The following is a 115343-nucleotide window of genomic DNA, read 5'->3' on the forward strand; positions in this document are numbered from 1 at the left end:
AAGAAACGAAAATAAAATTTCAACCGATGTTACGAGGAATTGGAGGGCAGGTTTAATGAATCATCAAGAAACAATGACCGATTATTTAACGGCCTTTATTGAAGGCTTAAAAAATAGTGGGATTGAACAAGCAGTCATTAGTCCAGGATCCCGTTCCACACCACTGGCTTTATTACTTCATCGGGAAACCGCAATCCAAACTTTTGTCGATGTCGATGAACGTTCCGCTGCTTTTTTTGCTTTAGGATTAAGTAAAGCGAGCCAAAAACCAGTGGTCTTACTTTGTACCTCTGGAACAGCAGCTGCAAACTATTATCCAGCAATTTGCGAAGCCAATATTAGCCATGTGCCTTTAGTCGTTTTAACAACGGATCGGCCACATGAGTTACGTCAAGTTGGTGCTCCTCAAGCCATGGACCAATTACAAATGTATCAAAATCACGTGAAATTATTTGTTGAAATGGCTTTGCCAGAAGCAACAGAAGAGATGTTGAATTACGCCTATTGGCAAGGCGCTAAAGGAGCAGCATTCGCGCAACAAACGCCTGCTGCACCTGTTCATTTGAATTTTCCTTTGCGGGAACCATTATTACCTGACTTAGAGAGAAAAACAAAGAGTTCTCAACAAACGGCTTTATTCGCTGGTCAATCAATCCTTTCTACAGAACAAGTGCAACAGTTAGCGGATCAATGGTACCAGAAAAGCGGCGTCTTGGTTGTCGGTGGCAGTCATACAGAGGAAGAAGCGACGTTATTTATTCAATTAGCCGAAGCTTTGCAATGGCCGTTACTAGCGGATCCTTTAGCAAACATTGTGACACATGGGCAAAATAGTGAAGTTGTTATTGCACACAGTGATCTGTTTCTAAATGTGGCGACCTTGCCACAAGAACCAGAAGTGGTAGTGCGTTTTGGTTCGCTGCCAATTTCTAAAAACATCATGTTATGGTTGAAACGCTTAGCAACGACAGAGACTGCTTTTTATTTTGTGGACGAAAATGGGCAATGGCAAGAGCAATTGAAAAAATCACAAACAGTTATTCAGGCAAAGGAAACCACGTTTGTAGAACAACTGCTAACGGTTGTCAAACCAACAGAAGCGACTTGGTTAGCACAATGGCTCTTGCTGGAAAAAACGGTCTCTGAAGTTCTTCTAGAAACGCTGAACGCGACAGAATTAAATGAAACAACAGCCAGCTTAGCTGTTCACCAAACAATGAAAGAGAACGGTCAGTTATTTGTATCTAATAGTATGGCTATCCGCTACTTAGATCGATTTATGGATAGTCGCCCTTATCGGATGTTTGGAAATCGCGGCATCAACGGGATTGATGGGATTGTTTCAACTGCTTTAGGGATGAGTGCCGTAGCACCGACACAGCAAAACGTTCTACTGATTGGTGATTTAGCGCTATATCATGATATGAATGGTTTATTTTTGGCTAAACGTTATCAGTTGCCGTTAACAATTGTTTTATTAAATAACAATGGTGGCGGGATTTTCTCTTTTCTATCTCAACGAACTTTACGTGAGGACGATTTCGAGCCTTTATTTGGAACACCGCTTGATTTAGATTTTTCGTTAGTTGCTGAACTTTACGGTGCTTCGTACCAAGAAGTCAAAACAATCGCGGAGCTCAAGCAAATTTTACAAGCAGCGGCTGAAGAACCACAATTTCAAGTGATCGAAGTCAAAGGAAATCGCCAAGAGAATGTTCATTTGTACGAATCAATTTTAGCTGAAATTGGTAGACGAGTAGAAAGACAGGGGATTTCATGGAACGGTTAATTCGGGGGATGCAGTACCATTATCAATGGTTAACACCTTTTGATGCAAAGCGAACGACACTAGTCTGTTTACATGGTTTCACAGGAACGTTAGCCACGTTTGCAGCCGTTTTTCCCAGTCAAACACCTTATAACGTTTTAGGCATTGATTTACCTGGGCATGGCGCGACTGCTAGTTTGGTAGCACCAGAGCGTTATACCATGAAACAGGTTTGCCATGATCTTGCTGAACTAACCGAATCGCTAAATTTGCCTTGCTTTTGTTTATTAGGCTATTCAATGGGCGCTCGAACAGCTTTAGGTTTTGCATTACATTATCCACAAAAGGTACAGCATCTTTTATTGGAAAGTGGATTACCAGGTTTGGCCACTGCCGCAGAACGTCAGGCTCGGATCTGTCAAGATCATCGTTTGGCGGAACGTCTTTTAGAGGAACCGCTGGTGGATTTTATTGATTTTTGGCAAGAATTACCGTTATTTCAAACGCAAAAAGCCTTGTCTGTGGCACAGCAAATGGCCATTCGTCAGGAACGTTTGAGCCAATCGGCCTTTGGATTGGCTAGTAGTTTGTGGTATATGGGCACAGGAGCGCAAGAGAGTTACTGGGAACGTCTAGCAGAATTGCAGCCGATTCCTACCGATTTATTGGTAGGCGGCGAAGATCAAAAATTTATTGGGATTGCGAAAAAAATGCAGGCACGTCAACCGTTGTTGAGGCTGACAATTTTTCCTGAAGCAGGACATTGTATCCATTTGGAACAACCAACGATTTTCTATGAAAAGGTGACAGTGTTATTGGAAGGAGCCATCTGAATGAACATTCAATCAATTGAAACCTATCAGGTTCGTTTGCCTTTAAAAACGCCGTTTGTCACGAGCTATGGTCGCCTGGAAGAAAAAGCGTTTGATTTATTTGTAATAACGGATGAGCAAGGAAATCAAGGGTTTGGCGAATTAGTGGCTTTTGAGCAACCTGATTATGTGCAAGAAACGTTGGTAACCGAACGCTTCATCATCCAACAGCATTTAATTCCGTTACTTTTAACAGAAGCGCTTGAACAGCCGCAAGAGGTTTCAACAATTTTTGAAGAAGTTAAAGGGCATTGGATGGGAAAAGCTGCGTTAGAAACTGCCATCTGGGATTTATATGCCAAACGGCAACAGAAGAGTTTAACTGAATTTTTTGGACCAACGCGGAGGAAAATTCCTGTAGGGATTAGTTTAGGGATTCAAGAAGAGTTACCTCAATTGCTTAAACAAGTTCAGTTAGCTGTAGAAAAAGGGTATCAACGAGTGAAGCTGAAAATTCGTCCCGGTTATGATGTGGAACCCGTTGCTTTGATTCGTCAGCATTTTCCTAACTTGCCTTTAATGGTCGATGCCAATTCAGCGTATACATTGGCTGATTTTCCTCAATTGCAACGTTTAGATCACTATCAATTAGCGATGATTGAACAGCCTTTTGCTGCAGATGATTTTTTAGATCACGCACAATTACAAAGAGAACTGAAAACAAGAATTTGTTTGGATGAAAATATTCGTAGTCTCAAAGACTGCCAAGTGGCGTTAGCATTGGGTAGTTGCCGTAGTATCAATTTGAAGATTCCTCGTGTAGGTGGGATTCACGAGGCGTTGAAGATTGCCACATTTTGCCAAGAAAATAATTTATTGGTTTGGTTAGGTGGCATGTTTGAGTCTGGTGTTGGACGCGCATTGAATTTGCAATTTGCGTCACAGCCTACCTTTTCCTTTCCAGGTGATATTTCAGCCACGGAACGCTATTTTTATGAAGATATCATCACGGAACCTTTTATTTTAGAGCAAGGGACAATGACCGTGCCTCAGGGACTTGGTATTGGTGTTACACTTTCCCAGACGAATTTGCTAAAATACAGTCAGTATCAAAAAATCATGTAATGATAACAAAATTGCGCCTATGACTATGCAGAGAAGCATAATCTAGGCGCAATTTTTTATTTTTCTAATTGACTTGCTGCGGCTTCATCCAAGAGAACCGTTAAATTTGGGTGGAGTTGAAGAATAGAAGCAGGATACGTTTCTGTGACAGGTCCTTGGAGCACTTGTTTGACCATCTGAGCTTTTTGTTCACCATTTACAATTAGGACAAGATGCTTAACTTTCATGATGCTGGTTGGCCCCATCGTAACAAAGGTCATGCCTGGCTGCATCATTTCAGGAACAAACCAAGGCTCTGAACCAGTGACGGTCACTTGGTAGGTTTCGTTTTTAAAATGAGTGGTAGTGGGCATGTTCCCACAAAAATGACCATCTGCTCCTAAGCCAATTAACATCAAATCTAAGCCGCCTGCGTCAGCAATCCGTTGTTCTTGTTGTTGAAAGTTTTCCACAGTTAATGGATGGATGTTTTGCTCGGATATTTCCGCAGGTGTCAAATACAGCGTCCGCAAATCTGTCAGAGTAATGCCTTCCTTTTGATGAGGAACGGGGATTTCATCAAAGTTATAATAATGAACATTATCAAAGTCAGATGAGTTTCTAACAATTGAGGCTAATTTTTGGTAAACAAGTGCTGGCGTTTTGCCAGCGGTAATTGATAAATTCACTCGTTTATCTTGGCTCATCGTGCTTAGAAGTAACATTTTTGCCCATTCGCTCATCGTGTCGAAATCTTGTTTAATTAAAATTTTCATACTTGCTCACTCCATTCTTTGAATAAGCTAAGTATAATTTGTGGGAACCATCCCATGTCAAGCTCTTCACAAAAAGGATTTAATTAACGGTAGACAAAAGAAAGAGGAGCAGCCGTCAAAACGACGACTGCCCCTCTTTTTAAAGCTTAAGATAACCTACAACGAGTTAACTTTTTAGCTTTCTGTTCCACTTGCTCCAACGCTGGTCTAAACGTTCTTTTGACCAACACTGTTTAACAAAGAATTTTATTTTATTGTTCTTTTAACCATTTTTCTAGTTGTAAACGTTGCACTTTCATAGTAGCTGTGTGAGGGATTTCGTCAAAAGCCATAATGATAGGTTCGTTTAAATGTGGTAAATCGGCTACTTGTGTCCACCAAGCGTCCCAATCCATTTCTTCCCCAGGGACAACCGCTAAAATTGGCTGAGGTTCATTTTCTTTGCCACGGACAATAATCACTTCTTCTAAGAAATCTAATGCATCCAATAAATGATCTTCAATAGCTAAATTACTGTCGATGTTTTCAATTAGATCTACTTGGCGATCTTTCAAGAATAAGTGGCCGCGTTCATCTAACATTCCGTAATCGCCGCTGTCCCACCATTCGCCGTAGACATTTTCTGCAAAGCGGGCATCTTCTTTGTAATATGTTAAGGCCCGTCCTTTTGATAAGAATTGGATATGGCCGTCCGTCATCGCAGGTAAAACTTGTCCTTTTTCATCAGTAATTCGAGCTTGTGTTAAATCCTCTAAACCAACGCCCATGTCACGAGCATCTGAATCTTTTAGAGATTCTAAAGTATGCGCTCGTAAGATCATTGGCCCGCATTCACTTTGTCCATAAACTTGTAGGAAAATTGGTTCATTGGCAGCAGATGCTTTTAAGAAAGCCACCATTGTAGCGTTGTTAATTGCATCAAAAGTAGAATGATAATAATGGACACTAGCGAAAGCTTCAGGTTTTTCTTTGGCCAAACGAACCCATTGAACGAAGTTATTGGGGTGTGTTTCTACAGCGATTGGTTGATAGGTGCTGAACATTTCAGCGACTTTTTCGCTCGAAGCATTTGCTAAAGGCATCATAGGGAAGCCCATGGCCATTAAAGAAGACACGCCAATGTTAAAACGAGAATGAACTGGCGAAATATGAAAGCCAACTAATTTCTTTTCAGCAATTTTTGTAAAAATGGTTTTTTGCCATTTTGTACGCCAACCCATAGAGTGATTGGAATGACAGATAAGTTTAGGAATACCTGTTGTTCCAGAGGTGTGGGTCATGTAGGCAATTTCGTCTTTAGTCAGTTCGTCTTGAGGAACTTCCGTGGCATCAGCTTCTAAAAGAGAAGCAACCGAAAGTTTTTTATTGGCAGAGCTATTACGAACAGCTTGAACTTTTTCAGCAGTCACATCATCAAATAAAATATAAGGATCTTCTAAACGATCAACGAATACTTCAATTGTTTCAAAAGGTAAATGGTATGAAACCATTACAGGAACGGCTGCTAGATATGAGGCCGCAACAGCTAGTAAATACGTGTCGAATTTAGGACTTTTATAAATAATAATTTTGTCGCCTTTTTTTACACCTAAAGCGGCTAATTGATATGCCCGTTTCAAAATTTCTTGATGGCTTTCACCATAAGTTGTTTCTAAGCCAAGTGCAGGAAAAGCAGGCAAAGATTCATCAAAAATAATTGGAACAGTTGGTGTTTTTTCTGCGGCTTCTTGATAGTTTGTGTAGAGGTTTAATGGTTGATAATCAAGTAAGTGTGTCAAGGGAAAGTCTCCTTTGTAAAATAGTTTGTGTACAAATGTACAAGTTCACTTTATCCTATCATAGAATGGGTTCTTTTTCTACGTCAAAAATACAACGTTAAATGTTATTTTTTATTATTCACAAGCACAACGTTTGCTGTATCTGACAAAGTTTCCTACAATAATTATGTAAGTAACAAGTTCTCAGAAGTGTAAAACTTTACAAAGGAGAGGAATTTACATGAAAAAAATCTATGAAACAACTATCATTAATACTGGTGGACGTGCAGGAGAAGTTCACTCACCGGATAAATCATTTTCTTATGCGGTTGCTTCGCCAGGTGTCAAGAAAGAAAATACAACAAATCCAGAACAATTATTCGCAGCGGCTTACAGTGCTTGCTTTAACGGTGCATTAGAATTAGTGATGGATCAAGAAAAAGTCGAAGGTAAAAGTACAGTAACTGCACGTGTATCCTTATTCCAAGGAGAAGATGGGTTTAGCGTTGGTGCTGAATTAGAAGTTCACATTGATGGAGTAGATCAAGCTAAAGCAGAAGAACTTGTTAAAAAAGCCCACGAAATTTGCCCATATTCTAAAGCAACAAGAAATAATATAGATGTTAAATTAACAGTGATTTAATTAAAAAAGAAGCGCTTTGTCATATAGACAAAGCGCTTCTTTTTTAGATAACAGTCCACAAATTATACATATTTAACAAAATAACTAAAAAAACAACTAAACTATAAATTTGGGCGACCCGTTGTTGAGATAATTTTTTACTGAAAAGACCGCCGACATAACCACCGAATAAAGCGGCAGGAATAATAGCCCAAAGCATTGTTAAATCAAAAACCGCAAACCCTGTGGTCAAGCCGATATTGCCAAGTTTGGCGAGTTGGGAGAAAAAAATAGTAATGATGGAATAGACAGTTGCTGATTTGATATCCATTCCAAAAAAGAGAATAAGGCAAGCTACATTAATGGGACCGCCACCGATGCCTAAAAAGGTTGATAGAATCCCTAAGCCTAATCCGACAATCAGAAAAATGCTCAATCCGTTGAGGTGTAAGTGCCAGTTGGAAAATTGATTGTAGAGAAGAACCAAAACCAAGGTCACCAACATGATGATATATTGGATTAGTTGTACTTTTTCTTCATTTGGCGCTAGTGCAATCGCCTGATTAAGAAGTAAATCACCTAACATACCGCCGACTAAGGAACCAAACGAAATACTCGCGGCTTTTTTCCATTCAATTTGGACACCATTTTGATACTGTTTATAAGTCGAAGAAATGGACATGACAAAAACAGCGACACTTGAATAGAACGCAATACTATTTAACGAATGGAACCCAAGAAAATCCAAAACAGGCTTAATAATGACGCCTCCACCCATCCCAGAGAGCGCCCCAACTGTATTGGATAGAAAAATAGTTATGAAATAAATCAGCAAAACCCGCACATAATCACTCCTAAACCGTTTTCTTTTAGTATAGCATAAAAATTATATAAGAAATGTAATTTCATTTGAAAATATTTTTAAAAAGAACTTGAAATGACATTTCTTTAATGGTATTCTACAAATACAAAAAAGAAAACGCATTCAAGGAGGATGAGAAAGCATGACAGTATCGATTGGTATTATTTTGATTTTATGTCTTTACACAGTTGTTGGTGTACTTGACCAAATTTCTATTCAGATTGGTCCATATACACCATTGTTTGCTGCAACGTTTACTGGCCTAGTCTTAGGAGATGTTCAAACAGGTTTGATGATTGGGGCAACGCTTCAATTGATGACATTAGGCGTAGCGACTTATGGAGGAGCAACAGTCCCAGACTTTCTTTCGGGGGCCATTATGGGAACGGCTTATGCAATCATTTCAGGGAAAGGGGCAGAGTATGGTATCGGAGTTGCGGTTCCGATTGGGTTATTATTAACACAACTAGATATTTTAGGCAGAATGGCTAATACGTTTTTCCAACACAAAGCAGATCGCTATGCGGAAGAAGGAAATTATAAAGGGGTCGAGCGCTGCAATGTTTTAGGAATTTTTCCTTGGACGATTTCTCGTGTCATCCCAGTTTTTATTGGCCTAGCTTTTGGTGAACAAGTTGTAAACGCTATCAATAATTGGATTCCTATTTGGGTGATGAATGGGTTAAAAGCAGCAGGTGCTATTTTACCAGCGATGGGGATTGCTATTTTAATGCGTTACTTACCAATTAAAACATACTGGCCTTATTTTATTATTGGGTTCGTGTTACTTGCTTATGGGGCCCAATTCTTCTCAGTTTTAGGTGTCGCACTGGTTGGCTTGGCTTTAGCAGCGATTTATGTGATGAATCATAACAAAGGCGGCGCAGCTACAACAAGTGGCACGGTTATTTACGAAGATGATGAGGAGGTTGAGATTGATGACTAACAAATTAACAAAAAAGGATATTAATAAAGTTTACGTCCGTAATCTTTTTGGCTATCAGTGGGGCTGGAACTATGAAAAAATGCAAGGACTTGGTTACGCTTGGGTGATGATGCCTGCATTAAAGCGACTATACAGTGAAGATCCAGTAGCTATGAAGAAAGCCTTGAAGACACATCTTGGCTTTATGAATACAACGCCAGCCATGTCGCACTTAATTGTCGGAGCTGATATGGCTTTGGAAGAAGAAATCGGCATTGAAGATGAAACGGCCATTACTGGCTTGAAAACAGGTCTAATGGGTCCGTTTGCTGGTGTTGGTGATACCATTTTTATCGCGATTTATCGTGCGATTGTTTTTTCGATTGCAGCTTACATGGCGCAAGGGGGCCAGGTTGTTGGGTTACTGATCCCGTTAATTGCCGGAGCAGTGGTCCTATGGGTTCGCTATAAATTCACTTGGATTGGTTACCATCAAGGGAAAAAAATTGCGACAGAATTTGCGGATAAAATGAAATTGTTTACGCAAGGTGCAGCTATTTTAGGGTTAACGGTGGTCGGCGGTTTGATTCCTTCGGTAATTACTTACAAATTAGATTTAACTTATAAAATGGGAGATGTAACATTATCTGTTCAAGAAATGTTGGATAAAATTTTACCCGCATTAATTCCTTTAGGGATTGTTCTTTTATCCTATTGGTTACTAGGGAAAAAGAAAATGAATTCAACACGGCTAATCTTTGTTTTAATTTTAATTGGCATGGTTTTAGGTAATTTACAACCAATGTTGGCTTGGGTTGGCGGTTTATTTTAAAAAAATAGTATATAATAGGAGAGATTTATTATGACAATTGTACATGCAAGAGTAGATGAGCGTTTAATTCACGGACAAGTTGCAACCGTTTGGACGAATACGGTTGGCGCACAAAGAATCATGGTAGTAAATGATGCCGCTGTCAAAGATCAATTACAAATTGGTGCCTTAAAAATGGCTAAGCCTGCAGGAGTTAAATTATCCATTTTATCGAAACGTAAAGCGATTGAAAAAATTTTAGCAGGCAATTATGATGAAGAGAAAGTCTTTTTAATTACGAAAGACATTGCAGACATGGCGGCTTTAATTGATGGCGGTGTTCCGTTACAGAGCTTCAATGTCGGCAATATTTCTCAAAAAGAAGGCAGTCGAGCAATTAAAAAATCTGTTGCATTAACCGATGAAGATATTCAAACCGTTCGTCGTTTAACAGATAATGGGGTGACTATTACCGCACAGATGATCCCTTCTGAACCAAACGAAGCAATTTTAACTTTCATAAAATAGAAATGGAGATGAGAAGATGGAGCCAATCCGTTCAATCAGACAAAAATATAAGGACTTTTCCAAAGTAAATAAGAGAATCGCAGACTATATACTGAAGGATCCGACCCGTCTTCTCTCATTAACAGCAAACGAAATTGCTAGCAATAGCGAAACTTCTCCAGCATCAGTTACCCGTTTTTCTAAACAATTAGGGTTTGACAGCTGGGAAGAGTTAAAACTATCCATTGCAGCGGTACAAGCTGCCAGTAACGGTAAAAAAGATATTGATCCAATTGTAGCGGCGGATGATTCGGTGGATACTATTTGTATGAAAGTAGAATCTTTATTAAATGCTACGATTGAGGATTTATTTTATACAGTGGATAAACAAGCCTTGGAACGAGCAATCGCGCATGTTAAAAAAGCGGAAAAAATTCATTTGGTTGGAATTGGTGCCTCTTCTTTAACGACTTATAATCTTTATCACAAGTTTAACCGCGCTGGTCGCCAAGCAATTTTTAATTATGATAGTCACATGATGTTGGAGTTTTTAAATTATGCAACGGCACAAGACATTTTGATCACGGTCTCCTATAGTGGTTTGACAAAAGAAGCCTTAATTGCCTGTGAAATTGCCAAAAATAGAGGTGCAACGGTTATTTTTATTACCAGTAACGATGGAGAAAACGTGCGATCATTGAGCGATGAAGTTCTTTTAGTACCAAATAATGAGCACCTCATTCGAGTTGGGGCTATTTCATCGATTGCTTCGTCAATGGCAATTGGCGATGTTCTGTATTTAGGTTCAATTCAAGATGATTTAGACACAGAAATTGAACGCAATATGATTGAAACGAGTCAACTTGTCAGCCGTCTAAAAGAGAAGTAGGGGTGTGCAAGCAAATGAACTTAGAAGGATTAACGACAGAAGCCAGAAATGAAGCGACTAAAAAGATTGACCAAGTGTCAACATTAGAGATGGTGACTTTAATAAATCAAGAAGACCAAAAGGTAGCACAAGCAATTGAAAAGGTGCTTCCGCAGATTGCTGCAGCAATTGATGCAGCGGCAGAACGATTTAAAAAAGGGGGCCGTTTAATCTATTGTGGTGCAGGAACGTCTGGACGTTTAGGTGCTTTGGATGCGATTGAATTAACGCCCACATATAGTGTGTCGCCAGAACGCGCATTTGGTATTTTAGCTGGTGGTGAAAAAGCAATGTATCAAGCAATTGAAGGCGCTGAAGACTCGAAAGAATTAGCTATCGAAGATTTAACGCAACATCAATTGACCGCCCGAGATGTTGTAATTGCGATTGCTGCTAGTGGTCGGACACCATATGCCGTTTCCGCAATTGAATACGGAAAAAAAGTGGGCGCTCTAACCATTTCAGTTACCTGTAATAATCAAAGTCCGATGAATCAATTGGCGGAAATTGGGATTGCGCCAATTGTAGGACCGGAAGTCATTACAGGGTCAACTAGAATGAAAGCGGGTTCAGCACAGAAAATGGTGTTAAATATGTTTTCAACAGGGATTATGGTTAAAGTAGGGAATATCTATCAAAATTTGATGGTCAACGTACAACCAACGAACGAAAAATTAATTCAACGTGCCACGAATATCATTAAAGAAGCAGCAGAAATCGAGGAATCGCAAGCCAAAGAATACTTGGAGGCAGCACAGCTAGAAGTGGCACCAGCCATTGTAATGGCGAAAGCCCACGTTGATTTTCAAAAAGCCAAACAACTATTAGCAGAACATGACGGACGGATTTCAGAAGTTTTAGCATAGAAGTGGTGAACAATGAATCAAATCGCAATTCAAGAAACAATTCAGAGACTGATTAATCAGCAAGTCGTTCCGGGTGTCGCTTGGGGAACGATTACAGAAGGTAGCTTATCAGAACAGTATACGGGCTTTTTAGGTAATACTGGTCCATTTGCAAGACAAAAGGTTTCATCAGCTAGCCTGTATGATTTAGCGTCCTTAACGAAAGTTATTGGGACAACAAATCGAATGTTACAATTAATCGATACAAATCAGCTTGCTTTTTCAACCACTGTGGGGGAAATCCTGCCTGATTATCAAGGACTATCTTGTTCGATTGGGGAGCTTCTACTGCATCAGAGCGGACTGCCAGCTGATGTTGTCGATAAGAAAAATGTCACAAAAAAAAGCTTGCAAGAAATCATTTTAACGCATTCGTTATCTGAACGAGGGAAAACCACTTATTCTGATTTAGGGTATTACTTATTGGGAGAAATTATTCAAGTATTGGATCGCTGCTCATTAGAAGAGAGCTTTCAAACATACGTATTTCAACCAATGAACCTACAGCATACAAGTTTTACGGTCAGCGATTTTGCCCAGGCAGTGCCCACAGAGATTACAAAACAACGCGGCGTTATTCAGGGAGTGGTCCACGATTCGAAAGCCTATCAACTAAAAGCGCCAATTGGCAGTGCAGGTTTATTTGCAACTTTACCAGATTTACTCACTTTTGTTCAGTGTTTTATGAACAATCGCTACCCGTCTGGCAAACCATTATTTTCTGAAAAAATGTTCACTGCTCTCTGGTCTATGAATCAAGGGGGACGTACATTTGGTTGGGAAGTGAAAAAGACGCAAGCAGGGGCAGACTATTTGTATCATACTGGCTTTACTGGAACGGCGATTGGTATGAAAAAAGAGACCAAAGAAGCCCTAATTTTGTTGACGAATCGGATTCATCCCACTCGTGAAGAACGTGGCTTTCTGAAAGCGCGAACAAAAATTTATCAGCAGTATTTTTAGGAGGATATGATGAAACCAAAATTAATTTTAATGAGCCATGGACGGATGGCAGAAGAAACCTTAGCTTCTACTCAAATGATTGTCGGGGAATTAGCAAATGCTGCGATTGTGTCAATGACCGCAGAAGATGGCTTGAGCGGCACGCAAGCAAAACTGGCAGCAATCTTAAAAGAAGCTGGCAATGTCCCGACGCTTGTATTAGCTGATTTAAAAGGAGGAACACCTTGTAATGTGGCTATGATGGCCATGGGCACTTATCCGCAATTGCGAGTAGTCGCTGGACTTAATTTAGCAATGGCAATTGAAGCAGCCGTCTCACCTGTGGAAAATGTGGATGAATTAGCTGCATATTTAACACAAATTGGCCAATCTGCGGTGACCACGATTGACTTACCTGAATTAACAGATGAAGAAGAATTTGAAGAATAGAAAGAGGTCGGGACGGAACCGTTTAGCTCCGAGAAATAAGAAGGAATTTCCGAAAATTGCTTTTTAATTTTTGGAGAATTTCGGCTTATTTCCGAAGGAGTTGGTTCTGTTCCCGCCGTTTATCAGGTTTTGAGCCTGGAACAAAAATCCAAAGTGATTTTTGTCCCAGGCTCTTTTTTTAAGAACCAGGGATATTCCGCGGTTCGTTTTTGGTTGTAACAAAGAAAAAGAACAGACTCAGTAAAATAACTAGGATGCCATCGTTAAACATCGGATTTACGAAGTTTAAAATAGCACTTAAGATGACCGGCACGGTAGCACAATACGTAATAATTTTTAAACAATCAATCAAACGTAAAGAATAAAAACGTAATTTTGAATAGAGAGATGCACCGATAGCGGCAATCAGTAAGTCTAAAACTAAACCGATTAGAACAGGGTAGATAGCCACTAAAAAGACAATGAGTTTTGTCCACCAAGGGATTGCTGCTTCACTTAGCGCAGTCTTGATACTCTGAGCGTTAACGCCATCTAAGGTTCCTTTGCTATAGGGGAAGATAAATTGGTCGGTGCCTAGAATTGATTCAGTTGCGCCTGAATTTGGTAAGGCGACTACAAATTCATCTTGTAAAAAAGCCAAACCAAACGCATTACCAATTAAATCTTTTTGGACATCAGCGGCTGTACGCTTTCCATCTGGATCAAACGTAAAAATAATCGAGTCGGTTTGATAAATAAAGCCAGATTCTTTAGCCTTTGTTTGCAACGTGCCATTTTCAATAGAAAAGTCAGGCAACTTTTCTGCAATTTTTTGGCCATCTTGTTGCACCTCTTGTAGCACAGAAAAGACTTGTTTGGTAATAGGTAGTGCTAAAATAGCACTTAAAAAAACAGCATAGAGAATTACTTTCCAAAACGCCATTTTTTTCGCATGCCGTAATTCTGAAACTGAAAAAAAGGCCTGCTTAAATAATTGCAATGTATTCATTTATTTACTCCTCACATCATTCTTCTACAGGTCATTCTAGCGAATTTATGAGGGAAACACAAGGTAATCTCCCTCTTTTGTAAAACTTTTCTTTTGGCAAGCAAACTATTTTGTAGAAAGCGGTTCACTCTGTTATCATAATAGTTGTATGAAAGACGTATGTTACATACTAAAAAATAGGGGGATTTAAAAAATGACTTACACATTACCAGAATTACCATATGCTTATGATGCATTAGAACCTTACATTGACGTGGAAACAATGCACTTACACCATGATAAACACCACAACACTTATGTGACTAACTTAAACGCAGCGATTGAAAAACATCCAGAATTAGGCGAAAAATCTGTAGAAGACCTAATTTCAGATATGAATGCTATTCCTGAAGATATCCGTACTGCCGTTCGTAACAATGGTGGCGGTCACGCAAACCATACATTCTTCTGGGAAATTATGGCACCAAATGCTGGTGGACAACCAACTGGCGCTATTAAAGAAGCAATCGATGAAACATTTGGTAGCTTTGATGAAATGAAAGCTGCTTTCAAAACAGCTGCAACTGGCCGCTTTGGTTCAGGTTGGGCTTGGTTAGTTGTGAATAACGGTAAATTAGAAATCACTTCAACACCAAACCAAGATTCACCATTAATGGATGGTCAAACACCTGTTTTAGGTCTTGACGTTTGGGAACATGCGTATTACTTAAAATATAAAAACGTTCGTCCAGATTACATTGAAGCATTCTGGAACGTTGTTAACTGGGATAAAGTAAACGAACTTTTTGCAGCAGCAAAATAAGTTTGCCAATTGTGAAGGAAAGAGTCAAATGACGGCTGTCATTTGACTCTTTCCTTTTACAAATCCAGGGTCGAAATAGTTGTTCGTTTATGGCATACTAAAGTAAGTAGGGAAAGATAACGGATACATAAAGAAGGAGCTAAAAAAATGAATGTTATGATGCAAAAAGTACACGGGTCAGAAAATGATTTCTTTTTATTGGATGAAACACAGTTTGAGCGTTCTTTAACCGCTGAGGAAATTGAGCAATTGCGCATCCAGTTATGTTCGCGGGAAACAGGATTATTGGCGGGAGCAGATGGGTTACTTTTGGTAGGAGAAGGGACTCACGGCACGTCCAATGCTAGAATGCGAGTGATTAACAGCGATGGTAGTGAAGCAAGCATGTGCGGGAACGGCTTGCGTACGGTTGCCCGTTATTTAGCTGAAAAAAACCAAGAAAAATCATTTACAGTTGAAACAATGTTTGCAGATTTGAAAGTACGTCAAGCCCCCAATTTAGCTGAAGAAGTAGCGACTTACCAAGTGGAAATTTCGCCAGTAAGTTTTGAAGCAGTCACTATCCCAATGCATTTAGGGGTCCAAACATTAATTGATGAAATCGTACCAGCCTTATCTAAAACCATTCGCTTTACAGCGGTAGCAGTGCCTAATCCGCACCTTGTAGCATTTGTGGATCACGAAACCTTAAATGGTCCAGAATTTGAACGAATCGCTACCTATGTAAATAATGAAAATCCATATTTTCCAGAAGGGATAAATGTGAGTTTTGTTGAAATTCTTGGCAAAAATCAACTATTTGTTCGAACGTATGAACGTGGTGTAGGTTTTACAAGTGCTTGTGGGACAGCTATGTGCGCAAGTAGTTTACTTTATACGTTATTGAAAGATGGTGTTTTTTATGAAGAAATAACCGTCAAAAATGCTGGAGGTATGGTGAAAACAGTCGTCCACGAAACGTCTGATGGCAGTTATTGGATGGAATTAATTGGGAATGCCACGATTACGCATTTGATTGAAGGATCACTGACTGATTTACTAAACGGTGCATTTGAGAAAATAACTATCACTGAAACGAATGAACAGAAATATTATCAAGAATTTCTGCAAACACTTTCTCAAAAATAACAATTGTTCCTTGATAAAGCGCTCTTTTATTTTACAATTGTGTTAAGTTCTTGTTCCAAAAAATAAAAAATATTGCTTGAATAAGCAAACTATGAGAAAATAAAGGGCATGAATTAAGAATTATTCTTAGATAAACGAGGAAGTGTCTTATGAAACTATGGAAAAAAGTAGTACTGGGCTTCTTGAGCGTCTTGCTAGTGGTAGTAGCTGGGGTATGTGCTTACGGGATTAAGATGTATTCAGATGCCAATTCAACAATTAATGGGATCTATCAATCAGTTAACCGTAAGTCCAATAAAGGAGCCACGGCCAATATTGATGCGCAAGAACCATTCTCTGTTCTTTTAATGGGGATTGACACAGGCGATTTAGGCCGAACAGAACAAGGTCGTTCAGATACTACAATGGTTGTAACCATCAACCCGAAAGAAAACAAGTCCACAATGATCAGTTTGGATAGAGATATTCTAACAGATATTGTTGGAAATGACACACAAGACAAATTGAACCATGCCTATGCATTTGGTGGCGCCGAAATGGCGATTAATACAGTCCAAGAATTACTGGATATTCCCATCCATCACTATGTATCCATCAATATGAAAGGGTTAAAAGACCTGATTGATGCGGTAGGCGGTATTGAAGTAGATAATACGATTGGTGAATTTACGTTGGACGGTATTACTGTTCCAGCAGGTAAAATCAAGTTAGATGGCACGACAGGTTTGGCTTATGCGCGGATGCGTCACGAAGATCCTGAAGGAGATGTGGGTCGTCAACGCCGCCAACGAGAAGTTGTTGAGAAAATCGTGCGCAAAGTCATGAGTTTTGATGGTGTTTCAAAATATCGAAAAATTCTTGATGCTGTTGAAGCCAATGTAAAAACAGACTTAACTTGGGATGACATGATGGACATCCAATCAAAATATTTGTCTGCCTTTAAAACAATTGACTCTGAGCAATTACAAGGATACAGTGCAACCATTGATGATATTTATTATCAAGTCCTAGATCCAAATAGCTTATACAAAACACAAACAACGCTTAGAAAACAACTTGGTTTAAAAGAACATGCTTCTGAACGTGAAAAAGATTTAGCCTTTTATAATCAGTTTAGCTATGCTGTTACAGATACTGCACTGATTGGTGAATCTGGTGATTCAAGTGTCAATAGCTCTACTAGTTCGAGTAGCACAGCGGACACCACAGCCGGTCAAACAGAATACAACGGCAATACGCAACAAGCAGCAGAAGGAGCCTACGATCCGAATACGTACGTTGACCCAAATGCGTACACAGATCCAAACGCTTATGCTGATCCAAATACGTATGTGGATCCCAACGCACCGCAATATTAATCTGTTAAACAAGCTCGAAAACTTCTATTTCTGATGGGAAATAGAAGTTTTTTTCTTTTATTCTAGAAATTTTTTTCAGAAGGTGTTATAATTGGACTATACCAAAATAAACCGTAAGGAGCGTGTCAAAATGCAAATTATCCGTGTAGCAAATGCAGAAGAAGGCGGCAAAAAAGCGTTTGAATTAATTAAAGAAGGTATGAACAATGGTGCGAAAGTTTTAGGCTTAGCAACAGGTAGTACACCAGAAACATTATATAAAGAAATGACTGCAAGTGATGTCGACTTTACAGAAATGACTTCTGTAAACTTAGATGAATATGTTGGTTTAGGTGGCGAAGATGAGCAAAGTTACCGTTATTTCATGAACAAACACTTATTTGACAAAAAACCATTTAAAGAAACATTTGTACCAAATGGTAAAGCAGAAGATTTAGATGCTGCTTCCGCAGAATATGAAAAAATTATCGATGCACATCCAGTAGATATCCAAATCTTAGGTATTGGTCAAAATGGACACATTGGTTTCAACGAACCAGGCACACCTCTAGATAGCTTAACACATGTCGTTGAGTTGACTGAATCAACAATCAACGCAAACAAACGTTATTTTGACAAAGTAGAAGATGTCCCAACACGTGCTGTTTCTATGGGGATTGGCTCAATCATGAAAGGTAAAAAAATGATTTTAATGGCTTATGGCGAAGCAAAAGCAGAGGCCATTAAAGGAATGATTGACGGACCAGTAACAACAGACATGCCAGCAAGTGCATTACAAAACCATCAAGATGTTGTTGTAATCATTGATGATGCAGCTGCAAGTAAATTATAATCGTTGATTAAAAAGAACTTGAAACATAAGGATTTCCTTATGTTTCAAGTTCTTTTTTTGTTATACTGGAAGTAATAGAAGAAGAGGTGAAAAGGATGTTACAGCTAACAATTCCAGAAATTATTTTACGGTTAGTCCTAGCGATGGTGATGGGTGGCGCAATTGGTTTTGAAAGACAATATAAGAATCGCCCAGCAGGGATGCGCACTCACATTTTAGTTTGTATGGGCGCGGCTATTATTGCGTTAATTCAGTCGCAAATTGCAATCAATGCATTGAAAGATGCGTTAGCTAATCCGGCTTTGACGGGGGTCATTCGTTCAGATCAAGCAAGATTGATCGCACAAGTTGTAAGTGGAATCGGCTTTTTAGGTGCTGGAACCATCATTGTAACGAAACAAAGTGTCACCGGATTGACGACAGCAGCGTCACTATGGACCGTTGCTGGTTTAGGGATCGCGGTGGGCATGGGCTACTATACGATTGCCTTAACAAGTTTTATCGGTGTATTATTTGCCTTAACCATTGTCAAACGAATTATTCACGTACCAACAATCAAAAAATTAGAAATTCGCTATCAACATAAACAAGAAACCAAAGAATTTATTAATCAGTATTTTGAAGAAAAACATATTGAAATTTATGATGTGAACTTCAATGTTTCTTGGGTGGATGATACAAAAATCTATACGAATATCTATACTATTGATTTGCCTAAAGGCCTAACGTATGCCGATGTTATCGAAGATCTATCTGTTTCAAATAATGTAACAAAATTACGATTGATTAATGTGTAGAAACATCTATTTATAATTAATGACAAGAGGTCGGGACAGAACCGTTTAGCTCCGAGAAATAAGAAGGAATTTCCGAAAATTGCTCTTTAATTTTTGGAGAATTTCGGCTTATTTCCGAAGGAGTTGGTTCTGTTCCCGCCGTTTATCAGTTTTGAGCGTGGAACAAAAATCCAAAGTGATTTTTGTCCCACGCTCTTTTCTTCTAGGACCTAGGACTGATTTTTTAAGTTTAATATTTCAAAAAGATTACAAAAGAGTTATGATTGTATTACGAGTTAGAAAGAAAGGTGATAAGTAAGATGAATAAAAAAAATAAATTTCTTAGTATTATTGTTGTTGTCGTTGTGATTATTGGTGCATTTGTGATGAAAGCTTATAATCAATTGATTACTTTAGATAATAAAGTCGAAGCAGAATGGTCACAAGTAGAGAATGTAATGCAAAGACGTGCTGATTTAATTCCTAATCTTGTCAGTAGTGTTCAAGGCAGTATGACTCAAGAAAAAGAAGTTTTAAAAGAAATAACGGAAGCACGTAAAGCATACGCAGGAGCAAAATCTTCTTCTGAAAAAGGGCAAGCAAATGAGCAAATTGAAAAAGGATTAGGTAATTTTGTTACAGTATTGAATGAAGATTACCCAAAGTTAGCTTCTTCTGAAAATGTCAAAACCTTAATGACTCAATTAGAAGGATCTGAAAATCGAATTTCTGTTGAACGCCGTAACTATATACAAGCCGTTGAAACATATAACCAACAGATTTCAAAATTCCCTGATAAAATAATTGCAAAACTTTTAGGATTTGAGAAGAAAACTAACTATGTTGCGACAGAGCAGGGAAAAGAAGTGCCGCAAGTAAAATTTAAATAAAAAAATTATAGAAAATTTGGGTTAAAAAGAAAGAAGTGAGGAAGGTTGGATAAAAAAGTCGAAAAAATTCAAGAAAAAGTTCGTTTGTTTTATAAAAAGCATCAGCGGAATACAACGATTGTTGTGGTAATTAGTTTAAGTATGATTTTAATATTAGGAATGGCTGCTTGGCATGAAGGAAAGGGAATCTCCTATGAAGCAAAACAAACTGCACTGAGAGAGAAGCAACAAGTCTTAAAAAAAAAGAGAGACGATATTTTAGCAGGGAAAATGACTGAAGCGTCAACCCAGACAACAATAAATAACTTTTCTAAACAAGAAATAACTGGTGAAAATGAATTAGTGACAATTACTGGAACGAATGGGCAGTTGAACATTAATGATGCTAATATCTATGTTTCAGATAATGCGGGTATTGTCTCAAATCAACTTAAACAGAAAATGTTTCAATTGAATCAACAATTGTTGGAAAATGCGAATGGCGCACAATTTATGCTTATTACCGTTCCTGCGTTACCTAGTGGGGAATCTGTTGAATCTTACAGCAATAAGATTGCTAATCAATTAGGTGTAGGGGATCGTGAAAAAAATAATGGTGTGGTTTTTCTAATGGCAATTGAGGATCGCGAGTCTCGCTTGGAAGTTGGATATGGCTTAGAGAGTATTTTAACGGATAGCTATGCGGATGATATTATTAATAATGAAGAAGTAAAAGAGGCTTTTAGAGACGAGGATTATAATACAGGTCTCAATAAAATTATTGATCAAGTATCGGCTGCAATCAATTCAAAAACCGCACAAGTGGATAATGAATTAACAAATATACAAGCAGAGTTAAACACTAACACAACGAAAAGAAATGTTCTTTTAATGGCAAGTATTGCTGGGATGCTCATTTGTGCTGTTTATATTTTACAAATTTTAAGAACAAGAAAACTTGTTAAAAAAATGTATCAAGATTATTTGAATTGTTTACCAACAAAGGCTGTCCTAAATAACTCAGAACAGACAAAGAAAGTATTAAATAAGATGAAAAAGACTTCTTTTTATTGTTTATATCTTAATGGAGCAACGTTATTTGCCACAAAAGGGAAAATAAGACGTGCCACTAAGCGTGGTTCTTTACTAAGTATATATCCAAATGCAAAAAAACAATCTTTTGGGCGTTTATTAGTAGGAGATACTTTATATAGTTATGATGGTAGTGTTTTGACGTATGCTTATTTAAACTCACAATACAATCCGTCTAATCATAGTAGTTCTGGTAGCAGCAGTGGTGGTTCATTCGGTGGCGGCTCATTCGGCGGTGGCGGTGCCTCTGGAAGTTGGTAAAATAAAAAGCTAGAAACGTTAATCGTTTCTAGCTTTTTGCTATTTATCTAAACCGTAAAGATAGTCATCATCTTTCATGGCTTCAACTGTTCCTAGTAAATAGCCATTTCCTACTTGAGAGAAGAAGTCATGGTTGCTAGTTCCTGTCGAAATACCATTCATTACAATCGGGTTCACATCATTGGCTGTATCCGCAAATAAGGGATCCATACCTAAGTTCATTAAAGCTTTGTTGGCGTTGTAACGTAAAAAGGTTTTTACTTCTTCGGTCCAACCTAAGTCATCATATAATTCTTCTGTATAACGTTCTTCGTTTTCGTACAATTCGTAAAGTAAATTATACATCCAGTCTTTTAGTTTATCTTGCTCATCTTCTGGTAATTCGTTAAATCCTAATTGGAATTTATAGCCAATATACGTGCCGTGCACTGATTCATCACGGATAATCAATTTAATAATTTCAGCGACGTTCGCTAGTTTATTGTTTCCTAAATAGTAAAGAGGAGTGTAAAACCCAGAATAGAATAAAAACGTTTCTAAAAATACACTAGCAATTTTTTTCTCTAACGGAGTGCCGTTTTTATAAATTTCGTTAATCCGTTCTGCTTTATATTGCAGATGTTTGTTGGTATTTGTCCACTCAAAAATATCATCAATCTCTTTTTTTGTATTTAATGTACTGAAGATAGAAGAATAACTTTTGGCATGGACAGATTCCATGAATTGGATGTTATTTAAGACGGCTTCTTCATGGGGCGTCCGCACATCATTTCTCAGTTGATCCATGCCGCTTTCTGATTGAACAGTATCTAATAAAGTTAAACCGCCGAAAACGTAGCCGACAGTAGTTTTTTCTAAATCGGAAAGAGTCCGCCAATCATCTAAGTCATTGGATAACGGAATCCGTGTATCTAACCAAAATTGTTCGGTTAATTTTTCCCAAGTGGATTTATCAATGACGTCTTCAATGGCGTTCCAGTTAATTGCTTCATAATACGTTGCCATGGTTATTCCTCCTGTATGCTGGGACAGCAGTCTTGTTTGACTAGTTGTCTCGTTTCTTCGCTTAAAACGTTCTACAGAGTCCAAATAGGAGCGTGCAGCCGTTCTTCTTTGTCCAGTATATCTGAAAATGTCCTGTTTAAAAAGAGAACATTCCTAAAAAATAAGACGCTCAAGCAGAACGCCTTATTTAAGTGCTTTTCATTAAATCACGCAAGACTCACATCGATTGCTGCCAATTTCTTCAGCATCATCTGTAAATGTACGAATATAGTAAATTGATTTAATCCCTTTGTTGAACGCATAATGACGTAAAATGTTCAAGTCACGGGTTGTTTGTTTTGGTGTTTCTTTCCATTCATACAAGCCTTCAGGGATTTCTGAACGCATAAACAAGGTTAAACTCATTCCTTGATCAACGTGTTGTTGCGCTGTTGCGTAGACATCAATCACTTTGCGCATATCCATGTCGTAAGCAGAAGTATAGTAAGGGATTGTATCATTCGCTAAATAAGGCGCTGGATAGTAAATCTTACCAATTTTCTTCTCTTGACGTTCTTCAATCATGCGAGTAATTGGATGAATGCTGGCACTAGTATCATTAATATATGAAATTGAACCATTTGGCGCTACGGCTAAACGATTTTGATGATAAAGACCATCTTTTTTCACAGCATCGCGTAACGCAGCCCAATCTTCAGCTGTTGGAATCTGAATGTCTTTGAAGATTTCTTTCACTTTATCAAATTTTGGTGTAAAGTTGCCTTCAATATATTTATCGAAGTAAGCACCAGAAGCATAATCTGATTTTTCAAAATTGTGGAAGACTTGGTTACGTTCTCTCGCAATTTGGTTACTTTCCATTAAAGTCCAGTAATTTAATAACATGAAATAAATGTCTGTAAAGTCTAGTGATTCTTCAGAGCCGTATTCCATATGATTTTTAGCGAAGAAGGTGTGTAAGCCCATTGCGCCTAGTCCGATTGTATGGCTTAAACGATTTCCATTTTGGATAGTTGGCACGACATCAATTTCAGAAGCATCTGTTACAAAAGTTAACGCACGCGTCATAGCGCGGACAGATTTTCCAAAGTCAGGACTTTCCATTAAATTAACAATGTTAGTTGAACCTAAGTTACAACTAATATCTGTTCCTAAAACTTCATATTCTTGTTTCCCATTAATAACAGAAGGCGTTTGAACTTGAAGAATTTCAGAACATAAGTTACTCATGATAATCTTGCCATCAATCGGATTGTTTTTGTTAGCTGTATCAATATTGATGATATAAGGATAGCCAGATTCTTGTTGTAATTTAGAAATTTCATTTTCTAAGTCACGGGCTTTAATTTTACGTTTACGTATGTTTGGATTGGCCACTAGGTTATCATATTCTTTGGTGATATCTACATAGGAATAAGGCACACCATATTCGCGTTCCACACTATAAGGACTAAATAAATACATATCTTCGTTGTTACGTGTTAATTCGTAAAATTTATCAGGAACAATAACACCCAGAGACAACGTTTTTACACGGATTTTTTCATCAGCGTTTTCTTTTTTAGCAGATAGGAACATTTCAATATCTGGATGGAAGACGTTTAGATAGACCACACCAGCACCTTGACGTTGACCTAGTTGGTTAGAGTAGCTAAAGCTATCTTCAAATAATTTCATAACAGGGACAACACCACTTGCTGCGCCATCGTAACCTTTGATTGGTGAGCCCGCTTCACGTAAGTTGGAAAGAGTAATCCCTACGCCACCGCCGATTCGTGATAATTGAAGGGCAGAATTAATTGAACGCCCAATGCTGTTCATATCATCTGTTACTTGAACTAAGAAACAAGAAACCAATTCACCTCGACGTTTACGCCCAGCGTTTAAGAAAGAAGGTGTGGCTGGTTGATACCGTTGATGGATCATTTCATCCGCCAATGTTAAAGCCAACTCTTCATCGCCATCCGCAAAATACAAGGCATTAAAGGCAACCCGATCTTCATATGTTTCTAAATACTCTGTTCCGGCGTTGTTCTTTAAAGCGTATTGAGAATAAAATTTATAAGCCGCCATGAAAGACTTGAATTGGAAATGTTGTTCATCTAAGAAAGCATACAATTTTTCAATAAAGTCCATTGAATATTTTTCGATGAATTCAGTTTCAATAAAATCTTCTTTCATTAAAAAGTTGATTTTTTCTTCAGCAGAGCTGAATTTACGTGTATTCGGTTCTACATTTTCTTTAAAGAAGGCTGCGAGTGCTTCTTTATCTTTATTTAAAGGGATTTGACCATCAACAGGACGGTTAATCTCGTTATTCAGTTTGAAATAGCTGACATCTCTAATTTCTTTTAGACTCAATTTCTTCCACTACTTTCTTAAAGGTCTCCACGTCTTCGTCTGTTCCGCTAAACTCAAAGGAGTATAGAAGCGGAACGTGGTAATCGCGGGCAATATCTTTGGCGGTATAGACAAATAATTCAGCAAAATTACGGTTGCCCCCACCAGCTACACCAACTAACAGTTCTTGGTTACTTTTATAATCAAGAAAGTCATTCACTACCTCTGTAATTTCTGCATCATAGGTAGGAATGACAAGAATAAAAGGCTCATTTATTTCAAAAAAAGGATTCGCTGGCTCAAGTTCATAAGCAGGCAAATCCAATTTTTTAATAAAGCGCCTTGTTTGACCGGTGACTGAAAAATAAACAAGTTTCATCTTAGCTAGCCAATTGTTTTAATTGGTCTGGACGGAAGCCAACAACGGTTGTTGCTTCAGATGTGATTACCGGTACGCTTTGGAACCCTTGTTCTTTTAACCAGTCGATAGCATCTGGTTGTGCGTCGATATTGATTTCTTCAAAAGCGATGTTATTTTCACTTAGGAAACGTTTCGCCATTTTACATTGGATACAGTTATTTTTTGAAAAGATTTTTACGTTCATTGAAAGTTCCTCCTCTTTTTTCTACATAGACTAGTATAAATCTATGTAGAAAAAAGTCAACACTTTAACACTATATATTGTGGTGCGTTTTTCTCATAATACTAGTTTTTGTGTTTTTGAAAGAAAAATGAAAACACGTGAATCCTCGTTTTTGGGAGAAAAAACACATTGGTCAGTGTTTGACAAACAAAAAAATTAAAATTTTGAAAGAGAACATTTAGTGAAAAAACACTAAATATTGTGTTGACATTTGAGTTAGGCACAAGAAGAAAAAATAAGCGGATTTGTTATTGAATGAGTGGAATTTTATAGTAGCTAGTAACATAAAAAACAAGAGCTGACTTTTTTCAAAAATGGTAACCTGAAAAAAGTGTCTCTATATAGAAGGAAAATAGAAGAAAACAGGAGATACATCCAGAAATTCATTGACTTTCCGTGTAAGCAAGCGTATTCTTTTAATTGAGAACGATTCTCATTTTCGTTTGAAACTTTTTCACATGGAGGAAAGTAAATGATTACGTTAGCGCAGGCAGAAGTTGGGAAAGTCTATACAGTCGAAAGCGTCCAAGCAGATGTTCAGACAAAGAAACATCTGAACAATTTAGGTGTCGTTGCAGGCCAAGCAGTTGTCCTTGTCAATTATCAGAATCAAAATGGTATTGTTTTATTACATAATAGTCGAATTGCGCTGACAGATACGATTTTACAAGCGATTCATGTGGAGGAGCGCTCGGCGAATGAGAAAGTTTGGGTCTCCTTAGATACCTTGAAAGTTGGAGAACGCGCTACAATAGTAGGGATCCACGGACAAGGAGCGGTGAAACGTCGGTTGATGGACATGGGCTTAACAAAAGGAACAGTAATTTTTATTCGCAAAGTAGCTCCTTTAGCTGATCCAATTGAAATCAATGTACGTGGCTACGAACTAACGTTACGAAAAAGTGAAGCGGAACTAATCTTGGTTGAAAAGGAGGAAAGCGAATGACTCAGCAAATTGCACTAGCCGGCAACCCTAATAGCGGTAAAACGACAACGTTCAATATGTTAACAGGAGCCAACCAATATGTTGGAAACTGGCCAGGGGTGACTGTGGAACGCAAAGAGGGGATGGCAAAGAAAGATAAGACACTCATTATTCAAGATTTGCCAGGGATTTACTCTCTTTCTCCTTATACGCCTGAAGAAATTGTGGCACGAGATTATCTTTTGGAGGACCAACCTTCAGTGATTTTGAATATTCTCGATGTGACCAATTTGGAACGGAATCTTTATTTAACAACACAATTAATTGAAACTGGATTACCGGTTGTTTGTGCGTTAAATATGATGGATTTGTTGGAAAAAAACGGCCAAACATTGAATAGTGAAAAGTTAAGTTATGGCTTAGGCGTGCCTGTCGTTGAGATTAGTGCTTTGAAGAATCGTGGGTTGGATCATGCTTTAAAACAAAGTAAGCAGCGAGCGAATGCCATAGAGACAGAGGTTATTTATCCTTCTTATGATAATCGCTTAGAAGCAGCACTTGCTGAAATTGTTGATATTTTAGGGAATACTGTTCCTGAAACGCAACAGCGTTGGTATAGTTTAAAACTTTTTGAACGAGATGTTCGAACCAAAGAGCAATTATTATTGAGTTCTTTTCAAGAAAAAGAAATTGAAGAAGTCATACAAATTACCGAAAAAATCTTTCAAGATGAAAGTGAAGCCATTATCATTAATGAACGCTATGCCTTTATTGCTCGATTAATTGCTTTGTGTGCGACGAAAAAAACAGAAATGACATTTACTCACAGTGATAAGATTGACCGAGTGGTAACCAATCGGTGGTTGGCGTTGCCAATCTTTGCGTTTGTGATGTGGTTGGTCTATTACTTATCTATTCAAACGGTTGGTACAATGGGGACAGACTGGTTAAATGATGTCTTTTTTGGGGAATGGGTTCCTCAATTTGTGGGAAATTGGTTGGCGCAATGGCAAGTAGCGCCATGGATGCAAAGTTTAATTTTAGATGGGATCATTGCAGGTGTTGGGGCGGTGTTAGGATTTTTACCACAACTGGCCGTCCTGTTTTTATGTTTAGGTTTTTTAGAAGATTGTGGCTATATGGCCCGGATTGCCTTTGTCATGGATCGCTTGTTTCGGAAATTCGGCCTATCTGGTAAGTCGTTTATTCCAATGTTAATTGCGACAGGTTGTGGGGTCCCAGGCGTGATGGCTAGTCGAACGATTGAAAACGAACGCGATCGGCGAATGACTATTATGGTCACGACTTTTATGCCATGTTCGGCGAAGTTGCCAATTATCGCTCTGATTGCAGGTGCATTTTTTCCTAACCAAAGTTGGGTCTCGCCCTCTGCTTATTTCTTAGGGGTTGCTTCCATTGTGTTATCAGGAATTGCTTTAAAAAAGACCAAGCATTTTTCGGGAGATCCAGCACCATTCATTATGGAACTTCCCGCCTATCATTTGCCACAGCTTAGAAGTGTGGTTCGGCATGCCTATGAACGATGTCGCTCATTTGTAAAAAAAGCAGGTACGATTATTTTTGTTTCCAGTATTCTCATTTGGTTCATGTCACATTATTCTGTGACGTTTCAACCCGTTCCAGAAAGTCAAAGTATTCTAGCATTTCTAGGTAAAGGGTTGGCGGTGCTATTTATCCCATTAGGTTGGGGTAATTGGCAAGGGGCAGTTGCCACAATTACAGGATTGATAGCGAAAGAAAATATTATTGGTACCTTAGGCATTTTATTTGGCAATGTGAAAGATGTTTCTGAAAACGGGGTAGAAGTCTGGGGCGCACTGCAACACACCTTTACGCCAGTCGCGGCCTATTCGTTCTTAACTTTTAACTTATTATGTGCACCTTGTTTTGCTGCAATTGGCGCAATTCGTCGTGAAATGGGAGACCTTAAATGGACATTAGGAGCCATTGGTTATCAATGCGGTTTGGCTTATATGGTTAGTTTTGTGATTTATCAATTAGGCCATGTGTTAGTCGAAAAAGGCACACTAACTCTGGGGACTTTTTTAGCGATGGGTGTTGTTTTAGCTGGATTTTATTTCCTTATAAGAAAACCAAAGCCAGGCAAAGAAAGTGTCCAAGCAATCACTTCTTTAGAAAGAGGGTAATAACGGATGGCAACAATTATTTTATCCATTTTAATTTTTGGAACAGCAGGAATCATCACCTATCGACGAATCAAAAAAGGGGAAAGTTGTGAAGATTGTCAAACAGCTTGTCCTGTAAAAAAAGAACAATCTTCACAAGAATAACAACTGAAAAAAATTCCCTCTTGTATAAATAATAGCGGAGTGCTACAATATTGAGGTAGCTGAAAAGCCATTTTATACAACGGGGGCATAGCTCAGTTGGTTAGAGCATCTGACTCTTAATCAGAGGGTCTAGGGTTCGAATCCCTATGCCCCCATTGGGTGCCAAACCCACGAGAACGGTATTCTGTCGGCGTCTTAGGACGTTTCGAAGACGGAGTACGCGTTCTCTTTTTTTACATAAAATGTCGTGTGTCGTGAGAGATACACTAGTTAAATCGGTTAAAGAATGTTACGCTTAGAAGAGCGAGAAAGTACGTTATATAAAAAAAGTTAAAAATTTTTCAGGCTAAAAAAGCGAATTTAACAAAAAGCGCACTTTTTGGTTCCTATGAAACGAAAAAGTACGTACTATACAGCATGTACGGCACGGTATATGATGATATCAGAAAACGTTAAAGGAGCGAATCAAATGATTACATCACTAGCAGATACAGTAACATTAAACAACGGCACTAAAATTCCAGGAATGGGTCTCGGGGTATTCCAAATACCAGATGAAGAGACAGCAAAAGTGGTCGAAGAAGGGATTATCAATGGTTATCGTTTAATCGATACAGCGCAAATCTATGGTAATGAATCTGGCACAGGAGCGGGAATTAAAGCAGGCTTAGCGGCAACTGGTTTGAACCGTGAGGACTTATTTGTTACCTCGAAAGTTTGGAACGCGCATATTTCCTATGATGAAACAATTCAAGCTTTCAATGATAGTTTGGAACGTTTAGGTTTAGATTATTTAGATTTGTATTTAATTCATTGGCCAGGAAATAATTCTTACAAAGAATCATGGCAAGCTTTAGAAACTTTATACGCCGAAGGAAAAGTGAAAGCAATTGGTGTCAGCAACTTCCAAGTTCATCATTTAGAAGATTTACTTTCTTATGCAAAAGTTGTTCCGGTAATTAACCAAGTGGAACTACATCCAAAATTGGATCAAAAAGAAGTGCGTGATTTCTGTGAAAAACATGATATCAAAGTCCAAGCTTGGTCACCGTTGATGCAAGGTCAATTATTATCGAATGAAACCATTTTGGCGATTGCTGAGAACCATAATAAATCAGCAGCCCAAGTGATTTTACGTTGGGATATTCAACAAGATATCTTATTAGCCGTGAAATCTGTCCACAAAGAACGGATGATTAACAATGCAGCGGTCTTTGATTTTGAACTAAGTGCAGAAGAAATGGCACAAATTAACCAATTGAATGAATCGTTACGTGTGGGACCAGATCCAGACACGTTTGATTTCTAAAAATTAACTAGGAGGAGATATAATGAGTGAAGCAGTTAAAGGTTTTTCAGTAGTCAACCACGTGGGGATTACAGTCAGTAATTTGGATGAATCAGTGAAGTTTTATGAAGCATTAACAGGAACAAAAATCGCAAATCGTGATGAAATTGGTGGAAAACGGATGGCCCAAACACAAGGGTTAGATGATACATTAATCAAGTATGCCAATGTGCATCTAGAAAACATCAATATTGATTTATTAGAATATGTTAAACCAAAATCAGAAAAAGCTTCTTATTCCAACGAACAAATTAGTGCAATGCATATGTGTTTCGAAGTGGAAGATATTGATGCAGCTGTTGCACGTTTAAGAGCGATTGGCGTAGAACCTGATGGAGAGCCGATTACATTCCAAGAAGAAGATGGCTTGAAGAGCGGTTTTGGTACAGGGGTCGCTTACTTTACCGATCCAGATGGTACAAATTTAGAATTGATTGCTCCTAAAGGTCCATTTACACGAAATTAAGTTAAAGGACTTTCAAACAAACATCAAAAAGAACCCCTCATTCTAGTTACTGGTACTAGAATGAGGGGTTCTTTTTATTTTTTTAGACAGAAGCAGCTAAAGAAAAGATATTCCAAATCCGTAATTGATGGTATACTAAAACGTAACAAATAAAGGAGGAAGACAATTGATTCTTAGCGTCTTAACAGTTATTTATTTTATTAATGCAATTATTGCGGGAATTACCATTTTGTTAAAACCTCGAGATGTAGCAGCAATTTGGGCATGGCTACTCGTACTGATTGCTCTACCCGTTTTTGGTTTTTTCTTATATTTATTCTTTGGGCGCGGTTTAACCGACAAAAAGAAATTTTATTTGCAACAAAGTGATTTGCGGGAATTAGAGAATTTTCAGAATTTCCAAGAAGAAAGTTTTGAACTTTATAGTCAAAAGATGCCGACGGAGGAGCAACAACAGTTTACAGACTTTTTTTCCTCGTTGAATAGGATGCCTCTGACTAAGAAAAATGATGTTCAAATTTTTACGGATGGTACGGAAAAATTCAATGCGTTGATGGCGGACATAAAAAAAGCTCAGCACTCCATTCATATTGAATATTATGCCTTTGTAACGGATCATATCGGCACCAAAATTTTGAACTTATTAGAAGAAAAGGCGGCTGAAGGGGTTGAAGTGCGGTTGCTTTACGATGCCTTTGGCTCAAAGGGCACCAAGGTTCATCATTTGAATGAATTGAAAAAAAACGGCGGTTTTGTCCAAACATTTATTACTTCTCAAAAAGCACTTTTGAAGTTTCGTTTGAATTATCATGATCACCGGAAAATTGTTGTTATTGACGGAAAAGTAGGCTACATTGGCGGCTTTAATGTTGCCGATCAATATGCTGGAACGACTAAAAAGTTTGGCTATTGGCGGGATACACATTTACGGATTCAAGGGCCAGCAGCCTCATTACTGCAAATGCGTTTTTTAATGGATTGGAACGTCTCTTCCCCCGAGAAAAATCGTGTGGCGTATCAATTGGATTATTTCTTTAAACTTGAAGCATTGGTGCCAGAGGCAAATACATCCATTCAGATGATTGCCAGTGGTCCTAACAGTGACCGTGAACAAATTAAATTGGCCTTTATTAAATTGATTACTTCTGCCAAGAAAAGAGTCTGGATTCAAACGCCGTATTTAGTTCCTGATGATAGTGTCTTGGCTGCTTTAAAAGTTGCTGCGGCTTCAGGAGTAGATGTTAAAATTATGATTCCAGATAAGCCCGACCATCCGTTTATTTATCGAGCAACACAGTATTACGGCCGCTTATTGATGAAAGAAAATATTGAAATTTTAATTTATAACGGTGGTTTCTTACATGCGAAAACAATGATTATGGATGATGAAGTCTGCACAGTTGGTTCAGCCAATCAAGATATCCGAAGTTACAAATTAAACTTTGAAGCAAATGCTGTGTTATATGATAAAAAAATCATTGATCAATTAGAAGCAATTTTCTTAGAAGATCGAAAAAAATGTACAACAATGACTCCAGAAGTTGTTCGCGACATGTCAAAATGGTTGATTTTTAAACAACAAATTTCACGATTATTTTCACCAATTCTTTAAAACTGTTTTTCACAAAATGACGAACTTCTGATCCGAAGTTCGTCATTTTTCTTCGGGAATTTTATAAAAGTATAGAAAATCACAAAAAAAGTCAAAAAAATTTTAAAGAATATTTTTTGAATTTTTTTGTTATTTTTTTATCTGTAGTTGCTGTTAAAATAAATAAATATTATTTTGAATTCGTTATTTTATTTTTGTGAAAAAGGGACATCTTTTGTAAAAGTAAAAAAAAATAAGCAAAGAGTGTTGACAAAAAAAACGAAAAGGAATATGCTACATGTACAAGTTAAATACAAAGCAATGACAGAAAAGCAGTAGAGAAATAACCACTGTTACAGAAAGCTAGTGGCGCTGGAAACTAGTACACGTTATTTATCGAATTACATTCTTGAGCTTCTGCCTACAGGGCACGGGTAACAGCGTTATTTGTTAAGAGGTATATAGTATTTTAAATAAACTAAACTATGTATAAATTTGGGTGGTACCACGAGAAATTCGTCCCTAAGTCGTTTCGACGACTTAGGGATTTTTTGTATTCTTTTTTTGAATACGTGGCAGACCAAAGAAAATTTCGTGAACCCGTGTATACATAGAAATAAACACGGGATATCGTGTAAAAACAAGTGTGTTAATCGTTTGTTTCGTTAAATGAACGATTTCCTATAAAGAGATAATTATAAATATGGAGGGTGATAACATGAATATCATTGACGAGCTAGCATGGCGTGATGCAATCAATCAACAAACAAACGAAGAAGGACTAAGAGAACTTACAGAAAATACGAGCATTTCGCTATATTGCGGTGTCGATCCAACTGGAGATAGCATGCATATTGGACATTTAATTCCTTTTATGATGATGAAACGATTCCAATTAGCAGGTCATCACCCATACATTTTAATTGGTGGCGGAACTGGAACAATTGGTGACCCAAGTGGACGAACAACTGAACGTGTTTTACAAACGATGGAAGCTGTGCAACATAATGTGGACAGTCTTTCAAACCAAATGAAAAAATTATTTGGTAAAGATGCTGAGGTAACAATGGTGAACAACTACGATTGGTTATCAGAACTATCTTTATTAGATTTTTTAAGAGATTACGGGAAAAACTTTAATGTCAACACGATGTTGGCAAAAGACATTGTCGCTAGTCGTTTAGAAAGTGGCATTTCCTTTACAGAATTCACATACCAAATTCTTCAATCAATTGACTTTTACACATTGCATAAAAAACATAATATTCAATTGCAGATTGGTGGCGCTGATCAATGGGGCAATATCACTGCAGGATTAGATTTGATTCGTAAAAAAGAAGGACCAGAAGCCAAAGTATTCGGGTTAACCATTCCTTTAATGCTAAAAGCAGATGGTACAAAATTTGGGAAAACAGCGGGTGGCGCTATCTGGTTAGATCCTAAGAAAACCTCACCATTTGAATTCTACCAATTCTGGTTAAACCAAGATGATCGTGATGTCATCAAATACTTGAAATTCTTTACTTTCTTAGATAAAGAAGAAATCGATGCGTTAGCTGAAAAAGTTGAAAAAGAACCAGGTAAACGTGAAGCACAAAGACGCTTAGCTGAAGAAGTGACACGATTTGTTCACGATGATGCAGCATTAGAAGAAGCGCAAAAAATTTCAGAAGCTCTTTTCTCAGGCAACATTAAAGACTTAACGATTGAGGAAATCGAGCAAGGGTTAGAACATGTGCCAACTGTTGAAATTACCAAAGATGCTAAAAACATCGTAGATTGGTTAGTTGACACAGAAATCGAACCATCAAAACGTCAAGCTCGCGAAGATGTGAGCGGAGGAGCTATAAGTATTAACGGTGACCGAGTTACCGATTTAGATTTTGCAGTCGATCCAACACAACATTTCGATGGAAAATTCGTTGTTGTACGGAAAGGGAAGAAAAATTACTTTTTAGCAAAAGTAATGGATTAGAAATTGATAATAATTTCACGAAGAGAAGACGTGTGATTATTTGATCAAAGTTAAAATTCTATTTCTCCTTACAGGTAGTGGTGAAACCGTTAATACACCTAATAAGAGTGGGATTGTACACACAATCCCACTCTTATTTTTTTATATAATGGTTCTGACAAGACACCTTGTGAAAAAATTATAAAATTAAAGAGCTATGATAACCATTGTTATTTTTCTTCTTTACACTTTAGCCGTTTGGGTGTAAGTTGTGAATGCAAAATCTAATTCATTAAAATTTGTAAGGAGGAATTTTCGTATGAAAAACGAAAAATTAGCAAAAGGCGAAATGAACCTTAATGCACTATTCATTGGGGACAAAGCCGAAAACGGACAATTATATAAAGACTTGTTGATCGACTTAGTAGATGAACATTTAGGATGGCGTCAAAACTACATGCCACAAGACATGCCAGTTATCTCTTCTCAAGAACGTACATCTGAAAGCTACGAAAAAACTGTCAACCATATGAAAGATGTATTGAATGAAATCTCTTCTCGCATGCGTACACATTCAGTTCCATGGCATACAGCAGGTAGATATTGGGGACATATGAACTCAGAAACATTAATGCCTTCTCTATTAGCTTACAACTTTGCAATGCTATGGAACGGGAACAACGTTGCCTATGAATCTTCTCCAGCAACTTCTCAAATGGAAGAAGAAGTAGGACATGAATTTGCTCACTTAATGAGCTACAAAAATGGTTGGGGACACATCGTTGCTGATGGTTCTTTAGCTAACTTAGAAGGCTTATGGTATGCCCGTAACATTAAATCATTACCATTTGCTATGAAAGAAGTAAAACCAGAATTAGTTGCTGGCAAATCAGATTGGGAACTATTGAACATGCCAACAAAAGAAATTATGGACTTATTAGAATCAGCTGAAGATGAAATTGATGAAATCAAAGCTCATTCAGCTCGTTCAGGTAAACATTTACAAGCAATCGGTAAATGGTTAGTCCCACAAACTAAACACTATTCTTGGTTAAAAGCTGCTGATATTATCGGTATCGGTTTAGATCAAGTTATCCCAGTACCAGTTGACCATAACTACCGTATGGATATCAACGAATTAGAAAAAATCGTTCGTGGCTTAGCAGAAGAACAAATTCCAGTGCTAGGTGTTGTCGGTGTAGTTGGTTCTACTGAAGAAGGTGCCGTTGACTCAATCGATAAAATTATTGCTTTACGCGATGAATTAATGAAAGACGGTATTTACTATTATGTACACGTGGATGCTGCTTATGGTGGTTATGGACGTGCCATCTTCTTAGACGAAGACAACAACTTCATCCCTTACGAAGATTTACAAGATGTTCATGAAGAATACGGTGTCTTCAAAGAGAAAAAAGAACACATTTCAAGAGAAGTGTATGATGCATATAAAGCAATCGAATTAGCAGAATCAGTAACAATTGACCCTCATAAAATGGGTTATATCCCTTATTCAGCTGGTGGTATCGTTATCCAAGATATCCGTATGCGCGACGTTATTTCTTACTTCGCAACTTACGTATTTGAAAAAGGTGCCGATATTCCTGCGTTACTAGGTGCTTATATCCTTGAAGGTTCAAAAGCTGGTGCAACAGCTGCTTCTGTATGGGCTGCACATCACGTTTTACCTTTAAACGTTGCAGGTTATGGTAAATTAATTGGTGCTTCAATTGAAGGATCACATCATTTCTATAACTTCTTGAATGATTTAACATTCAAAGTTGGCGACAAAGAAATCGAAGTCCACACATTAACTCATCCAGACTTCAACATGGTTGACTATGTGTTTAAAGAAAAAGGCAACGATGATTTAGTAGCAATGAACAAATTAAACCATGATGTATATGACTATGCATCATACGTTAAAGGAAATATTTACAACAACGAATTCATTACTTCACATACTGACTTTGCTATTCCAGATTATGGCAACAGCCCATTAAAATTTGTAAACAGCTTAGGATTTAGTGACGAAGAATGGAACCGTGCAGGTAAAGTAACTGTGTTACGTGCTGCTGTAATGACTCCATACATGAACGATAAAGAAGAATTTGATGTTTACGCTCCTAAGATTCAAGCTGCTTTACAAGAAAAATTAGAACAAATTTACGACGTAAAATAATTGAATCTTAAACGGAAAAAAGAAATGGTAACCGAACGAGGGAACGTTCGTCTGGTTGATTTATCTATTGAATAAATCAACCAGACGGCTAACCTCTTAACCAATTCTTTGTCTGGGTAAGAGGCAGTCGAATGACTGTTTTACTCAGCGTATAACAGTCATTCATGCTCCTTATCCAAAATCTTATAAGGAGTGTACAAAATTGGATAAACAACAAGTTAAAAAAATTGAATTAGGTACTTTTATCGGTTTAACAATGGCATTGTGTGCAACTGTACGTAGTATCCCAACACTTGCTGCTGTTGGTTGGACATTAATTTCTTACACAATTTTCGCGGTCTTATTCTTTGCTGGTCCAATCGCATTGATATCTGGTGAATTATCTACGATGCTTCCTCAAGAAGGTGGCCCTCAACTTTGGGTTAAAACTGCCTTAGGTAGCAAATGGGGTTTTGTTGTCGCTTGGTTACTATGGGTGCAAATGTTCCCAGGAATGGTAATGGTTGCTTCTACATTAGGCCCTTTGCTAGGTAATACATTTGGTAATGTTCACTTAGGTGAAAATCATTGGTTCGTATTAGGTTGTATCTTAGTGATTTACTGGATTATTACAATCTTGAACTTGAAATTTGACATGGCGAAAGTTGGCGGAAATATTGGTGTTTGGCTAGGTGTTTACATCCCAGTATTAGTTATGTTTGTTTTAGGTCTTCTTTCAATGATTAAAGTAGGCTTAACACCTGGCGGCTATTTAGGTGCCTTCTCTTGGTCAAAAGTTTTACCAAACTTAGAAAATATGGACACATTTAAATATCTAGCAGGGATTGCGTTTATCTTTGTTGGGATTGAAATGTCTTCTGTTTATATTCCTCGTTTGAAAGATGCAACAAAAAATTATACAAAAGGCGTTTTCATTTCATTAATTGGTTTAGTTTTATTAAACGTTATTAATGCAATGTTTGTTGCTAATATTGTTCCAAATGGCAAAATGGAATTGTCTAACATTACACAACCAATTTTGCTTTATTGTGACGTTTTAGGTTTACCAACAATTATTGGTAATATCTTTAGTTTCATGGTCTTCTTAGGTGTGTTATTACAATTATCTGCTTGGGTTACTGGACCATCAAAAACAATTATTCAAGTTGCTCGTGATGGCTTATTGCCACCAAAATTTGGTTTCCATCGCGAAAATAAATATGGCGTTTCTCGTAACGTTGTGTTAACACAATCTGTGGTTATCTCATTATTCGCTTTACTTTATGGGGTAATGGATGATGTCAACGCTGTATTCTTAACTTTAACAAATGCAACAACAATTATTTATAGTATTGTGTATGTATTGATTGCGATTTCCCTAATTAAATTACGTAAATCTCAACCAGATACACTACGTCCTTACCGAATTGGTAAAAAAGGTAATGGCTTAGCTTATTTAGTGGCAGCAATGTTAATTTTTAGTGTTATCATTGTTATTTTCGCCACATTAGGTACAACAACCGTGACTGATGCAGTCTTAGTTGCATTAATCACTATTGTCATGTTTGTGATTCCGTTAATCATTAATCGCTTTAAAAAAGCAAGTTGGGCAACGGAAGTAAAAGAAGATTTAGGTGAATAAAAAGGCTAGCAATTATTTTGCTGAGTGCCTCTTCACCTGATGACTATAGTAAATTGTCGTTTGGAAACTGAAGCAAGTTCGATTATTGCTTCAGTTTTCGCTTTCCATAAAAGGAGGTTTTCATATGAAATCAACGAAACCCACTGTTTCGTTCGCTGAAAGTTTAGGCATTTTGATTGCCTTGTTAGCGATTCTCGGGTACTTAATTATTGGTCAAAAATTAACCCCTCACATACCGATTCTTTTTGTGTTCATGTTGTTGTTGCTTTATGGCAAATGGAAAGGATTTTCTTGGGATGAGATCCACGAAGGCATTGTGGAAGGGATTAAACCAGGGATCATTCCGATTATTATTTTCTTGTTGATAGGTGTCTTAGTTGCTACTTGGATCTTGTCTGGGACGATTCCAACAATTATGGTCTATGGTTTTAAAATTATCTCAGTGAAGTTCTTCTTACCAACCGTTTTTGTGGTCTGTGCACTAGTTGGTGTGACGGTAGGGAGCTCCTTTACGACTGTTTCAACTATGGGGATTGCCTTTCTAGGTATTGGACATATTCTTGGATTCGACAATGCGATGACAGCTGGCGCAGTTGTTTCAGGTGCCTTTTTAGGGAACAACATTTCACCGTTATCTGATACAACAAACTTAGCTGCTGGAATTGGTGGCGTGAACCTTTTTGAACATATACTAAACATGATGTACACTGTTATTCCGGCGTTTATTATTTCGATTGTCAGCTATATCTTCTTGGGACATCAATCTGGTTCGGCGGATTTACAATCGGTTGATGCAATGGTCCAAACGTTACATCAAGGATTCTGGATTTCACCGATTACATTGTTGCCAGTAGCGGTTTTATTCTTATTCGCTTGGAAAAAGGTACCGGCTATTCCAACGTTACTAGTCGGCTCTACAGTGGCGGTCATCTTAGCTTTTATAAATGATCATCACCTAAGTTTAGCGAAAGTTTCTACCATCTTAATGAGTGGTTATGTGGCAGATACAGGGGATCAAAGTATTGATACACTTTTATCTCGTGGTGGGATTGAAAGCATGTTAGGTTCTGCTGCGTTGATTATTTTGGCATTAGGTTTAGGCGGCTTGTTGATTAAGTTTAACATCGTGGCTACTTTAATTGATAAAATTAAAGGCTATGTGAATAATCCAGCCAAATTAATCGCTTTAACTGCCTTAAGTTCTGTGGGAATTAACTTACTAGTTGGCGAACAATATTTGTCAATTATTTTACCAGGGGAAACATTTAAATCCTCATTTACTCGTTTAGGTATTGATAAAAAATATTTAACTCGTACTTTGGCAGATGCTGGGGCGGCAGTCAACTCGCTAATTCCTTGGGGAGTTAGTGGTACCTTCATTATGGGAACGTTAAAAGTTGGTGCACTAGAATACTTACCGTATGCCTTTTTCCCATTGCTTTGCCCTATTATTACCGTCATTCTGGGGATATTCTTAAAAAAACAACAAGGGGAAAACAAAAAAGCACCAGGGACTAACGTTGAATTGTGAGTTTTTTCAGATAATTAAACAATTGGTTACGATTGAACCTCAGTGTCTCTGCTGATTGGTTCAATCGTTTTTTCGTCACAGATTTTTTACAATTCTTCATATAATCTTTGAAGCTCCTTAAAGGCAATTTAATTATTCTAAGTTATGATACAAAGGATCAATCAAATAGGTGGATGAACGTGGTGTTAAACTCATAGAGACTAACAGTAGTTTATTCTTGCTCAATGTTGAGGTGTAGGTTCGAATCCTACCGTCCACTTTCTGTTATTTAAACCAACTAGAACGAAACACAAACAAGTGACGGATACACATGATTAAGGTACAATAGGGGTAGGGAAAACAAGGAGGAATTCTTATGAAAAAGATAGGGCTTATTTCTAGTGCTTTTCTTTTAACCCTTGCTTTAGCAGCATGCGGCGGCGGAAAAAGTACAGAAAATACGGATAGTCGTTCCAGTGCTGCGGAAAGTACCACAGTCGAGAGTACAAAAGCATCTGCTACAAAAGAATCAAGTAGCAAAGCAGCAACGAAATCTAGTGATGCGAAACCGTCAGGAACAACGACAGCTGATTCGAAAGCAACAGCTTCTTCTACGAAGGAAGCGGCAAATAATGGCTCAGCAGAAAAACAATCACCCGCGAAAAATGCGAATCCAGATGACCAAGCCAAGCAAGTGCTTAACCAGCTAGCAAACATGTTTCCTGGTCAAGGCTTACCGCAGGCAATTTTAACGAGTCAAACGAATAACTTTTTAACTGCAGCGACAACTTCACAAGCGGATCAAAACAATTTCCGTGTTTTATATTATGCAGAAAAAGAAGCGATTCCGGTGAATGATGCACGTGTCAATCAGTTAACGCCAATTAGTTCTTTTGAGAAAAAAACATATGGCTCTGATGCCGAAGCAAAAAATGCAGTGAACCAAATCATTGACAATGGCGGTCAACCAGTAGATTTAGGTTACAATATTACTGGGTATAAACAAGGGGCGGCAGGTTCTAGTTACTTATCTTGGCAAGAAGGCAATTGGAGTTTAGTCGTACGGGCCTCAAATATCAATGGTGAATCGCCTGATGATTTAGCGAAAAATGTTGTCAACATTTTGGAACAAGAAACATTACCAGCACCGAATACCGTTGGTCAAATCACACTGAACGTGGCAGGAACCACTGACTATAATCGAAACTCAGTAGTTTGGCAAGCCGGTACAGTCATTTACTCTGTCCATCATTTTGACCCAATTCAAGCAGTAAAGATGGCAACATCGATTTAAATAATCAAAAGAAAGCGTGCAACAATGCCCATTGTCGCACGCTTTCTTTTATTATTTTTGTTCTGTATAACCTTGTGACTCCACCAATTCTTGGCTTTTCTTCATGCTGATTCCCTTAGAAGAATCTCCATCAATCTGGATACCATCCACTTTTTTGGCTTTATCATAATCAAGTTTTTCATAATTAATCGTCAATTTTTCGATGGCTTGTTTGTCCTCATAGGTCAGTTTGTAATCAAGCCCTTTGATGTCCTCATATTGTTTAGAAACGGGTTCCAACGCTGTTTTTGCCTCTTCTTTTGTAATCCCCAATTTGTCATAAGAAACAATGTTTTTAGCCGTTTGCGTTAAGACTTTATCTCCTTGGTACGTATAGGTTAAGGTGGAATCAATCCCATCTTGTGGCGAACCTACAAAGGTTTTTGTCTCTATTTTTGAACCGCAACTTGCAAGAAAAAATACCCCAATAAAAATTAAAAATACACGTAAAAACTTTTTCATTTCTAGATAACCTCCTTTAGCTGTTTATTCTTGACTGTAACATAACACGGCAAATAATTACTGTTAAGTAGAAAGCTTGTGAGAAGTCCAGCAAATAAAACTAAATAAAAAAACTTGCCTCTTCATTTTATGAGAAGAGGCAAGTTTTTTTATTTAGTAATATCACTTAAATCTGGTTGTGAGTGGGCCAACCGACTGGCAGCCGCAGCCGCAATTGCGCCCACGATATCATCCAAGAATGTGTGGACATGTTCGCCATCATGCGCATTTAACTCTTTTAAAATGCCTGGTTTTACCTTGTCGATATACCCATAGTTCGTAAAACCGATAGATCCATAAACATTTACAATGGAGAGCGCCATAATTTCATCAATGCCATAAAGCCCTTCATCTTCCGTTAAAATTTCTTGTAACGGTGAGAGTAGCTTGTTTTCTTCTGCCAGAATATCCAGTTGGACACCTGTAATAATCGCGTTGTGTACTTCACGCTTTGTTAACACTGCATCAATACTTTCTAAACAAGTATCTAATGTTAAATTATCAATATAATCTTTTTGTAAAAATAACACAAGTTCAGCTAAATCATTCATTGTTACGCCACGTTCTTGCAATAAACGACGTGCGCTATTTTCTAACGTATCTCCTTGGATTACCATTTTTTGTCCTCCTAATTTCTGCTTTAGTTGAAGTTCTTCTTTCATGGTACCAAAAAGAACGATAAAGGGGAATTAGAATCTATTTTGGTAGAGAATAATTTAGTTGAAGTGTTATTTTTAGTTAAAAATTACTAAGCGTTCGGTTGTAACGATGCCATCACTTGTTTTAATTGTGTCACTGATTTTTGGAAGAGTTCTTTTTCAGAAGCATTCAGATTCAATTCAATAATGTCAGTCACACCTTGATTGCCAACGACTGCAGGAATCCCTGTAAATACATCTTGTTGCCCATATTGCCCATCTAAGTAAGCTGAGACAGGTAAAATAGCTTGTTCATTATTTAAAATGGCTTTAACAATGCGTGCAGTACTCATACCAATCCCATAATAGGTCGCTTGTTTGCGATCGATAATTTCATAAGCTGTATTTTTCACTTTATCAGAAATGATTGGTAAATCATCACTAGTTAAGCGCTCTGTCGTATCCACAATTTCTAAAATAGGTTTTGTTCCAATCATGGTATGAGACCAGACAGCCACTTCAGAATCCCCGTGTTCGCCAATAATATAGCCGTGAACATTGCGTGGATCAATCGCTAAACGTTGAGACAGTTCTTTGCGGAAACGAGTTGTGTCCAAAGTTGTACCAGTTCCAATTACTCTTGAAACAGGTAAACCAGAAGCTTGCCAAGCCACATAAGTCAGTACATCGACAGGATTTGAGGCAATCACTAAAATTCCATCAAAACCAGATTTCATGATATTGTTAACAATTGTTTTCATAATTTCTGCATTGATTGAAACCAAATCTAGACGACTTTGCCCAGGTTTTTGATTAGCGCCAGCTGTAATCACGACGATATCGGCATCTTGGCAGTCTTGATAGTCGCCAGCCCAGACGTTTACATTTTCTTGACCCCAAGACACACCATCTAATAAGTCAATTGCTTCGCCTTCAGATTTGGCTTTGTCAATATCAACTAAGATTAATTCATTCGCAATCCCTTGGTTGATCATGGAATAGGCAATACTTGTGCCAACAAAACCAGTACCAATAATTGCGACTTTTTTGTTAAATACTTTCATCGTTCATCTCTTCTTTCTGTAATATTTCTTTCTTAGTGAATTATATCACGAACTTTTTGGGTGTGGTTATACCAATCTGTAATAGTCTTTATTAACAATTTAAATAAGGGAAGCGTGCTTTTTTTGTTATGATAAGAGTAGGAAAATAGAGGAGATAAGGAGGCAAAATGACAACGACAACAGTGTATTATGCAAGCAATAATGAAAAACAGCCGAACCGTTTTCAACTAGTTATCGGTAGCTGTAGCTATGAACTTCCAAAAATAGAAATCTACGAAATCCTGGAATGTGTCGCTTCAGCATATGGCTATCAAAAAGAACCATGCATTGAAGAACAAACAGAATGTTTTGTTAAAGGCAACCGTTGTATACATGTTTCCCAACAAGCGATGACGTTGACTTTTGTTGTGAATGATCTGCGTTTAGTAATGGAAAAACAATGCCGAAATCACGAAGAAGTCTTTCAAGAAGTCAATCATATTTTATTGAATATTTTTGAGGAGACCCCTTGTGTTTTTCTCGAAAAGTAGGAAAGAAGGATTAAGATGAAACAGGTGAAAATAACAACTACCTCAGATTTGATTAATGGCGGCTGCAATGCCTGTCCGAATGTGAAGTGTACGAATTATCTTGTTCATGTAGAAGATGAAACAATTGCGTTAGAAACACTAACCGTTGCAGATTTAGTAACTTTATTAGCACTCAAAGAAGGGTTTCGTCAAAAATTAGTTATGGAAATGTTCGAAGAATATACGGTGTTTGAAAGGGAAACTCATCAAGTTGTATTCAAGGAAGAGGAAACGAGAATTCTTTTTCAATCAAAAAAACAGACCATTCAAAGCACTCTTTTGTCTAAAGAGCCACAACAAGTGTTCCAAGAAACCCAGCAAATTTTACACCAACTATTTGAGTTAGAACCTTTTGAATTTGAATTGGTAGAGGAAACTGATGAATAAAAAACAGGAAAACGATTTAGCGAAAGCTAAGTCGTTCTCCTGTTTTTTAGGTTTGTCGTTCACGAATTTTTTCAACGATTCGGTTATAAACTTCAGAGAAGGAAGTATTGGCATGGTGATCGGTCTGGACAATGAAAATTTTTCGAGAAGCAAAGGACTGATCAATTGGTTGCCAAGGGATCTCATCGGAAATAGATAATCGAGAAACAATTGATTGCCCAATGTTATTTTTTAGCAATTGTAACAGGACTTCGTTGTTGTTTAATTCGATAATTGGTAAGTTGATGCTGTGTTCGTTGAGATAAAGCTCATTGAAAAAACGTAAGCCAGAGTTCTTTTCTCTTAAGAGCCAAAATTTTGAAGCGGCATCTCCTGCTAGAACTAGTTGATCTTCATAAACAATTTCTTTGTGTAGATTTTTGGTTTCAATGGGTTTTTCAATTAGTCCAATGTGGGCATGATTATTTTGAACCATATCCACGACTTCGTTTGAATTCATCAGTTGAATCGAAAAGTTGATGAGTGGAAAAGCGGTAACCAAACTCTCCATAATATCTGGCAATAAATAAATAGCAACTGTATTTGAAGAGGCTATAATGCAGTCTTCTTTAAAATTCTCTTTTTCTGCAGCTTGCGCAAAAGAAGTAGTTAAGCTTTCAATAATCGAGAGCATTTTTGGATATAAAAAATCAGCTTCTTTGGTAGGAATAACCGATTGTTTTCCATTACGATAGAACAGCTTGATCGAAAAGTGTTGCTCTAATTTCTTGATTTGCAAAGAAACAGTTGGCTGAGAAATATACAATTGTTTGGCCGCCGCACTAAAATTTTTGGTTTCATACACAGCAATAAATGTTTTGATCCATTCGAACATAAAATCGCCTCTTTCTATTTACTATCTTAATAGTTGGTATTGCAAATATTTATTTTACAAATATAAATATTTCATTTAGTATAATAACATACTTTTGATTAATATCAATAATAATAAATAAAGACGGAGTGTGACTACATAATGGTAGAAAGTGCGAAAAAATTCTTGCGGAAAGTCCCGATTCCCATTTGCGGACTAATTTTAGGGATGGTTTCTTTGGGGAATTTACTTTATTCCTTGGGATATGCAACAATTGGGACCATTTATTGTGTACTTGGCAGTCTCTTAATGATTTTAGTTATTTTAAAAATTATTTTTACAATGAAACATGCATTAAGCACCTTAGATGATCCAATTATTGCTTCGGTATCACCAACATTTACAATGGCTTTAATGGTTATCTGTGTTTTCTTAGATCGGATATTTACCAATGCTGCTTGGATTAACGTGTTGTGGATTGGCGCAGTGGTTTTACATTTTATTTTAATGATTTATTTTGTAGCGGTGCATATTTTTCCAACAAAAATCGAATTGGAACACATTTATCCAAGCTGGTTTATTACGTTTGTCGGCATTGGCGTTATTCCTAATACTTCTCAATTGTTTATCAATGAGTTGGGAAAAATTGTTTTTTGGGTAGCGTTGTTCTTTTATTTACTCTTGTTACCAATTTTAATCAAGAGAATTACGAAGTCGAAAGAAATGCCTGAATCGACCATTCCTTTATTGACGATTATGACAGCGCCAGGTTCGTTATGTTTAGCTGGCTATATTTCAATGGGTGGTCATTTGTATATGCCATTAGTTGTTTTCTTGCTAATTTTATCTCAATGTATTTATGGGATTGTAGTTGTGAATCTATATAAAATTATGCAAGTGACATTCTATCCAAGTTATGCTGCCTTTACATTCCCATTAGTGATTTCTGCGACAGCATTAGTCAAAGTTAAACCTTTATTTGCAGAAAAGGTAGGCCTAACGAGTCTGTTAAATATTTTGTCTACTTTTGAACTTTTATTAGCTGTGGCTATTGTAAGTTATGTGTTCATTCGATATTGCATTTTTTTATTCCAAAGAGAAAATAACACGAAAAAAGTGGAATTAAATTAAAAAAAAGAGAGGAAGCAAAGAGGTGAAGAAACTATTAATTACTGGAGGAGCTGGCTTTATTGGTTCTAATTTGGCTAATTTTTATAGTCAACAGTATCAAGTTTTTGTGATTGATGATTTGTCCATGGGGCGAGTGTCAAATTTGCAACAAACTGAGCAGTTGGTTTTTATTAAAGGAAGTGTGACGGATCAGCAATTATTGGACGAAGTACTTTCAAAGCATTCGTTTGAGTACATCTTTCATCTTGCGGCTGTGGCAAGCGTGGCAAGTTCTGTGGCACAGCCTCTAGAGACCCACGAGGTCAATTTTTTAAGTGTATTGAAAATACTGGAATCAATAAAAAAATATCAAAAAAAGCTCAAACGTTTTGTTTTTGCTTCGTCGGCAGCCGTTTACGGTGCAGAGCCAACGTTGCCTAAAAGAGAAACTTCGGTGATTTGCCCTTTGAGTCCCTATGCTATTGATAAGTTTGCTGCTGAACGTTATGTTCTCAATGAATACCATTTACATGGGGTACCTACAAGCGCAGTTCGCTTCTTTAACGTCTATGGTCCCAATCAAAATCCTGCTTCACCCTATTCTGGTGTCCTGTCCATTTTGATGGATTGTTATATCCAATTAGAGCAAGGGCAAGCGAGCCAATTTCAAATATTTGGAGATGGTCAGCAAACACGTGACTTTATCTACATTGAGGATGTCCTAACTGCATTAGATTTAGTAGCAACCAAAAGTGAAGCGTTGGGACACGTTTATAATGTGGGTACCGAAGTTGCCATTTCCCTTAATCAATTAATTGAAGAAATGAACCAATTAGTGGGACTTCCTTTGCCAGTTTCTTATCAAAAGGAACGAGATGGCGATATAAAATATTCTCTTTCAGATAGTTCTGCTTTGAAAGGCTTAGGTTTTTCGCCCGTTTATTCAATTCAAGAAGGACTTCAAAAATATCTTAAGTTTACCCATAATACCCAAAATAGATAAAAAAAGACGAGACTTATTTGTTAAGTCTCGCCTTTTTTTGTGCAAATGTTTCGCCCCAATGGCAAAGTGAAGAGAGGGCATCGTAAAGAGCATATCCTTCCGGAGTGAGCGTATATTCCACACGCGGGGGCAGTTCGTTAAAGGATTCTCGATGGACTAGGCCATCTTTTTCCATTTCTCTCAAGCGATCTGTCAGGACGCGCTGAGTGATTCCGTCGAGCGCACGCATCAATTCACCGTTGCGCTTGGTTCCTTGGAATAATTCATCCATTAATGATAATTTCCATTTGCCGTTAATGGTGGAAAGGGCTAAGTTGATACTGGTTTGTTTATCAGTTGTCATAGTTTCTCCTTGTGACACGTAATGGTTACTTTTTTCTTCCTAGGTGAATAAAAAGTGCGTACTTTTTTTCTCCATCATAGTGAGTAATAATAACTATGTCAAGTAAGGCAAGAGGAAGGAAGAAGAAATATGATGTATCAAGATGTTGTTCGCAGCCGCCGCTCAGTTCGGGATTTTATGCCAGATGTTGAGATTCCTAAAGAGGAATTAATGGCCATAATTGAGGAAGCGATGTTCGCGCCAAATAGTACCAATTTAAATTCATGGCGTTTTTTAATTGTCACAGAAAAAGAACAAAAAGAGGCCCTTTACGAAGTTTCGATGCAACAACCAGCAGTTAAAGGGGCAGCGGCGGTGATTATTTTATTAGGCGATTTGACTGCTTATACAGTGGCCAATGCAGATGAAATCAGTGCTAAAGCTGTCGCACAAGGAACGATGACGGAAGAAATTCGTCAAGGAATTAATGAAAATGTTTCTTGGTACTATGATGTTAGTGAAGAACAAAAAAGAGAGTGGCTAATGTTAGACCAAGGCTTAGTTGCAATGCAGCTGATGCTTTCCGCAAAAGATCGAGGCTATGATACTGTGGCGATGTCTGGGTTTGAAACGGAAGCTGTTCGCAAGTTATTTAATATTGAGGATCATTTAGTGAACGGACTGATTATTCCGATTGGCAAAGCTCAAACACCCGGCTTTGAAACAGTCCGACGAGATGTTTCAGAAGTAGTAACTTGGTTAGACTAAAAAGCTAAACAGTTCTGTAACTGCTGTTTATTAGATTTTGAGCGTGGAACAAACATCCAAAGTGATTGTTGTCCCACGTTCTTTTTTTGTTGATCATCCTCTTTTGAGAATGGCCAGAGAAGACGTTTAGTGAACCAATTTTGAAAGAAAGTGATACACTAGAAGAAAAAGAAGTGGGGCGACCTTATGCGTTATGTCATAATGCAGTCACGAGATATTCGTGAAAATTTAGCAACGGAAGATTATCTATTAAACACTCTCTCTTTTGAAGAGCCCTTAGTGTTGTTCTATATTCAGGAACCCTGTGTTATTTTAGGCCGAAATCAAAATGCTTATGAAGAAATTGACTTAGCTTATGCTAGAAAGAAGGGAATCGTTATTACTCGCCGTTTATCGGGCGGTGGTGCTGTTTATGATGATCTCGGGAATGTCAGCTTTAGTTTTGTTGTTCAGGAAGGACATCAAGCTTTTGGGGATTTTAAAGCGTTCACTAAACCAATTATTGAAGCATTACATAAAATGGGCGCAACGGGGGCCGAGATTAGCGGTCGCAATGATTTATTAATTGATGGGAAAAAATTTTCTGGCAATGCCATGTATACAAAAAAGGGAAAGATGTATACTCATGGTACCTTGATGTATGATGTTGATTTGGCAGAAGTTCAACGTGTCTTAACTGTTTCTAAGAAAAAAATTGAATCAAAAGGGACAAAATCTGTTCGGGGACGCGTAACCAATTTACGGCCGTACTTAGACGAAAAATATCAACAATTAACCATTGAGGAATTTCGCAATCGTTTACTGATGGAGCTCTTTGATGTCGAATCTCTAACTGAAATTGCGGAGAAAGAATATGTCCTAACCAAAGCAGATCAACAGGAAATTAGGAAATTGGTCGCTGAAGTGTATGGCAATGAAGCTTGGATTTTTGGTGAAGCGCCTAAATTTACGATCAAAAAAGAAGAAAAGTTTAAAGGCGGCATTGTGGATGCACGTTTGACTGTTGAAAAAGGTAAAATAATTGAGTTAACGATTTATGGTGATTACTTTGCCAAAAAAGAAACAGCGGAAATCGTTGCGGCTTTATTAGGTGTGGACTATCAGTATTCATCAATTTGGCAAGCATTAGCAGCGTTTAACTTTGAAGACTACTTTGTAAATATCACCAAAGAAGAATTTGTTCATTTATTGGTGGATTAATAAACGTGCTGGGACAAAAGTTAAAGAATCTTTTGTCCCAGCACGTTTATTTAATGATGGTTGGCTCTTGCTAGAAAAATTTCCCATGAACGTCCCAATTGCCAGTATCTTTGGCTTTTTTCAATGTTTGCATTCGACGGAAGCCAACAGGATGATCGGATAAGAAGTTACTCAATTTAAGCCAGATGGTATCATCATGTAAATCAATACTGTGAAAGTATTCTTCTAAATCCACACGACTGCCCATGTATTTTCCTGAAAATAAATAAATCATGCTTAAAGCACCTTCTTCGGCGTAGTATAAACCTGCGCGATCAGCGGTATATTCTTGCGTTCTTGTAAAACTTTTATCTAACGCAACTGGTTTCAAAATAATGGATAACATTAGCCGCCATAAATTAGTGTGTCCACATTTATGGTGTCCTAGCTCGTGTGCCAAAATAAAGCGAATCAGCGAAAAATCGCCTGTATTGTACGCGATATCCAACAAATCACTGTGAATGACAACATAGCGTCTGTGTAAAGAGCATTTTGCCGCAAAAGCGTTTAAGACACCATTCCCGTTGATTAAATAAAGACGTGGCATCCTTAATTTTTTAGTGCCAAAGCCCATTTCTTTTGCTAAATCAATATACAAGGAATAAATTTCTGGTAATTGATTTTCTGTAATTTCCACTCCGTTAGAAGCAGTGTCCATGTACATATAACGAATGGTAAAAAAAGCAATGACTGGCGCAATTGGTGCAATTAAAACAATTAATAACCAGTCAGGAATCGGCAAATCACTCAATATTAATAAGGCAACTAACCCCAATGCGAAAAACAATAAAACAAAACCAATGATAATCATTGGTACTTCAAAACGATAACGTAACTTAGCAACAGAAATTTCTTTCTTTTTTTCCTGCGGTTGACACATAAACATTCCTCCCCAAACATTTCCCAAACACTTTTTCAAATAAAATGACTTACCTGTTACTTCTAATATACCATTGGTTAATCGATAATGACAATGGTGGGAACTTGAATAAAGGTAATTATATCAAGTGATTAATGAAAGGGACTCGTTGTACGCAGGGAATTGGTCTATCTTGATTAAATAAAATTTTAATAATCTAACTGTTTTAGACGTAATAAAGTAGTTTCTGGAGTTAATTTTTTAATAACATACAAACGCAAAATCGCATGTTCAATTTTTTGTTCTTCTGGCGATAGCTCCGAATTTATATAGGATAACTTCTCGATTAAATAGGTTAAAAATGAGCCAGCGCCTTGGCTACCCACTAAAAAGCCCATTTCTTCCGTTTCGGTTAATTGTTGTTTTTTTAAGTGGTATATTTCTTGTGCAAGTGCCCCCGAGATAATGATTTCATCTGTTTGCTTGTTCAAATTTGTTAGTAAGTCGCTTTTTGTTGCTACTGTAACAGTTTCCATTGCACTCATCCTTTGCTTTTATATGATACATCTAGTATAACATGGTCTCACTTTTTTTTATTTTTCCTCTTGCTCTGGTACGCGTTTCATAAGGTAAGCTAGGTGTATCAAAATATTGGAGGGTATGAAAATGAATGTTATAGTGGAGATAAGCGATAGACTTGGTATGGATTACTATTTTGTCTCGGTGACTACGACGGCCAAAAGTCTGCAGTTAAATAGTCCCAAAAAATACTATAAGATTTGGCATCAAGAAATTCCGTACCATCAGATAACGGAGTGGCACTTGACACAGCAGGAGGATATTCAGGAAATTTCTTTTGCTTGGCAGGAGACCTTTTATCGTTTTGTTGATTACGGGACAGGGATTGTGCCTTATTTAACTCAATTTTGTAAAGTAATGAGGTGAAAGTATGACAACAATTCGAGAAATTGCGCGCCTTTCAGGATCTTCAGTTACGACTGTTTCGCGTGTGATTAATCATCATCCGTATGTTTCTGAAGAAAAACGACTGAAAATCCAAGCAATTATCGATGAGTTGGGCTATAAGCCCAATATATTAGCGAGAAATCTTAGCTTTGGGAAAAGTAATACATTAGGTGTCATGGTTCCTTATACGAATCAACCTTATTTTGATGCTATTTTAAGTGGAATTATCCACCAAGCATTTCAACAAGGGATGATGGTCAGTTTATTACCAACGGATTATGATAAAGAAGTTGAAAAAAGTTACTTGGAAAAAATGGCCACGGGTGCGTTTGATGGCATGATTGTTTTGTCAAAGGCAAATCCTTTAAGTGTGTTTGCTCCGTATAAAGAGCAAGTTGTTTTTTGTGAAAAAATAGAAGACCCTAGTTATGCTAGTATCTATATCGATCGTTTAACCGTTTATCGGCGGGTCTTCCAAGCATTGAAACAACAAGGATGTAGTGAAGTGGCAATTACGATTAACCGTGCACCAGAAAAAAGTACAAGCGCACGCTATTTAGTTGACGCATATCAGGAAATTTATGGAGCGATTCCTGAAAATCGGTTATTTAAGGACTGTTTAACCTATGAAGATGGGTGTGAAGTAGGACGTCACTGTGCGCAAGATCCAACGCTCCAAGCGGTTGTGACCAACGGTGATGAAATTGCCGCAGGGATTCAAGCCGTTATTGAAAGACCACTCTTTTTAGTGGGACAGGAACAAACTTTATTAAGTGAAATTTTAAATTTTTCAACAATCTGTCATCCATTAATGGAATTAGGGGAAAAAGCTACACACTTATTTCAAGAAAAACGGCCAAAAACGATTCAATTGACTTCTACATTTATTAATCGACAACCAGATTTTTCTTTTTCTTAGAAAAAAGCGGGTTGTTTTTTCTTTGGTAGAATAAGGTTTTTCGCTAAAAAATAAAAAAACTTACAAAAAGTAAGACAAAAAGCTTTACTTACTTTTAGTAAGGTAGTATAGTAAGCATGTAAACAAAATTAAATGAATTTACTGAGGAAATTCGAAAGGATGAACATATTATGTCAAAATTTACTGAAATGATGAAAAACCGTCGTTCAATCTATGCTTTAGGAGAAAACTTACCAATTTCAAAAGAAGAAGTAACTGCTTTAGTAAAAGAAGTTGTTAGAGAAAGTCCAACAGCTTTTAACTCTCAAACACAACGCGTTGTGTTCTTATTCGGCGATGCTCACAAAAAATTATGGGCAATGACTGAAGATGCCTTAAAACCATTAACTCCAGCAGAAGCATTTCCAAACACACAAGCTAAATTACAAGGTTTTGCAGCTGGTGCGGGCACAATTTTATTCTTTGAAGATACAGATATCGTGAAAAACTTACAAGATAGCTTTCCATTATATGCGGATAACTTCCCTGTTTGGTCTGAACAAGCAACTGGTTTAACACAAGCGAACGTTTGGACTGCCTTAGCGCAAGAAAATATCGGCGCAAACTTACAACACTACAACCCAGTCATTGACGAAGCGGTTGCTGCAGAATGGTCAATTCCTGCAAACTGGAATTTGCGTGCACAAATGGTCATTGGTTCCATTGAAGCGCCAGCTGGCGAAAAAGAATACATGGAAGATAGTGCTCGTTTTAAAGAATTCAACTAAATCATTGCTTTAGTAAAACGAAGAGGAAAGGAGTGAAAGCAAATGGTTCAAGCATTACCAAGTAATATTGGGATTCAACAAGTCACTTTGAAAGTGGCTGATTTAGATAAAATGGTAAACTTTTATACGAAAACAATTGGCTTAAAACTTTTAAAACAAGGAGAGGGACGTGCTTGGCTAGCGCCACAAGGCACCAACGATGCAATTCTTGTCTTAAAAGAACTAACAGCTGGGGAAGAAAATCAGGGTACCACTGGCTTGTACCATATTGCTTTCCTGCTACCAACCCGCAAAGATTTAGGCAATATGTTGCTGTGGCTTTTGCAGGAAAATGTGCAAATTGGCGCAGCAGATTATGGCTATAGTGAAGCCCTTTACTTAAGTGATCCAGAAAATAATGGCATCGAAATTTATTGGGATAAACCAGAAGAAGTCTGGGATATTCGTCCAAATGGTGAAATTATCGGTGTGACAGAAGAATTAGACGGTGATAGTTTAGCTGCAGAAGCTGACGGTCACTGGCTAGGAATTTCCGAAGGTTCTAAAATTGGGCACATTCATTTGAAAGTGGCCGATTTAGATACCACTGAAACGTTCAATAAAAATTTAGGGTTTGGCTTAAAGTCTAACTTTGGTCAACAAGCGAAGTTTTTTGCAGCGGGTCAGTACCATCATCATATTGGGACAAATACATGGAGCGGCAAACAGCTGCCAACGATTCAAGAAAATCAATTTGGCTTAGAAAATTACACCTTCCGTTTACCAACTGCGGCAGATTTAGAGATCGTCCAAGCCAATGCGGAAGAAGCAAAGTTACATTTTATTGCCAAAGATCATTTACTTGCGTTAGAAGATCCTAGCGGCATGATTATTCAATTTACCTATTAAAGCCACTCTCAAACTAGCCCTTCGTTAGAAAATGAAGGACTAGTTTTTTTGCATTATTTTGCATTCGTTTGCAAAATAATGCAAAAGGTGCTATCTTTACTTAGAAGAGGTGAGGAAGCATGTTGATTGAAGAACGTTTAGCCAAGATTCAAAAAATAGTGAATGAACAAAAAAGTATTTCCATGGAAGCGTTAGCGGAGCAAGTCTCCGTTTCAAAAGATACTATTCGGCGAGATTTAATTCGTTTAGAAAAGGAAGGACATTTAAAGAGAACGCACGGTGGCGCTATCTCAGTGCAGTCTGAAGCAACTATTTATGATTATGCTCAACGAATAATGAAGCACCCAGAGAAAAAACAAGCGATTGCCCAAAAAGTTTGGGCAAATATTCCCAAACAAGCGTCCATTTTTTTTGATTCATCAACCACGGTGGAAGCAGCTATTCGAGCGATGGAAAATAGTCCGATTCACGCGATCACGAACTCTCTCAGTCATGCGCTACTTCTAGCGCAAATGGATCAGACAAAAATTACAGTATTACCTGGGCAACTGCATAAACAACAACTCTTTTTGTTTGGGGCAGAAACAGTCGCTAAGGTTGGGGAATTTGCCCCTGACTATACATTATTAGGTGTGTTTGCGTTATCTGAACAAGGATTATTTATTCACACAGAAGAAGAAGGTCAAGTCAAACGGCGAATGATTCAACAAGGCAAACAAGTCATTGCCTTAGCCGACCAAACGAAATTAAACAAAACGGGTTTATTTAAAATTTGCGAATTAACAGAAATTGATTGTTTAGTGACAGATACACGACCTGATGAAAAATTCTGTGAGCAGTTAGCGCAAGCAGGCGTAACGTTGATTGTCGCAGATGAATAATGGAGGATAATAATGAAGCGAAAAATTAATTATACACATATTGCTGAACCTACTGTTTTTGAGAATGTTTTTCCAACGTATTTGACGAATGAAACGATGATGGCGCGTAAGCAGAAAGTATTACAACGAATGGAAACAGAAAAATTCGATCAATTGGTCTTCTATGCAGACAAAGAGCATGGCAGTAATTTTGAATACTTAACTGGCTTTATTCCGAGGTTTGAAGAAGGACTCCTCGTGTTAAATAAGGATGGTGCGGCGACACTTATTTTAGGTAATGAAAATTTAAAACTGTGCCAACATGCCCGCATCTCAGCCGATTTAATTCATTATCCAGCTTTTTCGCTACCTAATCAACCAATGGCTGGAGAACAAAAGTTGTCGCAGATTTTTGAAACGCTTCTCGATGAAACTGCTCAAAAAATAGGTATCGTTGGGTGGAAAATGTTTACGACACAACAGCAAGAACCTGCTACTATGTTTGATGTGCCACATTTTATTGTCGAAGCACTGAAAAAAGCGCTGCCGAAAGAAGCTCGTTTACTAAATGGGACCCACTTATTGATTGGAGCAAAGGGGGCCCGCACAACAAATAATGCCAACGAATTGGCGCACTATGAATATGGGGCGAATTTGGCTTCTCGCAGTATGTTAAAGGCCTTAAATGCAATTGAAGTAGGACAGCGTGAAACGGACATTGGAGCTTTGTTAAATGATGAAGGTCAAACGCCGACGGTAGTAACCATTGCGGCAACTGGACAACGTTTTGAATATGCAAACATGTATCCGACTGCCAAAGAAATTCAGTTAGGTGATGCCTTATCATTAACTACAGGTTACAAAGGCGGCTTGTCTAGCCGAACAGGTTTTGTTATTGAAAACGAGCAGCAATTGCCAGAAGCGCAACGTGATTATTTAGAACGCGTAGCAAAACCCTATTTTCAAGCTGTCGTTCACTGGCTTGAAACCATTCGAATCGGACTGTTAGGGCGAGAAATGTACCAAGCGATTGAAGAACAGTTACCAAAAGAAAGCTATCACTGGCATTTGAATCCTGGGCATTTAGTTTCGGATGATGAATGGATGTCGTCGCCTATTTATCCAGATTCAGCCATTCGCTTGGAAAGTGGCATGCTCTTTCAAGTGGATATTATTCCTTCTGTACCTGGTTATACAGGGGTGAGTGCAGAAGAATGTGTGGCTTTGGCTGATGAAACACTGCAAAAAGAGATTCAGCAAACTTATCCAGACATGTGGCAACGGATTACGACACGCAAAGCCTATTTAAAGGAGACATTGAAGATTGACTTACCAACGGAGGTTTTACCAATGTCTAATTTAGTTGGTTACTTACGGCCTTTTTATTTAGCTAAAGACAAAGCTTTGTGTGTAGAAAAACCAGCGCTTAAATGAATAGGCTCCTTTTTTTGAGTTTCTTTTGGGCCTTATTTATAATCAATATAGCGAAGGAAGAATACCAGAAGAGAGGCGTGATGGTAAATGCACTATCCTGAACATCTGAAAAAAGCAGTTTTAGCTAAAGCGAAAGACTTACCATTAGAAGGTTTTGTGGAAGGTCAAGGTCCGCAACAGCCAAAAGTGATGCTGATTGGGGAAGCCCCTGGAAAAGAAGAAATTAAAGAAAACGTACCATTTATAGGGCGTTCAGGTCAATTGTTGATGGAACAATTACAACAAGTTGGCTTAAGTCGTGAAACGGTGTATATCACCAGTGCGGTTAGGAGTCGGCCTTTTTCTGTAAAAACGAAGCAGATTGCAAAAACGGGAGAAAGAGTAACCAAGTTTCCTAATCGAACGCCCACCAAAGAAGAAATCAAAATTTTTGCGCCTTTGCTTGATTGGGAAATCGCTGTTTGCCAACCTGAACTAATTTTGACACTGGGGAATATTGGGTTGCAACGACTTTTAGGACCAAAGCCAACAATCACTGCAGTGCACGGAACGGTCATTCAGTCGCCCATTCAAACATTTGATGAGCAATCACAAAACTATCATTGGACGCAGAAAACCTATCAAATCATTCCACTCTTCCATCCAGCGGCTGTCTTTTATAATTATCGTTTAAAAGAAGTCGTGAAAGAAGATTGGCAAGTGGTTCAAAAACAACTGCAACTGCTTAAGAAAGTTTAAAATGAGAAAAATAGAAGGATGGTTGTTTTTTCGAAGAGAGAATGCTACCCTAGAAGTATCAATAAATAGACAGATTATTTAATCGCTGGGTTGAATAATTGAAGGATTCTGATTTTTGCGTAAGCCTTGAAGCAAAAAGAATGAGTCCTTTTTTTGTTAGAAGGAGATTTGGGTATGGAGCAAACACAGCAAAACCATTTTACTGCGTTGTTTTATAAAAATGTTCTGTTAGGAATTTTAAGTATGGCGGCGCAATCAATTTTTATTTTGGCGGACACATTTTTCATTGCAAATGGGATCGGCACCGAGGCGTTGGCGGGGCTTAACATTGTCTTACCACTCGTTAATATTATTAATGGATTAGGTTGGATGTTTGGCGTTGGCGGCGCTACGTTGTTTTCGACAACGGTTGCGCAAAAAGAAATCAAAAAAGCCAATCAGTATTTTAGTTTAACGATTGGGTTAGTTTTCGTTATAGGGAGTCTCTTTACTTTAGTGAGCTTGATTTTTTCCGATCAAATTATTCGGGGACTTCAGGGGACCGGTGTCTTGTTTGGTTTGGCAAAGGAATATTATATGATTTACCTTAGCTGTTCATTATTATTTATTTTAAACAATTGCCTGATTACTTTTTTAAGAAATGACCATAATCCTCGTTTGGCAACGATTGCTTTTGTCAGTGGGGGAATTGTCAATATTATTTTGGACTATGTCTTTATTTATCAATTTGGGTGGGGCATGGCAGGTGCGGCCATTGCAACGGTGATGTCACCTTTAACAAGCTTAATCCTGATTACGTTGCATAAGTGGTCGCCGCAACGAGTTTTACGTTTTGAAAAGTTTAAAGTGAAATTTCAGGATGTTCGAGAAATTATGTCGATTGGTTTTTCTTCCTTTTTAAATGAATTTTCTTCGGCCTTTGTCATGTTTTTATTTAATATTGTTTTGTTAAACTTAGTTGGTCATGTGGCGATTTCAGCTTATGCAATTGTTGCCAATCTCAATATTATTGTGATTGCCATTTTTACAGGGATTGGGCAAGGGGCGCAACCATTACTCAGCCGATACTATGGTTTAGGGGAAACGAAGGTGTTGCGTAAATTTGTTAAACTTAGCTTTATTACGTACTTGGTTGCCGGCTTCCTGTTTTTTTTAATCAGTCAAGTGTTTACGGGACAAATTATTGAGGTCTTTAATAGCGAAGGGAACGACCAGTTGGCGCAAATTGCTAGGACAGCCATCCGCTTATATGCGATTTCCTTCTTGTTTACAGGATTGAATTTTATGGGGATTTATTACTTTTCGGCAGTTCGTAAACCGAAAATGGCGCTAATGATTTCCTCTTTGCGTGGGTTCTTTTTAATTGTGCCAGTTTTATTTATTTTGGTGAAATTACTAGGATTAACCGGTGTTTGGTTAGCCATGCCTGTGGTTGAATTTGTTACGTTTGGACTAATGCTTGTGGGCTACCTTGCGTATCGAAACTATTTGAAAAAAAGAGAAACAGTAACCTGATGTTGGTTACTGCTTCTTTTTTGCTTAGTTTACATAGTTTTCAGTTAAAGTCATGAATTGTTCCACATCTTTTAGGACTTGATCAATGCCGGCTTGCCAGAAATCAGGTTTTGTTAAGTCAACATTTAAATGTTTTTTCGCTAATTCTTCGCTTGTCATCGAAGCAGTGTCTCTTAATAACGCAATGTATTGGTCTTCAAAAGAGCTGCCTTGTTGATTGGCATACGCATAGATACCCATGCTGAATAGATAGCCAAAAGTATATGGGAAATTATAGAAAGGCACATCATCAATAAAGAAGTGCAATTTGCTCGCCCAGAAATGAGGATGATAACTGCCAAGACTATCTTTGTAGCTTTCTTTTTGCGCCGCTAACATTAATTCAGTAATATCTTCTTCCGCTACTAAACCTTTTTGGCGCGCTTGATAAAAATTATTTTCAAAGATAAAACGTGCATGAATGTTCATAAACATGGCAATGGCATTTTGCATTTTTGTGTCTAAAAGGTTAATCTTTTCAACGTCTGATTTGGCCTCTTTTAAGGTAGCGTCAGCAACAATCAATTCTGCAAAGGTACTAGCTGTTTCTGCTACGTTCATGGCATACTCTCGATTCAATGAAGGTAAATCCCACATCACGCTACTATGGAAAGCGTGACCTAATTCATGGGCTAAAGTAGCTACTTCGTTGATTGAATTGCCAAAGGTCATGAAAATCCGCGACTCTTGTGTTTCAGGTAATTCTGTACAATAACCCCCAGGACGTTTGCCTGGACGATCTTCAGCTTCAATCCAACTTTTTTCAAAAGCCATTTGGGCAAAATCGGCCATTTTCGGACTGAATTTACGGAAATTTTCTAAAATAAAGGCAGCGGCTTGATCAAAGGAATACGTTTTTTCTTCTAAATCACCTAAAATAATTGGCGCATCTTGGTCTTGCCAATCCATTTTTTCTTTGCCGAATAATTGCGCTTTGCGCGTTAGAAAGTCGACGAATGGTTGTTTATTTTTTTGGATGGTTTCCCACATAACCGTTAATGTTTCTTGACTCATTCGATTATAGTTTAAGGGATTTTCTAAATAATCTGTAGTGCCATGCAATTTGTAATCAGATAAACGGAACCCATCTAAGTGATTTAGGGTGTCTGCTAAAATTGAAGCTTTGCTACTCCAAGCTTTCTCCCAGGCTGTAAACAAACGTTGACGAACCTCTTTGTCAGGATCTCCCATCATGCGGTTAAAGGCTTGGCCTGCAGATAGTTCTGTCACAGAGCCATCTTTTTCTTCAAAAGGAATCACGATGGAAGCAACAATCGTATCGTAATGTGTACTCCAAGCATTTAACCCATCTAGAGAAAGCGTATTGATGATATTTTCTTCTTGTTCGGAAAGCAGTTTTTTTCCATCACGGCGTAATTCATTTAAGCGAAAAGCCATTGTTTTAAACGGTTCTTCGGCTAACAGGGCTTGCCAATGTTCTGCTGAAATCTTGGTGATTTTTTTAGTAAAAATGGTTTCAGCTAATTGAATCGCTGGCAATAGATTGTATAAATCGCCTGATAAAATTTTGGCCTTGGTATCATTAGTATTAGCAGAAATTAAAGCAGTTAAAAAACTATTACATTGTGAAAAGCCATTTGAGATTTTCCCTTGTAACGTTAAGATTTCAGCAAATTGTTCTTTGCCTTGGGCACTTTCTGGTGTCCATTCTGTGATTAATTGATGGTACTCTTTTGTTTGTTCGGTTAATTGAGTCATTCGTTGGCTAAGTTCTTTGGACTCGCTCCCATTGGGGAAAATACTGTCTAAATCCCATGTAATAGAATAGGTCATATCCAATCCTTCTTTCATTTTTTTCTTTTCAGTATATCATAAGACCTAAGAGAAGTTGTTTCTTTTTCCCTCGAAACCGACTATAATAAAAAAGAATTTTCCGTGGCAGGCACGGGGCAACTTGAAACCAAGAAAAGAGGATTATATGAAAAATTATTTGAAAGATAGTAATTTATATTTAGTCATTGCGTTTGTAATTATGGCCATTTTATTTTTCAGTTCATCACAGACGTATGAACAGCAATCACAAGTTGGTCTTTTAGATAAACTTCTGAGCAGTCATCCTTTTGAAGAACAATTAAAAAATATTTCTTTTCAATATGCTGGTAGTGAAGTGAGCATTCAAGCTAGTGGTTATAGTAAATTTGTTGAATTTTTTATTCGTAAGGGAGCCCATTTTGGTACGTATTTTCTATTAGGTGGTAGTTGGTTTATTGGATTAGTGCCAAGAATCAAAGGTCTGTTTTTAACAGCTGTTGTTTCCTGGCTAGCTGCTACTGGCTATGCAGGTTTAGATGAATTTCATCAAATGATCACAGGCGGAAGGACCCCTCTTTTTCAAGATGTTATGTTGGATGCCATGGGTGCTTTGACAGCCATCGTTATTTGTTTGGTGGTTCATGGTTTGAAGAAAAATAAAAAAAGAAGACGCTAATTTAGAAGAGCTTCGTTTATTCGTCAGAACGGTGGGTAAGCGAGGGTCTTTTTTTGGTAGCGCTTGTTCCTAACTGAAAAGAAGAGTAGAATATAGGAGAATAGTAACGAAAAGTCAGGAGGAATCAAGGATGTCAGGACACAGCAAATGGAGCAACATTCAAGGGCGTAAAAATGCACAAGATGCCAAACGTGGGAAAATTTTCCAAAAAGTTTCAAGGGAAATCTATATGGCGGCAAAAGCAGGTGGCCCTGACCCCGCAATGAATCCTGCTTTACGTTTAGCAGTCGATAAAGCTAAGTCAGCCAATATGCCCAATGATAATATTGCGCGCGCCATAAAAAAAGCCAGTAGTGCTGGTGAAGGGGAACATTATGACGAGGTAACTTATGAAGGATACGGGCCAGGTGGCGTGGCAGTTTTAGTTCATGCACTAACAGATAACCGCAACCGAACGGCCACCAATGTTCGCGTCGCGTTTACTCGAAATGGTGGCTCTTTAGGTGAAACGGGTTCGGTGAATTATATGTTTGATCGTAAAGGCTATATTGTCATTAAGCGAGAAGATCATGCAATTGAGGAAGACGACATGCTAGAAGTCGTTTTGGAAGCAGGCGGCGAGGATTTAGAAACATCACCAGAAGTATTTGAAATTTACACAGCACCAGAAGATTTTACAGCGGTTCGCGATGCTTTAGAACAAGCAGGTTATTCATTAGCACAAGCTGAATTAACAATGGTTCCGCAAACCTTACTAACCTTGAACGATGAACAAAAAGCGCAATTAGAGCGCTTGGTTGACAAGTTAGAAGACGATGATGATGTGTCAGAAGTATTTACCTCTGCAGAAAATCTATAAAATAAAGGGATGCTTGGCGTCCTTTTATTCATAAAATGAAAGCGGATACAGAATGGAGGGCATTTTGAAAAAGAGAATTTGTTTACAAGCAATCAGGGAAGAAGCGGAAGCCTATTATCGTAACGGTGATTTTTATTGCTCGGAAGCGATTGTGGTGACCATTCGGCAACACTTCGATGCGGAGATTCCCATTGAAGCTGTGGCCATGGCTTCTGGGTTTCCTGTAGGTGTTGGAGGAGCGAAGTGTATTTGTGGTGCTCTTTCAGGCGGGGTTATGTGTCTGGGCTACTTTTTTGGTCGGACAGAAGCCAAAGGAGAACAAGTAAATAAAACGATGGCTTTAGCCAACGAATTGCATCAAAGTTTTCGACAAAAGCATCGAGTGGTTTGCTGCAGTATTTTGACAAGTAAAATGACGATGGGCTCACCTGAGCATATGGAACAATGCATTGGCTTTACTGGAGAAATTGCTGAAACAACCGCAAAAATTATTGCACGAGAACTTGCTTACGAATTAGTCTAGTAAAAATGAGAGAGGAGCAACCAGATTCAGGTGAATGAATCTGGTTGCTCCTCTCTCATTTAATGCGTAATCAATTAACCAAGTACTTTTTCATAAGCTTCCACTTGAGATAAGACACGTTGGAGCTGTAATTCATTTTCAATATAGTTGATTGAATTACCTAAATCTTCTTGGCGGTTTGTTTCTAAACGATCGACTTCTTTTTTTGCTTCGTTCAATAAGTGTAGAACTTCTTCCTTAGATAACATGTACTCACCTCCTTGCGCAGTTCATCTACTATTAGTGTACTCCTTTTTTTCAAAAAAGGGCAATAATAGGATATTAAAAAACAAAAATAGCGGTTAGAACCGCTATTTTTGTTTACTCATGGCGTTGTTGTGCTAAAATCGCTTCGATTCGTTCTCTTTGATCTGCCAAAAAGTGAGGCAAATAAAGGGGGATTTCATCAAAGTTTGAACTTTGATTTTCATAGGCTTCGGCATCTAGCAGGCCTTTTTGTGTGGCTACTTCAAATAACAAGTGGTTCGGTTCTCTAAAATACAATGATTTGAAAAATTCGCGGTCTTTAATTCCTGAGTTTGTAAAATTCTTTTCCTCTAACAGGCTATCAACTTGCGTTAATTCTTGCGTATCTTCCACCCCAAAGGCGACGTGATGAACGCCACCAATTCCTTCAATGGCAAGCGGATTGGTACGGTCATCAATGATGTGCACCTCTTGATAAAACTGTGGATGATGATTTTCCAGAACGGTTACTTCATGCGCAGTTTCAAAAAAAGGTACTGTTTCTTTTTCATGCCAATGTAAATAATCCACTAAAGGTTGTTTAGTAGCTGCGGCATATTGGACGCGTAATTGAATTGCATCAATGCCTAAAATTGCATGTTCTACTGGAATTTCGGAATGCTCAGCTGGAAAATAATCTTCCGCATTTTCAAATTCACGTAACGGAACAAGCGCCATTTGCGTATTATCGGGCGCTTCAAAACGCAAAATTGGGTGTTGGTTAAATGTTTCCACACCATAGTGGCAGATACCCGCTTGCTCAAGACGTTCTGCCCAAAAATCCAAAGAGGCGCGCGTTGGTACTTTTAAAATAGTTCGTTCAATTGTATTTGTCCCAAATGATTGATCTTGGCCATCATTCAATTCAAAAAAAGTTAATTCGGTACCTGTTCGTTGCTCATTATCTGAGAAAAATAAGTGATACATGGTGTGGTCATCTTGGTTGATCGTTTTCATTAGTAATTTTAATCCCAGTGTATTATGATAGAAGTCAAATGTAGGCTTTATCAATCGATTTAAAATAGAGATGTGATGAATTTGTGCATACATAGTAAAATTCCTTTCTTGGAGGTTTATTAAATGAAACAATTTTTTCAAAAAGGGTCGAAACCTAATCAATTAGTTGTCGCTTTCCATGGTACTGGTGGCAATGAATATCAATTATTAACGACCATCGCAACCCTTTATCCAGAAGCGAGTGTTCTAAGTTACTTAGGGACAGAAGGTGTAGGCGAACAGCGACGCTTTTTTGCGCCATTAGTTAATGGAGCCTTACCTCGTGCTAACTTTGATGAGCGAGTGACGGCGTTTCTAGAAGAAGTTTGGCAACCGCAAAAGTTATACGATGAAGTTATTTTTATAGGGTACTCTAACGGTGCCAATTTTATTTTAGGCCTGTTAGAAAAGAACCCGACTATTGCTAACACTGTTATTTTACTGCATCCAAGCAATTTAGGCTATCAATATGTATCTGGTGAGTTTGCGACAAAAGTGATTGTCACAACAGGGGCTCAGGATGAGTTGAGTATTCCGGGACAAGTTCTTTCTTTAGCTAATCAATTAAAGAAACATTTTCCAGTCGACTTTTTACTAGTGGATGGCGGTCATGGCTTATCAGAAGAAGAAGTAACGAAAATAAAAGAAGTTCTTTAAAAAACAAGCTGCAACCTTTGCTAATAAGTGGTTGCAGCTTGTTTTTTTCTTGTGTGTAACTAAAAATGAATGCCAGTAATTGATAATAGAGAGGACTACAAAATTAACATCTTATTATCTTGAAATAGCTAATTTTATTCTTTAGTCATTAGTATAACGTGACCAACCCCACCACTTAGGCATTAACTCTTTTAACCGAACTATTTCTCGTTTTTGATAATCAACTAAGATTTCTGTATCAGCATTTTTAGGAGAAAGCTGGAGCAATAATTCTCTACAAGCACCACAAGGCATACCAGAAATTCCATTAGGAACATCGTCCCGAAAAGTAATAATTCGTTTAATCACTGTCTGTCCACTATCGGCATACATATTCAAAGCGGCAACTCGTTCTGCACATAAATCTAGAACACCACAACAGCTTTCAAAACAAAAGCCGGTAAATAATTGTCCATCTTCTGCCTCTAGGGCACAGACGACATGGTGTGTGTAAATAAATGGTGTTACTTCTTGAGGATGGTATTCTTTCTTTGCGTATTCATACATTTTTTTCCAAATATCCATGAATAAATTCTCCTTTATTTTTAGTTAGAATTATTATAGCAAATGTTCACACACAAAGAATAAAAAATAGAAGCATAAGAATGGATCATACTGAGATAGTAAGTGATAATCCTTATGCTTCTAAAAAATTATTTGTCAATAATCATTTTCGCAAGGGCAAAGTCTCCTGCGTAAGGTTCATCTACGCCGTTTACTTTTTGATAAAGGTCGGCGCCTTTACCAGCTAAGACAATCGCATCATCAGCCGTTGTGCTTAAAGATAATGCGTGAGCAATTGCTTCGCCACGATCTAAAACGGTGTAAACAGGCATTTCTTTGGTAATATGGGCTTGAATTTCTTGGCAAATTTTTGCTGGATCTTCACTGGCTGGGTCATCGGTTGTTAGGACTGCAACATCAGCCAATTCAGAAAGAACCCTACCAAAGTCTTTGCGGCGAGAAATCGCTTTGTCTCCCGTACTACCGACAAGAACAATTAAGCGGCCGTCAGGATGTTCTTCACGAACAAAGGTTAAAAGATTCTTCAAACTGTCATAGTTATGAGCGTAATCAACATAGACGGTTGCACCGTTGGTATTCGTTAAAGATTCCATCCGGCCAGGGACGGTGGTTGCTGCGATCCCTTGTTGACACTCTTCTTTTGAAGCTCCCACAAGGACACTAGCAATCGCCGCACTTAACGCATTACCTTTGTTAAAATCACCACCTAAACGAAGGTGATAAGAGCCAGCCAATCCTAACGCATCTGCAGGACTTTCAACGATAAAACGTAAGGAATCCTCTGAAGAAACAGCGAATGAATAGTCAACTTCTGAAGCTGGCTGACTGCCATAGACAATGGCAGGGACTTTTTGCTGTTGTGCGGTTTCTTTAAGTAATGGAAAATAATCAGCTTCGTGATTCAACACAATGACTTTAGAATGTGTAATCAATTGACGTTTGCAATAAAAGTAATCGTCAAAGGTTGGATGTTCAATTGGACTGATATGGTCGGGGGTAATGTTTAAAAAAATGCCGACATCAAAAAACAGCTTGTAGACACGATTAGTTTTGTAGGCTTGGGAAGAAACTTCCATAATAAAATGAGTCATCCCGTTAGCAACAGCGGTTGCCATCATTCGATACAAGTCCAAAGATTCGGGTGTAGTCAATGCAGATTTAAAGAATGTTTTGCCATCTAATGTCGAATTCATGGTAGAAAGCAAGGCTGTTTTTTGTTGTGTAGCAACATCTAAAATATATTTGGTGAAATAAGCCGCTGTTGTTTTACCTTTGGTTCCAGTAAAGCCAATCAGTTTTAATTTATTTTGTGGATAATCATAAAAAGCCATGCTTAACACAGCCATTGCTTTTTTAATGTCAGTCACGATAATTCCTAGTTGCGCCGGAACCTCATAAGGCACCTCAGAAACATAAATTTCTAGGCCGTCTTTTACAGCATTTTCTAAATAGATTTCTTTAAAGTTTAATCCTTTACAAAAAAAGAGTGTTTCTGCTGTTACGTCTCTCGAATCGTAAGAAAGAGCCGTTACTTCTCGTTGACCTAACGTGTCGGAAAGGGTCAAGTGCCAGCCTTCTGGTGAAATAAATTCTTTTAATAAATCTTCTTTTTCTAAGCAATCGCGAATTGCGAATAATGAAATCGTCACTTTTTTTGCCTCCAAACGTTTCAACGAAATTTCAAAACTGATGTCATTATAGCATTATTTTTCTTTTAAAAAAACCATCTCGTTAGCGTGAGAAAATCCATGAGAAATGTTAAAATAGGATAATTCTTCGAGAAAGTCGTTGCATATCCCAAGATGAACAATTAAAATAAAGAAAGCATACTCAAAGAATATTGGAGGACAAAATGATCAATCAACCAAATTCAGTTGATCAACCAATCCTGACGAACCAAGAAAAAATGGTCAAAGGCTCAGCTTGGATGACAGCTAGTAATATTATCTCCCGCATGTTAGGGGCGATTTACATCATCCCCTGGTACGCTTGGATGGGCGAGCACGGAAACGAAGCGAACAGTTTGTTTTCAATGGGGTATACGATTTATGCCTTATTCCTAATGATCTCTACCGCCGGAATTCCAGGTGCGATTGCCAAGCAGACCTCGCATTATAATTCATTGAACGAATATAAAATTAGTCGACAGCTTTTTTATCGTGCCTTACAACTAATGGGTGGCTTAGGTGTGGTTTTTGCTATTGTGATGTATTTGGCATCTCCGGCATTAGCAGCTTTGTCTGGCGGAGGTCCTGAATTAGTTCCAACAATGCGTTCATTAAGTTTAGCCGTTTTAGTTTTCCCAAGCATGAGTGTCATTCGCGGTTATTTCCAAGGAAATCAAGAAATGATGCCCTTTGCTTTATCACAAATTGTTGAACAAGTAGCACGAGTTTTTTACATGTTATTAACCGCTTTTATTATCATGAAAGTCTTTGAAGGTAATTACGTTACAGCGGTGACTCAAGCCACTTTTGCGGCATTTATTGGGATGCTCGCAAGTTTTGCGGTTTTAGGTTATTACATGTACAAACAAAAACCATTATTTGATTATTTAGAAGAACACAGCGCCAATGAACATGAGATTGCCCCAAAAGAGTTATTGATTGAAACTTTTAAAGAGGCGATTCCTTTTATCGTAGTTGGCTCAGGTGTGACGGTCTTTAAACTTGTCGATCAGTTTACTTTCTCAAACTTTATGCGTTTGTTTACGGATTATTCAGATACCCAATTACGAGAGCTTTTCGGTATTTTTAATGCCAATCCGGACAAATTAACCATGATTGTCGTGGCTTTAGCGACTTCGATTTCGGCTACTGGATTACCGTTAATTACAGAAGCGGTCACCTTAAAAAATCACCGTGAGTTAGCGCGTTTGATTAGTAATAATTTACAACTTTTTGTGTTTGTAATGTTGCCAGCAACGTTCGGCATGATTGTTTTAGCGCAACCACTATACACTGTTTTTTACATGCCAGATGCTTTAGGCACTTCTTTATTAGTGCAAGCTTGTTACGCTAGTTTATTCTTGGGCTTGTATATGTTAGTGTCAAATATGTTGATGGGGATGTATGAAAATCGTGACGCAATGCGTTATTTAGGAATTGGTTTAGCAGTGAAATTAATCGTGCAATTCCCCGCAATCCGTTTATTTGAAGTTTACGGTCCGTTATTAGCAACGATGATTGGCTTTACGGTTTCTTGCGTATTGATTCTAAGAAGAATTCGTCAAGTGACACGTTTTAATTACAAATTAACCTTACGGCGAACATTGTTAATGTTCTGTATTACAGTCATCATGATGATTATCGCTTTGATTTTCCGTCAGTTCTTGTATCTATTTTTAGATCCAACTAGACGTTTCCAAGCCTTCATTATCGTTGTAATTGTGGCTGCTGCAGGAGGCGCTTTTTATGGCTATTCGGTCTTGAAGATTCGCTTAGCTGATCGTTTATTAGGGAAAAATGCCGCAAAATTACGTGCAAAATTCAATATTAAATAATAGCTGATTGAACTCCTTTCAGCAGATTCTCTTAAGAGACAAGGCTTGAGACATCGATCGATTCGATTTATGTCCCAAGCTATTTTTTTAAAGGAAAGAGGAATGACGATGCGTTTAGATAAATTTTTAGCCGATGTTGGTATCGGTAGTCGTAAAGAAATCAAACAATTGTTAAAGAAAAAAGTCGTTACGGTGAATGGTGACGTCGTAAAAGAAGCCAAAACACAAGTAAATGAAGAAACAGATCAAATTGCCTTGATGGGAGAAATTCTTACGTATCAGAAATTCTTTTATTACATGTTGCATAAACCACAAGGTGTCATTTCTGCGACAGAAGATCAGCGAGATGAAACGGTAATTGACTTGTTAACTAATCAGGATTACCGTGCCGACTTGTTCCCAGTTGGTCGCTTGGATAAAGATACTGAAGGCTTGCTTCTGTTAACAAATGATGGTCAGTTAGCGCATCAATTATTATCACCCAAAAAGCATGTGGATAAAGAATATTTAGCTGAAGTTGAGGGACTTGTGACAGCGGATGATTGTCAACTGTTTGCGCAAGGATTTGCCTTGAAAGATGGAGAAATGGTTAAACCAAGTCGTTTAGTCATTGAGACGATCAATGAGGAAGAAGGGACTTCCGTAGTCCGTTTAGTGATTCAAGAGGGGAAATTCCATCAAGTCAAACGGATGTTAGCCACTGTAGGCAAACCTGTGATGTATTTAAAACGATTACGAATGGGCGAACTATGGTTAGATGAAACGTTAGAACTAGGGGAATATCGGCCCTTAACAGAAGCCGAATTACAACAACTACAACCTAAACAATCATACCTCAATTAAAATAAACAAAAACCCAGCCCTTTCTGCGGAAAAGATAAAAAATTTCTCGAAAAATAGTGTCGGGTTTCTTTCTTTTTCTGCATAAAATGGTATGATTGACTATGTAGAACTTTATGAATAGGAGTGACAACAAATGACAATTGATTGGACAAAAGAAGTCGAAGCACGTAAAGACGACTTATTAGAAGATTTACAAAACTTATTACGGATCAACAGTGAACGTGATGATGCACAAGCAACACCTGAAGCGCCCTTTGGACCTGGGCCAGTTGCTGGCTTAAAACACATGTTAGCGTATGGTGAACGTGATGGCTTTACGGTGAAAAATGTCGACAATTACGCTGGACACATTGAATATGGTGAAGGCGACGAAACGTTAGGGATTTTTGGTCATATGGACGTTGTTCCTGCTGGTGATGGTTGGGAAACAGATCCTTATGAACCAGTCATTAAAGATGGCAAAATTTATGCACGTGGCGCGAGCGATGATAAAGGCCCAAGTATGGCTGCTTATTACGCAATGAAAATTATCAAAGAATTAGGCTTACCCGTGTCTAAAAAAATTCGTTTCGTAGTAGGAAGTGACGAAGAAAGCGGCTGGGGCGATATGGATTACTATTTCCAACATGAAGAAGCGCCAGACTTTGGTTTCTCACCAGATGCTGAGTTCCCAATTATCAATGGGGAAAAAGGAAATGTGACGATTCGTTTAACTTTCCGAGGCGGTAACGGCGCTGATTATAAATTAGAAAGCTTCAAATCTGGTTTACGTGAAAACATGGTTCCGGGAACAGCAGATGCTGTTGTAACGGCTGCTTCAGCAGACGAAGCGGCTTCACTAGCTGCTAGCTTTGAAACATTCATCAAACAAGAAGCAAAAATTTCAGGTAACGCAGAACTTTCAGATAAAACAGTGACTTTCCATGTAGTTGGTAAAGGTGCTCACGGTGCTAGCCCACAATCTGGAATTAACGCAGCGACTTTCTTGGCAACTTTCTTAAATGATTACAGCTTTGCAGAAGGCGCATACAGCTTTATTAATACCATTGCTGAATTTATCCATGAAGATTTTTATGGCGAAAAATTAGGTGTGGCTTTTGAAGACGAAAAAATGGGTAAATTGACAATGAACGCTGGGATTGTTAACTTTGATCCAGAAAATCCTGAAAATAGCTTAGTAACATTAAACTTCCGCTATCCAAAAGGAACTTCAGCAGAAGAATTACAAGCAAAAGTTCAAGCAACAGTCGGTGAAACGGTCACTGCAACACAAGGAGATCGCAACCAAGAACCGCATTATGTACCAGTTGATGATCCATTGGTGGCAACGTTACTACAAGTTTACGAAGACCATACAGGCGAAAAAGGCCAAGAACAAATCATTGGTGGCGGTACTTATGGCCGCTTATTAAAACGTGGTGTTGCCTATGGCGCAATGTTCCCTGGCTACACAGACACAATGCACCAAGCCAACGAATTTATGGAATTAGATGACTTATTCCGAGCAGCTGCTATTTATGCAGATGCGATTTATCGTTTAGCGAAGTAAAGTAAAAAAGCTGTTTTCGATTTTCGAAAACAGCTTTTTTTGCAATTTTTGCCTTTTAAAAACCCAAAATCAGAACCGTCAATTTACTGAAAATTTCTTGCAAATCAAAGGATCCCACGATACGATAAATAGGAGAAAAGGCAATGAGTGAAACACTTATTGTTAACTATTTAATCAAAGGACGTGTGAAGATGAACGTAGAAGAATTAGTTCAAAAAGCAAAAGATTTAATTGGAGAAGGCAACGTGGAACATGCGCAACAATTCATTGAAGAACATAAAGATGAATTAGGCGAACACTATCATAAAATTACAGCGATGTTAGCTGATACAACGACCGATGGTTTGTTTGATAAAATTAAAGGATTGTTTCAATAGTTGAAAAAAATCTGAGATAAAAGTGTTTAGCTCCAAAAACCAAGTAGGTACGATGATTTCATCTGTTCATGCTTCACAGTGAAACATTGCAACTTTCGCCGTTTAACAGTTTTTGAGCGTGGAGCAAAAATCCAAAGTGATTTTTGTCCCACGCTCTTCTTTTTTTATTTAACTTTTAACCATTGTTTTGGCAACACATACGCAATTGGATTAAAAAGATAATCCGCTCCCCGTTTCACCACAGGCATATTCGTAATAGCTAAAATGAAGAGGGCTAAGAAGAAAAGTGCCAGGATTCGGAAAGTAAACCATTCTTTAAAGAGTGTGTCTAATTGTAAACCACTTTCCAACAGAATAATTAAGGGCATATGCAAGAGATAAGGGTAAAGGGTATCTTTTCCTAGGGCGCTTAAAGGTAACTTTCGTTTCGGCAATAATGCAAACCAAGAAAGAGACACCAATGCTGCAGCAACGTAAAAGAACAGCTGAATGAAACTACTGTATTCAAAGGCCGGACTAATTTCAGCGTAGGAAGCCCAACCAGTTAAGAAGCCCCAAAATTTCGTTGCCAATGACCATTGACTATTTACAAATAAAAAGGAGCTTAAAATTACACCTATCGCTGCCCATTTGACTTTGCGATGATCTAAAAAGGTTTGCAGCTTTTGAATATCCATTAAGTAGCCACAATAGAAGAAAGGGAAGAAGCCCAGAGTCCGTCCTAAAGACAAGAAACCTTCCACAGGTAAATAGCCTGAGGCGCAGCCGATAACAACGATAATTGGCAACATGATTTTCGGCTGAACGCGCTGAAGAAAGATGGTAATTAAGTAGAAACTTGCTAAGGAAAGTAAGTACCAAGGAACGCCCGTTTCGTTCAGTAAATCAAAATTCATTTTATTTGCAAAGGCGAAATTAGCAAGCGTAATCAACAACTTCGCTAAGAGATAAAGCCAAACAAAGGAAAGTAAACGGAGATATTTTCGTTGTTTAATGGCATGTTTACTGAAGAGTCCAGAGACAAAAATAAAGGCTGGCATATGGAATGAATAGATCCAAAAGTTGATCGTTTCCATGAGTCGTGAAGGAGAAGCTTCACGATCTAAAATATGCCCAAAAATCACTAAGAAAATTAAAAAAAGTTTCACGTTGTCCCATTTATAAATTCGCTTGTCGTTTTCCATAACGATCACTCCTTTTAGTAGAAAACAGTTCACTTTTGTTTAAGGCAGAAGAGGACAATTTTTCCATTCATTGAGTAGATAATTGTAGATACGAACCGGCAGCCGTTAAATGAGCCCCACATACTTGCGCTTAAAACAAAAAATTAGGCAGGATGTTAGTCTTAAATTATACTGAAAGAGTGACGATCCTCCAAAGATTTTGTTTATTAAGAAGTGAAAGATGCGGTGAAAATAAATGATAAAATTTCAAAATGTTTCAAAAGTATATCAAGAAAATGCTGTTTTGTCCGATGTGAATTTAACAATCCAACAAGGCGAATTTTTTGTATTAGTAGGGCCGAGTGGTAGTGGAAAAACGACGACTTTGAAAATGATTAATCGGCTCATTGAGCCAACGACAGGTGAAGTGGCTCTCAATGAACAAGCGGTAACCAATTATCCTTTACGTGAATTACGACTAAAAATTGGCTATGTTCTTCAGCAAATTGCCTTATTTCCTAACTTAACCGTGGCGGAAAATATTGAGTTGATTCCTGAAATGAAAAAATGGCCCAAAGAGCAACGCAGAGAGCGAACCATTGAACTATTGAAAAAAGTTCAGCTGGATCCTGAGGAATATCTGCATCGTAAGCCAGCAGCGCTTTCAGGAGGCGAACAACAACGTATCGGAATTTTACGCGCCATTGCAGCTGAACCAGAAGTGATTTTAATGGATGAACCTTTTAGCGCGCTAGATCCAATTTCAAGACATCATCTTCAACGTTTGGTGAAAGAACTTCATCAGGAATTAGCGAGTACCATTGTTTTTGTAACCCATGATATGAATGAAGCTTTATTGTTAGGGGAGCGCATCTGTATTATGGACGCTGGTAAAATTATTCAAGTCGATACGCCAGAAGCCATTCAAAAACATCCGAAAAATAACTTTGTCGGTCAATTTTTCAAACAATCTTCGCCAGAACTAGCGAACTATTGTGGCGCTGACTTGACTGCATTTTTAGAAGCCGCAGATGAGACGATTGAGCCAGTGCCGACTGTTTTCATGGAAACCAATTTAAAAGAGATTGTCCAACTCATTAATGCGCAAGAGAAAGCAAATTTAGTAGAAAAACAACAAGTTTTAGGGTGTATCACCTCAAAAACGATTACTCGTTTTATGGAACAGCTGTTGGAAAGCGAGGGACAGTAGATGCAAGCACTGATTGAAACTTTTTTCGCTCGAAAAGAAGAATATCTGCAAGCGTTAATCGAGCATATGCAATTGTCCTTTATTTCGTTATTATTCGCTGCATTGATTGCCATTCCTTTAGCCATTTATTTAACGAGTCATCGCAAGTTAGCGGAAAGTCTGTTACAAGTGACTGGGATTTTCCAAACAATCCCTTCTTTAGCTTTGCTAGGCTTATTGATTCCGTTAATTGGTATTGGTCGACCACCGGCAATTGTTGCGCTAGTGATTTATGCCTTATTCCCAATTTTACAAAATACCTATACTGGTTTGACGGAAATTGATCCTTCGTTAGAAGAAGCCGCAGAAGCATTTGGTATGAGTAAAAAAGAAAAACTGTTCAAGTTTGAGTTGCAAATGGCATTACCATTTATTATTTCTGGGATTCGAACGGCTACCGTTTTAATTATTGGTACGGCCACGTTGGCAGCGTTAATTGGAGCAGGCGGTTTAGGGACCTTCATTTTATTAGGAATTGATCGAAATAATTTATCGTTGATTTTTATTGGAGCTCTTTCATCAGCTGCACTAGCAGTCTTATTTAATTATGGAATTCATTGGTTGGAAAAAGCGAATGGGCGGCGACTAATCATTGGCGGTACTATTTTAGGCCTTTTGTTAGGTAGTTCATTTTTCTGGAATCAACAAACTTCTTCAAAGGAAAAACAGCTGACAATTGCTGGCAAATTAGGAGCGGAACCAGATATTATTATTAATATGTATAAAGCCTTAATTGAAGAAAATAGCGACATTCAGGTGACGTTAAAGCCAAACTTTGGCAAGACTACTTTTTTATATAATGCCTTGAAATCAGATGAAATCGATCTTTATCCAGAATTTACAGGAACAGTGATCGAGACCTTTTTAAAAAATCCTCCTCAGCTAGACAATCAACCTCAAGTAGTCTATGAAGCGGCACGCGCTGGCTTGAAAAAACAAGAAAACCTTACTTTGCTGAAACCGATGCGCTATGAAAATACGTATGCCGTCGCAGTTAAGCGCTCATTTGCAAAAGAGCATCAATTAAAAACGATTAGTGATTTACAGAAAATTAGCAATCAGTTGAAAGCAGGTTTTACGTTAGAATTTATTGATCGGCAAGATGGTTATAAGGGATTACAAGAAAAATATCATTTAAATCTGAATGTTCAATCGATGGAACCGGCGCTACGCTATCAAGCGATTAATAATGGTGAGGTAAATGTGATTGATGCCTATTCAACGGATAGTGAATTGAAACAATACGATTTAGTAACGTTAGAAGATGATCAAGCACTATTTCCGCCTTATCAAGGAGCACCACTTATTAAAACAGCAACGTTGGAAAAATATCCAGAATTAGCAGAAATATTGAATAAATTGGCAGGGAAAATTAGCGAAGAAGAAATGAGTGAAATGAATTATCAAGTCAATGTGGAGGGGCAGGACCCTAGCATAGTGGCGAAAGACTATTTAAAAGAAAAGAATCTTCTTAAATAAGTATTTTTTACTGAAAAAGACTGGTATATAAACATTTATCCAGTCTTTTTCAGATAAATAAAGAGTTTAATGTGAAAAGTACCTGTATTTTTACTCATTTTTGGATATAATAAAAGAAATGAATGGAGAGGAGTGGTCTATATGAAAAAAGCAGAACGTCAACGTTTGATTAAACAATTAATTATGCAACAAGAAATTGAAACACAAGATGAATTAATCACTCGTTTGGAAGAACTTGGCGTCCGAGCCACTCAAGCGACTGTTTCAAGAGATATCCGTGAAATGAGTATTGTTAAAACACATGGTGCAGATGGTCGTGTCAAATATGCAATTTTTTCTCAAGCACAAGGCACAAGCAGTGAAGAGAAATTACGAGAATCAGTAAAAGATTCAGTTGTTCGAATGGAGCGAGTACAATTTATTGTCATCTTGCATACAGAGATGGGAAATGCCGATGTGGTGAGTAACTTTTTAGATGAAGTAGCTTATCCAGAAGTGGCTGGTACAGTGGCTGGTGCGGATACGATTATTGTGATTACACGTTCAGAAGAGGATGCGGAACACTTTATCGAACGCATCGAAAATATGATTTTTTAAAATTGAAAGCATCAATAGAAGGGAGTTTTTTTCTTGGTAGAATTGAAAGCGCTACAAAATGGTTCGGATATTCGGGGAATTACTTTGGATACGGAAGAGCAAACTGCAACATTAACCGCAACAGCAGTAGCCGAGATTGCGGTGGGCGTGGTTCGTTGGTTACAGGATAAAAAACAGCTGCCACGAAAGGCACAACAGCGCCTGACAATTGCAATCGGACATGATAGTCGTCTAACGGCGGAGCCGATTAAGCAAGCATTAGTAGATACGTTTCTTTCATTAGGTATTCAGGTGATTGACGTTGGTTTAGCTACGACGCCTGCTATGTTTATGGCTACTCAATTTCCAACGCTTCAATGTGATGCAGCGATTATGATTACAGCTAGCCATTTGCCTTACTATTTTAATGGCTTGAAGTTCTTCACAGCAGAAGGTGGAGCAGAAAAAGAAGATATTCGGTATATTTTATCTCATACTGATCCGCTGACAGCCAATGAAAATGGCACACTGATGAAGCAAGAGTTACTGCCAATTTATGCGGAGCATTTGGTGGAAAAAATCCGCCAAGGAATTCATTCGCTAGAAGAGAAACCTTTACAGGGCTTTCGAATTATCGTTGATGCGGGTAATGGGGCTGGGGGCTTCTTTGCGGAGCAGGTTCTTCAAGTTTTGGGCGCTGATACGACGGGATCACAGTTTTTAGAACCAGATGGGCATTTTCCTAATCATGTACCTAATCCAGATAATTCTGAAGCAATGAAAAGTATTCAAACGGCTGTTTTAGCTAATCAAGCAGATTTGGGCATTATTTTTGATACAGATGTAGATCGTTCGGCTGTGGTGGACCAATCAGGTGAGGTACTAAACCGAAATAATTTAATTGCTGTTTTAGCGGCAATCGTTTTAAAAGAAGCGCCTGGTAGTTATATTGTGACAAATTCGCCAACCTCAAGTCATTTAAAAACATTTATTGAAGAAAAAGGCGGCCAACAGATTCGTTATATTTCTGGTTACCGAAATGTCATTAATAAAATGATTGAATTGAATCATGGGGGCTTTCAGACACCGTTAGCCATTGAAACCAGTGGTCATGCAGCGTTTCAAGAAAACTACAATCTGGATGATGGTGCATATGTCGTGGCGAAAATTTTAATGTTGTTACCAGAATTGAAACAAAATAATCAAACGTTAGGTGATCTAATTGCTACATTGAAGCAACCGGCAGAAACCAACGAATTTCGCTTTAAAATTACTGCGGAGGATGTTACTTGTTATGGGCAACAAGTCTTGCGAGACTTTGAATTGTTTGTAGAAAATCAAGCAGACTTTGCTGTGGACCGTGAAAACCAAGAAGGTGTTCGAGGAAACGTGTCTGGTCAATATGGCAGTGGGTGGTTTTTGCTACGCTTAAGTCTGCATGAACCGTTGCTTGTTCTTCAGGTAGAGAATGACCAAAACGATAAAAATGCGTGTGTCATCGAAAAAATTGCCACTTTTTTACAAAAATACGAGGAAATAGATAGTCAGCAAATAGAAAAATAATCTAGGAAATTAAAGGTGTTCTTATGGAAAATGTCTTAAAAGGAAAACACATTGGCTTTTCTCATTTTAGAGAAGAATATATCGAACATATTGCAAAACAGCAATGGGATAATGAATTGCTTCGGCATTTGAGCTGGGATGCTTTACATCCGTGGGGGCTTGAAGAATGGAAAGATTTCACAATTAATAAAGGAGAAGATGATCGATTTCTATTTGCTATTTTAGAAAATACGACAGAGGAATTTATTGGTTGGGTTTCGTTGTCTGATGTACAGTTGAAAAATAGAGGGGCCAATTTAGGGATTGCTATTTTACAAAAAGAGCAACGTGGTCAAGGATATGGCTTTGAGGCGGTGTCTTTAATTTGTAAATTTGCTTTTTATGAATTGGGCTTGCACAAAATCAGATTAGCTGTCAATAGTAACAATCAAAAAGCGATTCATGTTTATGAAAAAGTAGGCTTCAAAAAAGAAGGAATTGATAGAGAAGCGTTATTTCAAGATGGCCAATGGCTGGATATCTACAATTACGGAATTTTACAAAAAGAGTGGCTACAAATGATTAAGGCTGAGAGTTAGCTCAGGAACTGTTTAACACCAAGACACTGAGCAAACGCAGATATACCGTTCTCAGCAGTGAATGTGCGGTAAAATAAAAAAACAGAAGAAATCGGCGGTTACCGTCCGATTTCTTCTGTTTTTTTTACCATAGGCCAGGCGCTGCAGTCACAACGATTTGTTTTTTTGTAAACGGATGGAGTAAATGAAGTTGTGAAGCATGGAGCATTAAACGAGCTGCCTGCGATTTTGGGTTGTATAACGGATCACCAATAATTGGATGCCCTTCGCTAGCTAAATGGACCCGAATTTGGTGCGTCCGACCTGTTTCTAAAACACAGGTAACTGCGGTTTGATTATTAGAAAGAGCTTGGACCACTTGGACATGTGTAATCGCTGAATCCCCTTTTTGAGGATCAATCCGTCGTTTCCGGCGATCATGCCGATCACGACCAATCGGCTGATTGATTGTCTGCTCTTTTTGGTTAAAGTGACCAGCTACAATCGCTTGATATTGGCGGTAAATTTGTTTTGTTTCTAATAAACGCCCTAAAATAGGTAAGACAAAAGGATTTTTAGCAAAGACAATCGCACCACTGGTTTCTTTATCTAATCGATGAACGACATAAGGGACCTGATTTTTCTCAGCTAAATAGGCAGCAACATGATTTAACAAGGTGTCTGTTTCCTGTGGCTGATTTGGATGGGTTTTAATGCCATAAGGTTTATTTACAATCATTAAATGTTCGTCTTCATATAAAACTGTCACACGCGTTGCTTCCCCCAAATGAATAGTGGGACGCACATAATCGGTTTCTTCAAACGTTAAGGTGACACAATCGCCAGCTTGGACTGGAAAATGAAAAGCAGCTGTTTCTCCGTTGATTTTGACATTTTTTCGCGTGCGTAAAAAATGGCGCACTTTTCGAGGGACTAGCCACTCATTTTCTAATAGTTCTTTTACAGTCATTGTTGAAAAATTTTCAGGTAATCTCATTGAATATTCCACCAAATCCCACCTTTCACTGATTCGCTATTTAGTGTAACAAAGCTACTCAAAAGGTCAAGTCAGAACGGAAAAAAAGCTGAAATTTGTTAGAAAGGCAGTTCCTTGAGAGATTCTTAAACAAATTTACATAAAAAACGAAGAAAAGCATGATAGAATAGAGGCTAAATAAAGACTCGTTTCTAAGCGTAAGCAATTATTTACCTCTAGTGAAGGCCATATTTCCTTTGCTACAGCGAAAAGACCATTGAAATTGTTTTTCAAGAATTTTTCATGCTTTAGACCTAGGTCGTACCCACAAGAATATGGTAGACTTAGCCAAGAAACGTAAACAGAGGGAGTACTATGGATAATCTTAAACAATTTTTTAGTAAAGTCGGTGTCGGATTACGTCATTTTTGGACGTGGATAAAGCCTTATTTAATACAATTCCATCAAGCCAGAAAGCGGATTTGGAAAAAGTATCAAATCAATAAAATTTTCTTGTTAATTGGTTTGGTAGTCGCTTTAGGTGCCAGTATTTATTTATTTTACTTAGCCAAGTCCGCAAACGTTGAGACCCTAAAATCGGGGCTAAGTGAATCAACACGCGTTTATGATGAATCAGGAAAAGAAGTCGGAAAATTATTCGGACAAAAAGGGACTTTTGTGGAACTGGATAATATTTCTCCTTATATTCAAGATGCGGTTATTTCAACTGAAGATCGCGGGTTTTATCAACATAAAGGGTATTCCATTAAAGGGATTGCTCGTGCGGTTGTTGGAAAATTGACCTTCGGGAAAATCGGTGGCGGTGGTGGCGGAAGTACAATTACGCAACAATTAGCCAAAAATGCTTACTTAACGCAAGAGCAAACGTTAGATAGGAAAGCCAGAGAATTATTTTTAGCGATTGAAATCGAAAAGAAATATTCGAAAAAAGATATCTTAGCAATGTATTTAAATAATTCTTATTTTGGTAATGGTGTCTGGGGCGTGCAAGATGCAGCTCGTAAATATTTTGGCGTGGATGCGTCCCAAGTTACAGTGGGGGAAGCCGCAACGCTAGCGGGCATGTTAAAAGGGCCAGGAATCTATAACCCAATTGATTACATTGACAATGCCACAGCGCGACGGAATACCGTTTTACAACTTATGGTCGACAATAAAAAACTGTCTCAAGAAGAAGCCAATCAAGAAGCGAGTGTTAACTTAGCGAGTCTATTAAATGACACCTATGTTGGCGACGAAAATAGTTACAAATATCCATATTATTTTGATGCGGTAATTGATGAAGCGGTCAATCGTTATAAATTTAAAGAAGAAGATATTTTAAATAAAGGCTACAAGATTTACACTTCTTTAAATCAGGGGTATCAAGATGCGATGGATGCAACTTATAAAAATGATGCACTATTTCCACCCAATGCAGAAGATGGTGCCATGGTTCAAAGTGGCTCTGTAGCCATTGATCCGAAAACCGGCGGCGTGCAAGCACTGGTGGGCGGTCGAGGGGAACACGTTTATCGAGGCTTTAACTTTGCAACGCAAACAAAACGTTCACCAGGCTCGTCCTTAAAACCAATTTCTGTCTATACACCAGCTTTAGAGGCTGGCTATAAACCAGACTCTGTTTTAGAAGATAAACCACAAGATTATTATCCAGCGCAAAACTATAGCCGCACGTACAGTGGAGAAGTTCCTATGTACCAAGCCTTAGGAGAAAGCTTAAATTTACCAGCGGTATGGTTATTACATCAAATTGGTTTAGATAAAGGCTATGAAAAAACAGAGAAATTTGGCATTCCATTATCAGAAAAAGATCGGTACTATGGTTTAGCCCTTGGGGGATTACAAACGGGTGTTTCGCCACTAACTATGGCGGGAGCTTATAGTGCCTTTGCCAATGAAGGCTATAAAACTGAAACGCATTTAATTACAAAAATCGTCGACTCAACTGGCGCAATTGTAGTTGATAATACTAAAGTCAAGAAAGAACAAGTCATTACCAAAGATGTTGCAGACGGGATTACAAGTATGCTGCTAGGGGTCTTTAGTTCTGGGAGCGGGGTCAACGCACAACCAGCAGGCTACGTAATGGCTGGTAAAACAGGTACGACAGAAACCAACTTCGATAGTAGTAAAACGAACGATCAGTGGGTGATTGGTTATACACCAGAAGTTGTCATTGCTACTTGGCTAGGCTTCCAAGAAACCAGTAAAACCCATTATCTGGAAGGTAGTAGCGCCACATATGCTTCTCAGGTGTTCAACAGTCAAGCCAGTGGCATCTTGCCACAAGTCAAACAAGCACAATTTCCTGTCGCGGATGCTTATGCCACAGGTGGGAAAGTTGTTGATAGCAACGATAGTTTAACTGGTGGTGCCAATTCTAATTGGCGGGATAACTTGAAAGATTTTGGAAACTCTGTTCAAGATGGCGCTAGCAATTTCGGAGATACATTGAATGAAGTTGGGGGACAAATTAAAGACGGCGCGAAAAAAGTCAAAGACAAGATTGAAGGAATTTTCGGAGGCTTATTAGGAAATTAGTTGGGAAAACCTAAGAGAAATGGTACAATAAAGATGAAACTATTGAGAAAAGAGGGATTCCATTGAGTAACATTTATGATACAGCCAATCAGATTGAACGTGAACTACGTGAGTTAGACGAATTTAAAGCATTACAAGCAGCGTATGAAGAAGTAAAAGCAGACGAAGCAGCTTACACATTGTTTAAAGAATTCCAAGGATTCCAACAAGGACTACAAGAAAAACAAATGCGCGGCGAAGAATTCACAGATGAAGATGCTGAAAAAGCACAAAGCATTGCAACGAAAGTGCAAGAAACAGCAGTTATCAACGAATTAATGCAAAAAGAACAAGCGTTTAGCTTAGTTGTCAATGATTTAAACCGAATTATCATGACTCCTGTGCGTGATATGTATAACGATTAATTTACGTAATTGAACTCTGACAAGTTGTCTATAAGACAATTTGTCAGAGTTTTTCTTTTACTGAAAATAAAAAAACGAACAAATTTTCGTATGTTTTTACTGACCAAGCTGGCAGAAAATGATATGATAAAGGGAGGAGAAAAGGAGGGGAAACGATGAAACTATTGCATACAGCTGATTTACACATGGATCGGTCTTTTGAAGGGTTAACTGGGATCCCGACAGCCTTAGCGAAGCGCTTAAGAGAAGCTAATCAACAATTGTTAATGAATATCGTAACAGTTGCCATTCGAGAAACGGTGGACTTGGTTATTTTTGCAGGAGATACGTTTCATCAAAGTCAGACCTCTATTTCAATGCAAGCCCAATTGATGGCTGCATTAGAACAGTTGAAACAAGCAGAAATCCCTGTGATTCTAACATTTGGGAATCATGATTACTATAAAAAAGACCGCTATTGGTTTTCTTTTCCAGACAATGTTTTTTTATTTGAAAAAGAAATGGTTGAGACACTGTATTTTGAAACGAAAGCGGGCGAACAAGTGGCTGTTTCAGGGTTTAGTTATGAGCATCCCTGGATTGATGAAAATAAAGCACTAGAATTTCCTATCAAACAAGCAGAATCTGACATTCATATTGGGATTTATCATGGAGACACCAGTCGGAAAGCGCAACAAAATTATGCTCCGTTTACATGGAAGGATTTAAAAGCCACTGGCTATAATTATTGGGCATTGGGCCACATTCATCAGCCGCAAATTGTTAGTGAACAACCGCTAATTGTTTATCCTGGAACACCTCAAGGGCACACGAAAAAAGAACAGTCTTTACAAGGGGTTGCAGTGGTCACACTTTCCCAAAATCAAGCGACTGTTCAATTTGAAAAAGTCGCAGAAATAGATTGGACGAATGAAGAAATATCTCTGGCGCAATGCCGTGACACCCAAAGCGTTTTGTCTTATCTTGAAACCAGTTTGCTGACGAAGTGGCATGCGCATCAGCAACAGCAATTGATGGTGTTGACACTGAAAGAAACGCAACATTTGGATGTGACCGTGGTGCAAGCCATTGTCAATGGTGAACTATTAAGCTACTTACAGCAGCAGCTTTTACAAAAAACGCAAGGTGATTTTTTTGTTTATCGCCTAATATTGCAAGCAGAGGAACCAACGAAAGAACCGATCTATTTAGCCGCTAGTCCCAACTTATTAACGGCATTAGAAAAAACATACTTAGATCCAGTTATTTTTGAAGATACCACCAAGGAATTGTTACGTTATCCAGAATTTGCTGGAATTTTTTCAATGGATGAGCAGTGGCGATTAGAGAGCTTGCGCCTAGCACATGAGCAAATTAATGAAGACTTTACTATTCAGGAGGACCCACTATGAAATTACTTGCAGTAGAGATTGTGGGCTTTGGAAAATGGCAACAACAGAAAATTACATTTGAATCTGGTAATCAATTGCTGTACGGCGCAAATGAAGTTGGCAAGTCCACATTGTATCAATTCATTCAAGCAATGCTGTTTGGTTTTCCCACAAAGGGCAAAAGAAAACGCGATTACGCACCTAAAAATGGTGGTTCGTATGGTGGTCGTTTGTGGTTGGCACATCCTGTGTTTGGGGAAGTTCAAGTCGAGCGTTTTAAAGAAAAAAATAAAGGGCAAGCAATCATTTATTATCAACAACAAATGGGGGATGAAAAAACCTTACAGCAAATGTTACATCCGCTAACGAAAAAGTTATTTCAAGAGGTTTTTACTTTCCAACAAGAACAATTAATTACGAGTGACAAGTTGACAGAAGAGGAACTGCAAACATCCTTGTTAGCCATTGGTGTTTCTGGTAGTCAACAACTTTTGACTTACCGAAATGCGTACTTTAAAGAAGCACAAAAAATCTTTAAAGGTAAAGGACAGCAGCCATTACTCAATCAGAAGTTGGCGGCTTATCAAGAACTAAAAGAGCAAATTCAAGAGAAAGAAGCGCAGCAACAAACTTTTCAACAATTAGAAGAAACGATTCGCGAAACAGAACAACAGCGAGTGACACTGCAACAGCAATTAAAAGAAACGCAACAGGACTTGTTACAGGTTGCGGAACAGCAACGTCACTTTCCCTTGTACGTAGAATGGCAGTCGCTACCTGAAGAAACAGAGAACGTTGTTTTAGTAAAAGAAGACCAAGTTCAATTAGAAGAAACCTTTCAAGAATATATGTACCTAGATAAAGAACGACAACGTTTGACCAAAGAGTTATCTCTTCAGTCAGAAGCGCTCGATGTTCCAGAAGGCTATGCTTTTTACCTAGAACAAGAAGCATTGATTCAACAATTGTTGAATCAACGCTATGATATGCAACAATTGATGACGGAATCGGAATGGATGACCCAAACCTTTGAGCAAAATCGTCAAGAAATGGTCCTTTTAGAGAACGAATGGTCATGGTCGCCTGAACGACCACCACAGCTTTTTTATGACAACGAAACCGTTCAAAAGTGGCGCCAACAACAAGTTGCGTATACGCAAGCTCTTCAAAAAGGACAAGAACAGAAAGCATTCTTGGCTTCTCAAATTGAAAATCTGGAAGACCAGTTAACGGATTTTGAAAAAGCGCATGCCGCATTTTTTGGTGAAGCGACGCGTGCCCAAAAAGCGCAGAAAACAAGTCAACCACTTTGGTTATTGCTAGGAAGTATCCTTGCATTACTCGGTTTCTTTTTGCCAAGCCCTTTAAAATGGGGCCTAGTTCTCGTGGGAGTTAGTCTTATCGCAAAAGAAGTGCTTAGCTACGCCACTAGAAAAGAAGCTTCCTCTGATGAAGTGAAAGAAGAATGGCAGACGAAACTTTCGCAACTAGATTATTTAAATGAACAGTTCCAACAAGCGTTGAATCAAGAACGTGAGGCACAACTGCAAGTGGAACAACTTGAACAAGCAGTAGCGGAGCAAGCCCAACTTCATCAATTAGGAAAAATGAATCAAATTGATACTTTAATGAATCAGCGGGAATTGATTACGCGCTATTTATTGCTTGCTCAAACAAATGAAGAACTCATGAGTCAATTGAAGGAAAATCAACAAAAACGCCAAGGATTTGAAGAACAAGTCTTTCCATTGATGACGCATTTACCCTTGCAAGGAAAGAGCCTTTCCGAAAAGTTACACTTTTTAGAAGGATTTGCTGAAGAAATGGAGAAAGTTCGCTTTGCTCAAGAGTATCAAGCAGATGGCTATCTCAAACAGCAGTTACGAGAGTTGAAAACTAAACAGCAAGAAGCGTTAACACGAATTCAGCCTTTACTAATTCGTTATCGGATTCTATCAATCGCTGATGTTCCAATGAGGATTCAACAGCTGACCACTCAGCAAGCTCAAGTTGGTCGTGGGCAAGAATTAGCGACACAATTAGGCAATCTGTTTCCAGAAGCGGTAACAGAGGCAACGTTAAAAGACCGTTCTTTACAACTGGCGCAGCAACAAGCACTGGTAGAAAGCCAGTTAAATAAAATACAAGAACAGTATCAAGCGCTGATTTATGAAAAACAACAATTAATGACGGATGGTACCTTAGATGAGTTGTATCAACGCCAAGCGATTTTAAAAGCGGAAATCAAAGAACTAGCTCAACGTTGGTCTGGGTATCAACTGGCGGGGCAACTGTTAATGGACCTATTAACAGAGCTTTCGGAACAACAATTGCCCAGCTTATTACAGTATGCATCAAGCTACTTTGCACTTTTAACAAGCCAGCGTTATCAATCAATCCAAGTAGCCGAAGGTCAACTAGTTGCGGTGACGAAAGAACAAGAAATGTTTTATTTACATGAATTATCAACTGGCACTAAAGATCAATTGATGATGGCTGTTCGTTTTGCCTTTTTAGCAGTCCAAGGCGAGCAACTGATTTGTCCAATTATCATTGATGATGGCTGGTTACACTATGATCATCAAAGAAAAGTCCAATTAGCTGAATTATTTACTAAGTTTGGTCAAAAACAGCAAGTCATTTGTTTTTCTTCTGACCAAGAAATGGTAAGCTATTATCAGGACTTACAACAAAGAGTAATTGCGTTAGAAGGAGGAAGCGTCAAGTGAAAAAATTACGTGAATTAACAGTAGAAGAACTTTTTGAATCATTTGTTCTAATTAAAAATGCCGATGTACGTGTAGCTAAAAATGGGAAAAAGTTTATTGCCTTTACCTTTCAAGACACATCTGGCACGATTGACGGAAAATATTGGGACGCCTCTGAGGATGAAATTACACGATTTACTGCGGGAAACGTTGTTTTACTGAATGGGAAACGAGAAGTTTATCAAAACAAACCCCAAGTAAAAATTTTACACATGCGTTTAGCGACAGCAGAGGAACCAAGCCAGCCAAGTTTATATATGGAACGAGCGCCTTTGAAAAAAGAAGAGATGGTCGAGGAAATCAATCAAGTGATTTTTGAAATTACCAATGCTCATTGGAATCGTATTGTGCGCTATCTCATGACGAAATACCAACAAGAATTTTATGAATTTCCTGCAGCCAAACGGAACCATCATGCTTTTGCGAATGGCTTAGCTTACCACACTGTCTCAATGTTGCGCCTAGGCAAAGCAATTGCTAAGGAATATCCTGAAATTAACACGTCACTATTATACGCGGGGATTATTTTACATGACTTAGGAAAAGTTTTAGAGTTATCTGGTGCTATTACGACAGAATATACGGTGGCAGGGAACTTAATTGGTCATTTAGTTTTGGTGGATGAGGAAATTACCAAGGCGTGTTTGGCTTTAAAAATTGATGATCGAGAAGAAGACGTTGTCGTTCTTCGGCACATGGTCTTAGCCCACCATGGATTATTGGAGTATGGCTCACCTGTGCGGCCAAGAATTATGGAAGCGGAAATCTTACATCAAATTGATACCATGGATGCGTCCATTCAAATGATGCTAGGGGCCATTCGTCAAACACAGCCTGGGGAGTATACGGAACGAATCTTTGGTCTAGATAACCGCAGTTTCTATGTTCCAAAAGATAAATAAAAAAAGGGAGTGGTCAATCGACCACTCTCTTTTTTATGCTTATTTAGAAGAAGATTCTGTTGTTTTGCTTGAAGAATCTGTTGCTTTTTCAGAGTCGCTTGTTTTGGTATCACTTGTTTTAGAATCACTTGATTTTGATTCTTTTTTCTCTGAAGAAGAGCTTGAAGATTCAGTTTGCATGTAGCCTGCTAAAGCGTTCTTGAAGGCATCATCTTTAATTTTCACATTGGCCGCTTTTAATTCGTCACTAATAACTTTTGATTGGAATGTTGGGTCGGCTAATTTTGTATCTTCAGCAATTTTCTTAATCTCTTTTTCATAAGGTTTCATGTCATTGCCTTTTGCTTTGTTTTTCGTCATTTTCACTACATAGTAAGTTGTTTGGTACGTTTGTGCGTTTGTTGCAGCAATTGGTTCTGATACTTCGCCATCTTTTAGTTTGAAGGCTGCTTCTTTAACTTCGGCAGGAACAGTTGTTGATTGTGAATCAAATTTGATTTTACCGCCGTCTTTTTTCGTTGCAGCATCGGTTGATTTGTCTTTAGCAATTTTTGCGAAATCGCCGCCGTCAGTGATTTCTTTCTTGACAGCTTTTGCATCATCTTCTGAAGCAACTTGGATAATTTGTGCTTCTACTTCTGGATGGAAGCTTGCCCAAGCTGTTTTTAAGTCTTCATCTGTAATTTTCAAATGATCTTTCAAACCTACTTGCATTGCTTCGGCTTGTTTTAATTGTTTCTTGAATGATTTTTCAGTCAAACCAGCTTGTGTTAGTGCATCAGAGAATTTTCCGCCTTGCGCTTCCACTTGTTTTTTAGCGTCATCAAATTTCTTTTGAATGGCTTTGTCAGTTACTTTGTCGCCATATTTTTCTTCAAAGACTTTATAAATAACCATTTGGCTAAACGCTTGTTGGCTCGTGCTTTGTTCTTTAATTTGGTTATAAAAATCATCAACAGTAATTGTTGAACCTTTCATTGTTGCGATATCTTTTGAACCGCTTGAACACGCTGCTAAACTAAAAACGGCCATTGCGCCCGCTGCAGCTAAGATTAGTTTTTTCTTCATTCTCTTATGCACTCCTGTTTTTTTTAGTTTTATTTCTGTTATAACTATACCATACCTCATTTTGAAAAAGAAAGAGTCTCAGGCATAGTTTCAAACAAAATTCGTATTTACGTCACACTTTTTATTTTTTTAATAACAAAAGAAATAATTAACATCAAAGACTTTACTTTTGCTTGTTAGTTTGTGTGTCAGGTAATTCAGCCGTGATTTTAGCAATTTGTTCTTTAATTTGAGCAATCCGAGGTTCCGCTTGGAATTTGAAATCAGTGATTTCTTGTTGCAGGTCTTTTGAAAATTCAGTTGCCAGTGGAACGTTTTCTTCGACAACTGCCAAATTTCGTTGCACCTGATCCCAGTCATTCGTGACTTGATTTTTCAGTGAACGATAGTCCTCTAGCTCATTGATTAAATGTTGTCGTGTTTCTTTCCCGCTTCTTGGAGCAGCCAATAAACCGCCAATGGTACCGGCAGCTGCGCCAAAAAAGAGGCCTTTAATAAATTTTTTCATTTAGTTCACCTGCTTTGCAATGGTCTCAGCAATTTCTTGCATCGCTTCGGCGGAATAGTCCTCTTGATGGTTGCCAAAATGAATAGAGAAATCATCTTCTTTTGAATAACGGGGAATCAAATGGACGTGGGAATGGAAAACGGATTGATAAGCCACTTCCTTATTGTTATTTAAAATGTTTAATCCTTCCATTTCTGGAAAAGCTTTTTCTAATGCTCGTGCTACTTTAGGAATACGAGCAAAGACGTCGCTTGCTAAAACGTCATTATATTCAAAAATATCAGCAACGTGTTGTTTTGGAATCATTAAGGTATGTCCTTTGGTCACTTGTGTGATGTCTAAAAACGCATAGACTTTCTCGTCTTCATAGACTTTATAACTTGGGATTTCGCCGTTGATAATTTTACAAAAAATACAATCATTCATGAAAAATTCCTCTTTTCTCTAGGTTCTTTCCTTTACTTTACCACAAGTTGATTTCTCTGTGGATGAAAAAGTACGTGAGTTCGCTAAAAAGTTCGTTTCATTTCGTGTATAATAAGAGAAAGAAAAAAATCCATTTAATTAAGGGAGTAATTTTTGAATTCTTGGTTCGCTTAGGGTTTAATAATGGTAGAGAGAAAAGGTTGGAGGCAAAAGAAATGAGCTTAACAATTGAACATTTAACAGGAGGTTACGGCCATATTCCTGTCTTAAAAGATATTAATTTTGACGTCAAGTCTGGTGAAATGGTTGGTTTAATCGGCTTGAATGGTGCGGGGAAAAGTACCACCATCAAAAATATTATTGGGTTACTTACGCCGCAAAAAGGCAAAATTATGATTGACGGGGAAACATTGCAACAAGCCCCTGAAGAATATCGTAAAAAAATCGGGTATATTCCGGAAACACCTTCTTTATATGAAGAATTAACATTGAAAGAGCATATCGAAGTAACGGCCTTGGCTTATGATATTCCATTAGAAGAAGCATTCAAACGAGCAGAACCATTACTAAAAACGTTCCGTTTAGACAATAAATTGGAATGGTTTCCTGCTAATTTTTCAAAAGGCATGAAACAAAAAGTCATGGTACTTTGTGCATTCTTAATTGAACCGAGTTTATATATTATTGATGAACCTTTTCTAGGCTTAGATCCTTTAGCAATTCATGCTTTATTAGAATTAATGGATACGATGCGTAAGCAAGGGGCAGCGATTTTAATGTCCACGCATATTTTAGCAACAGCTGAAAAATATTGTGATCGCTTTGTGGTGCTACACGAAGGGAAATTACGGGCAAACGGTACAATGGCTGAATTACGTGCAGAATTTAATTTACCAGAGTCTTCTTTAGATGATATTTATCTTGCCTTGACGAAGGAAGAAAAGGTGGGGTAACATGGGCGAATTTTTTAGTCAACGTTTGTCACGGCATTTCAAAAAAATGTCCAAGTACTTGCGCTATATTTTAAATGATCATTTTGTTTTAGTCTGTATGTTTTTATTAGGCGGATTAGGTCTGTACTATTCCCAGTTGTTAAAAGAATTACCTCGTGATTTTGTTTGGGGCAGGCCGTTAATTCTGTTGGGTTGGCTGCTACTCATTCAAGTTGGTAAGTTGGCCACTTTGACAGAAGAGCCAGACAAGGTGTTTTTATTACCAAAAGAAAAACAATTCGCTGCTTATCTGAAACGAGCGCTGCGCTACTCTTTACTTTTACCGATTGTGGTCAGCTTTCTAGGAAGTGGCCTATTAATGCCGTTGATTGTAGTCACAACGGGTTGGTCGTTTCAAACCTTCTTTTTATTTTTGGTTATGCTAGTTTGTATGATTTATACACATCTTAGTTTACAAAGCTATGGGCTCTATCATCTTTCGTCAACCACTTACCGTAGTTGGTGGTTCGTTTGGTTGATCAGTAGTCTCTTGATTATGACGGGAGCCATTTACTGGACGCCTTGGGTTGGTGTGATTGGTGGCATTATTCTGGCCGTTTGTTTATCGAGTATTTGGCAAAATAAGATGAAAAAGAGTTTCTTGGATTGGGAAAAAATGATCCAAAAAGAACAAAATAGAATGCATAGAATTTATAAATTCATTCAGCTGTTTACAGATATTCCTGAAGTGAGTAGTACAGTAAAACGTCGTAAATACTTAGATCCTCTCCTCGGAGTAGTCAAAAAAACATCTGAGAACACGTATGCTTACTTATTCATTCGGAGCTTTTTACGAGGTAGCGAATATAGCGGCTTATTGTTTCGTTTGATTTTGGTTGGTGGTGTGCTACTCTTCTTTTTACAAGAATTCTGGATTGCGTTGGTAGTTGCTTTATTGTTTGTCTATTTAATCGGGTTCCAGTTGATTCCCATGTACACGCAATTTGATTATATGGTGATGACACAGCTATATCCAATTTCAATAGAAAAAAAACAAGCAGCAATTCGCCGGTTAATTGGCGGCGCATTGTCTGTTGCAGCCATTATTTTTGGTGGGATTGTCTGCCTTCGTTTAGGCAATTTGCAAAATAGCTTGATCATTCTGGGTGCCTTAATTGTAGAAGTTGTGATTTTCACTAAAATGTATGTTCCAATGCGCTTGAATAAGTTATAAAGATGAGAAAACCCAGCAAAATTTACAAAAGAACCACATAGAAGCTTGACGAAGCAAGGTTTGGCGACTAAAATGGTAATTGCTGTAAAAATTGCAATAAAATTGTGTTGAGATAGGAGATAATTTCCATGGAATTTCAGTTGGATAAAGACTGGCGTCTGCAGCCGATAAAGGGCGCAACTGGTCAAACATACATGGGAATAAAAGAAACAGAGAAAGTGTTCATTAAACGAAACACTTCTCCACTTCTTGCAGCATTGTCTAAAGAAGGGTTAGCCCCGAAGATGATTTGGACAAAGCGGACAGCGAATGGCGACGTACTAACAGCCCAAGAATGGCTGGAAGGACGTTTATTACATGCGGACGAAATTGGCAAACGCAATGACGTGATTGACGTGTTATACCAATTGCATCATTCCAATTTGCTGAAAGACATGTTGAAAAAAATTGGTGGCGAAGTTTGTACCCCGCTAACAATGTTGAAAGAGTATAAGCGTCAACTACCTAAAGAATTAAAACGAAACAGTTATTTAAAAGAAGTAATCACTTATTTATATAATCATTTACCAGAATATCCAGAGACTAGTTATGTAGCTGTCCACGGCGATGTGAATCATCGGAATTGGTTAGTCTCGAATAATTATCTCTATTTAGTAGATTGGGATTCTGTGATGGTCGCGGACCCAGCGGTAGATTTAGGAATGATTTTGAGTCATTATGTGCCTCGTTCCGGTTGGAATCAATGGTTACTATCTTATGGTTTAATCCCAAATGAAAGTACAGTTCAACGAATTTATTGGTATGGTTTATTTAGCTTTTTACAAGAGATTGTTCGTCATCACCAAGAAGGCGAAAGAAGAGCAATGACTGCAGAAATTTTACAATTAAAACGAATGTTTAGTAGTTAAACTAATTCATTTAACATCCACACAGGCTGGCGAATTTCACCAGTCTGTTTTTAAAAGAAAGGAATTTTAAATATGCGTGTAAGAAATAGACCCGGAGCAGCAGAATATATGGCAAAATATCCACAATATGTGGTAGAAGGTCCTGAAAAATGGCAAGGGAAATGGCAAGAACGTTTTGGCAATAATCATCCCATCCACATTGAAATTGGTTCAGGTAAAGGTCGTTTTATTTATGAAATGGCTAAAGCACATCCTGAAATTAATTATATTGGTATCGATATGCAATTAAGTATTTTATCGATTGCATTAGATAAGCTAGTGGCCGACCCGTTACCTAATCTACAGTTATTGCGAGTAGACGGCGAAGCATTAACAGAATATTTTGCTGAAAATGAAGTAGATTTAATCTATTTAAATTTTTCAGATCCTTGGCCAAAGAAAAAACATGAAAAACGTCGTTTAACGTATAAAAACTTTTTAGCAACAGATGAAATTATTTTAAAACCAAATGGAGAAATTCATTTTAAAACGGATAATCAAGGGCTCTTCGAATACTCATTAAGTAGCTTTTCTAAATATGGCATGATTATTGAACGTGTATGGCTAGATTTGCATAATAGCGAGTTTGAAGGCAACATTATGACAGAATACGAAGAAAAATTTTCTAGTCGTGGTCAACGAATTTATCGAGTAGAAGCACGTTTTGTTGCAAAATAAAAACAAGCATTCCTTTATTTTAAGTGAAGGAATGCTTGTTTTTTATTATTTAAGAAAGCCTAAGTTGTCGTTCTTAAAGCATAGGCGTCCAATAAAATTCTGGCCAGAATGGATAGTGGTAACCGTGAACGCACTTCATAATCGGGGAAAAAGGAGCCTTCTGATTTGAAGCCTACGAACGGAATTTCAATGTATTTCATTAAACTAGAGTGTTTGCTTGCAGTTAAAAGGATAGTCCCAATTTCTGAGTCGTAACAGTTTTTACCAGCGACAACTAATTCTTGGGTTTCTCCGTTTAAAGAAACAAAAAGAGCCACATCTTTTTTTGATAACTTTTTACTAATATTTTTAATAATTTCTGGGTCCGTATGCAGTTCACAGTATTTGCCAGCCAATTGAAACTTAACCATCATTTCCTGAGCAATTAATTCTGAAAAACCTCTAGCAAAGATAATAATCCGTCGAGAAGCTTTGATTTTTTGGATTGCATCTTCGATATTACCAATTTCAATCATGTTAATCGTGCGAGTTACTTCTTCTTCATTCTTTAAAATGGCCGTCCGAATTCCTCGGTCTACTTTTTCTAATGCTGAAAAATTTATATTTTGGTTTTCTTTATCTTTCAAGTGATGCTTGAAGGATGTGAAACCTTCATAGCCTTTCTTTTTCATGGTTCTTACAATCGTCGCAGTTGATACGTTGGCTCGTTCGCTTAATTTTACAATGGAATAATCAGGGATTTCTAAAATATGTGTTTCGATAAAATGCCAGAGATATTGCTCTGACTCACTCAATTTTTGTTCCATAATGGCCAGCCCTTCTTTCTTTCGCTAAAAAACATTTATAAGCCTATTTTTAATGAAAAAAAATAAAAAAGCTAGAGAAATTATGAAATTGTAAATGTTTTCTATATTTTTGCGAAAGAATGAAAACCTTTACATGGTATTTTGAGACATAATAAAGAGGAGAAAGGAGGAACTACAGTGACTATTTATACATGTACATTAAATTTAGCCATTGATTTATTTATCGAAACAGAAGTGCTAGTTCCTTTTGTCGTGAATCGCACGAAGGAAGATGATATTCAAGCAAACGGGAAAGGAGTCAATGTTTCCCTAATTTTAAAGATGTTAGGGATTGATAATACCGCTTTGGGAGTCAAAGCTGGTTTCACTGGGAACTATGTCGAGGATTATTTAAAAGAAAAAGAGATAACCACTGATTTTATCGAAGTCGCTGGCACAACGAGAATCAATGTGTTTACAAAAGTTACCCAAGATCAAAAGGAATACAAATTAGTCAATAAGGGACCAAAATTATCTGAAGAACATGTACAACGTTTTTTGAAAAAAATTTCAGAGTTACGTAAAGGGGATTATTTGTGCGTATCAGGAAGTTTACCACAAGGGGTTTCGCCAAGTATTTTGATTGAAATTAGCCGAATTTGTTTTGAAAAACAGGTGTTCTTAATCTTAGACAGTAGTTATGAAGAAATTTTAGATTGTTTGCCTTATCAACCATTTTTATTGAAACCAAATGAAGAAGAACTTCAAGAGTGGTTTCATACAGAAGTGCAGACTAAGGATGATTACATTTTTTACGGACAAGAATTACTGAAGCGGGGAGCCAAAAATATTTTACTTTCTTTAGGTAGTGAAGGGGCTTTATTTATGAACAATGAAAAGGTTCTTTCAGGTAATTCACCAACTGGAATGGTTGTGAATACAGCTTGTTCAGGGGATGCAATGTTAGGTACCTTTTTAGCTGGTTGGCATCAAGGACTTTCATTGGAAAAAAATTTAAAAAGAAGTATTGCAGCAGGTAGTTCAACAGCATTTCGCAAAGGATTGACAGATTTTTCAGATGTTCAGGAGTTAGAGCAACAAATAAAGATTCAAGAGGAGGAATAAACAGATGGCTACGTATCAATTAATAGCTGCTACAGGTTGTCCGACGGGAATAGCGCACACGTATATGGCACAGGAGGCATTGGAACAAGCTGCAAAACGTAAAGGTATTACGATTAAGGTTGAAACACATGGTCAGATTGGCATAGAAAACGAGTTAACACCTGCAGAAATCCAAGGAGCGGAGGCAGTCATTATTGCCGCCGACAAAGACGTTCAAGCAGAACGTTTTGCTGGGAAACGAATCATTGATGTCCCTGTCAGTGTGGGGATTAAAGAAGCAGATCGCTTAATTGAAGAAGCACTCGCAGGCAAAGGATCGATTGCAGCCGAAAACCAAGCAGTGGACGAACTTGAACAGGAGACACAAATTTCTTCAGGAAATGTTGGACATAGTATTTATAAAAACTTAATGAATGGCGTCTCTCACATGTTGCCGTTTGTAGTAGCAGGCGGCGTTTTAATTGCTCTTTCTTTTGCTATTTGGGGCATTTATTCATTTGATCCAGAAAGTAGTCAGTATAATGCTACCGCTGCTATGTTAAAAAGTATTGGTGATGCCTCAATGGGCATGATGGTGCCAATCTTATCTGCGTATATCGCAGAGGGGATTGCGAAACGACCTGGTTTGGTTGTGGGCTTTGTCGGTGGTTTGATTGCTAACACGGGTGGTACTGGCTTTTTAGGAGGGATATTATCTGGTTTCCTTGCTGGGTATTTCATTCTTTTATTACAAAGAGTATTTAAAGGTTTGCCTAAATCATTAGATGGTTTAAAAGCAATTTTCCTTTATCCAGTCATTGGCGTTGCAGTTATTGGTATCACTATGTCTTTATTAGCAGATCCGATGAAAGCTGTTAACGAAGGAATGATGAGCTTTTTAGCTAGTTTCCAAAACTCCAGTCCGTTGGTTTTAGGAATTATTGTGGGTTGTATGTGTGCCTTTGATATGGGAGGTCCAGTTAATAAAGCGGCCTATGTTACTGGGACGGCACTCTTAGCTCAAGGCAATACTTCTTTTATGGCAGGAGTTTCTGCTGCCTGCATAGCGCCACCTTTAATTACAGGCTTTGCTACATTATTCTTTGGAAAATACTTTGACACAAATGAACGCAATGCGGGCCTAGTGAACTTTATTTTAGGCTCCACACATATTACAGAAGGCGCTATTCCGTTTGCGGCAAAAGATCCATTGAAGGTTTTACCAATTATGATGCTCGGATCTTCAATTGCGGCAGTCCTAACGTATATGTTTGGGGTACAAGTGCCAGCACCTCATGGAGGATTTCTTGTTTTACCAGTTGTTACTCACGCTGTTCAATGGGTTCTGGCAATTTTAGCTGGTTCATTGGTAGGCGGTTTATTGCTAGGTTTTGTACAAAAAAGTAGAATCGCCAAACAAGAGCAATCGTTATCAAAAAAATGAAATAACAGGAATTAGGAGTGGATGGAATGGCTTTTATTAAAGAAAATCATATTTTTTTAAATCAACAGTTACAAACGCAAGAGGATGTTTTTCACTTTTTAGCAAAAAAATCAACAGAATTGGAAGTTGCTCAGGACGCACAGGAAGTTTTCGATAAACTGAACGAGCGAGAACAAGAAGGAACAACGGGGATGATGAATGGATTTGCGATACCTCATGCAAAAGCAGCAACGATTCAACAAGCGGCCATTATCATCGTTACCTTGGACCAAGGTGTTGAGTGGCAGAGCCTTGACAACCAATTAACGGAGTTTGTGATTGCGCTGTTTATTCCAGATGCCGAAGCTGGCACGACACATTTGAAATTACTCTCTTCCGTTGCGCGCCTCCTATTAAGAGAAGAAGTTACTTCTGGACTGAAACAAGCAAGTTCGCCAGCTAAAATTGCTACGTTACTAAATAATCAATTAAGTGAGGGAACAGAATGAAAAAAATTAGTGAACAAAAACGTAAACATTTAGAAAATCTGGTAGATGATCAAGGGATTATTGGCGCACTAGCCATTGATCAACGTGGGGCCTTAAAACGCATGATGGGAAAATACAAAGAGGTGACTGCGCAAGAAATCAGTGACTTTAAAGTATTAGTATCTCGTTGCTTAACACCAGAGACTTCAGCAATTTTGTTGGATCCAGAATATGGCCTAGCTGCTGCTGAAAATCGAGCACAGACTTCAGGTTTGTTACTTGCGTATGAAAAAACGGGCTACGATGCTTCGACACCAGGACGGTTACCCGATAGTCTTGATGTTTGGTCGGTTAAGCGTTTAAAAGAAGCGGGCGCAGACGCGTGTAAATTTTTACTTTACTACGATGTTGACGAAAGTGAAGCAATCAATGAACAAAAGAAAGCTTATATAGAACGGATTGGTTCAGAGTGTTTAGCCGAAGAAATTCCATTCTTTTTAGAAATTGTCTCTTATGATGCAAACAATTCGGATAGTGCTTCAAAAGAATACGCTAAAGTAAAACCGCACAAAGTAATTGAAGCGATGAAAGAATTTTCAAAGGATCGCTATAATGTTGATGTTTTAAAAGTAGAAGTCCCTGTGAACATGAATTTTGTAGAAGGTTTTGGCACTGAAAGTCTTTATAGCCAAGATGAAGCGCAGGCCTTTTTCAACATGCAAAGTGAAGCAACACAACTTCCATTTATTTTCTTGAGTGCAGGGGTTAGTGCTGCGATGTTTCAGGAAACATTGAAATTTGCAAAAAAAGCAGGTTCCTCGTTTAATGGAGTCTTATGTGGTCGCGCAACTTGGGCAGACGGCGTGCTTCCATTTGTTCAACAAGGTGCTGAAGCAGCCGTTGCGTGGCTTGAAACAACTGGTAAAAAAAATGTTGACGAATTAAATCAGGTTTTAAGAGAGAGCGCAGTATCAGTCTTTGAAAAAATCCAGTAATTAAGCTGAAAATATTTACTGAATTTGAACTAATTGGTCATCTGAATTAAATTTTTTCAGAAATCGTCTTCTTTAAGTGAACTCAATGTACGCAAACTCAAAAGATATGATATAATTATTTCGATATCGATGTATGAACACCCAAAAAGTAACATTGCTTTACTTTATTTGGGGAAAGTTGGGGTATTATGGGAATTCCTAAAGAAGGCGAGTTTGTAACCATTCAGAGTTATAAACATGACGGACATTTACATCGAACGTGGCGTGATACGATGGTACTAAAAACGAGCGAGTATTCTTTAATTGGTGTGAACGATCACACGTTAGTAACGGAATCCGACGGACGTCGGTGGGTGACTCGTGAACCAGCCATTGTTTATTTTCACAAGAAATATTGGTTCAATATAATAGCAATGATTAGAGAAAAGGGGGTTTCGTATTACTGCAATCTGGCTTCGCCATATGTTTTAGATGACGAAGCGTTGAAGTATATTGATTATGATTTAGATATCAAGGTTTTTCCAGATGGTGAAAAACGTTTACTAGACGTTGATGAATATGAATTTCATAGCAAACTAATGGATTATCCAGAAGATATTGACTTCATTTTAAAAGAAAATGTCAAGACTTTAGTGGATTGGATTAATAACGAAAAAGGCCCCTTCTCGCCCGAATATGTAGATATCTGGTATCAACGTTATCAACAGCTATCAAAAAAATAGCCGATGTAAACAGCCCACAAAAGGAGCTTGGAGCATTAGCCAAAATGGCTAATGCTCCAAGCTCTAAATTTTCCGATTTAATTGGTGTTATAGTTCTTTATTCATTTCGTAGTGTTCAATGCCAGCATCCATAAAAGGTGCTCCTGTTTTTTGATAACCTAAACGTTCATAGAAGCCTACAGCGGTGACTTGTGCTCCTAGAGTAATCTTGTGGTAGCCTTGTTCTTTGGCAAAATTTTCCGCCGCTTCCATAATCACTCGTCCATAGTCGGCGCCACGGTAAGCTTTTTCAACGGCCATTCGTTGTAATTTCATAACGCCATTTTCTAGTGGAAGCAAGCGACAAGTTGCGACAGCTACATGATCCGTGTACAAAACAAAGTGAATACAATGTGCTTCATATTCATCGATTTCCATCTCTTCTGGTACCCCTTGTTCCGCTACGAATACGCGTTGACGAAGCCGGACAGCATCTAAATAAAGATCACTCATGGTATCTTTTGTTTGAGCTACATGCATAGAAAAACCCCCAAGTTCAGAATCTGTTTCTATTTTATTATACCACGAAAAAGTTCTAGCAATGAAGTATTCTCAATGACTGAGGGGGGAAGGTGTGATAAAATAAAACAGCAACAATTGAATAAAAATAAAGGAGGAGCCGCTGTGATTAATCGATTTAAAGAATCGAAATTATTTTTCTGGTCAGTTGAATTACTTGTCGTGGCCATGCTATTATTTATTGCTTCGAAAATTAATTTCTTATTTGCACCGATTGGGACATTCTTTTCAACGTTGTTTGCCCCAGTCTTAGTAGCAGGCTTTTTGTATTATTTACTAAATCCTGTGGTCAATCTACTAATGAAGACGAAAATGAAACGAATTTATGCCGTCTTACTGGTATTTTTATTACTAATCATCGCATTAGTTCTGATCTTATTAACAATTATCCCTAAGTTGGCAGATCAGCTAGCTAGTTTAGCATCAAGTATGCCGGATTTCTTTAAACAAGTGGAGACCTGGATTTATGAGATTGCGGAGTTACCTATTTTTAAACAAATTGATTTAACAAGCTATATTGAAAAAATGGATATTTCTTATGCAAATATTATCCAACAATTTTTAAGTAGTTTATCAAGTAGCTTAGGTTCAATCGTATCAACGGTGGCGTCAACCACCATTGTTTTGGTCACTGCGCCATTTATTTTATTTTATATGTTAAAAGATGGAGACAAGCTAGTACCAGCGATTCAACGTTTTTTACCTGAGAAAAGAAAAGATGATATTGTGGATCTTTTAGGACAATTGAACCAAACCTTATCCAGTTATATTAGTGGACAAGCGATTGAATGTTTATTTGTCGGTACATTTACGATTATTGGGTATTCATTGCTTGGCGTTCGTTATGCCTTTTTATTTGGTGTCATTGCCGGCTTTACGAATTTAATTCCCTATCTAGGCCCTTATCTAGGATTAGCGCCTGCTGTCTTAGTGACCATCTTTAATGAACCCGTTAAAGCAGCCTTATGTTGTTTAGTGGTGCTAGTGGTTCAACAATTGGACGGAAATATTATTTATCCAAACGTTATCGGAAAATCTCTAAAAATCCATCCATTAACGATTATTTTAATTTTATTGGTAGCAGGAAATTTAGCAGGTTTGCTAGGTATTTTCCTCGGCGTCCCATTTTACGCAATCTGCCGGACCATTATCTACTATGTTATTGATATGGTCAAAGCGGGTCGTAGTGAAAAAGTTACCAATGCCGTTCTTTTAGGGAATGAAACAAATACGAAAGAAAATAACGGTTAATGATTGAATCCGCTAATCTTTCGTGCTATGATTTTATGGATTAGGATAGAAAATAACCTGTCATAATACTGATTGTGTCTGTTTCTAAGCCTAACCATAAAAAGAGGAAGAACGTTAAAAGAGTACGAAAGTACAGCCTCGGAATTATCAACAATTAAGGAGAGAGAGAACATTATGAATAATGCTGACCCTGAGAGTCAGTCGCTAATTGCGCAACTTCTATTATTAGTCGTGTTGACGTTTATCAATGCCTTTTTGGCAGCGGCGGAAATTGCAGTCGTATCTGTTAACAAGAATCGTGTGGAACAAAAAGCGGAAGACGGCGACGCAAAAGCTCAAAAATTGCTTAAGGTATTGCAAGACCCCAATAACTTTTTATCCACAATCCAAGTAGGGATTACTTTGGTTAATATCCTATCTGGTGCTTCATTAGCAGAGACTTTATCTAGTCGTTTGGCCCCTGTATTAGGTGGCGGCGCCGCAGCTAAGAGTCTTGCCAGTATCATTATCTTAGCATTGTTAACGTACGTTTCTATTGTATTTGGTGAATTATACCCTAAACGAATTGCTATGAATAAATCAGAAGAAGTCGCTCAATTGACTTCTGGTGCAGTTCGCTTTTTAGGAGTTATCGCGCGTCCCTTCGTTTGGTTGCTATCGGCTTCGACCGATTTATTATCCAAAATCACACCAATGACTTTCGATGATGCTGATTCGAAGATGACACGAGATGAAATGCGCTATATGCTTGAAACAGAAGGTGTTTTGGAAAACGAAGAACTAGAAATGCTACAAGGTGTCTTTTCATTAGATACAAAAGTGGCACGAGAAGTAATGGTTCCTCGGACAGACGCATTCATGGTTGACATCCAAGATGATGTCCAAGAAAACATCAATTTAATTTTAGGAGAAAATTATTCTCGGATTCCTGTTTATAGTGAAGACAAAGATAAAATTGTTGGTATTTTACATACCAAAACGTTACTAAAAGCTGCACGTAATTTAGGCTTTGAAAACATTGAATTAGGCGCGATTATCCAAGAACCATTATTTGTCCCAGAAACCATTTTTATTGATGATTTACTTTATGAGTTAAAACGAACACAAAACCAAATGGCGATTTTACTAGATGAATATGGCGGTGTTGTCGGTTTAGCAACACTGGAAGATTTACTAGAAGAAATCGTTGGTGAAATTGACGATGAAACAGATGAAGTAGAAAATTTATATACACAAGTGGCTGACAATGAATATTTGGTTCAAGGACGCATGTTAATTGACGAATTTAATGAAGTATTTGAAACAGATTTACACATGAGCGATGTTGATACAATGGCAGGTTACTTAATTACAGCATTAGGAACCATTCCTGATGAAGGGGAAAAACCTTCTTTTGAAGTGGGCAATATTAAGTTAACTGCTGAAGAAATGGAAGGCACACGTTTGCTAGTCTTACGCGTTCATTTCTACGATGAAGAAACTGTCGATGAAGAACCAGAAGAAAATCGTCGTTTTTTCCGTAAAGAAATGGAAGATGACGAACCAAGACGTTAAAAATAACCTGTGACATCAGTCGTTTTGACTAATGTCGCAGGTTTTCCTTTTAAAAAACAGCCAACAGCAGCTCTTTATTCTCAAGGCTTGACATGATATACTAGCAAAGGTTAATCAAAAATTATGCTGAAGAAAATAAATAAATAAACATCACAAGTGATAAGGAGATTTTTATGACGATCAATCAAAAAGAAGCAGTCGATAGTCGCCGTACGTTTGCGATTATTTCCCATCCGGATGCTGGGAAAACAACGATTACTGAACAATTATTATTATTTGGGGGCGCCATCCGCCAAGCTGGAACAGTCAAAGGGAAAAAAACAGGGAACTTTGCCAAATCTGACTGGATGGAAATTGAAAAACAACGGGGAATTTCGGTAACGAGTTCTGTGATGCAATTTGACTATCAAGACAAACGGATTAATATCTTGGACACCCCAGGGCATGAGGATTTCTCAGAGGATACGTATCGGACATTGATGGCCGTGGATAGTGCTGTGATGGTTATTGACAGTGCCAAAGGGATTGAAGCACAAACGAAAAAACTTTTCCAAGTTGTTAAAAAACGTGGTATTCCAATTTTTACCTTTATTAACAAATTGGATCGTGATGGACGGGAACCATTGGAACTTTTAGAAGAATTGGAAGAACTATTGGATATTGAATCTTATCCAATGAACTGGCCAATTGGTATGGGAAAAGGCCTAGAAGGTCTATACGATATTTATAATGAACGTGTGGAATTATATCGTCCAGAAAATAATGGCGGGGAGCGTTTTATTCCTTTAAAAGATGGCGATATCCCAAGCGATTTACCATTGCACAATAACAGCGTTTATCAACAAGTGTTGGAAGATGTTGAGTTATTGGTAGAAGCAGGCGATGAATTTAGCGAGGAAAAAATCGCTCGTGGTGATCAAACGCCAGTCTTCTTCGGTTCTGCTTTGACAAACTTTGGGGTTCAAACATTTTTAGAAACCTTCTTACAATTTGCGCCTGCGCCACATGCGCATAAAACAGAAGAGGGTGGCGAAGTAAGTCCTTATGAAAAAGAATTTTCAGGCTTTGTCTTTAAAATTCAAGCGAATATGAACCCAGCCCATCGTGATCGAATTGCCTTTGTTCGAATTTGTTCAGGTGTTTTTGAAAGAGGCATGGACGTGACCTTAGGTAGAACAGGTAAAAAAGTCAAATTAAGCAACGTGACACAATTTATGGCGGATGCCCGCGAAAACGTCACAGAAGCTGTTGCAGGCGATATTATCGGCGTGTATGACACAGGAAATTACCAAATTGGCGATACTTTGTATGAAGGGAAAATGAATGTTCAATACGAAGAGTTGCCGTCATTTACCCCTGAATTATTCATGAAAGTGACTGCCAAAAACGTGATGAAACAAAAATCTTTCCATAAAGGAATTTACCAACTGGTTCAAGAAGGAGCCATTCAATTATATAAAACATATTTAACAGAAGAATATATCATTGGCGCCGTAGGTCAATTGCAGTTTGAAGTTTTCCAATACCGAATGTCCAATGAATACAATGCTGAAGTAGTAATGACGCCAATGGGTTCTAAAATTGCCCGCTGGATTAATCCAGAAGATTTAGATGAACGCATGAGCTCTAGCCGAAACATTTTGGCACGGGACCGTTTCGACCAACCATTGTTCTTATTTGAAAACCAATTTGCGGAACGCTGGTTTGCGGATAAGTATCCAGATGTTGAACTGAAAAGTTTGATGTAAAATTAATTTGTAATCAATTAGTAGCTGAATCTTTAGAAGATTGAAGCTCGCATCTTCAGCAAAAATCCATTAAGATGCGTTGGTTTGCAAGAAGTCCTTTTTTATCAAAATTTGATAAGAAGGGACTTTTTTCTATGAATTGGGAGGATATTATTTTAGAATTTTGTATGGATATTACAGTGAGAGGTTTTTCAAAAATAACAATCAAAAATTATAAATCAAAATTGAGAAACACAGCAAATTTTTTCAAATCAATAAATGTTGAACCGCTACAGCTTGAAAGTAATCTAAGCTATAAGCAAGCTATTTTCACTTTGCTAGCATTGGATTCATTGTCTAACGATTGTGTAGGAAATCAGGTATATCGAGATACTGTGCAGAATATTATTCATCAAACAATAGATAGTTCAGAAATGGAATTGACTATTGTTGAAAGTGTTTCAGAAATTGAAGGAAGTCTGTATTGAAGTTGATAAAATTTTGAAGAAATTGAAAACTAGTCTGCTTTAGACTAGTTTTTTTTATATCCCTAATTAAGTTGAAAGCTGTTATAATTAAAATGAATATTTAACGAAGGATGTGTAAAAAATTGTTAGAAAAATTAAGAAAAACTTTTTGGACATCATACTTAATTGTTATAAATCAAATAATTGATTGGTTTAAAGCAAAGTCGAATAAAATTGAAGAAAAAAATAATGCTGGAAAATTTATTCAAAGTAGTTTATCTCCAAAGATTTTAAAAGGTATAGAGTTAGAACGAATAATGCCATATATTAAGCGAATTCATGATGGTGTTAAAAATCCTGATGTAACTAATATTGCTTTAATGGGTAGTTACGGTTCAGGAAAGAGTACGATAATAAAGAATTTTGAAATCCTTTATCCTAATTATAAAGTTTTGAATTTATCATTGGGTTCCTATTCTAAACAAGAATTGGAAAACCAAAATACGAATGTAGAGGAAATTGATAATATTGATGATTTGAACGAAAAATTAGAAAATAGTTTGGTAAAACAAATGATTTATAGAGAAAAAAATTCTAAGTTGCCATATTCACGTTTCAAAAAAATCAATCATATTTCGAGTAGAAAAAAGTTTTTATTATACTTACTATTTTTTGCATCGTTGGTAAGCTTTTTCTATTTAAAAGATTATCTAAATTTCAAAGAAATAATATTAAGTAATGTCGAAGGAATCGCCAGTAAAACAGAGTCTATTGATTTAATTTTGTATTGTGTCCTATTAGCCAGCATTAGTATTTTATTGTTTCAAATCTTTCAGACAGTTTTGAAACAATTCAAACTTTCAAAACTAAACTTTGCTAATGTTTCAATTGAAGAGGACAAAAATAATTTTTCTTATTTTAATAAATATATAGATGAAATTTTATATTATTTTGAAACGAATAAGTTCGATGTGGTGGTTATAGAAGATGTTGACAGATTTAAAAGTATTCGAGTATTCGAGCATTTAAAGGAACTTAATCTACTTCTAAACAATTCAAAACAAATCAGTCGGGAAATTACATTTATATATGCTGTGAAAGAGGATATATTTTCAAATTCAAAAGAAGATATTGAGGAACATGAATCAGAAATTAGAACGAAATTTTTTGAACTGATTATTCCGATAATACCAGTCGTAGATACGTTTAATTCAAGAGAATATCTAATACCTATGATGAAGGAGAAATCAGTGGGTGGTTTAGATGCAAACTTTGAGAAATTTTTAAAAGATATTTCCTTATATATTTCAGATTTGAGATTGTTGACAAATATCGTTAATGAGTTTTTTACTTATTTAGATATACATGGAAATTTATCAGGAAGTATGAATAAAGAATCTTTATTTGCAATAATAGCGTTAAAAAATCTAGTTCCTTCTGTATTTACAGAGTTACAGAAGTCACAAGGCTTTATCTATGAAATAATTGTTCAAGGGAAATTTGATGAGGAATTAATTAAAGGAGTAAACGAAGAGCTAGAAATAATTGACAATGACTTTCAGGAAATCGAGAAACAAATAAATGTTGATAAGTTATCGGAAATAAAGAAGTTCTTATTTGACCAAGGAATCTCGATAAGTGATAGTATATTGCTTGATGGTAAATATAGAAATCTAGAGGGTTTAGATATGACAATTATTGATAGTATTTTACAAAACCGAGAAGAAAATATTAATTTCAATTTGTGGAATCGTGGAGCCTCCAATATTTCAAAATCTAGATTTAAACAGATAGTACAAGAACAAGATTCAATTTTAATAGTAAGAAGAGAGAAGAAACAGGAAAAGTATGATTTAAAGAGAAACGAGTTAAATGCTTTCATCAGGGCATCTTTGAAACAAAAAATAAAAAAGTATCCTGAGTTAGTAAAATTAATATATGCAGAAATGCCAAAAGAAAAATACGACAATAAAGATAAGGATTTTATTCTGTATATTTTATCTAATGGTTATTTAGCCGAAGACTACTCATCGTATTTATCCATTTTTTATGAAAAAAGCATGACTATTGATGATAAAAATCTATTAGTTAAATTGAAGTCTAATCAAAGCGTTGAATTTAAAGAAAAACTTGATAATCCAGAAGGATTTGTTAGTGAACTTTTACCACAAGATTTTGAAAAGCAGGGAATACTTAACATCAATATTTTAAAATACCTATTTTCTAATAGCTATAAAGACCCACTTAAGATTCGTGATGTAGTTTTAGAAAAATTCTTTATTCGAGAAGAAGACATATATTTAGAAAATTTAAAGGTAATTTTAGATGAAAATAAATTGAATATTGCTAATTTAGTTTTTGAATTATTAAGAAAATATACGAATGATTTTATAGAAAAATGCAACGCTTCAGAAAAGAACCGATTGATTGACTTGATTTTTTATGTTTGTTTAGGGGACATAACTCTATATTATGGTGAAGATGATAGAAAGAAACTGTTATTACAGGTATTGAGTGAGCATAAGGCGGTTTATAAAGGTAATGAAGAGTTTGAAGGTAATGAAGATGTAGCTGACTATAAATTCTTAATAAGTGAAAACATTTTAAATAGACCTAATTTCTTTATAGAAATTGAAGAGTTTGTAGAGTCTAATACCATTATGGAAGTCTTATCTGAACATAATGAAGAGGCAATTGAATCTGCAAAAATCTATTTTAATGATATAGAATTAGATAACTTGTCTGAAGAACAATACAATAAATTCATTAAATATGATTTGTATAGATATGATAAAGATATGTTTTCTAAAATTTTAAACTACAAAAATTCAGATGAATTAAAAGCGGTCTCTTACGCAAATATATTAAATTCTAAGATAGATGATTTAATCAGAAATACGAATATGAACTTATATCATTTTGTAGATGAAGTTCTATTTTCATTAGACGAATTACTCGAAACTGAGAAAAGTTTTTTAAGTCTATTAAATTCCCAAAAACTTAATAAACCAGATATTAAGACAAACCTAATAGATAAATCGAATATTACAGTAGAAAAAATAAACCAAGTAACGGATTCTTCGCTTTGGACAACATTACTAGAGAAGAGAAAATGTAGTATCACATGGGAAAATATAGAAGACTATTATGAAAATGTAGAAATTGATTTGTCTGTTATGAACTCAATATTCACTAATCAGGATGAAGTGATTTCTCTTAAAAAACAATATGATAAATCTGATTCAAAAGATAAATTAAAAGCATTGCTTAAAAGGATGGTTGATAATAAAGCGATAGGTATTACAGAGGATAATATTGAACTACTAGAGATTACGACATATGATGCAGGCAATCTTTCAAGTCAAAGCACTCATATTTTAGCTAGAAATAATTTAATTGATTTTAATATAGAAAATGTTAGTAAGTTTAAGGAAGATGGTGTTATTGTAGAGGTAGTACTTAATCATCCTAATGACTTTCTAGAAAATTATTCTGAGATTGACTTGTCAGAAGATGAAATGTTTTCTCTCATAAAGAATTGGAAACTGGAATCAGTTAAAGAGTTACTAGATACTATTGTTGATGAAGAATCAGATGAGTTTTTCGAAAATACTAAATTAGTAGAAATTCTGTTCGAAAGAGGAATTTCTTGTGATGATACACTATTTGTAAAATTGCTTGAGAATATAAATGTTGAATGCTTAAAAGAATATTTTATCTTTAAATTAAAAGAGAGGACATTAAGTAAATCAACAATTGAACAAACGCTTAATTTGTTCTTAGAGAATAATATTACTGATTTTTCAATAGAAGAATATGATTGTATTTTTAACAATTTGTCAAATACGGAACTATTCGTTGACTTACTCAATAATCTTTTCAAAAATAAAAAGTTGAATGAGATTTCTATAAAAAATGTAACATATTGGCTGGGAACACAAAACAAACCAATCTCTGAATTGTATATTGATGAAAATGGAAAAAATAAAGTAGTTGAAATAGAGAATACTCCTCAAAATATTGAGTTATTAAATAATTTACAGGACATTAACATGGTATCTACTTTTAACGAAAAAGGAGATTCTACCATAAAAGTGAATATGCGAAGAAAAGTACCTAAAGAGCTAAAAACAGAATTATTATGACACAATTCAGCATAATGACTGGGAGAAAGAATTTGAATAATAATAAAAATAAAGAAGTAGAGAAGTTCATTGATTCAGGCATGAATGCGGATTTATCTAAAAGAGTAAAAACTTTAGAGGAATTGAAAGAAGTATTCTTGAAAACAGATTGGAGTAGATAAGTTTGAATATCCAGAAAGCTTTAATAGAACTAACAATAGATGAATCGGTCACATGTAAACAACTTGCCGATTTTTATGATACTTTTCATACTGATAAAGAATTTCCAGATGCAGTGGATTTTTTAAGTAGAAGTATTCATGTAGATATGTCTCAAATAAAAGAAGAACTCCGAAATTCCGAAGATAAGGGAAGTTTAGGTGTTTTGGAATATATACAGAAACACTATCCTTCAGCAATGTTGTTCATGAATCTACTCCCTCAAGAAAAACGCAGATTTATCCATTAAAATAGTTTGGATTAGGCACAATTGATAGAATAGAAAAGTCACATTAAATAACATATAATTTTCAACTTTTGTTTTGTGATACTTGTCTAATCAATTTTCCTACTAAAATTATTGATTAAGAAGTAATAGGTATATTGAGAAAAACAAAGGTTGAACATTGCGTTGGTTTGTAGCAGAAATGGATTGCTTTCTAAGATTATTTATTGTATGATGAAGCCTGATAAAAAGGGACTTTTACTTATTTGAAAACCAATTTGCGGAACGCTGGTTTGCGGATAAATATCCAGATGTTGAACTGAAAAGTTTGATGTAAAATTAATTTGTAATCAATCAGTAGCTGAATCTTTAGAAGATTGAAGCTCGGCGCAATCATTCTCAAGATGATTGCGCTGAGCTTTTTCTTCTTATAAGGTATTAAAGCAGGCGTGATTGTTTTTTTTGAGATAGAATACTTACTATAACGAACCTATCAAGGAGTGGACAAGAACATGAATTTTTATGGCATCGAGTATTTAAAAAGCCAATCTAATTTAAATGATTACTTAAAGTATTTTTTTATTTTTGCTTTGTTAATCGGGCTAGTCATTGTGTTTAGTTTTTATGTGCGACATCAAATTCAAACGAAATATCGTGAATTAAGTATTATTATTTTTTTATCATTATTATTTGTTTTAGGGGTTCAATATTCCAATTATCAACTGAACCAAAATCAGCATTCACAATCTTCACAAATGGTACATTTTGTCGAACAAGTGGCACAGGAAAAAAAGGTTTCTCCAGAAAAAGTTTATGTCAATGGTACACAATTGGCTGACGGAACCATAGTTAAAATTGACGAAGTCTTTTATAAAATGAGTTTAAGTACGGATCAGCAGTCTTATACGTTACAAGAAACGTATTTATTAACACCAACGATTGAAATCATAAAGTAAAGTGAGGGAAAATTAATGCAGTTTTATAGTCCAATTATTATTAAATTTGCTTTAGGTATTATTTGTTTAATTGTCCAAATTAATTTGATGGGAAAAGGCAATTTGGCGCCCACATCGGCTATGGACCAAGTGCAAAACTATGTATTGGGGGGCATTATTGGTGGTGTTATTTATAATGATTCAATTACGGTGCTCCAATTTGTATTAGTGTTAATTTTGTGGACATTATTAGTCTTAATTTTAAAATTTGCAAAAGAACACAATCGCTATGTGAAGCAAATTGTGGATGGTAAACCCATTACTTTAATCAAGGATGGACAGGTTGTGGTGAAGGAATGTTTGAAAAATGGTATTTCTGCAAATGATCTAATGTTTAAATTACGAGCAAATGGTATTTATGAAGTCCAGCTTGTTAAACGGGCGGTTTTAGAACAAAATGGTCAATTAACAATCGTCGAATATGGCGATGAAAGTATTCGTTATCCGATTATTGTGGACGGTCAAGCCAACATGGATGTCCTAGAGTTAATCAAAAAAGATGAGCACTGGCTGTTAACGCAAATCCAAGGACAAGGCTTCCAAAGATTACAGGAAATCTATCTAGGTGAATATTTATCTGGACAGTTAAGTTTATCACCATATGAAGGAAAAACGATTTCTTAGCTATACTTTTCATCCTACTTATATTAAAATTAAATGGTAATTCAATGAGTTTTAAAAAGGAGGAAAAATGAAAACTAAAAAGATAGTTGTCGGGTTATTTTGTTCAATGATTATTTTAATGGGGTGCCAACCAGATCAACGAACTGAAAAAATGAAAGAAAGTACTGAAGCAGAAGCAGTCCAAGTAATGAGTGGTGCCTCGGCAGCCACTAATGCCACTTCTGTAAAGCAGGAGGAGCAGACAAACACGAATGATCAACCGAAGGAGAGTGCTGCCAAAGTGAGTTATGAGCGTAATGGACATACCTTTGAAGTTGATGCTGTTTCTGGCGCTACAGTAGAAGCTAATAATGGACAATCAGGAATTAGTCCAGAAGAAAAAGCTCAGAAGATGTATTGGTCAGGTCGTCCAGAAATCGGGGAAGTTCAAGGGGATTATTATCATCATGAAGTCGTGTTTGATGGCGGCTATACGGCTTTAATTGATGTCGTTGTTAAGGATCAACAAATTCAGTTAGTAGAATTTGATGAACGTGGACCTAAAAACTATTATTCTGAAGAATGGGCAGGAGTGACAAAACGTTTATCCGGCTATGCAAATTTTCAAGCGAACAACGCCCGAACTGATCAATCGTTAGTGACCGTTGTTAATACGATGACTTTTCTAGAAAATCAAATGGTTACCGAAAATCGTCTAGATGGCGCCTTCCAGACAGCCAAAGGGCAATCCAATAGCGCTAATAATGGCTATCTTCCTGCTGCTAGGGCTTTAGCCAAGGAAATCAAAGAACCTTCAAAAGAATATTATACAAGTCTAACAGAAGATTTTGGGGAGGGGCTTTCTGGACGTTTAACTGTTATTACGTTAAAAGATTCAGGGAAAATAACCGATCTTCGTTATGATGAATATTTTGCAGATACAGAAGAAGAGATTAAAGACGCAAAACTGAAGGCTTATTCTCGCCAATCAAAATATTTTTCTAAAGATTATGCTCAAAAATCGGGGGAAAATTTCAAAAAAGAAGTGGATGACTTAAGAAAAAAAGCAATCGAGGAAAACAAATTAGTCAGTCCGACAAATGAGGAAGCCTGGTCGGAAAATTATCAAAGGCTTGTAAAAAAAATAACGTCACAATAAATTAAAAAACTGCCGAAGTGGGGAAACTTCGGCAGTTTTTTTAGTTTTCCATGAGGGAAACTTTTAATGGAACAGACACTTCGGTCACATGGTTTAACTCAATGATAGAAATTTCATCTGGGTCATAAGCCTCTTTAGGTAATCGTTTTAACAGTTTTGCTAAAATTTCTTTTACTTCTGTCGGACGAATGCGACGATTTTTATTCATAATCAGAACTTCCACATGGTGAGCTGCTTCTGAATAGACAGCGGTCGTGTTTCCTGCTGAGTAGACTTTTACAAAGTAAGCATCCGTGTTTTCCAATTGTTTATTTACTAATTGTTTGTAGCTATTGGTCACATTCACTAATTTCATTTTATCACCTCATTATAGTTGTGTGCTGCAAAAGAGCGTTTCCAATTATGTACAGGAGTTCCAGATTGAATTTTTTCTATGAGGAACAAGTATACGAATATCTTTCTTCTATTATAGTTTTTTTTGATGAAAATAAAAAGTGAAAAGCATAAAAAAATCCGCACGCATTGTTATTAATGCGTGTGGATTTTTGATTATTCTGCTTGGTCAGATGTTGAAGTTTCTGTTTTAGTCACTTCTTGTGCGCCAGTTACGATAATTTTACCTTCGTTATCTAACGCTGCGACTAATTGATGATTTTCAGGATGATCTAGATAGTATTCAGCAATGCCGTCTTCAATTTGTTCTTGAATTGTTCGACGTAAAGGACGAGCGCCCATTGCAGGATCATAACCTAAATCAACGAGTTTTTCTTTGACTTCTGTTGGAACCTCAATGTGTAATTTTTGTTTAGCTAATAAGCCATTTACTTCTTCTAACATCAAGCTGACAATGTTCATCAGGTTTTCTTTGCTTAATGCTTTGAATTCGATAATACCATCGAAACGGTTAAGGAATTCGGGGGTGAAGAAGTTGTTCAATTGACCTAAAACAGATTTAGTCACACCTTCACGGGCAGCGCCAAAGCCAACGTTGGCTTCCACAGCTCCTGTTCCAGCATTACTTGTCATGATAATGATGGTGTCTTTAAAGCTGACTGTACGACCTTGTGCATCTGTTAAACGACCATCGTCGAGAATTTGTAAAAACATGTGTAAAACATCAGGATGCGCTTTTTCAATTTCATCCAATAAAATTAAACTATAAGGATTACGACGGACTTTTTCTGTGAGTTGTCCAGCTTCGTCATACCCAACATAGCCTGGAGGAGAACCAATCAGTTTAGAAACACTGTGTTTTTCCATATACTCACTCATATCAAAACGAACCATCGAATCTTCTGAACCGAATAGCTCAAAAGCTAATTGTTTTGCTAATTCTGTTTTACCAACGCCTGTTGGCCCTACAAATAAGAAGGAACCAATTGGGCGGTTTTGTTTGCCTAGGCCTACACGATTGCGACGAATCGCTTTAGCTACTTTATCGACGGCATCATCTTGTCCGACAACATGAGCTTTTAAGTCAACAGCTAAATTTTTCAATTGGGTTTGTTCTTTTTCTTTTAAGTCACCGACAGGAATGCCAGTTTTTTGTTCCACAATGGCTTCAATATCTTTTTCAGTGATGACGGGTGTTTCTTCATCGCTGATTTGTTTTTCTTTCATTGCTTGTAATTTATTGATTTGATCACGATAATAAGCCGCTTTTTCAAAATCTTCTTCTGCGGAAGCTTGTTGTTTTTGTTGTTCCGCTTCTGCTAATTTTTTATCAATTGTTTTTGGATCGACGAGTTGGATAGTTAGATTCATTTTTGAACCAGATTCATCTAACAAGTCAATCGCTTTATCTGGTAAAAAGCGATCTTGAATGTAACGGTTGGATAAGTTTGCTGCTGCGTTAATCGCTTCATCTGTATATTTGACATGATGATAATCTTCATAACGTTTTTGCAGACCATGTAAAATCGTTATGGTTTCGGCAACGGTTGGCTCATCTACTTGGACTGGTTGCATCCGACGTTCTAAGGCAGCGTCTTTTTCAATAATACGGTACTCATTTAAAGTTGTGGCACCGACTAATTGTAATTCACCACGTGCTAAGGCTGGTTTTAAAATATTGCCAGCATCCATATTGCCATCACCAGCAGCACCAGCACCCACAATTTCATGGACTTCATCAATAAATAAAATGACATTTTCAGCTTCAGTGATTTCTTCAATCAATTTTTGCATCCGTTCTTCAAATTGTCCGCGAATACCAGTTCCTTGAACAAGTGAAACCACATCTAAACGAATGACTTCTTTGTCCAATAATTTTTGGGGCACATCGCCATCGACAATTTTTTGGGCTAAACCTTCGACAACGGCTGTTTTACCAACACCTGGTTCACCGATTAAAACGGGGTTGTTTTTTGTACGGCGATTTAAGATTTCAATGACACGCTTAATTTCTTGGTCACGTCCTACCACAGGATCGATATCTCCTTGGCGTGCCGCTTCGGTGATGTTAATCCCATACTCGCCTAGTAAACCTTGACCAGCGCCAGCGCCTCCGCGAGGGGGTTGACCTCCATTACCACCATCACCAAATTGAGTGGGTGGTGTTTGTTGTTCATAAGGATTACCTTGTTGCATTTGGCGAGAAAGAGAACGATATAAATCGTCTAAACTCCCAAAGCCAAAAGGGTCTTGTCCCATATTTTGAGGGGAATTATTTGCTTGATTTTTTAATTTTTGATAGCAGCTTTGGCAATAGTCCAGTTGTTTTCTTTGACCATTCACATTTGCATATAAATGAATTGTTGCTTCATTTTGTTGACAATTTTGACAAATCATTGAATGAAACACATCCTTTCAAAATAACTGAGGCCAGAAAAATAGCTGTTTGCTCTATTATTTCTAGTAAACAGACCATTTTTCCTCAAACCAGCCAAGTACTAGATAGCAGGAATAAATTCTGTCTATAAAACCACTTGACCATTTTTGACCTTTGAGGTTATTATAGCATTTTTTGTAAGAGAATCAAGTAAAAGACCTTGTTTAAAAAAAGGCAAAGATTCGATTTTTTTACAGACAATTGCGCCATTTTCAAGTAAACTATAAGAGTTGATATTTAAGAGAAAGAGTGGTGAAATCAATGGCTGAAAATCCTTTTGTAGAAAAAATTGCTTCATTAAAAGCTGGAGAAATCTCTGAATTAATCGTGGAGCAAAATGAATTTTTCCAATTTCGTGATACTTGGATTTCTTTGCCTGACCGCGCGGAAATTGTTGGAGAAGCGGGGTTAAATGGACGAATCATTTATCGTTACCAAAAAGAGGAAGAATAGTCAGTGCAAAACATCACGAAATTTAAGCAAAAAGTGTTGTGTAAGATAGAAAAAAATGGTAATCTTAGAAACTGAAAGGGTCTTTTTTCGAGTAGACGTTTGATTTTAGCGTATCAAGAAAGGAAAACCCTAACATAAAAATTTTTTATTTACGAAGGAGACCGATTTATATGGAAAAGAAAGAATTTCACATTGTAGCAGAAACAGGAATTCACGCACGTCCAGCTACTTTATTAGTACAAACTGCAAGCAAATTTAACTCAGATATTAACTTAGAATACAAAGGTAAATCTGTTAACTTAAAATCAATCATGGGCGTTATGTCTTTAGGCGTTGGTCAAGGTTCTGACGTAACAATCACTGTTGATGGTGCTGACGAAGCTGAAGGAATGGCAGCAATCGTTGAAACATTACAAAAAGAAGGATTGGCTGAATAATGTCTGAGATGCTAAAAGGGATTGCCGCAAGTGATGGCGTTGCTGTTGCTAAAGCTTACCTGCTAGTTCAACCTGACTTGTCTTTCAACAAAACTTCCGTAGAAGATACTGATGCAGAAGCAACTCGCTTAGACGATGCTTTAGCAAAATCTACTGAAGAGTTGCAAGCAATTCGCGACAAAGCAGCTCAAAGCCTTGGTGAAGCAGAAGCGCAAGTTTTCGATGCTCATTTAATGGTTTTATCTGACCCAGAAATGGTTGGTCAAATCAAACAAAATATCCAAGACAACAAAGTCAATGCAGAAGCTGCCTTGAAAGAAGTTACGGATATGTATATTGGTATGTTTGAAGCAATGGACGATAATGCTTACATGCAAGAGCGTGCAGCAGATATTCGTGACGTTGCCAAACGTATCTTAGCACATTTATTAGGTGTGACTCTTCCAAATCCTTCAATGATTAACGAAGAAGTAATCGTGGTTGCCCATGACTTAACACCTAGTGATACTGCACAATTAGACCGTACGTATGTTAAAGCCTTTGTGACAGACATCGGCGGACGTACTTCTCACTCAGCAATCATGGCTCGTTCGTTAGAAATCCCTGCAATCGTTGGTACAAAAGAAATTACTGACAAAGTAAAAGCAGGCGATATTTTAGCAGTGAACGGAATCATTGGGGATGTTATTATTGACCCAACAGATGCTGAAAAATCTGAATTTGAAGCAGAAGCAAAAGCTTATGCAGATCAAAAAGCAGAATGGGATAAACTAAAAAATGCAGAAACAGTGACAGCTGACGGCAAACATGTTGAGTTAGCTGCAAACATTGGTACACCAAAAGATTTAGAAGGCGTACACAAAAACGGCGGCGAAGCTGTTGGTTTATATCGTACAGAATTCTTATACATGGATTCATCTGACTTTCCAACTGAAGAGGACCAATACCAAGCGTATAAAGCAGTTCTTGAAGGAATGGAAGGAAAACCAGTTGTGGTTCGTACAATGGATATTGGTGGGGACAAAGAGCTTCCTTACCTAACATTACCACACGAAATGAACCCATTCTTAGGTTACCGTGCATTACGTATTAGCTTATCAGAACTAGGTGACGGCATGTTCCGTACACAAATGCGTGCATTATTACGTGCGTCTGTTCATGGTAACTTACGTATCATGTTCCCAATGGTTGCTACTTTGAAAGAATTTAGAGCAGCGAAAGCAATCTTTGAAGACGAAAAACAAAAATTAGTCAACGAAGGTGTTGAAGTTTCAAACGATATCCAAGTAGGTATTATGATTGAAATTCCAGC

112 protein-coding genes, 1 tRNA gene, 1 pseudogene and 1 other annotated feature (2 of these 115 only partly in view) are annotated in these 115343 nt (G+C 37.4%); of the genes and pseudogenes, 85 read left to right on the plus strand and 29 right to left on the minus strand.

Translation table 11 applies throughout. The annotated features are described in order from the left end of the window. The 4 genes in view from IGK86_RS01660 to menC are tightly spaced (each overlapping or abutting the next) and all read left to right on the plus strand, a layout consistent with a single transcriptional unit that may run on beyond the window. Positions 1-56, plus strand: partial view of an isochorismate synthase gene (locus tag IGK86_RS01660; protein WP_016617047.1) — the 3' portion only. It extends 1312 nt beyond the left edge of the window; the window shows 56 of its 1368 coding nt (coding positions 1313-1368); its start codon lies beyond the left edge, outside the window; the stop codon is at positions 54-56. Next, the gene (gene menD, locus IGK86_RS01665) at positions 56-1789 is read left to right on the plus strand and encodes a 2-succinyl-5-enolpyruvyl-6-hydroxy-3-cyclohexene-1-carboxylic-acid synthase (protein WP_016617048.1); all 1734 of its coding nucleotides are present in this window, start codon (positions 56-58) and stop codon (positions 1787-1789) included. Before IGK86_RS01660 ends, menD begins: the two co-directional genes overlap by 1 nt. Beyond that, positions 1777-2601, plus strand: coding sequence for a 2-succinyl-6-hydroxy-2,4-cyclohexadiene-1-carboxylate synthase (gene menH / locus IGK86_RS01670; RefSeq protein WP_438741943.1), 825 nt, complete (start codon positions 1777-1779; stop codon positions 2599-2601). Before menD ends, menH begins: the two co-directional genes overlap by 13 nt. Beyond that, entirely contained in the window at positions 2602-3705 is a 1104-nt protein-coding gene (gene menC / locus IGK86_RS01675) for an o-succinylbenzoate synthase (protein ID WP_438741945.1), read from the plus strand. 56 nt (positions 3706-3761) lie between these two features. Here menC and IGK86_RS01680 read toward each other — a convergent pair whose 3' ends face one another. Continuing rightward, entirely contained in the window at positions 3762-4460 is a 699-nt protein-coding gene (locus tag IGK86_RS01680) for a glucosamine-6-phosphate deaminase (protein ID WP_010707852.1), read from the minus strand. A 251-nt stretch (positions 4461-4711) separates the two neighbouring features. Then, the gene (locus IGK86_RS01685; RefSeq protein ID WP_002361196.1) at positions 4712-6238 is read right to left on the minus strand and encodes an AMP-binding protein; all 1527 of its coding nucleotides are present in this window, start codon (positions 6236-6238) and stop codon (positions 4712-4714) included. Positions 6239-6458: 220 nt separating this feature from the next. On the opposite strand from IGK86_RS01685, the gene IGK86_RS01690 reads away from it, so the two are divergent. Then, positions 6459-6860, plus strand: coding sequence for an organic hydroperoxide resistance protein (locus tag IGK86_RS01690; RefSeq protein ID WP_002355332.1), 402 nt, complete (start codon positions 6459-6461; stop codon positions 6858-6860). A 43-nt stretch (positions 6861-6903) separates the two neighbouring features. Here the strand turns inward: IGK86_RS01690 and IGK86_RS01695 are convergent, their stop codons facing one another. After that, the gene (locus tag IGK86_RS01695) at positions 6904-7674 is read right to left on the minus strand and encodes a sulfite exporter TauE/SafE family protein (protein WP_189656411.1); all 771 of its coding nucleotides are present in this window, start codon (positions 7672-7674) and stop codon (positions 6904-6906) included. A 169-nt stretch (positions 7675-7843) separates the two neighbouring features. Between IGK86_RS01695 and IGK86_RS01700 the strand changes: the two genes are divergently transcribed. Genes IGK86_RS01700 through IGK86_RS01730 form a run of 7 tightly spaced genes read left to right on the plus strand, consistent with a single transcriptional unit; the run spans position 7844 to position 13169 of the window. After that, positions 7844-8647, plus strand: coding sequence for a PTS mannose/fructose/sorbose/N-acetylgalactosamine transporter subunit IIC (locus tag IGK86_RS01700; RefSeq protein WP_002358431.1), 804 nt, complete (start codon positions 7844-7846; stop codon positions 8645-8647). After that, a complete protein-coding gene (locus IGK86_RS01705; protein WP_438741948.1) occupies positions 8640-9458 on the plus strand; it encodes a PTS system mannose/fructose/sorbose family transporter subunit IID in 819 nt (272 codons plus the stop codon). The genes IGK86_RS01700 and IGK86_RS01705 overlap by 8 nt, the downstream gene beginning before the upstream one ends. 30 nt (positions 9459-9488) lie before the next feature. Continuing rightward, a complete protein-coding gene (locus IGK86_RS01710) occupies positions 9489-9965 on the plus strand; it encodes a PTS system mannose/fructose/N-acetylgalactosamine-transporter subunit IIB (RefSeq protein ID WP_002355337.1) in 477 nt (158 codons plus the stop codon). Between the two features lie 16 nt (positions 9966-9981). Continuing rightward, positions 9982-10833, plus strand: a complete 852-nt coding sequence (locus IGK86_RS01715) for a MurR/RpiR family transcriptional regulator (protein ID WP_002355339.1) — start codon at positions 9982-9984, stop codon at positions 10831-10833. A 14-nt stretch (positions 10834-10847) separates the two neighbouring features. Next, positions 10848-11738, plus strand: coding sequence for an N-acetylmuramic acid 6-phosphate etherase (gene murQ / locus IGK86_RS01720; protein WP_002355340.1), 891 nt, complete (start codon positions 10848-10850; stop codon positions 11736-11738). A 12-nt stretch (positions 11739-11750) separates the two neighbouring features. Further along, on the plus strand, positions 11751-12740 hold the full coding sequence (locus IGK86_RS01725) for a serine hydrolase domain-containing protein (protein WP_010821382.1): 990 nt from the start codon (positions 11751-11753) through the stop codon (positions 12738-12740). A gap of 9 nt (positions 12741-12749) precedes the next feature. Next, the gene (locus IGK86_RS01730) at positions 12750-13169 is read left to right on the plus strand and encodes a PTS sugar transporter subunit IIA (RefSeq protein WP_016617052.1); all 420 of its coding nucleotides are present in this window, start codon (positions 12750-12752) and stop codon (positions 13167-13169) included. A gap of 178 nt (positions 13170-13347) precedes the next feature. Here the strand turns inward: IGK86_RS01730 and IGK86_RS01735 are convergent, their stop codons facing one another. Beyond that, positions 13348-14157 carry a DUF1189 domain-containing protein gene (locus IGK86_RS01735; protein WP_002355344.1) on the minus strand — a complete coding sequence of 270 codons (810 nt, stop codon included), beginning with the start codon at positions 14155-14157 and terminating at the stop codon, positions 13348-13350. Positions 14158-14350: 193 nt separating this feature from the next. Here IGK86_RS01735 and IGK86_RS01740 point away from each other — a divergent pair, with 193 nt between their 5' ends. From IGK86_RS01740 to IGK86_RS01770, 7 genes are all read left to right on the plus strand, one after another. Continuing rightward, positions 14351-14959 (plus strand): superoxide dismutase, encoded by a 609-nt coding sequence (locus IGK86_RS01740; protein WP_002361201.1) that lies wholly within the window; start codon positions 14351-14353, stop codon positions 14957-14959. 147 nt (positions 14960-15106) lie between these two features. Continuing rightward, positions 15107-16087: a diaminopimelate epimerase gene (dapF, locus tag IGK86_RS01745; RefSeq protein WP_010775544.1), complete on the plus strand. Its 981-nt coding sequence runs from the start codon at positions 15107-15109 to the stop codon at positions 16085-16087. Positions 16088-16236: 149 nt separating this feature from the next. Further along, complete coding sequence (locus IGK86_RS01750; protein ID WP_010825004.1) at positions 16237-17445, plus strand: LCP family glycopolymer transferase; 1209 nt, start codon at positions 16237-16239, stop codon at positions 17443-17445. A gap of 130 nt (positions 17446-17575) precedes the next feature. Beyond that, positions 17576-18277: a glucosamine-6-phosphate deaminase gene (nagB, locus tag IGK86_RS01755; RefSeq protein ID WP_002355352.1), complete on the plus strand. Its 702-nt coding sequence runs from the start codon at positions 17576-17578 to the stop codon at positions 18275-18277. A 95-nt stretch (positions 18278-18372) separates the two neighbouring features. Then, positions 18373-19074 carry an MgtC/SapB family protein gene (locus tag IGK86_RS01760; RefSeq protein WP_002355354.1) on the plus strand — a complete coding sequence of 234 codons (702 nt, stop codon included), beginning with the start codon at positions 18373-18375 and terminating at the stop codon, positions 19072-19074. Between the two features lie 299 nt (positions 19075-19373). Continuing rightward, positions 19374-19943, plus strand: a complete 570-nt coding sequence (locus IGK86_RS01765) for a LemA family protein (RefSeq protein ID WP_002385314.1) — start codon at positions 19374-19376, stop codon at positions 19941-19943. Positions 19944-19988: 45 nt separating this feature from the next. Beyond that, positions 19989-21275: a TPM domain-containing protein gene (locus IGK86_RS01770; RefSeq protein WP_438741952.1), complete on the plus strand. Its 1287-nt coding sequence runs from the start codon at positions 19989-19991 to the stop codon at positions 21273-21275. 39 nt (positions 21276-21314) lie between these two features. Here the strand turns inward: IGK86_RS01770 and nrdF are convergent, their stop codons facing one another. The 4 genes from nrdF to IGK86_RS01790 form a co-directional block, all read right to left on the minus strand. Further along, positions 21315-22280, minus strand: a complete 966-nt coding sequence (gene nrdF / locus IGK86_RS01775) for a class 1b ribonucleoside-diphosphate reductase subunit beta (protein WP_002355357.1) — start codon at positions 22278-22280, stop codon at positions 21315-21317. A 201-nt stretch (positions 22281-22481) separates the two neighbouring features. After that, on the minus strand, positions 22482-24641 hold the full coding sequence (nrdE, locus tag IGK86_RS01780) for a class 1b ribonucleoside-diphosphate reductase subunit alpha (RefSeq protein WP_016617054.1): 2160 nt from the start codon (positions 24639-24641) through the stop codon (positions 22482-22484). Further along, positions 24622-24999: a class Ib ribonucleoside-diphosphate reductase assembly flavoprotein NrdI gene (gene nrdI / locus IGK86_RS01785; protein ID WP_002355359.1), complete on the minus strand. Its 378-nt coding sequence runs from the start codon at positions 24997-24999 to the stop codon at positions 24622-24624. Before nrdI ends, nrdE begins: the two co-directional genes overlap by 20 nt. Before the next feature lies 1 nt (position 25000). After that, entirely contained in the window at positions 25001-25225 is a 225-nt protein-coding gene (locus IGK86_RS01790) for a redoxin NrdH (RefSeq protein WP_002355360.1), read from the minus strand. A 511-nt stretch (positions 25226-25736) separates the two neighbouring features. Between IGK86_RS01790 and IGK86_RS01795 the strand changes: the two genes are divergently transcribed. The 12 genes from IGK86_RS01795 (at position 25737) to IGK86_RS01850 (ending at position 40467) form a co-directional block, all read left to right on the plus strand. Then, complete coding sequence (locus IGK86_RS01795) at positions 25737-26210, plus strand: ferrous iron transport protein A (protein WP_002355361.1); 474 nt, start codon at positions 25737-25739, stop codon at positions 26208-26210. Beyond that, on the plus strand, positions 26207-28357 hold the full coding sequence (feoB, locus tag IGK86_RS01800) for a ferrous iron transport protein B (protein WP_104877066.1): 2151 nt from the start codon (positions 26207-26209) through the stop codon (positions 28355-28357). Before IGK86_RS01795 ends, feoB begins: the two co-directional genes overlap by 4 nt. A gap of 6 nt (positions 28358-28363) precedes the next feature. Next, entirely contained in the window at positions 28364-28501 is a 138-nt protein-coding gene (locus IGK86_RS01805) for a hypothetical protein (protein ID WP_002355364.1), read from the plus strand. Between the two features lie 81 nt (positions 28502-28582). Continuing rightward, positions 28583-28656: transfer RNA gene (locus tag IGK86_RS01810), tRNA-Lys, on the plus strand. A gap of 278 nt (positions 28657-28934) precedes the next feature. Further along, the gene (locus tag IGK86_RS01815) at positions 28935-29810 is read left to right on the plus strand and encodes an aldo/keto reductase (RefSeq protein WP_016617056.1); all 876 of its coding nucleotides are present in this window, start codon (positions 28935-28937) and stop codon (positions 29808-29810) included. Positions 29811-29832: 22 nt separating this feature from the next. Next, positions 29833-30315 carry a VOC family protein gene (locus IGK86_RS01820; protein ID WP_002355441.1) on the plus strand — a complete coding sequence of 161 codons (483 nt, stop codon included), beginning with the start codon at positions 29833-29835 and terminating at the stop codon, positions 30313-30315. 166 nt (positions 30316-30481) lie between these two features. Beyond that, complete coding sequence (gene cls / locus IGK86_RS01825; protein WP_002355443.1) at positions 30482-31927, plus strand: cardiolipin synthase; 1446 nt, start codon at positions 30482-30484, stop codon at positions 31925-31927. A 291-nt stretch (positions 31928-32218) separates the two neighbouring features. Beyond that, positions 32219-32433, plus strand: a binding site (T-box leader). A gap of 191 nt (positions 32434-32624) precedes the next feature. Continuing rightward, positions 32625-33881, plus strand: coding sequence for a tyrosine--tRNA ligase (tyrS, locus tag IGK86_RS01830; RefSeq protein ID WP_002355444.1), 1257 nt, complete (start codon positions 32625-32627; stop codon positions 33879-33881). 298 nt (positions 33882-34179) lie between these two features. Beyond that, positions 34180-36042 carry a tyrosine decarboxylase gene (gene tdc, locus IGK86_RS01835; protein WP_002355450.1) on the plus strand — a complete coding sequence of 621 codons (1863 nt, stop codon included), beginning with the start codon at positions 34180-34182 and terminating at the stop codon, positions 36040-36042. 202 nt (positions 36043-36244) lie between these two features. Continuing rightward, a complete protein-coding gene (tyrP, locus tag IGK86_RS01840) occupies positions 36245-37663 on the plus strand; it encodes a tyrosine-tyramine antiporter (protein ID WP_002355453.1) in 1419 nt (472 codons plus the stop codon). Between the two features lie 124 nt (positions 37664-37787). Continuing rightward, positions 37788-39194, plus strand: coding sequence for a Na+/H+ antiporter NhaC (gene nhaC, locus IGK86_RS01845; RefSeq protein WP_016617058.1), 1407 nt, complete (start codon positions 37788-37790; stop codon positions 39192-39194). 355 nt (positions 39195-39549) lie between these two features. Beyond that, positions 39550-40467: a hypothetical protein gene (locus IGK86_RS01850; protein ID WP_016617059.1), complete on the plus strand. Its 918-nt coding sequence runs from the start codon at positions 39550-39552 to the stop codon at positions 40465-40467. 51 nt (positions 40468-40518) lie between these two features. On the opposite strand, the gene IGK86_RS01855 is transcribed toward IGK86_RS01850, so the two are convergent. From IGK86_RS01855 to IGK86_RS01865, 3 genes are all read right to left on the minus strand, one after another. Then, complete coding sequence (locus tag IGK86_RS01855) at positions 40519-40968, minus strand: YehR family lipoprotein (protein ID WP_002355456.1); 450 nt, start codon at positions 40966-40968, stop codon at positions 40519-40521. 149 nt (positions 40969-41117) lie between these two features. Further along, complete coding sequence (locus tag IGK86_RS01860) at positions 41118-41624, minus strand: phosphatidylglycerophosphatase A family protein (RefSeq protein ID WP_010710809.1); 507 nt, start codon at positions 41622-41624, stop codon at positions 41118-41120. A gap of 131 nt (positions 41625-41755) precedes the next feature. Then, positions 41756-42709: an L-lactate dehydrogenase gene (locus IGK86_RS01865; RefSeq protein WP_002355458.1), complete on the minus strand. Its 954-nt coding sequence runs from the start codon at positions 42707-42709 to the stop codon at positions 41756-41758. Positions 42710-42876: 167 nt separating this feature from the next. On the opposite strand from IGK86_RS01865, the gene IGK86_RS01870 reads away from it, so the two are divergent. Further along, positions 42877-43239 carry a DUF4809 family protein gene (locus tag IGK86_RS01870; protein WP_016617060.1) on the plus strand — a complete coding sequence of 121 codons (363 nt, stop codon included), beginning with the start codon at positions 42877-42879 and terminating at the stop codon, positions 43237-43239. 15 nt (positions 43240-43254) lie between these two features. Further along, positions 43255-43665 (plus strand): DUF4809 family protein, encoded by a 411-nt coding sequence (locus tag IGK86_RS01875; protein ID WP_010828524.1) that lies wholly within the window; start codon positions 43255-43257, stop codon positions 43663-43665. A gap of 46 nt (positions 43666-43711) precedes the next feature. Here IGK86_RS01875 and IGK86_RS01880 read toward each other — a convergent pair whose 3' ends face one another. Beyond that, positions 43712-44539 carry a LysR family transcriptional regulator gene (locus tag IGK86_RS01880; RefSeq protein WP_002358639.1) on the minus strand — a complete coding sequence of 276 codons (828 nt, stop codon included), beginning with the start codon at positions 44537-44539 and terminating at the stop codon, positions 43712-43714. Positions 44540-44680: 141 nt separating this feature from the next. Here IGK86_RS01880 and IGK86_RS01885 point away from each other — a divergent pair, with 141 nt between their 5' ends. Both IGK86_RS01885 and IGK86_RS01890 read left to right on the plus strand, forming a co-directional pair. After that, positions 44681-45649, plus strand: a complete 969-nt coding sequence (locus tag IGK86_RS01885) for a TDT family transporter (RefSeq protein WP_010775572.1) — start codon at positions 44681-44683, stop codon at positions 45647-45649. Positions 45650-45671: 22 nt separating this feature from the next. Further along, complete coding sequence (locus tag IGK86_RS01890; RefSeq protein ID WP_016617061.1) at positions 45672-46631, plus strand: GDP-mannose 4,6-dehydratase; 960 nt, start codon at positions 45672-45674, stop codon at positions 46629-46631. A 13-nt stretch (positions 46632-46644) separates the two neighbouring features. On the opposite strand, the gene IGK86_RS01895 is transcribed toward IGK86_RS01890, so the two are convergent. Beyond that, a complete protein-coding gene (locus IGK86_RS01895; RefSeq protein ID WP_002355464.1) occupies positions 46645-46992 on the minus strand; it encodes a winged helix-turn-helix transcriptional regulator in 348 nt (115 codons plus the stop codon). A gap of 111 nt (positions 46993-47103) precedes the next feature. Between IGK86_RS01895 and IGK86_RS01900 the strand changes: the two genes are divergently transcribed. Both IGK86_RS01900 and IGK86_RS01905 read left to right on the plus strand, forming a co-directional pair. Then, a complete protein-coding gene (locus tag IGK86_RS01900; RefSeq protein WP_002355466.1) occupies positions 47104-47721 on the plus strand; it encodes a nitroreductase family protein in 618 nt (205 codons plus the stop codon). A gap of 186 nt (positions 47722-47907) precedes the next feature. Then, on the plus strand, positions 47908-48921 hold the full coding sequence (locus IGK86_RS01905; RefSeq protein WP_010713918.1) for a lipoate--protein ligase: 1014 nt from the start codon (positions 47908-47910) through the stop codon (positions 48919-48921). A gap of 70 nt (positions 48922-48991) precedes the next feature. Here the strand turns inward: IGK86_RS01905 and IGK86_RS01910 are convergent, their stop codons facing one another. Both IGK86_RS01910 and IGK86_RS01915 read right to left on the minus strand, forming a co-directional pair. Next, positions 48992-49846 (minus strand): M48 family metallopeptidase, encoded by an 855-nt coding sequence (locus IGK86_RS01910; protein ID WP_002382951.1) that lies wholly within the window; start codon positions 49844-49846, stop codon positions 48992-48994. 182 nt (positions 49847-50028) lie between these two features. Next, entirely contained in the window at positions 50029-50364 is a 336-nt protein-coding gene (locus IGK86_RS01915) for a hypothetical protein (RefSeq protein WP_002355470.1), read from the minus strand. 115 nt (positions 50365-50479) lie between these two features. Between IGK86_RS01915 and IGK86_RS01920 the strand changes: the two genes are divergently transcribed. The 8 genes from IGK86_RS01920 to IGK86_RS01955 all read left to right on the plus strand — a co-directional run bounded on the left by IGK86_RS01920 (position 50480) and on the right by IGK86_RS01955 (position 57906). Beyond that, the gene (locus IGK86_RS01920; protein WP_002366136.1) at positions 50480-50764 is read left to right on the plus strand and encodes a hypothetical protein; all 285 of its coding nucleotides are present in this window, start codon (positions 50480-50482) and stop codon (positions 50762-50764) included. Positions 50765-50768: 4 nt separating this feature from the next. Further along, positions 50769-51704: a LacI family DNA-binding transcriptional regulator gene (locus IGK86_RS01925; protein ID WP_104877157.1), complete on the plus strand. Its 936-nt coding sequence runs from the start codon at positions 50769-50771 to the stop codon at positions 51702-51704. Positions 51705-51874: 170 nt separating this feature from the next. Next, positions 51875-52471 carry a nitroreductase family protein gene (locus tag IGK86_RS01930; RefSeq protein WP_002355475.1) on the plus strand — a complete coding sequence of 199 codons (597 nt, stop codon included), beginning with the start codon at positions 51875-51877 and terminating at the stop codon, positions 52469-52471. 42 nt (positions 52472-52513) lie between these two features. Continuing rightward, positions 52514-53359 carry a VOC family protein gene (locus IGK86_RS01935; RefSeq protein ID WP_438741957.1) on the plus strand — a complete coding sequence of 282 codons (846 nt, stop codon included), beginning with the start codon at positions 52514-52516 and terminating at the stop codon, positions 53357-53359. Between the two features lie 119 nt (positions 53360-53478). Continuing rightward, on the plus strand, positions 53479-54240 hold the full coding sequence (locus tag IGK86_RS01940; protein ID WP_002375902.1) for a DeoR/GlpR family DNA-binding transcription regulator: 762 nt from the start codon (positions 53479-53481) through the stop codon (positions 54238-54240). Positions 54241-54252: 12 nt separating this feature from the next. Then, complete coding sequence (locus IGK86_RS01945) at positions 54253-55653, plus strand: M24 family metallopeptidase (RefSeq protein WP_016617064.1); 1401 nt, start codon at positions 54253-54255, stop codon at positions 55651-55653. Positions 55654-55740: 87 nt separating this feature from the next. Next, on the plus strand, positions 55741-56391 hold the full coding sequence (locus IGK86_RS01950; protein WP_002355481.1) for a uracil-DNA glycosylase: 651 nt from the start codon (positions 55741-55743) through the stop codon (positions 56389-56391). A 174-nt stretch (positions 56392-56565) separates the two neighbouring features. Next, on the plus strand, positions 56566-57906 hold the full coding sequence (locus IGK86_RS01955; RefSeq protein WP_025193926.1) for an MATE family efflux transporter: 1341 nt from the start codon (positions 56566-56568) through the stop codon (positions 57904-57906). A 24-nt stretch (positions 57907-57930) separates the two neighbouring features. Here IGK86_RS01955 and IGK86_RS01960 read toward each other — a convergent pair whose 3' ends face one another. After that, positions 57931-59757: a M3 family oligoendopeptidase gene (locus IGK86_RS01960; RefSeq protein WP_161633949.1), complete on the minus strand. Its 1827-nt coding sequence runs from the start codon at positions 59755-59757 to the stop codon at positions 57931-57933. A 127-nt stretch (positions 59758-59884) separates the two neighbouring features. Here IGK86_RS01960 and IGK86_RS01965 point away from each other — a divergent pair, with 127 nt between their 5' ends. From IGK86_RS01965 to IGK86_RS01975, 3 genes are all read left to right on the plus strand, one after another. After that, on the plus strand, positions 59885-60394 hold the full coding sequence (locus IGK86_RS01965) for a VanZ family protein (protein ID WP_002366143.1): 510 nt from the start codon (positions 59885-59887) through the stop codon (positions 60392-60394). A 130-nt stretch (positions 60395-60524) separates the two neighbouring features. Beyond that, positions 60525-61253 carry a YebC/PmpR family DNA-binding transcriptional regulator gene (locus IGK86_RS01970; RefSeq protein WP_002361233.1) on the plus strand — a complete coding sequence of 243 codons (729 nt, stop codon included), beginning with the start codon at positions 60525-60527 and terminating at the stop codon, positions 61251-61253. 52 nt (positions 61254-61305) lie between these two features. Then, on the plus strand, positions 61306-61776 hold the full coding sequence (locus IGK86_RS01975) for a C-GCAxxG-C-C family protein (RefSeq protein WP_016617067.1): 471 nt from the start codon (positions 61306-61308) through the stop codon (positions 61774-61776). 74 nt (positions 61777-61850) lie between these two features. Here the strand turns inward: IGK86_RS01975 and IGK86_RS01980 are convergent, their stop codons facing one another. Then, positions 61851-62024, minus strand: coding sequence for a hypothetical protein (locus tag IGK86_RS01980; RefSeq protein ID WP_002355495.1), 174 nt, complete (start codon positions 62022-62024; stop codon positions 61851-61853). Positions 62025-62136: 112 nt separating this feature from the next. Beyond that, positions 62137-63111 carry a ring-cleaving dioxygenase gene (locus IGK86_RS01985; protein ID WP_002358652.1) on the minus strand — a complete coding sequence of 325 codons (975 nt, stop codon included), beginning with the start codon at positions 63109-63111 and terminating at the stop codon, positions 62137-62139. Positions 63112-63141: 30 nt separating this feature from the next. Between IGK86_RS01985 and IGK86_RS01990 the strand changes: the two genes are divergently transcribed. Beyond that, complete coding sequence (locus IGK86_RS01990; RefSeq protein WP_002358653.1) at positions 63142-63714, plus strand: alpha/beta hydrolase; 573 nt, start codon at positions 63142-63144, stop codon at positions 63712-63714. A 141-nt stretch (positions 63715-63855) separates the two neighbouring features. On the opposite strand, the gene IGK86_RS01995 is transcribed toward IGK86_RS01990, so the two are convergent. Together IGK86_RS01995 and IGK86_RS02000 are read right to left on the minus strand one after the other, a co-directional pair. Then, positions 63856-64278, minus strand: coding sequence for a cytidine deaminase family protein (locus tag IGK86_RS01995; RefSeq protein ID WP_002364839.1), 423 nt, complete (start codon positions 64276-64278; stop codon positions 63856-63858). Between the two features lie 128 nt (positions 64279-64406). Next, positions 64407-65927, minus strand: coding sequence for a UDP-N-acetylmuramoyl-L-alanyl-D-glutamate--L-lysine ligase (locus tag IGK86_RS02000; protein ID WP_080120651.1), 1521 nt, complete (start codon positions 65925-65927; stop codon positions 64407-64409). A 203-nt stretch (positions 65928-66130) separates the two neighbouring features. Here IGK86_RS02000 and IGK86_RS02005 point away from each other — a divergent pair, with 203 nt between their 5' ends. The 4 genes from IGK86_RS02005 to IGK86_RS02020 all read left to right on the plus strand — a co-directional run bounded on the left by IGK86_RS02005 (position 66131) and on the right by IGK86_RS02020 (position 70549). Beyond that, positions 66131-67780 carry a putative polysaccharide biosynthesis protein gene (locus tag IGK86_RS02005; protein WP_002364837.1) on the plus strand — a complete coding sequence of 550 codons (1650 nt, stop codon included), beginning with the start codon at positions 66131-66133 and terminating at the stop codon, positions 67778-67780. Positions 67781-67888: 108 nt separating this feature from the next. Continuing rightward, positions 67889-68623, plus strand: coding sequence for a pseudouridine synthase (locus tag IGK86_RS02010; protein WP_033627744.1), 735 nt, complete (start codon positions 67889-67891; stop codon positions 68621-68623). 133 nt (positions 68624-68756) lie between these two features. Continuing rightward, entirely contained in the window at positions 68757-70172 is a 1416-nt protein-coding gene (gene pepV / locus IGK86_RS02015) for a dipeptidase PepV (RefSeq protein ID WP_002358655.1), read from the plus strand. A 143-nt stretch (positions 70173-70315) separates the two neighbouring features. Continuing rightward, positions 70316-70549, plus strand: coding sequence for a hypothetical protein (locus IGK86_RS02020; protein ID WP_002355504.1), 234 nt, complete (start codon positions 70316-70318; stop codon positions 70547-70549). A gap of 164 nt (positions 70550-70713) precedes the next feature. Here the strand turns inward: IGK86_RS02020 and IGK86_RS02025 are convergent, their stop codons facing one another. Beyond that, positions 70714-71733, minus strand: a complete 1020-nt coding sequence (locus IGK86_RS02025) for an acyltransferase family protein (RefSeq protein WP_010816321.1) — start codon at positions 71731-71733, stop codon at positions 70714-70716. Between the two features lie 235 nt (positions 71734-71968). Here IGK86_RS02025 and IGK86_RS02030 point away from each other — a divergent pair, with 235 nt between their 5' ends. The 5 genes from IGK86_RS02030 (at position 71969) to IGK86_RS02050 (ending at position 77157) form a co-directional block, all read left to right on the plus strand. Further along, positions 71969-72922, plus strand: a complete 954-nt coding sequence (locus IGK86_RS02030) for an ABC transporter ATP-binding protein (RefSeq protein WP_002363150.1) — start codon at positions 71969-71971, stop codon at positions 72920-72922. Beyond that, complete coding sequence (locus IGK86_RS02035; protein ID WP_010828546.1) at positions 72923-74440, plus strand: ABC transporter permease/substrate-binding protein; 1518 nt, start codon at positions 72923-72925, stop codon at positions 74438-74440. Positions 74441-74581: 141 nt separating this feature from the next. Beyond that, complete coding sequence (gene argR, locus IGK86_RS02040; RefSeq protein ID WP_002355509.1) at positions 74582-75037, plus strand: arginine repressor; 456 nt, start codon at positions 74582-74584, stop codon at positions 75035-75037. Positions 75038-75070: 33 nt separating this feature from the next. Continuing rightward, positions 75071-76579 carry a phosphoglucomutase/phosphomannomutase alpha/beta/alpha domain II gene (locus IGK86_RS02045; protein WP_016617070.1) on the plus strand — a complete coding sequence of 503 codons (1509 nt, stop codon included), beginning with the start codon at positions 75071-75073 and terminating at the stop codon, positions 76577-76579. 23 nt (positions 76580-76602) lie between these two features. Continuing rightward, positions 76603-77157, plus strand: coding sequence for a GNAT family N-acetyltransferase (locus IGK86_RS02050; protein ID WP_002367997.1), 555 nt, complete (start codon positions 76603-76605; stop codon positions 77155-77157). 124 nt (positions 77158-77281) lie between these two features. Here IGK86_RS02050 and IGK86_RS02055 read toward each other — a convergent pair whose 3' ends face one another. Further along, the gene (locus tag IGK86_RS02055; RefSeq protein WP_164548298.1) at positions 77282-78145 is read right to left on the minus strand and encodes an RluA family pseudouridine synthase; all 864 of its coding nucleotides are present in this window, start codon (positions 78143-78145) and stop codon (positions 77282-77284) included. A 342-nt stretch (positions 78146-78487) separates the two neighbouring features. Between IGK86_RS02055 and IGK86_RS02060 the strand changes: the two genes are divergently transcribed. From IGK86_RS02060 to IGK86_RS02080, 5 genes are all read left to right on the plus strand, one after another. Beyond that, positions 78488-80674: a PBP1A family penicillin-binding protein gene (locus tag IGK86_RS02060; protein WP_002366159.1), complete on the plus strand. Its 2187-nt coding sequence runs from the start codon at positions 78488-78490 to the stop codon at positions 80672-80674. Between the two features lie 62 nt (positions 80675-80736). Beyond that, positions 80737-81078: a YlbF family regulator gene (locus IGK86_RS02065; RefSeq protein WP_002355518.1), complete on the plus strand. Its 342-nt coding sequence runs from the start codon at positions 80737-80739 to the stop codon at positions 81076-81078. Between the two features lie 155 nt (positions 81079-81233). Further along, positions 81234-82469: a metallophosphoesterase family protein gene (locus tag IGK86_RS02070; RefSeq protein WP_016616980.1), complete on the plus strand. Its 1236-nt coding sequence runs from the start codon at positions 81234-81236 to the stop codon at positions 82467-82469. Continuing rightward, positions 82466-85177, plus strand: coding sequence for an ATP-binding protein (locus IGK86_RS02075; RefSeq protein WP_438741962.1), 2712 nt, complete (start codon positions 82466-82468; stop codon positions 85175-85177). The genes IGK86_RS02070 and IGK86_RS02075 overlap by 4 nt, the downstream gene beginning before the upstream one ends. After that, positions 85174-86118, plus strand: a complete 945-nt coding sequence (locus IGK86_RS02080; protein ID WP_002355522.1) for a 3'-5' exoribonuclease YhaM family protein — start codon at positions 85174-85176, stop codon at positions 86116-86118. The genes IGK86_RS02075 and IGK86_RS02080 overlap by 4 nt, the downstream gene beginning before the upstream one ends. A 39-nt stretch (positions 86119-86157) precedes the next feature. Here the strand turns inward: IGK86_RS02080 and IGK86_RS02085 are convergent, their stop codons facing one another. The 3 genes from IGK86_RS02085 to IGK86_RS02095 all read right to left on the minus strand — a co-directional run bounded on the left by IGK86_RS02085 (position 86158) and on the right by IGK86_RS02095 (position 88120). Further along, positions 86158-87186, minus strand: a complete 1029-nt coding sequence (locus tag IGK86_RS02085; protein ID WP_010713893.1) for a peptidylprolyl isomerase — start codon at positions 87184-87186, stop codon at positions 86158-86160. Positions 87187-87349: 163 nt separating this feature from the next. After that, entirely contained in the window at positions 87350-87694 is a 345-nt protein-coding gene (locus IGK86_RS02090) for a YtxH domain-containing protein (protein ID WP_002355526.1), read from the minus strand. After that, positions 87695-88120, minus strand: a complete 426-nt coding sequence (locus IGK86_RS02095) for an HIT family protein (RefSeq protein WP_002355527.1) — start codon at positions 88118-88120, stop codon at positions 87695-87697. Positions 88121-88335: 215 nt separating this feature from the next. On the opposite strand from IGK86_RS02095, the gene IGK86_RS02100 reads away from it, so the two are divergent. The 4 genes from IGK86_RS02100 to trmB all read left to right on the plus strand — a co-directional run bounded on the left by IGK86_RS02100 (position 88336) and on the right by trmB (position 91911). Further along, positions 88336-89073, plus strand: a complete 738-nt coding sequence (locus IGK86_RS02100; protein WP_002363160.1) for an ABC transporter ATP-binding protein — start codon at positions 88336-88338, stop codon at positions 89071-89073. Between the two features lies 1 nt (position 89074). Beyond that, a complete protein-coding gene (locus tag IGK86_RS02105) occupies positions 89075-90286 on the plus strand; it encodes an ABC transporter permease (protein ID WP_033627732.1) in 1212 nt (403 codons plus the stop codon). 128 nt (positions 90287-90414) lie between these two features. Further along, positions 90415-91194, plus strand: coding sequence for a phosphotransferase family protein (locus IGK86_RS02110; protein WP_002355531.1), 780 nt, complete (start codon positions 90415-90417; stop codon positions 91192-91194). A 72-nt stretch (positions 91195-91266) separates the two neighbouring features. Then, on the plus strand, positions 91267-91911 hold the full coding sequence (gene trmB, locus IGK86_RS02115; RefSeq protein WP_002371476.1) for a tRNA (guanosine(46)-N7)-methyltransferase TrmB: 645 nt from the start codon (positions 91267-91269) through the stop codon (positions 91909-91911). A 59-nt stretch (positions 91912-91970) separates the two neighbouring features. On the opposite strand, the gene IGK86_RS02120 is transcribed toward trmB, so the two are convergent. Next, positions 91971-92717, minus strand: a complete 747-nt coding sequence (locus IGK86_RS02120; protein ID WP_002363162.1) for a MurR/RpiR family transcriptional regulator — start codon at positions 92715-92717, stop codon at positions 91971-91973. A gap of 177 nt (positions 92718-92894) precedes the next feature. Between IGK86_RS02120 and pfkB the strand changes: the two genes are divergently transcribed. The 5 genes from pfkB to bph all read left to right on the plus strand — a co-directional run bounded on the left by pfkB (position 92895) and on the right by bph (position 97428). Next, positions 92895-93821 (plus strand): 1-phosphofructokinase, encoded by a 927-nt coding sequence (pfkB, locus tag IGK86_RS02125; RefSeq protein WP_025193921.1) that lies wholly within the window; start codon positions 92895-92897, stop codon positions 93819-93821. 4 nt (positions 93822-93825) lie between these two features. Continuing rightward, entirely contained in the window at positions 93826-95244 is a 1419-nt protein-coding gene (locus tag IGK86_RS02130; protein WP_002355535.1) for a PTS fructose transporter subunit IIC, read from the plus strand. A gap of 26 nt (positions 95245-95270) precedes the next feature. Then, the gene (locus IGK86_RS02135; RefSeq protein WP_029742305.1) at positions 95271-95732 is read left to right on the plus strand and encodes a fructose PTS transporter subunit IIA; all 462 of its coding nucleotides are present in this window, start codon (positions 95271-95273) and stop codon (positions 95730-95732) included. Next, complete coding sequence (gene lacD, locus IGK86_RS02140) at positions 95729-96706, plus strand: tagatose-bisphosphate aldolase (protein WP_002378025.1); 978 nt, start codon at positions 95729-95731, stop codon at positions 96704-96706. The genes IGK86_RS02135 and lacD overlap by 4 nt, the downstream gene beginning before the upstream one ends. 188 nt (positions 96707-96894) lie before the next feature. Further along, positions 96895-97428 (plus strand): biofilm phosphatase Bph, encoded by a 534-nt coding sequence (bph, locus tag IGK86_RS02145; RefSeq protein WP_002355538.1) that lies wholly within the window; start codon positions 96895-96897, stop codon positions 97426-97428. A gap of 87 nt (positions 97429-97515) precedes the next feature. On the opposite strand, the gene IGK86_RS02150 is transcribed toward bph, so the two are convergent. Beyond that, on the minus strand, positions 97516-97947 hold the full coding sequence (locus IGK86_RS02150; protein ID WP_002373345.1) for a GNAT family N-acetyltransferase: 432 nt from the start codon (positions 97945-97947) through the stop codon (positions 97516-97518). 75 nt (positions 97948-98022) lie between these two features. Between IGK86_RS02150 and IGK86_RS02155 the strand changes: the two genes are divergently transcribed. The 10 genes and pseudogenes from IGK86_RS02155 to IGK86_RS02200 all read left to right on the plus strand — a co-directional run bounded on the left by IGK86_RS02155 (position 98023) and on the right by IGK86_RS02200 (position 110311). Further along, positions 98023-99237: an AI-2E family transporter gene (locus IGK86_RS02155; protein WP_002384914.1), complete on the plus strand. Its 1215-nt coding sequence runs from the start codon at positions 98023-98025 to the stop codon at positions 99235-99237. 174 nt (positions 99238-99411) lie between these two features. Further along, complete coding sequence (locus tag IGK86_RS02160; RefSeq protein WP_002363168.1) at positions 99412-100791, plus strand: hemolysin family protein; 1380 nt, start codon at positions 99412-99414, stop codon at positions 100789-100791. Between the two features lie 173 nt (positions 100792-100964). Further along, positions 100965-102539, plus strand: a complete 1575-nt coding sequence (locus IGK86_RS02165) for a peptide chain release factor 3 (protein ID WP_002355543.1) — start codon at positions 100965-100967, stop codon at positions 102537-102539. Between the two features lie 74 nt (positions 102540-102613). Next, positions 102614-102820: pseudogene (locus IGK86_RS02170) on the plus strand (tyrosine-type recombinase/integrase); the annotation flags it as partial. A 308-nt stretch (positions 102821-103128) separates the two neighbouring features. After that, positions 103129-107130, plus strand: coding sequence for a YobI family P-loop NTPase (locus tag IGK86_RS02175; protein ID WP_010775591.1), 4002 nt, complete (start codon positions 103129-103131; stop codon positions 107128-107130). A gap of 32 nt (positions 107131-107162) precedes the next feature. After that, positions 107163-107291, plus strand: a complete 129-nt coding sequence (locus tag IGK86_RS02180; protein WP_258078073.1) for a hypothetical protein — start codon at positions 107163-107165, stop codon at positions 107289-107291. Positions 107292-107293: 2 nt separating this feature from the next. After that, positions 107294-107578, plus strand: a complete 285-nt coding sequence (locus IGK86_RS02185; RefSeq protein ID WP_010775593.1) for a hypothetical protein — start codon at positions 107294-107296, stop codon at positions 107576-107578. 488 nt (positions 107579-108066) lie between these two features. Further along, on the plus strand, positions 108067-108510 hold the full coding sequence (locus IGK86_RS02190) for a DUF3290 domain-containing protein (RefSeq protein WP_002355544.1): 444 nt from the start codon (positions 108067-108069) through the stop codon (positions 108508-108510). Between the two features lie 15 nt (positions 108511-108525). Beyond that, positions 108526-109173 (plus strand): DUF421 domain-containing protein, encoded by a 648-nt coding sequence (locus IGK86_RS02195; protein WP_016616970.1) that lies wholly within the window; start codon positions 108526-108528, stop codon positions 109171-109173. Positions 109174-109240: 67 nt separating this feature from the next. Next, positions 109241-110311 (plus strand): hypothetical protein, encoded by a 1071-nt coding sequence (locus IGK86_RS02200; protein ID WP_016616969.1) that lies wholly within the window; start codon positions 109241-109243, stop codon positions 110309-110311. Positions 110312-110351: 40 nt separating this feature from the next. Here IGK86_RS02200 and IGK86_RS02205 read toward each other — a convergent pair whose 3' ends face one another. Both IGK86_RS02205 and IGK86_RS02210 read right to left on the minus strand, forming a co-directional pair. Beyond that, positions 110352-110666 (minus strand): DUF1827 family protein, encoded by a 315-nt coding sequence (locus IGK86_RS02205; protein WP_002355547.1) that lies wholly within the window; start codon positions 110664-110666, stop codon positions 110352-110354. A 194-nt stretch (positions 110667-110860) separates the two neighbouring features. Further along, a complete protein-coding gene (locus IGK86_RS02210) occupies positions 110861-113101 on the minus strand; it encodes an ATP-dependent Clp protease ATP-binding subunit (RefSeq protein WP_002386935.1) in 2241 nt (746 codons plus the stop codon). Between the two features lie 301 nt (positions 113102-113402). Here IGK86_RS02210 and IGK86_RS02215 point away from each other — a divergent pair, with 301 nt between their 5' ends. The 3 genes from IGK86_RS02215 to ptsP all read left to right on the plus strand — a co-directional run. Continuing rightward, entirely contained in the window at positions 113403-113594 is a 192-nt protein-coding gene (locus IGK86_RS02215; protein ID WP_016616968.1) for a hypothetical protein, read from the plus strand. A 170-nt stretch (positions 113595-113764) separates the two neighbouring features. Beyond that, positions 113765-114031 carry a phosphocarrier protein HPr gene (locus IGK86_RS02220; protein WP_002355551.1) on the plus strand — a complete coding sequence of 89 codons (267 nt, stop codon included), beginning with the start codon at positions 113765-113767 and terminating at the stop codon, positions 114029-114031. After that, positions 114031-115343, plus strand: partial view of a phosphoenolpyruvate--protein phosphotransferase gene (gene ptsP / locus IGK86_RS02225; RefSeq protein ID WP_002361251.1) — the 5' portion only. Its footprint extends 415 nt past the window's final position; the window shows 1313 of its 1728 coding nt (coding positions 1-1313); it begins with the start codon at positions 114031-114033; the stop codon falls past the right edge of the window. Before IGK86_RS02220 ends, ptsP begins: the two co-directional genes overlap by 1 nt.

This window comes from Enterococcus sp. DIV1206 (assembly GCF_051712485.1).
In the GTDB taxonomy this organism is placed as follows: domain Bacteria; phylum Bacillota; class Bacilli; order Lactobacillales; family Enterococcaceae; genus Enterococcus; species Enterococcus faecalis.

Coding starts and splice junctions, on each gene's coding strand:
- menH (WP_438741943.1), top strand. CDS start 1,777: ATGGAACGGTTAATTCGGGGGATGCAGTACCATTATCAATGGTTAACA.
- menC (WP_438741945.1), top strand. CDS start 2,602: ATGAACATTCAATCAATTGAAACCTATCAGGTTCGTTTGCCTTTAAAA.
- IGK86_RS01870 (WP_016617060.1), top strand. CDS start 42,877: ATGACAACGACAACAGTGTATTATGCAAGCAATAATGAAAAACAGCCG.
- tyrS (WP_002355444.1), top strand. CDS start 32,625: ATGAATATCATTGACGAGCTAGCATGGCGTGATGCAATCAATCAACAA.
- IGK86_RS02205 (WP_002355547.1), bottom strand. CDS start 110,666: ATGAAATTAGTGAATGTGACCAATAGCTACAAACAATTAGTAAATAAA.
- IGK86_RS02090 (WP_002355526.1), bottom strand. CDS start 87,694: ATGAAAAAATTTATTAAAGGCCTCTTTTTTGGCGCAGCTGCCGGTACC.
- IGK86_RS02105 (WP_033627732.1), top strand. CDS start 89,075: ATGGGCGAATTTTTTAGTCAACGTTTGTCACGGCATTTCAAAAAAATG.
- IGK86_RS01865 (WP_002355458.1), bottom strand. CDS start 42,709: ATGAAAGTATTTAACAAAAAAGTCGCAATTATTGGTACTGGTTTTGTT.
- IGK86_RS02200 (WP_016616969.1), top strand. CDS start 109,241: ATGAAAACTAAAAAGATAGTTGTCGGGTTATTTTGTTCAATGATTATT.
- IGK86_RS01710 (WP_002355337.1), top strand. CDS start 9,489: ATGACAATTGTACATGCAAGAGTAGATGAGCGTTTAATTCACGGACAA.
- dapF (WP_010775544.1), top strand. CDS start 15,107: ATGAATGTTATGATGCAAAAAGTACACGGGTCAGAAAATGATTTCTTT.
- IGK86_RS01735 (WP_002355344.1), bottom strand. CDS start 14,157: ATGAATACATTGCAATTATTTAAGCAGGCCTTTTTTTCAGTTTCAGAA.
- IGK86_RS01945 (WP_016617064.1), top strand. CDS start 54,253: ATGAAGCGAAAAATTAATTATACACATATTGCTGAACCTACTGTTTTT.
- IGK86_RS02150 (WP_002373345.1), bottom strand. CDS start 97,947: ATGCATGTAGCTCAAACAAAAGATACCATGAGTGATCTTTATTTAGAT.
- IGK86_RS01935 (WP_438741957.1), top strand. CDS start 52,514: ATGGTTCAAGCATTACCAAGTAATATTGGGATTCAACAAGTCACTTTG.
- IGK86_RS01965 (WP_002366143.1), top strand. CDS start 59,885: ATGAAAAATTATTTGAAAGATAGTAATTTATATTTAGTCATTGCGTTT.
- IGK86_RS01715 (WP_002355339.1), top strand. CDS start 9,982: ATGGAGCCAATCCGTTCAATCAGACAAAAATATAAGGACTTTTCCAAA.
- tdc (WP_002355450.1), top strand. CDS start 34,180: ATGAAAAACGAAAAATTAGCAAAAGGCGAAATGAACCTTAATGCACTA.
- menD (WP_016617048.1), top strand. CDS start 56: ATGAATCATCAAGAAACAATGACCGATTATTTAACGGCCTTTATTGAA.
- IGK86_RS02030 (WP_002363150.1), top strand. CDS start 71,969: ATGATAAAATTTCAAAATGTTTCAAAAGTATATCAAGAAAATGCTGTT.
- IGK86_RS01915 (WP_002355470.1), bottom strand. CDS start 50,364: ATGAGTGCAATGGAAACTGTTACAGTAGCAACAAAAAGCGACTTACTA.
- IGK86_RS01880 (WP_002358639.1), bottom strand. CDS start 44,539: ATGTTCGAATGGATCAAAACATTTATTGCTGTGTATGAAACCAAAAAT.
- IGK86_RS01990 (WP_002358653.1), top strand. CDS start 63,142: ATGAAACAATTTTTTCAAAAAGGGTCGAAACCTAATCAATTAGTTGTC.
- IGK86_RS02005 (WP_002364837.1), top strand. CDS start 66,131: ATGATCAATCAACCAAATTCAGTTGATCAACCAATCCTGACGAACCAA.
- IGK86_RS01940 (WP_002375902.1), top strand. CDS start 53,479: ATGTTGATTGAAGAACGTTTAGCCAAGATTCAAAAAATAGTGAATGAA.
- IGK86_RS02210 (WP_002386935.1), bottom strand. CDS start 113,101: ATGATTTGTCAAAATTGTCAACAAAATGAAGCAACAATTCATTTATAT.
- IGK86_RS01975 (WP_016617067.1), top strand. CDS start 61,306: ATGGAGGGCATTTTGAAAAAGAGAATTTGTTTACAAGCAATCAGGGAA.
- IGK86_RS01805 (WP_002355364.1), top strand. CDS start 28,364: ATGGCAACAATTATTTTATCCATTTTAATTTTTGGAACAGCAGGAATC.
- IGK86_RS02070 (WP_016616980.1), top strand. CDS start 81,234: ATGAAACTATTGCATACAGCTGATTTACACATGGATCGGTCTTTTGAA.
- IGK86_RS01795 (WP_002355361.1), top strand. CDS start 25,737: ATGATTACGTTAGCGCAGGCAGAAGTTGGGAAAGTCTATACAGTCGAA.
- IGK86_RS02050 (WP_002367997.1), top strand. CDS start 76,603: ATGGAAAATGTCTTAAAAGGAAAACACATTGGCTTTTCTCATTTTAGA.
- IGK86_RS02190 (WP_002355544.1), top strand. CDS start 108,067: ATGAATTTTTATGGCATCGAGTATTTAAAAAGCCAATCTAATTTAAAT.
- IGK86_RS02010 (WP_033627744.1), top strand. CDS start 67,889: ATGCGTTTAGATAAATTTTTAGCCGATGTTGGTATCGGTAGTCGTAAA.
- nhaC (WP_016617058.1), top strand. CDS start 37,788: ATGAAATCAACGAAACCCACTGTTTCGTTCGCTGAAAGTTTAGGCATT.
- IGK86_RS02195 (WP_016616970.1), top strand. CDS start 108,526: ATGCAGTTTTATAGTCCAATTATTATTAAATTTGCTTTAGGTATTATT.
- IGK86_RS01885 (WP_010775572.1), top strand. CDS start 44,681: ATGGTAGAAAGTGCGAAAAAATTCTTGCGGAAAGTCCCGATTCCCATT.
- IGK86_RS02060 (WP_002366159.1), top strand. CDS start 78,488: ATGGATAATCTTAAACAATTTTTTAGTAAAGTCGGTGTCGGATTACGT.
- IGK86_RS02165 (WP_002355543.1), top strand. CDS start 100,965: ATGACGATCAATCAAAAAGAAGCAGTCGATAGTCGCCGTACGTTTGCG.
- nagB (WP_002355352.1), top strand. CDS start 17,576: ATGCAAATTATCCGTGTAGCAAATGCAGAAGAAGGCGGCAAAAAAGCG.
- IGK86_RS01750 (WP_010825004.1), top strand. CDS start 16,237: ATGAAACTATGGAAAAAAGTAGTACTGGGCTTCTTGAGCGTCTTGCTA.
- IGK86_RS02130 (WP_002355535.1), top strand. CDS start 93,826: ATGGCTACGTATCAATTAATAGCTGCTACAGGTTGTCCGACGGGAATA.
- IGK86_RS01760 (WP_002355354.1), top strand. CDS start 18,373: ATGTTACAGCTAACAATTCCAGAAATTATTTTACGGTTAGTCCTAGCG.
- IGK86_RS02100 (WP_002363160.1), top strand. CDS start 88,336: ATGAGCTTAACAATTGAACATTTAACAGGAGGTTACGGCCATATTCCT.
- IGK86_RS02135 (WP_029742305.1), top strand. CDS start 95,271: ATGGCTTTTATTAAAGAAAATCATATTTTTTTAAATCAACAGTTACAA.
- IGK86_RS01700 (WP_002358431.1), top strand. CDS start 7,844: ATGACAGTATCGATTGGTATTATTTTGATTTTATGTCTTTACACAGTT.
- IGK86_RS02085 (WP_010713893.1), bottom strand. CDS start 87,186: ATGAAGAAAAAACTAATCTTAGCTGCAGCGGGCGCAATGGCCGTTTTT.
- IGK86_RS01765 (WP_002385314.1), top strand. CDS start 19,374: ATGAATAAAAAAAATAAATTTCTTAGTATTATTGTTGTTGTCGTTGTG.
- IGK86_RS01860 (WP_010710809.1), bottom strand. CDS start 41,624: ATGGTAATCCAAGGAGATACGTTAGAAAATAGCGCACGTCGTTTATTG.
- IGK86_RS01905 (WP_010713918.1), top strand. CDS start 47,908: ATGCGTTATGTCATAATGCAGTCACGAGATATTCGTGAAAATTTAGCA.
- IGK86_RS02155 (WP_002384914.1), top strand. CDS start 98,023: ATGACTGAGGGGGGAAGGTGTGATAAAATAAAACAGCAACAATTGAAT.
- lacD (WP_002378025.1), top strand. CDS start 95,729: ATGAAAAAAATTAGTGAACAAAAACGTAAACATTTAGAAAATCTGGTA.
- IGK86_RS02120 (WP_002363162.1), bottom strand. CDS start 92,717: ATGGAACAAAAATTGAGTGAGTCAGAGCAATATCTCTGGCATTTTATC.
- IGK86_RS01680 (WP_010707852.1), bottom strand. CDS start 4,460: ATGAAAATTTTAATTAAACAAGATTTCGACACGATGAGCGAATGGGCA.
- IGK86_RS01960 (WP_161633949.1), bottom strand. CDS start 59,757: ATGAAAGAAGGATTGGATATGACCTATTCTATTACATGGGATTTAGAC.
- nrdF (WP_002355357.1), bottom strand. CDS start 22,280: ATGGCAACGTATTATGAAGCAATTAACTGGAACGCCATTGAAGACGTC.
- murQ (WP_002355340.1), top strand. CDS start 10,848: ATGAACTTAGAAGGATTAACGACAGAAGCCAGAAATGAAGCGACTAAA.
- nrdI (WP_002355359.1), bottom strand. CDS start 24,999: ATGAAACTTGTTTATTTTTCAGTCACCGGTCAAACAAGGCGCTTTATT.
- IGK86_RS01910 (WP_002382951.1), bottom strand. CDS start 49,846: ATGTTTATGTGTCAACCGCAGGAAAAAAAGAAAGAAATTTCTGTTGCT.
- IGK86_RS01900 (WP_002355466.1), top strand. CDS start 47,104: ATGATGTATCAAGATGTTGTTCGCAGCCGCCGCTCAGTTCGGGATTTT.
- IGK86_RS01995 (WP_002364839.1), bottom strand. CDS start 64,278: ATGGATATTTGGAAAAAAATGTATGAATACGCAAAGAAAGAATACCAT.
- argR (WP_002355509.1), top strand. CDS start 74,582: ATGAAAAAAGCAGAACGTCAACGTTTGATTAAACAATTAATTATGCAA.
- IGK86_RS01855 (WP_002355456.1), bottom strand. CDS start 40,968: ATGAAAAAGTTTTTACGTGTATTTTTAATTTTTATTGGGGTATTTTTT.
- IGK86_RS01820 (WP_002355441.1), top strand. CDS start 29,833: ATGAGTGAAGCAGTTAAAGGTTTTTCAGTAGTCAACCACGTGGGGATT.
- IGK86_RS02220 (WP_002355551.1), top strand. CDS start 113,765: ATGGAAAAGAAAGAATTTCACATTGTAGCAGAAACAGGAATTCACGCA.
- IGK86_RS01725 (WP_010821382.1), top strand. CDS start 11,751: ATGAATCAAATCGCAATTCAAGAAACAATTCAGAGACTGATTAATCAG.
- IGK86_RS02075 (WP_438741962.1), top strand. CDS start 82,466: ATGAAATTACTTGCAGTAGAGATTGTGGGCTTTGGAAAATGGCAACAA.
- IGK86_RS02095 (WP_002355527.1), bottom strand. CDS start 88,120: ATGAATGATTGTATTTTTTGTAAAATTATCAACGGCGAAATCCCAAGT.
- IGK86_RS01815 (WP_016617056.1), top strand. CDS start 28,935: ATGATGATATCAGAAAACGTTAAAGGAGCGAATCAAATGATTACATCA.
- IGK86_RS02160 (WP_002363168.1), top strand. CDS start 99,412: ATGAATAATGCTGACCCTGAGAGTCAGTCGCTAATTGCGCAACTTCTA.
- IGK86_RS01955 (WP_025193926.1), top strand. CDS start 56,566: ATGGAGCAAACACAGCAAAACCATTTTACTGCGTTGTTTTATAAAAAT.
- bph (WP_002355538.1), top strand. CDS start 96,895: ATGGGAATTCCTAAAGAAGGCGAGTTTGTAACCATTCAGAGTTATAAA.
- IGK86_RS01970 (WP_002361233.1), top strand. CDS start 60,525: ATGTCAGGACACAGCAAATGGAGCAACATTCAAGGGCGTAAAAATGCA.
- feoB (WP_104877066.1), top strand. CDS start 26,207: ATGACTCAGCAAATTGCACTAGCCGGCAACCCTAATAGCGGTAAAACG.
- IGK86_RS01985 (WP_002358652.1), bottom strand. CDS start 63,111: ATGTATGCACAAATTCATCACATCTCTATTTTAAATCGATTGATAAAG.
- IGK86_RS02035 (WP_010828546.1), top strand. CDS start 72,923: ATGCAAGCACTGATTGAAACTTTTTTCGCTCGAAAAGAAGAATATCTG.
- IGK86_RS01920 (WP_002366136.1), top strand. CDS start 50,480: ATGAAAATGAATGTTATAGTGGAGATAAGCGATAGACTTGGTATGGAT.
- IGK86_RS02020 (WP_002355504.1), top strand. CDS start 70,316: ATGAGTGAAACACTTATTGTTAACTATTTAATCAAAGGACGTGTGAAG.
- IGK86_RS01690 (WP_002355332.1), top strand. CDS start 6,459: ATGAAAAAAATCTATGAAACAACTATCATTAATACTGGTGGACGTGCA.
- pepV (WP_002358655.1), top strand. CDS start 68,757: ATGACAATTGATTGGACAAAAGAAGTCGAAGCACGTAAAGACGACTTA.
- IGK86_RS01875 (WP_010828524.1), top strand. CDS start 43,255: ATGAAACAGGTGAAAATAACAACTACCTCAGATTTGATTAATGGCGGC.
- IGK86_RS01980 (WP_002355495.1), bottom strand. CDS start 62,024: ATGTTATCTAAGGAAGAAGTTCTACACTTATTGAACGAAGCAAAAAAA.
- IGK86_RS01850 (WP_016617059.1), top strand. CDS start 39,550: ATGAAAAAGATAGGGCTTATTTCTAGTGCTTTTCTTTTAACCCTTGCT.
- IGK86_RS01705 (WP_438741948.1), top strand. CDS start 8,640: ATGACTAACAAATTAACAAAAAAGGATATTAATAAAGTTTACGTCCGT.
- IGK86_RS01740 (WP_002361201.1), top strand. CDS start 14,351: ATGACTTACACATTACCAGAATTACCATATGCTTATGATGCATTAGAA.
- IGK86_RS01730 (WP_016617052.1), top strand. CDS start 12,750: ATGAAACCAAAATTAATTTTAATGAGCCATGGACGGATGGCAGAAGAA.
- IGK86_RS01930 (WP_002355475.1), top strand. CDS start 51,875: ATGTCAAAATTTACTGAAATGATGAAAAACCGTCGTTCAATCTATGCT.
- IGK86_RS02025 (WP_010816321.1), bottom strand. CDS start 71,733: ATGGAAAACGACAAGCGAATTTATAAATGGGACAACGTGAAACTTTTT.
- trmB (WP_002371476.1), top strand. CDS start 91,267: ATGCGTGTAAGAAATAGACCCGGAGCAGCAGAATATATGGCAAAATAT.
- IGK86_RS01790 (WP_002355360.1), bottom strand. CDS start 25,225: ATGAACGTAAAAATCTTTTCAAAAAATAACTGTATCCAATGTAAAATG.
- IGK86_RS01925 (WP_104877157.1), top strand. CDS start 50,769: ATGACAACAATTCGAGAAATTGCGCGCCTTTCAGGATCTTCAGTTACG.
- IGK86_RS02110 (WP_002355531.1), top strand. CDS start 90,415: ATGGAATTTCAGTTGGATAAAGACTGGCGTCTGCAGCCGATAAAGGGC.
- IGK86_RS02215 (WP_016616968.1), top strand. CDS start 113,403: ATGGCTGAAAATCCTTTTGTAGAAAAAATTGCTTCATTAAAAGCTGGA.
- IGK86_RS01950 (WP_002355481.1), top strand. CDS start 55,741: ATGCACTATCCTGAACATCTGAAAAAAGCAGTTTTAGCTAAAGCGAAA.